Origin of the sequence: Ilumatobacter sp., assembly GCF_046290335.1 — a bacterium.
In the GTDB taxonomy this organism is placed as follows: Bacteria; Actinomycetota; Acidimicrobiia; order Acidimicrobiales; family Ilumatobacteraceae; genus Ilumatobacter_A.
The window spans coordinates 114,995-230,337 of record NZ_JBKAGH010000006.1 but is presented as its reverse complement, the minus strand read 5'-3'; the positions used below and the strand labels follow the sequence as shown (position 1 = coordinate 230,337).

At 66.4% G+C, this 115,343-nt stretch carries 100 protein-coding genes, 2 tRNA genes, 2 pseudogenes and 1 riboswitch (1 of these 105 cut by a window edge); of the genes and pseudogenes, 62 read left to right on the top strand and 42 right to left on the bottom strand.

Annotated features, from left to right (window positions below; translation table 11 throughout):
• Positions 1-69 precede the first annotated feature (69 nt).
• A riboswitch (FMN riboswitch) is annotated at positions 70-215 on the bottom strand.
• A gap of 58 nt (positions 216-273) precedes the next feature.
• Together ACE37B_RS20420 and ACE37B_RS20415 are read right to left on the bottom strand one after the other, a co-directional pair.
• Positions 274-975: a phosphotransferase gene (locus tag ACE37B_RS20420; RefSeq protein ID WP_409925178.1), complete on the bottom strand. Its 702-nt coding sequence runs from the start codon at positions 973-975 to the stop codon at positions 274-276.
• A 34-nt stretch (positions 976-1,009) separates the two neighbouring features.
• A complete protein-coding gene (locus ACE37B_RS20415) occupies positions 1,010-3,439 on the bottom strand; it encodes an MMPL family transporter (protein WP_409925177.1) in 2,430 nt (809 codons plus the stop codon).
• Between the two features lie 113 nt (positions 3,440-3,552).
• On the opposite strand from ACE37B_RS20415, the gene ACE37B_RS20410 reads away from it, so the two are divergent.
• Entirely contained in the window at positions 3,553-4,167 is a 615-nt protein-coding gene (locus tag ACE37B_RS20410) for a TetR/AcrR family transcriptional regulator (protein WP_409925176.1), read from the top strand.
• A 22-nt stretch (positions 4,168-4,189) separates the two neighbouring features.
• Here the strand turns inward: ACE37B_RS20410 and ACE37B_RS20405 are convergent.
• From ACE37B_RS20405 to ACE37B_RS20395, 3 genes and pseudogenes are all read right to left on the bottom strand, one after another.
• A pseudogene (locus tag ACE37B_RS20405) lies at positions 4,190-4,471 on the bottom strand (AMP-binding protein); the annotation flags it as partial.
• Between the two features lie 85 nt (positions 4,472-4,556).
• Positions 4,557-5,234, bottom strand: a complete 678-nt coding sequence (locus ACE37B_RS20400; RefSeq protein WP_409925175.1) for a DM13 domain-containing protein — start codon at positions 5,232-5,234, stop codon at positions 4,557-4,559.
• A 112-nt stretch (positions 5,235-5,346) separates the two neighbouring features.
• The gene (locus ACE37B_RS20395; protein ID WP_409925174.1) at positions 5,347-6,087 is read right to left on the bottom strand and encodes an MOSC domain-containing protein; all 741 of its coding nucleotides are present in this window, start codon (positions 6,085-6,087) and stop codon (positions 5,347-5,349) included.
• Positions 6,088-6,184: 97 nt separating this feature from the next.
• Here ACE37B_RS20395 and ACE37B_RS20390 point away from each other — a divergent pair, with 97 nt between their 5' ends.
• Complete coding sequence (locus ACE37B_RS20390; RefSeq protein WP_409925173.1) at positions 6,185-7,132, top strand: 2-hydroxyacid dehydrogenase; 948 nt, start codon at positions 6,185-6,187, stop codon at positions 7,130-7,132.
• Positions 7,133-7,142: 10 nt separating this feature from the next.
• On the opposite strand, the gene ACE37B_RS20385 is transcribed toward ACE37B_RS20390, so the two are convergent.
• The 3 genes from ACE37B_RS20385 to ACE37B_RS20375 form a co-directional block, all read right to left on the bottom strand.
• On the bottom strand, positions 7,143-8,660 hold the full coding sequence (locus ACE37B_RS20385; protein ID WP_409925172.1) for a flavin-containing monooxygenase: 1,518 nt from the start codon (positions 8,658-8,660) through the stop codon (positions 7,143-7,145).
• A 68-nt stretch (positions 8,661-8,728) separates the two neighbouring features.
• Entirely contained in the window at positions 8,729-9,319 is a 591-nt protein-coding gene (locus ACE37B_RS20380; RefSeq protein ID WP_409925171.1) for a DNA-3-methyladenine glycosylase I, read from the bottom strand.
• A 16-nt stretch (positions 9,320-9,335) separates the two neighbouring features.
• Positions 9,336-10,178, bottom strand: coding sequence for an acyl-CoA thioesterase (locus tag ACE37B_RS20375; protein ID WP_409925170.1), 843 nt, complete (start codon positions 10,176-10,178; stop codon positions 9,336-9,338).
• A gap of 85 nt (positions 10,179-10,263) precedes the next feature.
• Here ACE37B_RS20375 and ACE37B_RS20370 point away from each other — a divergent pair, with 85 nt between their 5' ends.
• On the top strand, positions 10,264-11,532 hold the full coding sequence (locus tag ACE37B_RS20370; protein ID WP_409925169.1) for an alkyl sulfatase dimerization domain-containing protein: 1,269 nt from the start codon (positions 10,264-10,266) through the stop codon (positions 11,530-11,532).
• Between the two features lie 102 nt (positions 11,533-11,634).
• On the opposite strand, the gene ACE37B_RS20365 is transcribed toward ACE37B_RS20370, so the two are convergent.
• The gene (locus ACE37B_RS20365) at positions 11,635-12,597 is read right to left on the bottom strand and encodes a fatty acid desaturase (protein WP_409925168.1); all 963 of its coding nucleotides are present in this window, start codon (positions 12,595-12,597) and stop codon (positions 11,635-11,637) included.
• 143 nt (positions 12,598-12,740) lie between these two features.
• Here ACE37B_RS20365 and ACE37B_RS20360 point away from each other — a divergent pair, with 143 nt between their 5' ends.
• A complete protein-coding gene (locus ACE37B_RS20360; RefSeq protein WP_409925167.1) occupies positions 12,741-15,248 on the top strand; it encodes a right-handed parallel beta-helix repeat-containing protein in 2,508 nt (835 codons plus the stop codon).
• Positions 15,249-15,277: 29 nt separating this feature from the next.
• Here the strand turns inward: ACE37B_RS20360 and ACE37B_RS20355 are convergent, their stop codons facing one another.
• Positions 15,278-16,090 (bottom strand): arginase family protein, encoded by an 813-nt coding sequence (locus tag ACE37B_RS20355; protein ID WP_409925166.1) that lies wholly within the window; start codon positions 16,088-16,090, stop codon positions 15,278-15,280.
• A gap of 65 nt (positions 16,091-16,155) precedes the next feature.
• On the opposite strand from ACE37B_RS20355, the gene ACE37B_RS20350 reads away from it, so the two are divergent.
• Both ACE37B_RS20350 and ACE37B_RS20345 read left to right on the top strand, forming a co-directional pair.
• Entirely contained in the window at positions 16,156-16,620 is a 465-nt protein-coding gene (locus ACE37B_RS20350) for a hypothetical protein (protein ID WP_409925165.1), read from the top strand.
• A gap of 39 nt (positions 16,621-16,659) precedes the next feature.
• The gene (locus tag ACE37B_RS20345; RefSeq protein WP_409925164.1) at positions 16,660-17,475 is read left to right on the top strand and encodes an alpha/beta fold hydrolase; all 816 of its coding nucleotides are present in this window, start codon (positions 16,660-16,662) and stop codon (positions 17,473-17,475) included.
• Between the two features lie 39 nt (positions 17,476-17,514).
• Here ACE37B_RS20345 and dnaB read toward each other — a convergent pair whose 3' ends face one another.
• The 5 genes and pseudogenes from dnaB to rpsF form a co-directional block, all read right to left on the bottom strand.
• Positions 17,515-18,930 carry a replicative DNA helicase gene (gene dnaB / locus ACE37B_RS20340; RefSeq protein ID WP_409925163.1) on the bottom strand — a complete coding sequence of 472 codons (1,416 nt, stop codon included), beginning with the start codon at positions 18,928-18,930 and terminating at the stop codon, positions 17,515-17,517.
• A gap of 344 nt (positions 18,931-19,274) precedes the next feature.
• Positions 19,275-19,721 (bottom strand): 50S ribosomal protein L9, encoded by a 447-nt coding sequence (gene rplI, locus ACE37B_RS20335; protein ID WP_409925162.1) that lies wholly within the window; start codon positions 19,719-19,721, stop codon positions 19,275-19,277.
• A 194-nt stretch (positions 19,722-19,915) separates the two neighbouring features.
• Positions 19,916-20,164, bottom strand: a pseudogene (gene rpsR / locus ACE37B_RS20330) (30S ribosomal protein S18); the annotation flags it as partial.
• An 88-nt stretch (positions 20,165-20,252) separates the two neighbouring features.
• The gene (locus ACE37B_RS20325) at positions 20,253-20,693 is read right to left on the bottom strand and encodes a single-stranded DNA-binding protein (RefSeq protein ID WP_409925161.1); all 441 of its coding nucleotides are present in this window, start codon (positions 20,691-20,693) and stop codon (positions 20,253-20,255) included.
• A 60-nt stretch (positions 20,694-20,753) separates the two neighbouring features.
• Entirely contained in the window at positions 20,754-21,086 is a 333-nt protein-coding gene (rpsF, locus tag ACE37B_RS20320) for a 30S ribosomal protein S6 (RefSeq protein WP_409925160.1), read from the bottom strand.
• A gap of 221 nt (positions 21,087-21,307) precedes the next feature.
• Between rpsF and ACE37B_RS20315 the strand changes: the two genes are divergently transcribed.
• A complete protein-coding gene (locus tag ACE37B_RS20315) occupies positions 21,308-21,793 on the top strand; it encodes an RNA polymerase sigma factor (RefSeq protein ID WP_409925159.1) in 486 nt (161 codons plus the stop codon).
• A complete protein-coding gene (locus tag ACE37B_RS20310; protein WP_409925158.1) occupies positions 21,790-23,013 on the top strand; it encodes a hypothetical protein in 1,224 nt (407 codons plus the stop codon). The genes ACE37B_RS20315 and ACE37B_RS20310 overlap by 4 nt, the downstream gene beginning before the upstream one ends.
• A 60-nt stretch (positions 23,014-23,073) precedes the next feature.
• Here the strand turns inward: ACE37B_RS20310 and ACE37B_RS20305 are convergent, their stop codons facing one another.
• A complete protein-coding gene (locus ACE37B_RS20305) occupies positions 23,074-23,652 on the bottom strand; it encodes a DUF192 domain-containing protein (protein WP_409925157.1) in 579 nt (192 codons plus the stop codon).
• A 152-nt stretch (positions 23,653-23,804) separates the two neighbouring features.
• Positions 23,805-24,203 carry a DUF5318 family protein gene (locus ACE37B_RS20300; protein ID WP_409925156.1) on the bottom strand — a complete coding sequence of 133 codons (399 nt, stop codon included), beginning with the start codon at positions 24,201-24,203 and terminating at the stop codon, positions 23,805-23,807.
• A 416-nt stretch (positions 24,204-24,619) separates the two neighbouring features.
• Between ACE37B_RS20300 and ACE37B_RS20295 the strand changes: the two genes are divergently transcribed.
• The 3 genes from ACE37B_RS20295 (at position 24,620) to ACE37B_RS20285 (ending at position 28,339) form a co-directional block, all read left to right on the top strand.
• Entirely contained in the window at positions 24,620-25,849 is a 1,230-nt protein-coding gene (locus ACE37B_RS20295; protein WP_409925155.1) for an MFS transporter, read from the top strand.
• 103 nt (positions 25,850-25,952) lie between these two features.
• Positions 25,953-27,617 carry a hypothetical protein gene (locus ACE37B_RS20290; RefSeq protein WP_409925154.1) on the top strand — a complete coding sequence of 555 codons (1,665 nt, stop codon included), beginning with the start codon at positions 25,953-25,955 and terminating at the stop codon, positions 27,615-27,617.
• Positions 27,618-27,769: 152 nt separating this feature from the next.
• Entirely contained in the window at positions 27,770-28,339 is a 570-nt protein-coding gene (locus ACE37B_RS20285; RefSeq protein ID WP_409925153.1) for a class I SAM-dependent methyltransferase, read from the top strand.
• Between the two features lie 27 nt (positions 28,340-28,366).
• Here the strand turns inward: ACE37B_RS20285 and ACE37B_RS20280 are convergent, their stop codons facing one another.
• Both ACE37B_RS20280 and ACE37B_RS20275 read right to left on the bottom strand, forming a co-directional pair.
• Positions 28,367-30,610, bottom strand: a complete 2,244-nt coding sequence (locus ACE37B_RS20280) for a putative bifunctional diguanylate cyclase/phosphodiesterase (RefSeq protein WP_409925152.1) — start codon at positions 30,608-30,610, stop codon at positions 28,367-28,369.
• A gap of 58 nt (positions 30,611-30,668) precedes the next feature.
• Positions 30,669-32,117, bottom strand: a complete 1,449-nt coding sequence (locus ACE37B_RS20275) for a CCA tRNA nucleotidyltransferase (RefSeq protein ID WP_409925255.1) — start codon at positions 32,115-32,117, stop codon at positions 30,669-30,671.
• Positions 32,118-32,210: 93 nt separating this feature from the next.
• Here ACE37B_RS20275 and ACE37B_RS20270 point away from each other — a divergent pair, with 93 nt between their 5' ends.
• The 10 genes from ACE37B_RS20270 to ACE37B_RS20225 all read left to right on the top strand — a co-directional run bounded on the left by ACE37B_RS20270 (position 32,211) and on the right by ACE37B_RS20225 (position 43,241).
• A complete protein-coding gene (locus ACE37B_RS20270; RefSeq protein WP_409925151.1) occupies positions 32,211-32,990 on the top strand; it encodes a GNAT family N-acetyltransferase in 780 nt (259 codons plus the stop codon).
• Positions 32,987-35,329 carry a hypothetical protein gene (locus tag ACE37B_RS20265; RefSeq protein WP_409925150.1) on the top strand — a complete coding sequence of 781 codons (2,343 nt, stop codon included), beginning with the start codon at positions 32,987-32,989 and terminating at the stop codon, positions 35,327-35,329. The genes ACE37B_RS20270 and ACE37B_RS20265 overlap by 4 nt, the downstream gene beginning before the upstream one ends.
• Positions 35,330-35,438: 109 nt before the next feature.
• Positions 35,439-36,293, top strand: coding sequence for a DegV family protein (locus tag ACE37B_RS20260; RefSeq protein WP_409925149.1), 855 nt, complete (start codon positions 35,439-35,441; stop codon positions 36,291-36,293).
• 91 nt (positions 36,294-36,384) lie between these two features.
• On the top strand, positions 36,385-38,523 hold the full coding sequence (locus ACE37B_RS20255; RefSeq protein ID WP_409925148.1) for a protein kinase domain-containing protein: 2,139 nt from the start codon (positions 36,385-36,387) through the stop codon (positions 38,521-38,523).
• Positions 38,524-38,654: 131 nt separating this feature from the next.
• Positions 38,655-39,308, top strand: coding sequence for an RNA polymerase sigma factor (locus ACE37B_RS20250; protein ID WP_409925147.1), 654 nt, complete (start codon positions 38,655-38,657; stop codon positions 39,306-39,308).
• Positions 39,305-40,393, top strand: coding sequence for an anti-sigma factor family protein (locus ACE37B_RS20245; protein WP_409925146.1), 1,089 nt, complete (start codon positions 39,305-39,307; stop codon positions 40,391-40,393). Before ACE37B_RS20250 ends, ACE37B_RS20245 begins: the two co-directional genes overlap by 4 nt.
• 62 nt (positions 40,394-40,455) lie before the next feature.
• Positions 40,456-40,782, top strand: coding sequence for a hypothetical protein (locus ACE37B_RS20240; RefSeq protein WP_409925145.1), 327 nt, complete (start codon positions 40,456-40,458; stop codon positions 40,780-40,782).
• A gap of 70 nt (positions 40,783-40,852) precedes the next feature.
• On the top strand, positions 40,853-41,821 hold the full coding sequence (gene trxB / locus ACE37B_RS20235; protein WP_409925144.1) for a thioredoxin-disulfide reductase: 969 nt from the start codon (positions 40,853-40,855) through the stop codon (positions 41,819-41,821).
• 110 nt (positions 41,822-41,931) lie between these two features.
• Positions 41,932-42,264 (top strand): thioredoxin, encoded by a 333-nt coding sequence (gene trxA, locus ACE37B_RS20230; protein WP_409925143.1) that lies wholly within the window; start codon positions 41,932-41,934, stop codon positions 42,262-42,264.
• Positions 42,246-43,241: a peptidoglycan-binding protein gene (locus ACE37B_RS20225; RefSeq protein ID WP_409925254.1), complete on the top strand. Its 996-nt coding sequence runs from the start codon at positions 42,246-42,248 to the stop codon at positions 43,239-43,241. The genes trxA and ACE37B_RS20225 overlap by 19 nt, the downstream gene beginning before the upstream one ends.
• A 310-nt stretch (positions 43,242-43,551) precedes the next feature.
• Here the strand turns inward: ACE37B_RS20225 and ACE37B_RS20220 are convergent, their stop codons facing one another.
• The 8 genes from ACE37B_RS20220 to rpmH form a co-directional block, all read right to left on the bottom strand.
• Complete coding sequence (locus ACE37B_RS20220) at positions 43,552-44,487, bottom strand: ParB/RepB/Spo0J family partition protein (RefSeq protein WP_409925142.1); 936 nt, start codon at positions 44,485-44,487, stop codon at positions 43,552-43,554.
• A complete protein-coding gene (locus ACE37B_RS20215) occupies positions 44,471-45,316 on the bottom strand; it encodes a ParA family protein (RefSeq protein WP_409925141.1) in 846 nt (281 codons plus the stop codon). Before ACE37B_RS20215 ends, ACE37B_RS20220 begins: the two co-directional genes overlap by 17 nt.
• A 337-nt stretch (positions 45,317-45,653) precedes the next feature.
• On the bottom strand, positions 45,654-46,205 hold the full coding sequence (locus tag ACE37B_RS20210; protein WP_409925140.1) for an RsmG family class I SAM-dependent methyltransferase: 552 nt from the start codon (positions 46,203-46,205) through the stop codon (positions 45,654-45,656).
• Positions 46,206-46,391: 186 nt separating this feature from the next.
• Positions 46,392-47,336 (bottom strand): RNA-binding cell elongation regulator Jag/EloR, encoded by a 945-nt coding sequence (gene jag / locus ACE37B_RS20205; protein WP_409925139.1) that lies wholly within the window; start codon positions 47,334-47,336, stop codon positions 46,392-46,394.
• Between the two features lie 38 nt (positions 47,337-47,374).
• Positions 47,375-48,571, bottom strand: coding sequence for a YidC/Oxa1 family membrane protein insertase (locus ACE37B_RS20200; RefSeq protein ID WP_409925138.1), 1,197 nt, complete (start codon positions 48,569-48,571; stop codon positions 47,375-47,377).
• A gap of 3 nt (positions 48,572-48,574) precedes the next feature.
• Positions 48,575-48,901 (bottom strand): membrane protein insertion efficiency factor YidD, encoded by a 327-nt coding sequence (gene yidD / locus ACE37B_RS20195; protein WP_409925137.1) that lies wholly within the window; start codon positions 48,899-48,901, stop codon positions 48,575-48,577.
• Complete coding sequence (rnpA, locus tag ACE37B_RS20190) at positions 48,901-49,218, bottom strand: ribonuclease P protein component (RefSeq protein ID WP_409925136.1); 318 nt, start codon at positions 49,216-49,218, stop codon at positions 48,901-48,903. Before rnpA ends, yidD begins: the two co-directional genes overlap by 1 nt.
• Entirely contained in the window at positions 49,215-49,355 is a 141-nt protein-coding gene (gene rpmH / locus ACE37B_RS20185; RefSeq protein WP_409925253.1) for a 50S ribosomal protein L34, read from the bottom strand. Before rpmH ends, rnpA begins: the two co-directional genes overlap by 4 nt.
• Before the next feature lie 443 nt (positions 49,356-49,798).
• On the opposite strand from rpmH, the gene dnaA reads away from it, so the two are divergent.
• The 8 genes from dnaA to ACE37B_RS20145 all read left to right on the top strand — a co-directional run bounded on the left by dnaA (position 49,799) and on the right by ACE37B_RS20145 (position 63,871).
• Positions 49,799-51,253, top strand: coding sequence for a chromosomal replication initiator protein DnaA (gene dnaA, locus ACE37B_RS20180; protein ID WP_409925135.1), 1,455 nt, complete (start codon positions 49,799-49,801; stop codon positions 51,251-51,253).
• A gap of 293 nt (positions 51,254-51,546) precedes the next feature.
• The gene (dnaN, locus tag ACE37B_RS20175) at positions 51,547-52,659 is read left to right on the top strand and encodes a DNA polymerase III subunit beta (RefSeq protein ID WP_409925134.1); all 1,113 of its coding nucleotides are present in this window, start codon (positions 51,547-51,549) and stop codon (positions 52,657-52,659) included.
• A gap of 33 nt (positions 52,660-52,692) precedes the next feature.
• Positions 52,693-53,826 (top strand): DNA replication/repair protein RecF, encoded by a 1,134-nt coding sequence (recF, locus tag ACE37B_RS20170; RefSeq protein WP_409925133.1) that lies wholly within the window; start codon positions 52,693-52,695, stop codon positions 53,824-53,826.
• Between the two features lie 50 nt (positions 53,827-53,876).
• Positions 53,877-54,179 (top strand): DciA family protein, encoded by a 303-nt coding sequence (locus ACE37B_RS20165; protein ID WP_409925132.1) that lies wholly within the window; start codon positions 53,877-53,879, stop codon positions 54,177-54,179.
• Between the two features lie 196 nt (positions 54,180-54,375).
• Positions 54,376-58,464, top strand: a complete 4,089-nt coding sequence (locus ACE37B_RS20160; protein WP_409925131.1) for a beta strand repeat-containing protein — start codon at positions 54,376-54,378, stop codon at positions 58,462-58,464.
• A 330-nt stretch (positions 58,465-58,794) separates the two neighbouring features.
• On the top strand, positions 58,795-60,849 hold the full coding sequence (locus tag ACE37B_RS20155; protein ID WP_409925252.1) for a type IIA DNA topoisomerase subunit B: 2,055 nt from the start codon (positions 58,795-58,797) through the stop codon (positions 60,847-60,849).
• Between the two features lie 65 nt (positions 60,850-60,914).
• Positions 60,915-63,413, top strand: coding sequence for a DNA gyrase subunit A (gene gyrA, locus ACE37B_RS20150; RefSeq protein ID WP_409925130.1), 2,499 nt, complete (start codon positions 60,915-60,917; stop codon positions 63,411-63,413).
• 68 nt (positions 63,414-63,481) lie between these two features.
• Positions 63,482-63,871, top strand: coding sequence for a pilus assembly protein TadG-related protein (locus ACE37B_RS20145; protein ID WP_409925129.1), 390 nt, complete (start codon positions 63,482-63,484; stop codon positions 63,869-63,871).
• A 73-nt stretch (positions 63,872-63,944) separates the two neighbouring features.
• Here the strand turns inward: ACE37B_RS20145 and ACE37B_RS20140 are convergent, their stop codons facing one another.
• A complete protein-coding gene (locus tag ACE37B_RS20140; RefSeq protein WP_409925128.1) occupies positions 63,945-64,538 on the bottom strand; it encodes a hypothetical protein in 594 nt (197 codons plus the stop codon).
• Between ACE37B_RS20140 and ACE37B_RS20135 the strand changes: the two genes are divergently transcribed.
• The 4 genes from ACE37B_RS20135 to ACE37B_RS20120 all read left to right on the top strand — a co-directional run bounded on the left by ACE37B_RS20135 (position 64,506) and on the right by ACE37B_RS20120 (position 67,332).
• Positions 64,506-65,273 carry a DUF3566 domain-containing protein gene (locus ACE37B_RS20135; protein ID WP_409925127.1) on the top strand — a complete coding sequence of 256 codons (768 nt, stop codon included), beginning with the start codon at positions 64,506-64,508 and terminating at the stop codon, positions 65,271-65,273. The genes ACE37B_RS20140 and ACE37B_RS20135 overlap by 33 nt on opposite strands.
• Positions 65,274-65,288: 15 nt before the next feature.
• Positions 65,289-65,365: transfer RNA gene (locus ACE37B_RS20130), tRNA-Ile, on the top strand.
• Positions 65,366-65,531: 166 nt separating this feature from the next.
• A complete protein-coding gene (locus ACE37B_RS20125; RefSeq protein WP_409925126.1) occupies positions 65,532-66,482 on the top strand; it encodes a hypothetical protein in 951 nt (316 codons plus the stop codon).
• Complete coding sequence (locus tag ACE37B_RS20120) at positions 66,475-67,332, top strand: alpha/beta fold hydrolase (protein ID WP_409925125.1); 858 nt, start codon at positions 66,475-66,477, stop codon at positions 67,330-67,332. The genes ACE37B_RS20125 and ACE37B_RS20120 overlap by 8 nt, the downstream gene beginning before the upstream one ends.
• Positions 67,333-67,359: 27 nt before the next feature.
• On the opposite strand, the gene ACE37B_RS20115 is transcribed toward ACE37B_RS20120, so the two are convergent.
• Genes ACE37B_RS20115 through ACE37B_RS20105 form a run of 3 tightly spaced genes read right to left on the bottom strand, consistent with a single transcriptional unit; the run spans position 67,360 to position 71,421 of the window.
• The gene (locus ACE37B_RS20115) at positions 67,360-67,917 is read right to left on the bottom strand and encodes a DUF1003 domain-containing protein (RefSeq protein ID WP_409925124.1); all 558 of its coding nucleotides are present in this window, start codon (positions 67,915-67,917) and stop codon (positions 67,360-67,362) included.
• The gene (locus ACE37B_RS20110) at positions 67,914-69,167 is read right to left on the bottom strand and encodes a magnesium transporter MgtE N-terminal domain-containing protein (RefSeq protein ID WP_409925123.1); all 1,254 of its coding nucleotides are present in this window, start codon (positions 69,165-69,167) and stop codon (positions 67,914-67,916) included. Before ACE37B_RS20110 ends, ACE37B_RS20115 begins: the two co-directional genes overlap by 4 nt.
• Positions 69,168-69,183: 16 nt before the next feature.
• On the bottom strand, positions 69,184-71,421 hold the full coding sequence (locus ACE37B_RS20105) for a molybdopterin-dependent oxidoreductase (RefSeq protein WP_409925122.1): 2,238 nt from the start codon (positions 71,419-71,421) through the stop codon (positions 69,184-69,186).
• Positions 71,422-71,516: 95 nt separating this feature from the next.
• Here ACE37B_RS20105 and ACE37B_RS20100 point away from each other — a divergent pair, with 95 nt between their 5' ends.
• On the top strand, positions 71,517-72,224 hold the full coding sequence (locus tag ACE37B_RS20100; protein WP_409925121.1) for a histidine phosphatase family protein: 708 nt from the start codon (positions 71,517-71,519) through the stop codon (positions 72,222-72,224).
• Positions 72,225-72,262: 38 nt separating this feature from the next.
• Here ACE37B_RS20100 and ACE37B_RS20095 read toward each other — a convergent pair whose 3' ends face one another.
• Positions 72,263-72,823 carry an NUDIX domain-containing protein gene (locus ACE37B_RS20095; RefSeq protein ID WP_409925120.1) on the bottom strand — a complete coding sequence of 187 codons (561 nt, stop codon included), beginning with the start codon at positions 72,821-72,823 and terminating at the stop codon, positions 72,263-72,265.
• Between the two features lies 1 nt (position 72,824).
• On the opposite strand from ACE37B_RS20095, the gene ACE37B_RS20090 reads away from it, so the two are divergent.
• Positions 72,825-73,670: an EamA family transporter gene (locus ACE37B_RS20090; protein ID WP_409925119.1), complete on the top strand. Its 846-nt coding sequence runs from the start codon at positions 72,825-72,827 to the stop codon at positions 73,668-73,670.
• Between the two features lie 128 nt (positions 73,671-73,798).
• Complete coding sequence (locus ACE37B_RS20085; RefSeq protein WP_409925118.1) at positions 73,799-75,310, top strand: mycothione reductase; 1,512 nt, start codon at positions 73,799-73,801, stop codon at positions 75,308-75,310.
• 30 nt (positions 75,311-75,340) lie between these two features.
• Here the strand turns inward: ACE37B_RS20085 and ACE37B_RS20080 are convergent, their stop codons facing one another.
• Complete coding sequence (locus ACE37B_RS20080; protein WP_409925117.1) at positions 75,341-76,072, bottom strand: sulfite exporter TauE/SafE family protein; 732 nt, start codon at positions 76,070-76,072, stop codon at positions 75,341-75,343.
• Between the two features lie 145 nt (positions 76,073-76,217).
• Between ACE37B_RS20080 and ACE37B_RS20075 the strand changes: the two genes are divergently transcribed.
• Positions 76,218-77,417, top strand: a complete 1,200-nt coding sequence (locus tag ACE37B_RS20075) for an aminotransferase class V-fold PLP-dependent enzyme (protein ID WP_409925116.1) — start codon at positions 76,218-76,220, stop codon at positions 77,415-77,417.
• A gap of 76 nt (positions 77,418-77,493) precedes the next feature.
• Entirely contained in the window at positions 77,494-78,804 is a 1,311-nt protein-coding gene (locus tag ACE37B_RS20070; RefSeq protein ID WP_409925115.1) for a D-arabinono-1,4-lactone oxidase, read from the top strand.
• 84 nt (positions 78,805-78,888) lie between these two features.
• Here the strand turns inward: ACE37B_RS20070 and ACE37B_RS20065 are convergent, their stop codons facing one another.
• Entirely contained in the window at positions 78,889-79,749 is an 861-nt protein-coding gene (locus ACE37B_RS20065) for a trypsin-like peptidase domain-containing protein (RefSeq protein ID WP_409925114.1), read from the bottom strand.
• Positions 79,750-79,981: 232 nt separating this feature from the next.
• Here ACE37B_RS20065 and ACE37B_RS20060 point away from each other — a divergent pair, with 232 nt between their 5' ends.
• On the top strand, positions 79,982-81,691 hold the full coding sequence (locus ACE37B_RS20060) for an N-acyl-D-amino-acid deacylase family protein (protein ID WP_409925113.1): 1,710 nt from the start codon (positions 79,982-79,984) through the stop codon (positions 81,689-81,691).
• A gap of 42 nt (positions 81,692-81,733) precedes the next feature.
• Here ACE37B_RS20060 and ACE37B_RS20055 read toward each other — a convergent pair whose 3' ends face one another.
• Together ACE37B_RS20055 and ACE37B_RS20050 are read right to left on the bottom strand one after the other, a co-directional pair.
• A complete protein-coding gene (locus tag ACE37B_RS20055) occupies positions 81,734-82,546 on the bottom strand; it encodes a hypothetical protein (protein WP_409925112.1) in 813 nt (270 codons plus the stop codon).
• A 12-nt stretch (positions 82,547-82,558) separates the two neighbouring features.
• A complete protein-coding gene (locus ACE37B_RS20050) occupies positions 82,559-84,064 on the bottom strand; it encodes a hypothetical protein (RefSeq protein WP_409925111.1) in 1,506 nt (501 codons plus the stop codon).
• A 34-nt stretch (positions 84,065-84,098) separates the two neighbouring features.
• Between ACE37B_RS20050 and ACE37B_RS20045 the strand changes: the two genes are divergently transcribed.
• Positions 84,099-84,278 carry a hypothetical protein gene (locus ACE37B_RS20045; protein WP_409925110.1) on the top strand — a complete coding sequence of 60 codons (180 nt, stop codon included), beginning with the start codon at positions 84,099-84,101 and terminating at the stop codon, positions 84,276-84,278.
• A 73-nt stretch (positions 84,279-84,351) separates the two neighbouring features.
• Here ACE37B_RS20045 and ACE37B_RS20040 read toward each other — a convergent pair whose 3' ends face one another.
• Both ACE37B_RS20040 and ACE37B_RS20035 read right to left on the bottom strand, forming a co-directional pair.
• Positions 84,352-85,707, bottom strand: coding sequence for an acyl-CoA dehydrogenase family protein (locus ACE37B_RS20040; protein ID WP_409925109.1), 1,356 nt, complete (start codon positions 85,705-85,707; stop codon positions 84,352-84,354).
• Between the two features lie 147 nt (positions 85,708-85,854).
• Positions 85,855-86,046 (bottom strand): hypothetical protein, encoded by a 192-nt coding sequence (locus ACE37B_RS20035; RefSeq protein WP_409925108.1) that lies wholly within the window; start codon positions 86,044-86,046, stop codon positions 85,855-85,857.
• A 100-nt stretch (positions 86,047-86,146) separates the two neighbouring features.
• Between ACE37B_RS20035 and ACE37B_RS20030 the strand changes: the two genes are divergently transcribed.
• Positions 86,147-87,100 carry a GlxA family transcriptional regulator gene (locus ACE37B_RS20030; RefSeq protein WP_409925107.1) on the top strand — a complete coding sequence of 318 codons (954 nt, stop codon included), beginning with the start codon at positions 86,147-86,149 and terminating at the stop codon, positions 87,098-87,100.
• 104 nt (positions 87,101-87,204) lie between these two features.
• A tRNA-Ala gene (locus tag ACE37B_RS20025) sits at positions 87,205-87,280 on the top strand.
• Positions 87,281-87,754: 474 nt separating this feature from the next.
• On the opposite strand, the gene ACE37B_RS20020 is transcribed toward ACE37B_RS20025, so the two are convergent.
• The gene (locus ACE37B_RS20020; protein WP_409925106.1) at positions 87,755-87,952 is read right to left on the bottom strand and encodes a hypothetical protein; all 198 of its coding nucleotides are present in this window, start codon (positions 87,950-87,952) and stop codon (positions 87,755-87,757) included.
• Between the two features lie 350 nt (positions 87,953-88,302).
• Between ACE37B_RS20020 and ACE37B_RS20015 the strand changes: the two genes are divergently transcribed.
• Complete coding sequence (locus ACE37B_RS20015) at positions 88,303-88,602, top strand: hypothetical protein (RefSeq protein ID WP_409925105.1); 300 nt, start codon at positions 88,303-88,305, stop codon at positions 88,600-88,602.
• A 432-nt stretch (positions 88,603-89,034) separates the two neighbouring features.
• Positions 89,035-90,615: a class I adenylate-forming enzyme family protein gene (locus ACE37B_RS20010; protein WP_409925104.1), complete on the top strand. Its 1,581-nt coding sequence runs from the start codon at positions 89,035-89,037 to the stop codon at positions 90,613-90,615.
• Positions 90,616-90,672: 57 nt separating this feature from the next.
• On the opposite strand, the gene ACE37B_RS20005 is transcribed toward ACE37B_RS20010, so the two are convergent.
• Positions 90,673-91,653, bottom strand: coding sequence for a patatin-like phospholipase family protein (locus ACE37B_RS20005; protein WP_409925103.1), 981 nt, complete (start codon positions 91,651-91,653; stop codon positions 90,673-90,675).
• 91 nt (positions 91,654-91,744) lie between these two features.
• Here ACE37B_RS20005 and ACE37B_RS20000 point away from each other — a divergent pair, with 91 nt between their 5' ends.
• From ACE37B_RS20000 to ACE37B_RS19940, 13 genes are all read left to right on the top strand, one after another.
• Entirely contained in the window at positions 91,745-92,608 is an 864-nt protein-coding gene (locus ACE37B_RS20000; protein ID WP_409925102.1) for an IclR family transcriptional regulator, read from the top strand.
• Between the two features lie 360 nt (positions 92,609-92,968).
• Positions 92,969-94,576, top strand: a complete 1,608-nt coding sequence (locus ACE37B_RS19995; protein ID WP_409925101.1) for a methylmalonyl-CoA mutase — start codon at positions 92,969-92,971, stop codon at positions 94,574-94,576.
• Positions 94,561-96,093, top strand: a complete 1,533-nt coding sequence (locus ACE37B_RS19990; RefSeq protein ID WP_409925100.1) for a class I adenylate-forming enzyme family protein — start codon at positions 94,561-94,563, stop codon at positions 96,091-96,093. Before ACE37B_RS19995 ends, ACE37B_RS19990 begins: the two co-directional genes overlap by 16 nt.
• On the top strand, positions 96,086-97,291 hold the full coding sequence (locus tag ACE37B_RS19985) for a thiolase family protein (RefSeq protein WP_409925099.1): 1,206 nt from the start codon (positions 96,086-96,088) through the stop codon (positions 97,289-97,291). Before ACE37B_RS19990 ends, ACE37B_RS19985 begins: the two co-directional genes overlap by 8 nt.
• Positions 97,288-97,725, top strand: coding sequence for a cobalamin B12-binding domain-containing protein (locus tag ACE37B_RS19980; protein WP_409925098.1), 438 nt, complete (start codon positions 97,288-97,290; stop codon positions 97,723-97,725). Before ACE37B_RS19985 ends, ACE37B_RS19980 begins: the two co-directional genes overlap by 4 nt.
• Positions 97,726-97,905: 180 nt before the next feature.
• Entirely contained in the window at positions 97,906-98,946 is a 1,041-nt protein-coding gene (locus ACE37B_RS19975; protein WP_409925097.1) for an LLM class flavin-dependent oxidoreductase, read from the top strand.
• 25 nt (positions 98,947-98,971) lie between these two features.
• Positions 98,972-99,910, top strand: a complete 939-nt coding sequence (locus tag ACE37B_RS19970) for a succinylglutamate desuccinylase/aspartoacylase family protein (RefSeq protein ID WP_409925096.1) — start codon at positions 98,972-98,974, stop codon at positions 99,908-99,910.
• A 65-nt stretch (positions 99,911-99,975) separates the two neighbouring features.
• Positions 99,976-100,935, top strand: a complete 960-nt coding sequence (locus ACE37B_RS19965) for an ABC transporter ATP-binding protein (protein ID WP_409925095.1) — start codon at positions 99,976-99,978, stop codon at positions 100,933-100,935.
• Positions 100,932-101,921: an oligopeptide/dipeptide ABC transporter ATP-binding protein gene (locus ACE37B_RS19960; RefSeq protein ID WP_409925094.1), complete on the top strand. Its 990-nt coding sequence runs from the start codon at positions 100,932-100,934 to the stop codon at positions 101,919-101,921. Before ACE37B_RS19965 ends, ACE37B_RS19960 begins: the two co-directional genes overlap by 4 nt.
• Entirely contained in the window at positions 101,918-102,883 is a 966-nt protein-coding gene (locus tag ACE37B_RS19955; RefSeq protein ID WP_409925093.1) for an ABC transporter permease, read from the top strand. Before ACE37B_RS19960 ends, ACE37B_RS19955 begins: the two co-directional genes overlap by 4 nt.
• Before the next feature lie 5 nt (positions 102,884-102,888).
• Entirely contained in the window at positions 102,889-103,803 is a 915-nt protein-coding gene (locus tag ACE37B_RS19950) for an ABC transporter permease (protein WP_409925092.1), read from the top strand.
• A gap of 176 nt (positions 103,804-103,979) precedes the next feature.
• A complete protein-coding gene (locus ACE37B_RS19945) occupies positions 103,980-105,626 on the top strand; it encodes an ABC transporter substrate-binding protein (RefSeq protein WP_409925091.1) in 1,647 nt (548 codons plus the stop codon).
• Positions 105,627-105,762: 136 nt separating this feature from the next.
• Positions 105,763-107,346 (top strand): AMP-binding protein, encoded by a 1,584-nt coding sequence (locus ACE37B_RS19940; protein WP_409925090.1) that lies wholly within the window; start codon positions 105,763-105,765, stop codon positions 107,344-107,346.
• A gap of 36 nt (positions 107,347-107,382) precedes the next feature.
• Here ACE37B_RS19940 and ACE37B_RS19935 read toward each other — a convergent pair whose 3' ends face one another.
• A complete protein-coding gene (locus tag ACE37B_RS19935; RefSeq protein WP_409925089.1) occupies positions 107,383-109,056 on the bottom strand; it encodes a thiamine pyrophosphate-dependent enzyme in 1,674 nt (557 codons plus the stop codon).
• Positions 109,057-109,078: 22 nt separating this feature from the next.
• Here ACE37B_RS19935 and ACE37B_RS19930 point away from each other — a divergent pair, with 22 nt between their 5' ends.
• Together ACE37B_RS19930 and ACE37B_RS19925 are read left to right on the top strand one after the other, a co-directional pair.
• Positions 109,079-110,146: a TIGR03619 family F420-dependent LLM class oxidoreductase gene (locus ACE37B_RS19930; RefSeq protein WP_409925088.1), complete on the top strand. Its 1,068-nt coding sequence runs from the start codon at positions 109,079-109,081 to the stop codon at positions 110,144-110,146.
• A 9-nt stretch (positions 110,147-110,155) separates the two neighbouring features.
• Positions 110,156-111,097 carry a succinylglutamate desuccinylase/aspartoacylase family protein gene (locus ACE37B_RS19925; protein WP_409925087.1) on the top strand — a complete coding sequence of 314 codons (942 nt, stop codon included), beginning with the start codon at positions 110,156-110,158 and terminating at the stop codon, positions 111,095-111,097.
• 41 nt (positions 111,098-111,138) lie between these two features.
• Here ACE37B_RS19925 and ACE37B_RS19920 read toward each other — a convergent pair whose 3' ends face one another.
• Positions 111,139-112,587, bottom strand: coding sequence for an aldehyde dehydrogenase family protein (locus ACE37B_RS19920; protein ID WP_409925086.1), 1,449 nt, complete (start codon positions 112,585-112,587; stop codon positions 111,139-111,141).
• 102 nt (positions 112,588-112,689) lie between these two features.
• Between ACE37B_RS19920 and ACE37B_RS19915 the strand changes: the two genes are divergently transcribed.
• The 3 genes in view from ACE37B_RS19915 to ACE37B_RS19905 are tightly spaced (at most 10 nt apart) and all read left to right on the top strand, a layout consistent with a single transcriptional unit that may run on beyond the window.
• Positions 112,690-113,811, top strand: a complete 1,122-nt coding sequence (locus ACE37B_RS19915; protein WP_409925085.1) for a Gfo/Idh/MocA family protein — start codon at positions 112,690-112,692, stop codon at positions 113,809-113,811.
• 10 nt (positions 113,812-113,821) lie between these two features.
• Positions 113,822-115,087: an acyl-CoA dehydrogenase family protein gene (locus ACE37B_RS19910; protein ID WP_409925084.1), complete on the top strand. Its 1,266-nt coding sequence runs from the start codon at positions 113,822-113,824 to the stop codon at positions 115,085-115,087.
• Positions 115,068-115,343, top strand: the start of a protein-coding gene (locus tag ACE37B_RS19905; protein WP_409925251.1) for an acyl-CoA dehydrogenase family protein. The gene runs 792 nt beyond the window's last position; the window shows 276 of its 1,068 coding nt (coding positions 1-276); its start codon is at positions 115,068-115,070; the stop codon falls past the right edge of the window. Before ACE37B_RS19910 ends, ACE37B_RS19905 begins: the two co-directional genes overlap by 20 nt.

Sequence of the window (115,343 nt, the reverse complement as noted above, 5' to 3'; positions counted from 1 at the left end):
TGAAGGGGCACGCGACGCGCACCCGTGTCTCTGGGGATCCGGGGGCGGGCGCGCGAGCGACCACACCCGAGTCCCTCGCTACCATCCGGACTCTGACCGTCGGCGCCTGAATTGCACAGGCTCAGTCCCCGATCTCGCCGGCGGGTGCCGGGTCGTTCGAGGAGTCGTGGGCTGTCACCACCGGTTGGGAATTTCACCCGACCCCGCGAGGGTTCGCGGATCTGGCGAAGTTAGCGACATCGCGCGACCGCCGACCCAACTGGGCGACGGATGTCACGCGCGGGGCGTCGACGCCTTCTTCAGACGCTTGCGCATCGCAGCAACGCCAACCCGTTCGTCGACCGTCAGATTCGCGTCGGCCAGACGATGATCGCAGGCCACGATCACGTACGGGTCGAGCAGCTTGGCTCCGCGGATGCGGCGGAACGCCTCGGCGAAGGCTCGCCGACCGATCGTGTCTCGCGCCGAATCGACTGGGAAGGTCGAGATCGTCACGTACGTCAGCGCCGCGTCGAAACCGGCCGGCCCGCCGGCCGCGTTGGCCCAGTCGATCACCATCGGACCGTGACGCTTCGACAGCATCACGTTCATCGGATGGAGGTCGAGATGCAGCACGCTCTCGGCATGATCCGGATCGGCAGTCGGCGCGAGCAGCCACTGCGGAGCTCGGATCTTCGCCAGCCTGCGTTGGAGCGAGGCGAGCGTGCGAGCGTGCAACGCGACCTTCCAGGACGCCTGGCGTACCGACTCGAGCATCGTCACCCCGTCGATGCGATCCATGATCATGTCCGTGCCGCCCACTTGATAGACGGTCGGCACCGGGTAGTCACGCTCGCGCACGTAGTGCATCACGCGTGCTTCGAACTCGGTGTCGTGCTCGTGGTCGCGGTACCTCCGCAGCACCCGGCCGTCGCCGAGGTCGTACACGTCCGCGTCGCGGCCCGATGCCAACAGTGGCCCCGGTGCGTCACTCATGCGACGAACGTACCGCACCCATCGGGTGGAGCGGTCAGGCGTCGACGGGGACGCGGTCGCCGCTCGTCTCGCCGGTTGTCTCGTCGGTTGATGGCACGGTCACGTCAGTGACCGGGGCGTCGTGGTGGCCTCCTTCGACGTTGAGCGTCGGCAACAGGCGATCGAGCCACTTCGGCAGCCACCAGTTGCGTTCGCCGAGCAGTTCCATCGTGGCTGGAACGAGCAGCATCCGCACCAGCGTCGCGTCGAGGAACACCGCCGAAGCCAGCCCGAGGCCGAACATCTTGATGACGCGCTGGTCTTCGAGCACGAAGCTGCCGAACACGACGACCATGATCGCGGCCGCAGCGGTGATCACCCGTGCCGTTGCGGCGAGGCCGTCGGCGACCGAGTTGGCAGCGTCGCCGGTCTTGTCGTATTCCTCCTTGATTCGCGACAGCAGGAAGACCTCGTAATCCATCGAGAGCCCGAACACGATCGCGAACAGCATCATCGGCAGGAACGGTTCGATCGGACCATTGCCCGTGCCGAGCAACTCGACGCCCCAGCCCCATTGGAAGACCGCGACGACGAGGCCGTAGGCGCCACCGATCGACAGCAGGTTCATGATGACCGCCTTGAGGGGCACGAGGATCGAGCGGAAGACCATCATCAACAGCAGGAACGACAGTGCGAGCACCGCAGCGAAGAAGATCGGGATGCGCTGGCTCAGGTACGAGCTGAAGTCGATGCTCGAGGCGGTCGAGCCGGTCACCAGCACCTCGAGATCGGTGTCGGCGGTCGCCGCCGGGAGCACCTCGTCGCGCAGCGTCTTGACCAGGTCCGAGGTCGCCTCGTCTTGCGGACCGGTCGAGGGCACGACCCGGATCAGCAGCGCGTTGCCGCTGTCGGAGGGGATCGGGCCGAGCGCTTGGGCGACGCCTGAGGTCTCGTTCAGGGTCGCGACCAACGACGATGCCGCGGGCAGGTCACCCGCGGAATCGACGTTCGCCACCAGCAGCAGCGGCCCGTTGCTGCCCGGACCGAACCCGTCAGCGAGCAACTCGTAGGCCTGTCGGGTGGTCGTGTCGTCGGCGAACGTGCTCTCGTCGCCGAAGCCGAGCCGAAGGCCCAACACCGGTGTGCTGAGCGCGAGCAACAGCACGGTCACACCGAGCGCCATCGGCCACGGGTGACGCTGCACGAACCGACTCCATCGATATGACCACGTCTCGCGGAGCGGCTTCTCGGTGCGCGGCGGCAAGGCCTCTCGCAGCTTCGGAACGAAGAACGAGGCAACCAGCGTGGAGACGAGCACCACGAGGCCGAGCAGCGCCATCGGCTGCACGCCGATGCCGACGCCGAGCACGCCGAACGACGCGCCGCCGGCCATGATCAGGCCGCGCCACCGGGTCGTCTCGACGCGCGATCCGGCGAAGCCGATCAACGCCGGGAGCAGGGTGACCGAGGCGACCATCGTGATGGCGACGGTGACCGCCGCGCCGGTCGCGAGGCCGTTGATGAACGACAGTCCCATGACGAACATGCCGAGCAGTGAGATCACGACGGTGAAGCCGGCGAACACCACGGCGCGCCCCGCCGTGTCGATGGCGGAGACGACCGCTGTCCGCCGCTCCATGCCGGCTCGCGTCCCCTCTCGGTATCGGGTCACGATGAAGAGGGCGTAGTCGATGCCGACCCCGAGGCCGATCATCGCGCCGAGGCTCGTCGCGAAGTCGGGAATCGACATGACGTTCGAGAGCAGGGAGATCGTGCCGACGCCGATCCCGACGCCGAACAGCGCCACACCGATCGGCAGGCCCATCGCGAGCACCGAACCGAACGCGAGGATCAAGATGACGATCGCGAAGGCGATACCGATCAACTCGCTCTCGGGCGGCTCGAACTCGGACAACGCGGCACCGCCGATCTCGATGTTGAGCCCGTCGACGTCGATCTCGGCGACGAACTCGGTGATCTCGGCGCCGATCTCGCTCGCGCGGATCTCGTTGGTGTCATCGGTGAACGCGAGCGTCGCATAGGCGATGCGCCCGTCGGGGGCGACCAGACCTTGCTGACGCCCGATGTCGGAGTACGGACTCGTGACCGTGACCTCCTCGAACGCCTCGACCTCGTCGAAGAGCTCCCCCATCGACGCGGCGATGGTCGCATCGTCGATGCCCTGTTCCGCCTCGAAGACGATCGAACCGGACAGGAAGCTGCCGGCGCTGCCGAAGTTCTCCTGCAGGATGTCGAAGCCACTCGCGGACTCCGAGTCAGGCGTGTCGAACGACGACTCCGACGACGTGCCGACCAGCGCGAGCGACACGAAGACGCCGACGAGGACGACGATCCAGGCCCCGAGGACACGACCGCGACGGTCGAACGCGAACCCGCCGAGACGTGCCCACACCGAGTGGGGGGCGGATCGGGCGGATCGGTCTTGGGGCGCAGTGACCCGCTCCGAGGTGGACAGTCTGTTCATAAGTGAACATCGTGCTCACTTTCTCGGTAGAATGCAACGATCGAGCACGTGTCGGGTGACACAGCAGCACCGCCACGAACCCAGCATGATCAACCCAGCATGATCAACCCAGCATGAACGACGAGCCCGACACGACGACGAGCGGCTACTGCGGTGCGTCCGACGCGTCGACCGACCCGCGGGTCGAACGGACGCGCCACGCCGTGATCACTGCGGGCATCCCGATCCTGCTGGAGAACGGCCCCGACGGCGTGACCCACGCAGCGATCGCGACGGCCGCGCGCGTCAGTCGCACGACCCTCTACAAGTACTGGCCGACACGTGCCGAGCTGCTCTTCGACATCTTGAACAACGTCAAGCCGCGCACGCGACCGGAGCTGTCCGGCGACATTCGCACCGACCTGTTGCACAAGGCAAACGAGATGGCCGAGGCCTTCGCGGATCCACGCCTCACCAAGGTGTTCAGTGCACTGATCACGCAAGCGCAGTGGGACGACGAGACGAACCACGCGCAAGAGGCACTGATCGAGGCCGGGCTCGCCGACATGCAGACGGTGCTCGAGGCAGCCGTCGAGAACGGTCAGTTGTCGGAGCGCATCGAACCGATCCACGCGGTCAGTCGCCTCGTCGGCCCGATGTTTTTCGCAGCGCTCATCGCCCGCCGGCCGATGGACGCCGACGACGTCGAGCGACTGGTCGACGACTGGCTCGCCTCCATACGCCCCTGACGAATGAGTGCGACAGAGTGGGTCAGAACGGGGTTCGCAGGTCGCGGGCGAGCACGTTGACCGAACCGGTCTTCGGCAGATCGTCCATCCACGTCATCGATCGCGGGATCTCGCGGGCGGCGTTGATCCCTTCGATGACACCGACCGAGTTCTGTCGGCACCAGACGACCTTCGATCCGCGCGCGACCCCGTGATCGGCGAGCACGTGGGTGAGCTGATTCGACCGACGCTCGAGTTCGGTATAGGTACAGATCCGCACGTCGACGCCCACGCGATCGTCGATGACGGCGACCTTGTCGGGTTGGTTCGCAGCGCGCGGTCAGCAGATCGTCATCTCGCTGCCGTACCAAGTGACGCTCAGCCGGCTCCGGTCGAAGCGTCACGCTCGGTCACACGAGATCAGCGGCGGTGAACGGTGTCGAGAAGCGCACACACCAGACGACCACCGTGTCGTAGATCGAAAGGTCGACGCCGACGGGGATCTCGTAGTTCTGATCGCCGATGTTGCCCTTCAGGACGCCGAGGTCGATGAAGTCGTCGTCGAAGGCTCCGCTCGGGCCGTCCGCGTCGGAGACCGAGAGGTAGACCCGCAGGTCGGGGCCGTTGTCGGTCGAGAAGTTCTCGAATCGAACGAAGCGCTGCTCACTCCCGTCGTTCAGCACGACGGCGCGACCTTCGCCGCTGTAGCGACCGAGCGGGATGAACGAACCCTCCGCGAGCGTGACGATCTGGGGCGCTGGCGGGGAGGTGGCCGCGGGCGCCTCGTCGGGCACAGGCTCGTCGGCGGCCACACGCTCTGAATCCGTCGCCGGATCCGTCGCGGACTCGGTCGGCGTCGGCAGCTCGGTGTCACCGATGGTCGTCGTGTCAGCACCGTCGCCGGTCACCTCGGCGTCGACCGCGACCGCAGCCGCACCCGAATCGAAGACGGGGCCAGCTTCGTCGACCTTGTCGTCGATGAACAGCGTGTGCACACCGAACACCGCGAAGGCGAGGTAGGCGATCACGCCGAGTCCGACGACCGTGACCGGAAGCAGGACCTTGAGATGGCGGCGAATCCACTGCATGCATGCACCGTATTCGACGGGCGAACGGTCGGGTTTCGGAACTCGGATCGTTCGCGAGCCGTTTCCGACTCGGAAAGAGGTCGGTGGCGACCGATCTACGGGTCGGCGGGCGTCAGAACGGGCTGACGGTGACGGGTGCTCCCGTCGTGATCGTCCCCGGACGAAGAACCGACGCGTACCAGCGGCTGGTGCCGGGGTGGCGGTCGTGATCCATCACCATGAAGTCGCCGTCCAGGAACCACGGCGCGTTCTTCTTGCACGGTGTCGCCGGTGCGCTGAGCTGGCACCTCACGTCGCCGATGTCGATGATCGTCCCGCCGCGCAGCGTCGACCAGTCGACGCCTGCGATGGTCACGTTCTCCCCGGCGCGTCCCGGCTCGAGCGGATGCCCGGCCGCGGCGAAGTCGTCGATCACCTCGGCGCTCCACAAGCACAGCGCCTGCCACGGCCGGCCGTGGTGCAGTCGAGTCGACTGCACATCGCCGACGATGCCGCGTCGCTCGACGTCGGCGTCGTCGATGCGCGTCTTCGGGACCCCGCCCGACGAGGTGTTGAGCGCTGCGACCGATCCCCGTTGATGCGGCACCGCATCGCCCGCCGCCCGCCGAACGTCGGCGAGCGAGACCAGCCCGTGCATCAGGTGATGCACCTTGTCGAACAGATCCTCGGCGGCGGTGATCGCCTTGAGGTCGTCGATGCGTCGGGCTTCCAGCTTCTCATCGAGTCGTCCGGTCGCGCCGTCGCACCATCCGACGAGCAACTCCTCGGCGTGCGCGAGCGTTCGGTTCGCGTCCTGTTCGTTCCATTCCCCCCGCTCGAACCCGCAGCGGTCACACGACTCGACACCGATCATCCACCGACTCTACGCCCAGCGACAGAGTGGGTCTGACCCACTCTGTCGCTCGCGGTGCTCCTTGTCGCGAGCGGCGTCGTCGTGCGAGGCTCCAGGCGTGCTTCCGCTCGTCGCGTACGTCCGCCGGACCGACTGGCCGCCACACCTCGAATTGATCGAGCGGCTCCGCACCGCGCTCCCGGATGTCGAACTCGCCGTGCTCGCCGACATCGCACCGCAACGACTCGCCGAGGTGCGCGTGGCGATCGTCGACGGGCCCACCGCCGAGCAGCTGGCAACGATGCCCGCCCTGCAACTCGCGCACAGCACGTGGGCTGGCGTCGAGACGGTGCTGCCGATCGTGCCGGCTGGCGTCGCCGTCGCCCGGATGGTCGACCCGCAGTTGGCCGACACGATGGCCGAGGCCGTCCTGGCGTGGACGCTGTACCTCCATCGCGACATGCCGAGGTACGCCAGTCAGCAGCGCGCCGCGACGTGGGTTCCTCGACCGCTGGTTCGGACCAGCGATCGACGAGTCGGCATCGTCGGCCTCGGCATGCTCGGCACCCGCGCCGCCGAGCGGCTCGTCGCGAACGGGTTCACGGTGGCGGGATGGTCGCGTTCACCCAAGGCGGTGTCGGGCGTCGAGTGCTTCCACGGCGACGACGGACTCGTCGCCCTGCTCGAGCGGTCCGACATCATCGTCGACCTGCTTCCGCAGACGAGCGACACGATCGGACTCCTCGACGGCGACGCGTTCACGGCGATGCCCGCCGGTGCGTCGTTGATCAACTTCGGCCGCGGTGCGACCGTCGACGACGATGCGCTCTTGGCCGCGCTCGATCGTCGCCACCTCGACCACGCCGTGCTCGACGTCTTCATCGTCGAACCGCTGCCACCCGAGCATCGCTACTGGGCGCACCCCCACGTCACCGTGCTCCCCCACATCTCGGGGCCGACGAGCCCCGACACCGCGGCGGTCATCGCCGCGGCGAACGTCCGACGCTTCCTCGCCGACGGCACGTTGCCCGCCGACGCCATCGTCGATCCGTCCCGCGGCTATTGATCGAGCGCGATCAGGCCGGCGCGGGTTGGCGCACGGGTGAGCTGAACTCGATCACGCCGTCGTCGACGTCGACGTCAGGTCCGAGCAGCACCTTGCGGTCGTACTTGTAGCTCTGCGCCGCCGTCCAAGGATCGCGGTCGCCTTGCTTGGGATAGGCGTCGATGCTGCGTTGCATGTACCCGGCCGGGAAGTCGTCGACGTAGGGACGGCGCGCCATGTCCGGATCGTCCTGGATCGGCATCGCCCGCGTCGAGCCGTTCTCGGCCATCTTGTTCAGCAGGCGACAGACGTACCGTGCGACGAGATCGGCACGAAGCGTCCACGACGCGTTGATGTATCCGAACGTCGTCGCGAGATTCGGGACTCCCGAATACATGAAGCCCTTGTAGGTGAACGTGTTCGCGAGATCGACCGGCTCACCGTCGACCACCGGCGTGACCCCGCCGAGCGCCAGCATCTCGAGACCGGTGGCCGTGACGATGATGTCGGCATCGAGATGCTCGCCGCTCGCCAGCGCGATGCCCGACTCGGTGAACGTGTCGATGTGATCGGTGACGACCGTGGCCGTGCCAGCCTTGATCGCCTCGAAGATGTCGGCGTCGGGTGACAGACACAGCCGCTGATCCCACGGGTTGTAGTTCGGCGTGAAGTGCGGGTCCATCGGGAAGTCGTCGCCGAGCGCCTTGCGCACCTCTTTGTTGATCAGCGCCTTCACCTTCTCCGGGTTCTTGCGCGACTGCCGGTACACGAGTTCGGATCGCGTCGAGTTGATCTTGCGAATCACGCGGTACGCGACGGTTTCCGGCAACACTTTGCGCAGGCCGACGATGATCGGGTTGCGGTTCGGCGCAGGGAAGATCCACGTCGGCGAGCGCTGCAACATGGTGACGTGCGCACCCTGGTCCGCGAGCGCCGGTACCAGCGTGACCGCCGTCGCGCCGGAGCCGATGAGGACGATCTTCTTGCCGTCGAGGTCGGCCGCGTCGTGGAGGTCGTCGGGCCACATCTGCGGATGGACGATGCGACCGGCGAACGCCTCCTCGCCCGGAAAGTCGGGGCGGTGCGGGTTCGTGTACGAGTAGTAGCCACTGCACATCTGCAGCCAGTTGCAGGTGATCGACGAGGTCTCACCGGTCGGCTCACCGTCGGCGCCGAGGTGCTGGAGCGACACCGTCCAACGCGACGTGTCGGAGTCCCACGACGCGGCGACCACCTTGCGGCCGAACGTGATGTGGCGCATCACGTCGTGCTCCTCCGCGGTCTCCACGACGTACGCCTTGATCGACGGGCCATCCGCGATGCCGATGTCGCTTGCCCACGGCTTGAAGTCGTAGCCGAGGGTGTACATGTCGGAATCGGATCGGATGCCGGGATAGGTGAACAGATCCCACGTCCCGCCGAGGTCATCTCGGGCTTCGACGATCCGATACGACAACGTCGGACACTCCCGGGTGAGATGGCACGCCATCCCGATGCCCGACAGGCCCGCTCCGACGATCAACACGTCCACATGCGACTGGTTCCCCATGACGCGACGGTACCGCCGACGAGTCCCCGACCGAAAACGACAGAGTGGGTCTGACCCACTCTGTCGCATCAGGTCGCCAGCAGGGCGCGGCGTTCCGATTCGCAGGCGTCGCGGACGAAGCACGAATCGTCGTGGTCGTTCGTCAGCCCTTCGGACTGCATGAACGCGTAGGCCGTGGTCGGACCGAAGAACCTCCAACCGCGGCGCTTGAGTTCCTTCGCCAACGCCGCCGAATGCTCCGTCGACGCCGGGATGCCCCCGTCGACGGTTCGCTCCGGATCGACGACCGCCCAGCTCCAGATCCAGTCGACCAGCGACCCCTCTCGCTCGACCAACTCCATCGCGCGTTGCGCGTTGTTGATCGTCGCTTCGATCTTGCCGCGATGTCGGATGATGCCGGCATCGCCCAGCAGGCGCTCGACGTCACGGTCGCCGAACCGAGCCACCCGCTCGATGTCGAAGTCGGCGAACGCAGCGCGGAAGTTCTCGCGCTTGCGCAGGATCGTCAGCCAGCTCAGCCCCGACTGGAACCCCTCGAGGCAGATCTTCTCGAACAGGCGACGCGCGTCGGTGGTCGGACGGCCCCACTCGTGGTCGTGATAGGCGAGGTACTGCTCGTCGGTGGTCGGCCACGAGCAACGGATCCGCTCTTCGGTCACGATTCATGAACCCCGTTCACGACTCGGGCACGCCCGCGGGCTTCTCGCGACGACGTCGCAACAACACCTCCTGGGTGAACGACGCGGCATGCACGCCGGCTTGAGTCATCGCGTCGCCGCTCACCAGACCCCGACCTCCCGACAGTCCGTGCGACGTGAGGTCGAACCAGTGCCACTCGTCGGCCCGACTCTCGCGATGGAACCACAGCGAATGGTCGAGGCTGGCTCCGATGAACTTGAACCGGTCGGAGGCGTCGTTGGTGAAGTCGGGGTGCGGTGACCGGCCGGCGCGTGACGGCGCCGCGTCGGACATGAACGCCAGACCGCACAGGTGCAGGTCGGGATCGTCGCCCAGGTCGGCGTCGAGGCGGATCCAGTAGCCGAGTCGATCAGCCGACGCGTCGGCCGCACGGCGATCGAGCAAGGCGCCCCACGAGAAGTCGGCCAGCGACGGATCGTCGGGAGACTTCACCGAGTCGGGGATCGAGTTCAACTGGACGTCGGCCTCGTCTTCGTCGACCTGGAACGACACCGACAGGTTGAGGATCGCGCCGGCCGACTGGCGCGCGACCACCTGGCGCGTGCAGAACGAACGTCCGTCGCGGAGCCGCTCGACTTCGAAACGGATCGGCTCGTCGGGCGAACCCGGGCGGATGAAGTAGGAGTGCAGCGAGTGCGCCCGCCGCTCGGTGTCGACCGTGTGGATCGCCGCCCGCAACGCCTGCGCGACGACTTGGCCGCCGAACAGGCGATCACCCCACGGGTAGCGGGCGACGATGCCGACGAAGGTGTCGGGTCCGTGCGGCTCCAGGTGCATCAGATCGCGAAAGTCGACGTCTCGGATCTTCGGAGCAGGCATTCGACCAGTCTGCCAGCACGACCGAGCTCCGTCCGAAGAACACATCCGTGCCGTCGAGGAGGTGCCCAGGAAATAGGGTCGCGGCATGGACGACCTCCTCGAACTGTCGGCGGCCATCGTCGAGAGCGGCGACATCGACAAACCCTTCAACCGGATCACCAACGAGTTGAGCGAGGTCGCCGACGGCCTCGCGGTCGTCGAGTCGTTCAGCCACAGCGTCGTCGTCGACTCCGGCGATGGACTCGTCGCGTTCGACGCGTCGCACGCCAACACCGGCGCCGCGGTCGTCGACGCGATCCAAGGGTGGCGCTCCGATCCGGTTCGTCGGCTCATCTACACCCACGGCCACGCCGATCACGTCGGCGGCTCGATCCACTTCGACGCGGCCTACGACGGCATCGACGTGGTCGGCCATGAGAACGTCGCTCGTCGATTCGATCGCTACCGCACCACGAACTCATGGAACGTGCTGATCAACGCTCGCCAGTTCGGCGGTGTCCGCGGTGACTTCCAGATGGGTGACGGCGAAGCACCGAACTTCATCCCGCCCGACACGTTGCACCCCACGCACGTGGTCGGCGACCACGACACGATCGAGATCGGGTCGCGAACGATCGAGTTGCATCACGCTCGAGGAGAAACCGACGATCACCTCTGGGGCTGGATGCCGAATGAGCGGTGGTTGTTCGCCGGCGACTTCGTGATCTGGAACTTCCCCAACGCCGGCAACCCGCAAAAGGTGCAGCGCTTCCCGATCGAGTGGGCGGCCGCCCTGCGCGACATGGCGTCGCGCCGTCCGGAGATCCTGCTGCCAGCGCACGGACTGCCGGTCGGCGGCGCCGATCGCATCGAGGAGATGCTGACCACGATCGCCGGTGCGCTCGAACACCTCGTCGCCAACGTGCTCGAGATGATGAACGCCGGGGAGGTACTCGACACGATCATCCACAGCGTTCGCGTCGACGGCGACCTGCTCGCCAAGCCGTACCTGCGGCCGTTGTACGACGAACCGGAGTTCGTGATCCGAAACGTGTGGCGTCAGTTCGGTGGATGGTGGGACGGCGCGCCGAGCCGGCTGAAGCCGTCACCCGATGCGGTCTTGGCGAGCGAACTCGCCGCGCTCGCTGGCGGTGCCGAGAAGCTGGCGGCGCGTGCCGCCGAACTCGCAGGGGTCGAGGACTTCCGCCTCGCCTCGCACCTCGCCGACCTCGCGGCGTGGGCAGCGCCCGACGACGCTGCGATCCACGGCATCCGCGCCGACGTCTATCGAGCGCGCCGGGCGGCCGAGACGTCGCTCATGGCCAAAGGCATCTTCGCCGGTGCCATGCGCGAATCGCAGGCGATCACCGACTAGCCAGCGCCACAGGTCATCGTGCCTGGCACCATGACCTCGCACCATGACCTCACTCGAAAGGTCATCGTGCCTGGCACCATGACCTCGCCGTCACGTCGTCGTTCAGCGGGTGACGTGGCGCCAGAAGTCGCGGTAGCTCGGGTAGGTGATCTCCGGCGTGATCCAACCGTCGGCGACGAGCGCCTCGTGGAGCCGGGGCAGATTGCGCCACGTGACGCCCATGTCGACGTGGTGCGCCAGGTGCCAGCCGGTGTGGTACGGCACGATCCAGTAGCGAGCGAGCCACGTCTGGCGGACCACGTGGGTGGTCTGACGACGATCGCGTGATCGGATCATGCCGCCGTGCTCAGCGATGGCCCGCAGCCGGTTGGTGAACTGCCAGATCGTCAACCACGACACGATCCACACGACATATGCCAGCGGGCGAGCGAACGCGATCGACAGCGCCAACATGGCGATCTGCACACCGACGACCTGCCACGCCTCGGTGCCACCGTTGCGCAGCGCCCCACCGAGCTGCTTCATCCGCTTGTACCCGGTAACACCGGTGAGGTCGCGGCGCAGCTTGCGATGCCACGAGTCGGCCGGAATCGGATAGCCCGAGTACAGGTTCATGTCGGGCTCGTCCGGGCCCATCTCGTCGCGGTGATGTGCGAAATGCGCGCGCCGGTAGGCGAGCGTCGGCTGCAGCGTCGGGTAGCCGAGCACCCAGCGACCCACATGGTCGTTGGCCCAGCGCTTCGAGAAGAGCAGTCGATGCGCTGCTTCGTGAGCAAGGATGTTGAGACACACATGGCCGCGTGCCATCAACACGAACGCAAGGGCATACGACCACCAGGTGTGGATGACCGCCGCGACGATCACGACGCCGAACGACTGCACCACGCAACCCACCACGGTGACGAGGTTGCGCAGGTCCGCGATGCGACGGAGTTCGTCGCGCCACGGCCGCGTCGGCACGCCTCGGTCGTTGAACCGCTCGGTAGGGAGCACATCGGTGAGCGCGTCGCCCATGGGCACCAGCACGCCGGGAGTCGGCGACGAGATCACGTCGGTCGTGGCCATGGGATCCACGGTATCGGCCGTTGGTCGTCGACTCCGAAGCATCCGATCCGGAGTTCGACGATCCCAGCATCCGCGATGATCGCTCGATCACCGTCTAAGAAATCAAGGCGAAGCGGAATCGCATCGCTCGCCAAGACGTACCCATGACCTCACCACGCTCGTCCACACCGCGGCCGCGTCGACCCGATGTCTCGACGCGCTCGCGGCGACGACGGTTCGCTCCGGCGATCACGGTGGCACTGCTCGCTGCTACTGGCACGACGGCGGCGCTGTCGACCCGAACCGTCGAGGCCGTCGACTTCGTGGTCGACACGTTCAGCGATGATCCGGCCGACGGCGACACACTTCGCGAAGCGGTGACCGTCGCGAACGCACATCCTGGTCCGGACCGTATCGCCTTCGCCGCGAGCCTCGGCCCCGGAACGGTCACCCTGCAGTCACCACTCGTGATCAGCGACGACCTCGAACTCACCGGCGGCGGCGTCGTCGGCATCACCAACCCCACCGGTGACGCGTTCGTGCTCACCGCGAGTGCCGACTTCACGCTCACCGGCGTCACCGTCGACGGCACCGGCGGCGCGGCGATCAGCACGCTGAACCCGGTCGACGTCGGGGGCGACGTCGACCTGGCCGACGTGACGATCACCGGGAGCGGTGGATCTGCCATCGACGTCACGCTCGACGGCGGCCTGCAGATCGATGACGGCACGGTCACCAGCAACGACGGTGGTGTCACGATCCGCGCCACCGGCGCGCCGGTGCAGATCACCTCGACCACGATCACCGGAAACGGGCACGGCCTGCGCATCGACGACGCTGACGACATCATCACGTTCACGAACCTGACGACGGGCGACAACGAGGCCGACAACGTCGTCCTCACTGGCATCGAACGCAGCATCGTCATCACCGACTCGTCGTTTGCTGCCAGCCGCTCGGGGTCGGGGCTCGTGATCGACACCGTCGACGACGACGTCGTGCTCACCGGCGTCGCCGTCAGCGAGAACGCGCTCGACGGGGCGACGATTGCCGACATCTCCGGGTCCGTGACGATCACCGACTCCTGGTTCGACACCTCGGCAGCGGGGAATGGGCTGACGATCCGCCAGGCCGACGACGCGATCCTCACCAACCTGCGCGCCACCGGCAACGCTGAGGCTGGCCTCGAGGTCGGCGCCGTGTTCGGTGCGACCATCATCTCCCGCACGATCGTGACGGCGAACGAGACCGGTGTCGTGCTCGACGACGCCGGCGGGTTCGTGAGCATCACCGATTCCACATCCGCCGACGCGTCCAGCGCGGGCGTCGTGGTGTCCAACAGTTTCGCCACCACCCAGATCGAACGATCGACGATCTCGGGGAATGCGGGCCCGGCGATCTCCTCGTCGGCCATCGGCCCGATCCACGTGGTGACCTCCACCTTGACCGGCAACGCCACAGCCGGTGCCGCCGCCGTCGTCGACCAGACGGAGCCGGGATCGACGTTGTCGGTTCGTCACGCCACCGTCGTCGACAACGGCACACTCGCAAACGCCGCACCCGTGTTCAGTTCGCCGGCGGGTACGGTCGATCACTCGATCGTCACCGGCAACGCCACCGACGGTCTCGGGCCGATGACCTTCGCGCACTCGATCCTTCCCATCGGATCGTCCGCTGGGCCATCCAACATCGAACACGACGACCCCGTGGTCGGGCCACTCGGCGGCCACGGCGGGCCGACGCTCACGATGCTGCCGATCCCGGGCTCCGTCGCCATCGACGGCGGCGACGCCGCAGCCGCGTCACCAGGGCCCACCGATCAACGCGGACAGGCCCGCGTCCAGGCAGCAGCGCTCGACATCGGCGCGGTCGAAGTCGGCCCAGACGACGAAGCGAGCACCACGACGATCAGCACCACGACGATCAGCGCCACGACGATCAGCACCACGACGATCAGCGCCACGACGATCAGCGCAGAGACGACCACGACCGTCAGCGCGGAGAGCACCACGACGATCAGCGCCGAGACGACCACCAGCGCACCCTCCCCCTCCACCACGGCGACACCGACCACCACCGAGCCATCGACGACGCCCACGTCGAGCAGCACGACGTCCCCCACCACGTCCCCCACCACGAGCACCGTTGCAGCCAGCACCGTTCCAGCCAGCACGATTCCGCCGTCCACGGTCGAGGGTCCGTCCGACAATGACGAGAGCAACGACTCGACGGCACCAGTGACGCTCTCCAACACTCCGCCGATCATCCAGCCGATCCTTGCTCGCACCATCAGCGCCGGCATGGAGACCGTGCTGCCGGTCACGCTGCGCGACGCCGATGGCGACCCGGTCTGGATCCGAGCGACCGCCAACGATCGATCAGTGCTCGAGATCATCAGCATCAGTCGGCTCACGCCCAGCGGCGGCAACGCGCTCTTCGATCACCGCTACGAGGTGCTGGTTCGCGGTCGCACGCAGGGCTCAGCCGTCATCACCGTGGTCGCCGACGACGGTCAGGCGACCGCGAGCGGCTCCTCGGTCGTGGTCGTGGTGGAGGCCACGTTGCCGGCTACCGGATCGAATGCGCCGCGCCAGGTCATCATGATTGCCAGCGCGCTCGCTGCCGCCGGAGTGATCGTCCTGCTGACGACTCGCCGCCGCCGTCACGTCTGAGCGGGCACGACCGAGCGGCGTCTCGCACGTCAGCGACGATCGAGCATCGCCCCGGCGATCTCCTTCACGAGCTTCGCACCGACCATCGCCGTCATGTCGACGAGGTCGCGGCTCGGGTTGAGTTCGACGATGTCGGCACCGACGAGCGGGCCGGGCAACGCGTCGATCACGTCGAGCACCTCACGCACGGTCAGGCCGCCGGGTTCGTGATGCGACACCCCCGGCGCCACCGACGGGTCGAACCCGTCCAGGTCGACGGAGAGGTAGATCGGCCCACGCAGCGACGACGGATCGAAATGCTCGAGCTCTCGCGGCGACAGCATCGTCACGCTCCATCTCTCGCCCTGCTCTCGCTGGTGCGGGGTGGCGGTTCGGATCCCGAGTTGAACGAGCGTGGTCATGCAGCCCACTTCGAGAGCCCGAGCGAACGGTGACGCGTGGCTCAGCGGGTTCCCGTCGAGATCGTCGTAGATGTCGGGGTGCGCGTCAATGTGCACGACCGTGAGCTCCGGGTGATGATCGCCGACGGCACGCAGGATCGGGAAGGTGATCGAATGATCACCGCCCAACGTGATCACCTGCCGTCCCACGCTCAGTTGCCGGTCGATCGCCGCCGTGATCGCATCGGCATCAGCAACGCTCCCTCGCTCATTGCTCACCTCGATGTCGCCGAGATCGTCGAGGTGTTCGATGACATCGACCGAACGCTCCGTCGAGTGGTTGCCCGAACCCGAACGCAACGCGGCGCGAATCGCAGCAGGGCCGGCCGCAGCGCCGAACAGATGCGACGAGTTGGCGTCGATCGCGATCCCCACCAGCGAGATCGGCGTCGTCTCGGTCATCGCCATCATCGTGATCCCAGCCGCATCCACACAGTGTGCCTGGTCCGGTCGGTACCGTGCCGGTCATGGCGCGCCTCGACGACATCGGTGAGCAGGACGGATGGCGGTGTTGGCTCTGCGATGAGCCCGTCGACCGCGAGCGATCGGTCAACGACGATCGCGGACCGAGCGTCGACAGTCGCATGACCGAGCGCAAGGCCAAGGCCAAGAGCAAGAAGCGGCGGGGAAGCGGTGAGGTCAGCGAACGGCTGGCCCACCGGTCGTGCAACACCGGCAAGGGCAACACCGAGGCGGTCGTCCCGTGGGCCGACCACCTCTTCGTCGTCGACCCGTCACCGATCATCCCCAGCGTGGAATGCCTCGCCACCAAAGGAGGTCGAGAAGTGATGGCGCGATGTCCGTCGCGCGCCGACGCCGAGGAGACCGCAGCATGGCTGCTCGATCGAATCTCGCGTCTCGAACCCGACCTCACCGTGTCGATCGACATCGACGAAGGTGGCGGACAGTTTCTCGTGGCGCTGCGCGTCTGAGTCCGTTCCGTGCGCGGCGGCAGGTGAGAGACTGGTGCCATGGCAAACATCGAGGCGTCGGACGGGACCATCATCGAGTTCGAAGTCCACGGGTCCGACGCCGTCGCGAGTGGTCCGCCGGTCATCTTGGTGCACGGGATCACCGAGAGCTCGATCACCTGGGCGCCGGTCACCGAACGGTTGGCGACCCACCACCAACTCATCACCATGGACCTGCGCGGACACGGCAGGTCCGCCACGGCCGAGCGCTACGACCTCGAGGCCATGGCGGGCGACGTGATCGCCGTGGCCATGGCGACCGGCGTGCAACACCCGCACCTGGTCGGTCATTCGCTCGGCGGTGCGGTGGTGTCGGCCGTCGGCGCGGCGATGCCGGTGACCTCGATCGTCAACGTCGACCAGTCGCTCCAGCTCGGCGGTTTCAAGGAGCAGTTGATGCCGTTCGCCGACCAATTGCGCGACGCCGACGCCTTCCCCGCGATCATCGAGGCGCTGTTCGGCCTGCTCGCCGGGGACGCGATCGCACCTGCCGAACTCGAGCGTGTCAACGCAGCGCGGCGACCGGACCAGAAGGTCGTCCTCGGAGTGTGGGATCTCATCCTCAACTCGAATCTCGCCGAGATCGCCGACGCCGTCGACGCGGCGCTCGCCGGCTATCGCGGCACCACCACGCCCTACCTGTCGTTGTTCGGTGTCGACCCTGGCGAGGCCTACGGCGACTGGCTGGCAAGTCGAATCAGCGGTGCGATCACCGAAGTCTGGCCCGACCACGGCCACTACCCGCATCTCGTCGACCCGGACCGTTTCGTCACCCGGCTCGACGCGTTCTGGGCCGGGCTCGCGGCCGGACACTGAGCCGGTATGCGACAGAGTGGGTCTGACCCACTCTGTCGTTCACATGTTGCGGGCGGCGTTGTCGAAGCGGGTGAAGTGGCCTTGGAAGACGAGGCGGGCCTTGCCGGTCGGACCGGCGCGGTGCTTGGCGATGATCAACTCGGCCATGCCCTTGTCGGGTGAATCGTCGTTGTACACCTCGTCGCGATAGAGGAACATCACGACGTCGGCGTCCTGTTCGATCGATCCGGACTCGCGCAGGTCGGCGAGCATCGGACGCTTGTCGGCACGAGCTTCGAGGTTTCGGCTCAGTTGGCTCAGCGCCACGACCGGACACTTCAACTCGCGAGCGAGGACCTTCAGGTTTCGGCTGATCTCGCTCACTTCGAGTTGGCGGTTCTCAGGGCGACCGCTACCGCTCATCAACTGCAGGTAGTCGATCAGGATCAGCCCGATGCCGCCGTGCTGGGCGGCGATGCGCCGCGCCTTTGCCCGGATTTCCATGACCGTCACCTGCGGGTTGTCGTCGAGGAACAGCGGCACCTCGAGTCGGCCGATGGCGAGGCCGACCTTCGACCAGTCGGATTCGGTGAGACGCCCGGACTGCAACTTGGACGAGTCGACACGTGCTTCGCTCGCCAGGATGCGCTGCGAGAGTTCGAGGTGGGCCATCTCGAGCGAGAACACGACCACGGGCAGATGCGTGGACTTGGCGACGTGGGTGGCGATGCCGAGCCCGAGCGCCGTCTTGCCCATGGCCGGACGGGCGCCGATGATGTTGAGCGTGTTGGGTTGCAGCCCGTGCAGGATCGCGTCGAGATCGTCGAGGCCGGTCGGCACGCCGGTCAGGTCGTTGCCCCGTTCGTAGGTCGCTTCGAGATGCTCCATGGTCTCGGCGAGCACGTCTTGCACGATGCGGGTGGAGTCGACGTTGCGGTCTTCGGCGACCTCGAACATCTTCGATTCGGCGAGATCGACCGCCTTCGTGGCGTCGTCGGGTTCGCTGAAGGCGATGTCGGTGATCTCGCTCGCCGTGTGGATCAGGCGGCGCAGCAGTGCCGTATCCATGACGATCTTGGCGTAATGCTCGGCGCCCGACACCGACGGTGTTGCGTTCTGCAGTTCACTCAACCGCTCGATGCCACCGATCTCCTCGAGCAGACCGTGCTTGCGCAACTCGTCGGCGACGGTGACGATGTCGACCGGACCCGAGGTCGAATAGATCGAGCGGATGACGTCGAAGATGTGCTGGTTCCCTGGGTTGTAGAAATCGCGTGGGCCGAGGCCGGCCTCCCCGACCACGCCGATCGCGTCGCGCGACAACAGCAGCGCGCCGAGCACCGATTCCTCGGCCTGCAAGTTGTGCGGCGGGACACGGCCAGCGCTGCCACCGGACGCCGAGAAGCGCCGTGACGCGCCGCCGCTCGGGCCGCCGCCGTTGCCGTAGTCGATGGGGAAGTTCTCGTCGCCAGCCATGAGGGGTCTACTCAACCAGGCGCGGCCTGTGGGCAACCAGTGCCGATAGCCAGTGGACCGACACAGGGTTCACCTGTGACGTTCCTGTGGAAAACACCGGGTGGGTGTGGACAAACGACGGGGGCGCGTCGGTGGATAACTCCCAGCGCGGATCACCGCGCTCCATGTGGTCGACCAACGACTCCGCACACCCTGCAGTGTGACGCGGCCCTGTGACAACGTTGTGCGCCAGCACGTGCTCCTCGGGGATGCAGAGCGACGAGATGTCGCCGAAAACGACGACAGGGTGCGCATCCCATGATGCGCACCCTGTCGGGATCAACGGGCCAGGAGCCCACCGCCGATCACTCGGCGGCGACGACCTCGATCGTGATCGGGAACGACACGTCGGCGTGCAGCGATGCGGTGGCCGAGTGCTGGCCCACCGTCTTGACGCCGTCGATCTCGATCTCCTTGCGATCGAGTTCGATCCCGGTCTGCTCCTTGATCGCCTCGGCGACGTCAGCGGCGTGGACCGAACCGAAGAGCTTGCCTTCGGGGCTCGCCTTGGCCGTGATCGTGATCACCTTCGGCACCAGCGTGGTGGCAACCGCCGTAGCGGCCTCACGCGACTGGTGGTCCTTGGCGTCGCGCGACGAACGCATCCGTGCGGCCTGCGCGATCGCCCCAGCCGACGCCTTGATGGCGTGACCCTTGGGGAGCAGGAAGTTCCGGGCGTGGCCATCTGCCACGTCGACGATGTCGCCGCGCAGTCCCAGACCCGGGAGATCGGAACGAAGAATCACCTGCATGATCAGCCCTCCCCACTCTCGTCGTCACCGTCGGCCGACTCGGCGCCCTCGACCTGGTTGTCGAGTTCGAGCACGTCGTCGTCGAGATCCAACGAGTCGTTGCCCTGCTCGTTGTTCGACGTGTCGCGCTCACCGCGGCCTTCGCCACGCTCACCGCGACGCCCGCCGGTGCGGGTCGACGCCACGCGCTTGGCATAGGGAAGCAGCGCCATTTCGCGCGCCACCTTGACGGCGTTGGCGACTTCGCGCTGCTGTTGCAGATCGTTGCCCGCCACTCGGCGGTTCTTGATCTTCGCGCGGTCGCTCATGAAGCGGCTGAGTAGATCGACGTCTTTGTAGTCGATGTACTCCACCTTCTCGATGACGAGCACGCTGGTCTTCTTCTTGAACTTACGTGGATTGGCGTCCCGGGCAGACCGGGCCTTGTTCTTCTTACTTGCCATGTGGCTGGTTCCTTACTGGAAAACTGGTCGTTTCGATGGGGAGGTCGCACCGCTCGCTGCGGCGCTCACCTCGACGTCGGACAATCGATCAGAACGGCTCTTCGTCGCCGTAGATCGGATCGGGTGCAGCGGCAGCTCCGCCGCCACCCCCGCCACCTTGCGGTGCGGCATCACGACTGATTCGCTCGACTTGTGCCTGAGCCCAGCGCAAGCTGGGACCGAGGTCGTCGGCGATCACTTCGGTGATGTTGACCTTCTGACCTTCTTTGTTGTCGTAGGAGCGCTGCTCGAGGCGACCGGTGACCATGCACCGGGTGCCTTTCGTCATGCTCGCCGCGGCGTTCTCGCCGAGGTCGCCCCACGCGACGATGTTGAAGAAGGAAACCGCTTCTTGCCATTCACCGTTCTGTTGCCAGCGACGGTTGACAGCGAGTCCGAAACTCGCGACCCCACGACCCCCCGTGGTGTAGCGGAGTTCGGGATCGCGAGTGAGGTTTCCGATCAGTGTGACGGTGTTGTCCATTGCCATGGTGTTCCCCTGGTACGTAGTGGCTGGTACGTGGTGGCTCGATGCCGGTCATCACTGCGCTCAGGCAGTGGCGACCGCCATACCGCGGCGCTCGGCCTCGGCGTCCGGAAGTCGGATGAGCTTGTGACGGACGACATCGTCCGCGAGGCGGAGCGTGCGCTCGAGTTCGTCGAGTGCGCCCGGTTCGGCCACGATCTCCGCGACCAGGTAGTAGCCAGCCGGCTTCTTGTTGATGGGGTAGGCGAACTGGCGCTTGCCCCACCAATCGATCTTGCCGTGAACGCTGCCACCGGCGGCTTCGACGCCGTCGGTCACGTTCTTCTGCCAGGCTTGGGCTTTGGGGTCATCGACATCTCCGTCGATGATGACCATCAATTCATAGGCACGTGTCATACGTGTTTTTCCTCCCTTCGGATACCGGATGCTTGTGATGGCAGGCATCGCGGCAGCCCCGTGAGGGGCAGGGCCAATATGGACTGCGCCACGCTATCGCCATCGCGTCGATCGCGTGACAGGCCTGCCCGGACCGCCTCCTCCCTCCACACCGTTCCCGCCTCGTCGAATCCCCTGCAACACTTCGCGGCCGTCGTGCGCCGTTGATGATGATGGGGAACGTGAGCCACACGACCGACGCCGAAGGGAACACGGTCGCCGAACAGCGCGATGCACTCGAACGGCTCTTCGCCGACGAGTACACCGGCATGGTTCGACTCGCCTACACACTCGTGGGATGCAACACCGAGGCCGAAGATCTCGTCCAAGACAGTTTCGTCGAGGTCTCTCGACGACTCGGCGAGATCCGCCAGCCCGGTGCCTACCTGCGCACTGCGGTGGTGAGTCGATGCCGATCGGCACTTCGGCGACGTCGTGTGATGGCGCTGCATCCACCAGAGCCGCCGGCGGGCTTGGCCACCACCGCCGACGAACTCTGGGATGTGCTGGGCCGTCTGACAGAAGATCAACGAATCGTCGTCGTACTCCGGTACTACAGCGGATACACCGCATCGGAGATCGCCAAGATCGTCGACACACCCGCGTCGACCGTCCGGTCGCATCTTCGCCGAGGTCTCACTGCACTGAGAAAGGAACTGGACGCATGACCCGCTTCACCGACCGTGTCGCACGCGACCTGAGCCAGATCGCGGATCAGGCATCTCCATCGTCACCCACCGCTTGGGAGTCGATCCGACAACGGGTCGCCGACCAGGCCGACGCATCGACCATGGAGGTCATCATGCTCACCCCGAACGACAACGACCCGACGAATCGGTCACGCATCGTGTGGCTCGTCGCCGCCTCGGTCGTCGTGATCGCGCTGGTCGGCGGACTCGTCGCCGTCGCCAACCGCGACACCGCCGAGAACCTGCCAGCCGATCAGCCGGTGTCCAGCACACCGAGCGACGACCCCACGCCGATCGACGGCGAACGAGACGGCGAACCGGACAGCGAGTCGACGACTCAGAGCGGCGACGTCCTGCCTGATGTCGAACCGATCGCATCGGGCCAGTACACGATGACGTGCGACGTCACCGAGACGATGGTGTTCGCCGCCGACGACGTCGGTACGGCTCCGCAGCGCTGCGCGCTCACCGGAGACCCGCTCCCGATCGACCCGGTCCAGGAGCTGTCACTCGAGCTCTACCGGACCGATGCACCGACGGTCGCCTTCACCGTGCGCAACGACGACGGCTACCTCAGCGCCGGCTACACCTACACGCCTGGCGCCGCAGCGCCGGGCGACGAGGATTCGGTCGACGTCGCACGCGCCGGCGTCCCGGTGACCCGAGCGGTGGGACTGTTCTCGGGCACCGACCGGTACGCCGGCGAGACGATCACCGCGTTCATCCGCTCGCAGAACGACATCGACCTGCTCGTCGACTGGACCGTCGAACCCGACCTCGAACCGCGTGGCGGCTCGGAGCCGGGCGCGGTGAGCGCCGAACTGACGATGGAGTGTGAAGCCACGTTCGTCGGCCAGGACGTCGCCGAACAACGAATCGAACAGGCATGCACGTTCACCGGTGACGACGAGCGCTTCGTGCCTGCGCCGCAGACCTTCGACACGCGGCTCTTCAGCACCGACGGCGAACCGATCGGCAGCCGATCGGACATGACGTCGTTCGTCGTCGCGACGAACGACAACGGCTTCCTGTTCTCCGGAATCGCGAGCGATGCCAGCACGTTTCGGGCGGTCGGCGTACGACCCGGAACCGGCGAGTTCGCAGGGCTGCTGATCCACGACGTCTACGACATCGAGGTCGACGACTCGGCGAATGCCACCGCCACGGTGCACAGCAGCGTCTCCCCGGACGAGAGCTGACGTCGCTCACGACGCCGACTCGGGCCCGGCGATGGCGTTCAGGGATGTCGCCGGGCCGTGTCAGTCGAGCAGCGGGCAGATCGCCTCGGCACCCGGTTCGACGAGCCGCAGGATCTCGGCGCGTGATCCGGGGCCGATGCCGACCTTGGCGAGTTCACCCTGGAACATCTCGATCGCCAACGTGTAGCTGCCGTCGGGCCGATAGCGCTCACACGCGGCGGTGTCGTCGATCAGGCACGGTTCCATGTCGGTCTCGGCGACGTGGGAACCATCGGCCGCGAACCAGGCGATCGACAACGGCGTCGGCGTGCCGATCATGACGAAGGCGCCTTCGAGCGGGTCGTCCCACGTGAACGCCATGCCCACCGGTTCACCGAGATCGGTCACCCCCATCAGCCCGCGACCGCGCTGAGCCGAGTCGCGCGCATGCCACAGACACACGTCGCACACGGTGCCGTCGGCCGCGGTGATCCGCACCAACGTGGTGCCGAACCCTTCGGGCCGCACGCCCTCGCCGACGGCGTCTGGCGAACGGGTCACGACCTCGGGCTTCGCTGTGGGCATCGACGTCGTGGTCGACTCCGGATCGGGCTGCGCAGCGGAGTCCGAACCGACCGTGTCAGCCATCGTGTCAGTCATCGTGTCAGTCATCGTGTCAGCCATCGTGTCAGTCGCGGTCTCCGCGACGCTCGCAGCGGTCGTGTCGTCGACGGTGTCGCTGCTGCAGGCCGCTGTAGCGAGCGACACCGCGAACAGCGCGACGAGCGCGCGACCGGCCGCGCGGGCGCGGGTCACCTGGAGCGGCCGCCGACGGGCAACACCCGCAGGAGGTGATGCCAGCGGCATTCGGTGCAGGCCTCGACGACGTACGCGTTGAGGTCCTCCGGGCGAGCGTTGAGGCTGCGCATCTCCTTGGCCGTCGACACGCAGCGTCCCTGCGGTCCGATGCCGTGCCCGAAGACGTAGGTGACCAGACGCAGGTTGACCTCTTCACAGATCGGGCAGATGGTCGAGGTCTCGGTGCCGACGTTGCGGGCCGCACGGATCAACTCGGGGTGGGCGTCGCACACGGTGTCCATCGGCACGCGTCCACGACGAACCTCGGCGATCAACATCCGGCGCGCGAGCCGATGATCGACGATGCCGCGAGCGCCATCGACCCCTCGAATCGCTCCGGCGGTGAAAGCCATGGCGAGTGAGCGTAGCCCGGCGGCCGCCAGTGCTCGCTCCGACCGGCCGGTCAACGAGCGGCTCGCGTCATCTCCTTCCACCACGGTGCGTCGCCGCGTCGCGTCTTGTGGCGGTTGAACTGACGGCATTCGCGAGAAAATCTCTGGACCTTCACCACGCTTCGTGGTAATTTGAGGGGGTCCTGACATATTCAAGAGGAAGGGTGAACAACATGCAGACACGTCGTGGAGTTTCCTGGTGGTGAACCACCGCTGACCTTCGAGGTCACGCACACAACGCCAGTGCCGTCGAGCGAACACGTTCACTCCGGCACTGGCGTTTTGCTGTCTGGACACAGACGAACGACTCGGACTCGCTGATCGACCCGGTCGGCTGGCCTCACCCACAGCACCGCCACCCGCCGACCGGACGAATCGTGGACCACACTTCGATCGACGATCTGACCGCTGAGCCAGACATGCGCCTGCCGTCGAGTTTCTGGCGGCTCTGGGCGGCATCCGGTGTCTCGAACGTCGGTGACGGCATGCGCGCCGCCGCGCTGCCCCTGCTCGCGACCGAGCTCAGCACCGATCCGCGGGTGATCGCTGGGGTCGCCGTCTGCCAGCAACTGCCGTTCCTGCTGTTCGCGCTCGTCGGCGGCGTCGCCAGCGACCGCCTCGACCGTCGCTGGCTTCGAGTGCGACTCGACGCGCTGCGCTTCATCGCCGTCGCACTCTTCACACTGCTGATCGTTCTCGACCAGGCGTCGATCGTGATCCTGTTCGCGGTGACGCTGGTGATCTCGGCCGCCGAGGTCGTGGTCGACAACGCGACCCGGGCACTCGTGCCGTCGCTGGTGGAGGACCATCAGCTCGAACGCGCCGGTGGGATCATGGCCTCCACGTTCCTCATCGGTGGCTCGCTGATCGGTCCGCCCCTCGGCGGTGTGTTGTTCGCGACGGCGATCGCGGTGCCGTTCGGCGCCGATGCCGGCACCTTCCTGATCGCGGCGATCCTGGCTGCGTCCATTCCCGGCAAATTCCGTCCCGAAAAGCAAGCATCCGACGTCGGCCGAAGCTTCGCCGGCCAGATCAAGGACGGCATGGCGTGGCTCTGGCAACACCGCCTGCTTCGCAATCTGGCGTTGCTGTCGACGGTGCTCGGCTTCGTCAACATGATGTTCAACTCCGTACTCGTCCTGCTCGCTCGCGACACGCTCGGGCTCGGCGCACTGGGGTTCGGCCTGCTGCTGGTCCCGTCGGCGATCGGCGGCGTGATCGGGTCCGTACTGGCGCAACGCTTCCGCACGACCCCGTTGCCCCTCGTCCTCACCGCCGTGGTCGTGATCAGCGCGGTCGCCATCGCGGCGACGGGCACGACGCAGGTCGTCGTCCTCGTCGGGCTGCTCACCGCCATCGATTCGGGCGCCGTCGTCGTCTGGAACGTCCTCACGCTGGCGCTGCGCCAGCGGATGATCCCCGATCACCTGCTCGGACGCGTCACTGCGAGCTATTCGTTCTTCGTCTTCCTCGCGATGCCACTCGGCGCGCTCGCTGGCGGCTTCCTCGCTGCCGCCACGTCGGTCCCGACCGTCTTCGTCGTCGCCGGGTCGGTCCAGCTCGCGATCGCCTGCATCGTCCCGTTCGCGACGCGAACACGTCCCTGAACACCGGTCGACGCTTCCGGCCTCGCGGGCTCGGCCAGACCCACACATCTCGGGACGAGCCCCGCCGAACTGCCGCCTCGACGGGGTGTGATTACATCGGGAGATGAACCGCCGACTCGTCACCATCGCCACCGCCACGGCACTCACCATCACCGGTGCCGTCATCGGCACCCAGATCGCCAACGGACAATCCGCCGCACAAGAAACCGTGTTCGTGCCGATCACACCATGTCGCCTCATCGACACCCGCCCCGGCGAACTCAACGTCGGCCCACGCGACACCCCGATCGGTGACGATCAAACCGCCACCTTCAACGCCCACGAAACCAGCGACGCCGACTCACCCTGCACCATCCCGACCACCGCAACAGCGATCGCCACCAACGCCGTCGCGATCGCACCGACCGCACGCGGATTCCTCACCTTCTACCCCGGCAACGCTGCCAACCCCGGCACCGCCAACCTCAACTTCGTCGCCGGCCAAGCCCCCACCCCCAACGCCGCCAACATCCCCCTCGCCCCCGACGGCACCTTCAACGCGTACAACGCTTCCGGCAACGTCAACCTCGTCATCGACATCAACGGCTACTACCAACCCTCCACCACCATCGGCCAAACCGGACCCACCGGGCCTGCCGGACCCACCGGACCTGCCGGGCCTGCCGGGCCCACCGGACCAGACGGACCAGACGGGCCAACCGGACCAGACGGACCAGACGGACCTACGGGACCCATCGGACCGGCCGGACCTGCGGGACCCACCGGAGCTGACGGGCCTACGGGGCCCGTCGGGCCGACCGGGCCAACCGGGCCTGCGGGACCGGCCGGTGGGACCGACACGGGTCACACCTTCACCAGCATCGACACCACCGGCGACGTCGGCTGGTACACGTCGACCGCGATCGGCACCAACGGCAACCCCATCATCAGCTACTACGACGCCAGCAACGGCGATCTCAGAGTCGCCGCATGTGACAACCCCACCTGCACCACCACCGTCACCACCACACTCGACGCCACCGGCGACGTCGGCGCGTATACGTCGATCGCGATCGGCAGCAACGGCAACCCCGTCATCAGCTACTGGGACTTCACCAACCGCGACCTGAAGGTCGCCGCGTGCGACAACCCCACCTGCACCACCGCCACCACCACCACACTCGACGCCACCGGCGACGTCGGCCGGTTCACGTCGATCACGATCGGCACCAACGACAACCCCATCATCAGCTACTGGGACGCCACCCCCGGAGACCTGAAAGTCGCCGCGTGCGACAACCCCACCTGCACCACCGCCACCACCACGACACTCGACAGCGGCGGCTTCGTCGGCCTGTACACGTCGATCACCATCGGAAGCAACGGCAACCCCGTCATCAGCTACTACGACAACGTCAACCGCGACCTGAAGGTCGCCGCGTGCGACAACCCCACCTGCACCACCACCGCCACCATCACCAGCATCGACACCACCGGCGACGTCGGCCAGTACACGTCGATCACCATCGGCACCAACGGCAACCCCATCATCAGCTCCTACGACAACGTCCTTGGCGACTTGAAGGTCGCCGCGTGCGACGACCCCACCTGCACCACCGCCACCATCACACCCCTCGACACCGCCAACAGCGTCGGCTGGTACACGTCGATCGTGATCGGGCTCGACGACCGACCCGTCATCGCCCACCTCGACAACAGCAACGGCGACCTCCGCGTCGCCGTGTGCGGCAACACCACCTGCGCGAACTACACCCCACTCAACCGCTGAGATCACGACCGAGGAGGGTCGCACCGACACCGCCACCGTGGCAACGGTGTCCACGTCGCGGTCACGAACCGAGGGCCCCGCGGCGACACGACCACACCCGTTCGAGCCGACTATCGACCACGGCCGAATGGCGGCACGGCAGACTGTTCACCGTGGCAGCCAACATCAGTTACGGCACCGACGTCCCGGGGGACGACGAACTCAAGCTCTGCGGTGATGTGAGCGGCGCGAAGCGTGCCGTCGAACTCGGCGTGTCGGAGTGGTTCAACTCCCTCGAGTTCGCCGCTGCGGGAGCCAAAGCGATCGCCGTCGACCCCGACCCGGAACGCATCGCGGAGCTACGACGACGTGCCGACGACGCCGGTCTCACCGTGCAGTGCCTCGACGGTGATCTCGCCGACCTCGGGCAGATCACATCAGCGACGGTCGATGTCGTCGTGGCCTCGCACACCATCGACGATGTCGCCGACCTCGGCCGGCTGTTGCGCCAGGTCCATCGGATCCTGAAGCCATCGATGTCGTTCGTGATCGCGCTGCCGCATCCGTTCGCTCAGGTCAACGCCGGCCATCCGTACGGTGCCAACGCGCGCACGATCGGCGATTGGTTCACCGCGCTCGGCCGCTCGAACTTCCGGGTGGACCAGGTGAAGGAACTCGGCGTGTCGCCGACCGAGCCGATCCCCACCACGCTGGTGCTGCGCGCCCGCAAGGAAGGCTCCTGAACCGAGCGAGTCAGCGCTCGACGCGGGTCAACTCTCGACGGAGACGCCGGCGCCGACGCTGAGCAGGCGGGCCGGAGCCGGCCGACCGAACAGGTATCCCTGGCCCTTGTCGGCACCGAGCTCGCGCAACTGTGCGAGCTGCAGTGGGGTCTCGACGCCTTCGGCGATCACCGTGAGGCCGAGCGAGTGACCGAGGCGGATCACGGCGTCGACGATCGACGAGTCGTCGACCTCGATGCCGAGCCCGTCGACGAACGACTTGTCGACCTTGATCGCCTCCACCGGGAAGCGCTTCAGATACGTCAGCGACGAGTAGCCGGTACCGAAGTCGTCGACCGACAGATGCACTCCCAGACCGCGCAGTTCGCGCAGTGCCGCCGACGCCGCGTCGACGTCGGTGAGCAGCGCGGTCTCGGTGATCTCGAACCACAGAGAATCGGCCTCGATGCCACTCGTGCCGAGCGCGTCGCGCACGATCGCGACGAAGTTCGGATCGCCGAGTTGCTGGGCGGCGAGATTCACCGAGACCGCGCGGTCGCCTGCCGGGTCGCCCGTCGCTCGCCAGTGGGCGAGCTGTGCCAGTGCGTCGCGCAGCATCAGCTCGCCGATCTCGGCCATCAGGCTGCTCGCCTCCGCGATCGGCAGGAAATGACCGGGGCCGAGCAGTCCGCGTTCGGGATGCAACCAGCGCACGAGCACCTCGTAGCTGGCGACCTGCCCGGACCGCAGGTCGACGATCGGCTGGAAGTACGGCACGATCTCGTTCGCCGACAACGCCCGACGGAGGTCGTTGGCGTTCTGTAGCGATGACATCGTCGAGCTACGGAGTGCGTCGGTGAACGCCTCGATCCGGTCGCGCCCTCCGGATTTTGCGAGATACATCGCCGCGTCGGCGTTGCGCAACAACTCGTCGGCCGACATGGCCAGCCGCGCATTGGTCGCATAGCCGATCGACGTGGTCACCACCAGTTCGTGACCATCGATGGTGACCGCGTCCTCGACCGAGCGCTGCAGTCGACGCGCCACCTTCGCCGGGTCGAGCGCTGACGGCGCGTCGGGGTCGCCATCGGTGTCACCGCGAGACGTGCCGTCGACGAACACGACGAATTCGTCGCCACCGAACCGAGCGAGCAGATCGCCGTCTCGCATCACCGATCGGAATCGACTCGCCACGTGCCGCAGCAGTTCGTCGCCGACGCTGTGGCCGAGGCTGTCGTTGACGACCTTGAAGTTGTCGAGGTCGAGGAACAACACGGCGACCTCGTCGACCCGGGCGCTCGCGAGCACGGCGTCGAGTCGGGCGACGAGCGCGGAACGGTTGGGCAGCGCGGTCAGTTCGTCGTGCGTCGCCGCGTGCGCGAGGTCGGCAACGGCACGCCGTTGCTCGGTGACGTCTTCGATGTGGGTGATCGCGAACGACACGCCGTCGTCCTCGGTGACCGACACCTGCGTCTTCGCCCAGATGTAGTCACCGTCGCGACGCAGGTAGCGCTGCTCGATCCGGTAGCCGTCGTCGATACCGAGTTCGATCCGAGCGCGCTCGGCGGCGGCCGCGCGCAGGTCGTCGGGATGGGTGATGTCACGGATCGAACGTCCGACGAGGTAGCGGCGCGAGTGGTCGAGCATGTCGGCGAGCGACTGGTTCGCGTCGATGATCCGATTGTCGCTGAGTCGCACGAGCGCCATCCCGGTCGGGGCCGAATGGAACGCGAGCTGGAAGCGTCGGCGCGCCGCCTCGAGTGCTTCGGTGCCCCGCTCGCGATCGGTGACATCGCGCAACAGCACGATCAGGCCCGGCGGCGCCGCCTCGAGGGAATACCTGGCCGGCCGATGCAGGGTCGCCTCGACGAGGTGGGACGCGCCGGCGGCGTCGAGCAGTTCGAACACACCGGTCTCGCTGCTCATGGGTTCGATGCGCGGGTCGCCGCCGTCACGAGGGTTGATGCGCTCCCAACGATCGGAGATGTCGACTTGGTCGTCGGTGCCGACCATCCCGAGGAAGGACCTGCCGACGAGCGCGTCCTCGGCCCGGCCGGTGAGCGCTGCCGCTCGCGCGTTGGCCGACACGACGCGTCCGTCGTGATCGAGGCGAAGCACGGCGTCGGGGAGGTCGTCGAGCAGGCGCCGGACGCCGGCATGGGTCGCGTCGGTCTCGGCCATCGCCGCCTGCAGACGCAGCCGGACGCGGCGAGCATCGAGTGTGACGACGACGATCGCGAGCACGGCGACGACGGCGAACGCCACCACCAGGATCACCGCCGTCGATTGCACCCCACGACGTTAGAACGACGCCTCGGTCGGCGGGCGGACCCTCTCTCAGCACGCGCCGTCAGCGCGCCGCGTGCCACTCGTCGAGCCGTTTGCGGATCTCCGCGTCGCCGATGAGGCCCTCTTCGAGCCGGATCTCCATCAGGAACTTCATCGCCTCGCCGACCTCGCGGCCCGGCGCGATCCCGAGGTGCTCGATCACCTGGTTGCCGTCGAGTTCGGGACGCAGCGACGCCAACTCCTCGGCCTCGGCCAACTCGTCGATTCGTGCTTCGAGTTCGTCCATACGACGCGACAGACGAACCGCCTTCTTTTCGTTGCGTGTGGTGCAGTCGCAGCGGGTCAACACGTTGAGTTCGGTCAGCAACGGACCCGCGTCACGTACGTAACGTCGCACCGCCGAGTCCGACCACCCCATCGAATAGGTGTGGAATCGCAGGTGGAGCGCCACGAGTTCGGTCACCGCGTCGATGTCGGCGTTGGAGTACTTCAGTGCCGTCATGCGCTTCTTCGTCATCCGCGCACCGACAGCGTCGTGATGGTGGAACGTGGTGCCCTTACCCGGCAGGTAGCCGCGGGTCTTGGGCTTGCCGATGTCGTGGAACAGCGCCGCGAGGCGCGTGATCCGGAAGTCGAACGAGTCCCGCTCGCCGCTCACGATCGCCGGATGCGCCGACGGAGGCCGCACGTTCTCCACGACCGCGATCGAGTGGGTCAAGACGTCTTTGTGGCGGTGGATCGGATCGTGCTCCAAGCGCATGTTCGGCAGCTCCGGCAGGAACTGGTCGGCGAGCCCCGTGTCGACGAGGAACCACAACCCTGCAGCCGGATGATCGACCACGATCAGCTTGTCGAGTTCGTCACGGATCCGCTCGGCCGACACGATCTCGAGACGCGGCGCCATCGCCGTCACCGCAGCGACCAACTCCGCGGTCGGCTCGAACTGGTAGCGGGCGATGAATCGGGCGGCGCGCAGCATGCGCAGCGGGTCGTCGCTGAAGCTCACTTCGGGGCCGAGCGGAGTGCGCAACACGCGCTGCACGAGGTCGATGGCACCGTCGAAGGGGTCGACGAGCGTCGGCATCTCGGTGTCGCCGGTCAGCGACAGCGCCATCGCGTTCACGGTGAAGTCGCGGCGGGAGAGATCGGCCTCGATCTCGTCCGCGAACACGACGTGGGGCTTGCGCGAGTCATCGGTGTACGCCTCGGCGCGAAACGTCGTGATCTCGTAGGGCCGCGTCTCGCCGGTCGCCTCGTTGTGCTTGTTCGCCCCGATCGTGCCGAACTTCTCGCCTTGGGTCCAGATCGCGTCGGCCCAGCCTTCCAGGCACGCCTTGATCTCGGGGGGTCGCGCGTCGGTCGTCAGGTCGAGGTCGAAATCCGCTTTGCCGTCGGCGAGGAGCAGATCCCGGACGGTTCCGCCCACGAGATACAAACGGTGACCGGCGGCGCGGAATCGGTCGGCCAGCGGTTGAAGTTCGCGCAAGACCGGTTCGAAACGCTCGGGGATCACACCGTCCAGCGTATTGCCGGGCCGACGCGTGCGGCGACCCCTTTCCGTCGCGCCTGCGGTCGACAGGGCAGGTCACGTACATTCGTGCGAGTGGAAGAGGCAGTGCACACGACCAGTCGGGTCGACATCCGACCATGGCCGCACGATCCCACCGTTGCGCACCTCGTTCTGCTCGACGTCGGCATGGTCCCGACGGTGTCGGACGTCGACACCTGGATCGACCGAGCGGTCGAGGCGGCACCGAACGACCACTCGATCCGTACCATCCGCACCGGCGCCCTGTTTCCCGCAGCAGCCGAAGCGTTCGTACAGCGCGACTTCGTGCCGATCGATCGTCTGATCCTGCTCGAGCGTCGACTCGACCCGACCGAATCGATGCCGCAGGTGCCGAGACTCGCTTCGTCGCCGTGGCAGCGAGGGTCCGGCAGCACCGGTACGGCGCCGTCGCAGCGAGCGTTCCGCCTGCGACGGATGCGTGCCCGCGACCTCGACACCGCCGCCGACATCGACATCGATGCCTTCGAGACAGGCTGGCAGAACGACGCCGCGTCACTCGACGAGATCCGCCGCGCGACGCCGACCGCACACGCTCGGGTGCTCCTGAACGGCCGGGAACCGATCGGGTTCGCACTCACCGGTAAGGCTGGCTCGACCGGGTACCTCCAACGCTTCGCGGTTCGCTCGGCGTGGCAGGGTCGCGGCGCCGGTCGTGTGCTCGTCGGCGACGCCCTGCGATGGTTGAGCCGTCGGGGCGCCACGAACGCGCTGGTCAACACCGGCATCGACAACGACCGAGCGCTCCGGCTGTACGAGTCGCTCGGCTTCACCCGTCGCCACGAACACCTCGTCGTGCTGGAACGACGACGATGATGGACCCTGGCCAACTCACGCGACCGACACCACGATCGTTGCAACGCTTCGGCGCAGTCTCGACGCTTGCGCTCGTGCTCGCCGTCGCCGTGACGGTGCTCGCCGTTCCGGTCGGCCACCGAGCGAGCGCCCAGTCCGACGATGCCACCGATGACTCCACCGGCGAGCCGACCGTGCTGGCGGATGGCGAGATCGAGATGACGCTGATCGATCAACGCTTCGATCTCGCGCCCGGCGGCGAGATCGAACTCACGTATCGGCTCACCGGAGATCTCGAAGCGGTTGCCGAACTCGTCCCGCCGACGACGACCACCACCACCACGACCACCACCACGACCACGTCGACCACCACCACGACCACGTCGACCACCCCGGCGCCCGAGTCGGGCGACTCGCCCGCCGCACCGCCACCCGCCGCAACGCCACCCGCCGCACCGCCGACCAGCGCGCCGCCACCTGAGACGACCCTGATGCCGCCGGAACCATTGGCGCTCAGCATCGCCGTCGCGAACTATGCCCCGGTCGACGACCTCACCACCCTGCTTCGCATCGTCGGGCCCGACGCGCCACCGCGTCGACTCCTTCCGCCCAACATCGACGGTGTGCTGATCGCCGACGTGCGACCCGACATCACCATCACCTCGAACGACGGCACCTCGAACGACGGCACCTCGAACGACGGCACCGAATCCGCCGTGTTGCGACTGTCGATTCCCACCGACCAGGCTCCTTCCGAAGCCGATCTCCTCGAGTTCAACGACGACGGGCTCCACCCGCTCATCGTCGAACTCAAGGTGGCCGACCAGGTCGTCGCCAGTCACGCCACCGTCGTCGACCGACGCGACCCTCGCGATGACCGCGTCCCACCGATCGATCTCGCTCCCCTCGCGGCGATCACCGACCCGGGCCCCAACGGCACCCTCGCCGAGATCGAGGCCGGCATCGAACGGCTCGACGCACTCGCCAGTGTCGCACTCGAACTCGACACGAGCCTGACGCTCGACGTTCCCCCGAACATCGCTCGACTCGCGACCGAAGCGAGCACGGCGAACAACCTGCCCGACGCGCTCGACGATGACGAACTCATCGCAGCGCCAGCGACGCCGTTCGACATCTCCTCGGCCGCAGCGGTCAACCGCGTCGACGCGTTCGTTCGCCAGCTCGCCAGCGGCCAGGACCTGCTCGAAGCAGCGCTTCCCAGCACCGACGTCCGCCGCAACGTCTGGCTCGTGACCTCACCGATCAGTACCGACGCGGCGACCGTGCTGCGTGATCTCGGAGTGCGCTACCTCGTGATGACGCCCGACCTCTTCGCCCAGTCGATCTCCGACGTGGCACCGTCGACCGACCGGTTCGTCGAGATCGATCTCCGCGATGGGGCGACGATGCCGATCCTGCTCATCGACGACCTCGGCGCGGCATTCACCAGGGAGGCGAGCGATGCCATCCTCGCCGAGCGCAGCGCGACGGAATGGGCGATCGAGACGCTGGCGACGATTCGCCTTCAGCAATACACCGCGCCGTTCTCCGAGCGCGACGACGAACGCAGCCGCATCATCGCAACGCCCGACTTCGGGCCCTTCGACATGCGCTTGCTCTCCGAACTCGAACGACTGTCGTCGACCACCGACGCCATTCGATTCACGCCCGCCACCGAACTCGTCGGCGTCACCGAACGCCAAGGCGTCGACGCCGACCTGCAATTCCCCGAAGCTGCGGGTCCATCGTTGGCCGAGCGGCTCGAACGCATCGCGCTGACCCAACTCGGGCTCGAGAGCGTCGCGTCCATGCTGCCCGACGACGAACGGCCGAGCCGATGGAACCGCGAACTCGACTCGTTCGTCTCGACGGCCTACGAAGACCAACAGGTCGACGCAGCGATCGACGGCATCGTCGCCGAAGCCGACGCGATCCGGTCCGGCATCGTGCCCCCCGAGCCGATCTCGTTCACACTCACCGGCAACGACGGCGAGATCGACCTCCGGATCGGCAACACTCGCGACGAGCCGCTGCAGGTGCTGCTTCGTCTCGACTCGCCTCGACTCACGTTCCCGGCAGGTGATCAGATCGTCACGCTCGCCGCCGACGACGTCACCACCGTGAAGGTGCCGGTGGTGGCCCGCACCAACGGCACCTCGGCCGTGCTCGTCGATCTGTTCACGCCCGACGGTCAGTTGCGTCTCACCGACACCGTCACGCTGACCGCCCGGGTGAACGCACTCACCGGACTCGGGCAGGTGCTCACCGCCGGTCTCGCCCTGGTGCTGTTGACGTGGTGGTTCAGCAATTGGCGCAGTCGCCGTGCCGCTCGGCTCGAGGGCACCGACACCACCAGTTGAGCCGGCGACTCGCCGGGCTACTTGCCGGGCTACTTGCCGGGCTACTCACCGGCGACCGTGAGCGCTCGGCGGCGACCGTGAGCGCTCGGCGGCAGTAACCTGGCATCTCGTGACTTCCGTACGCATCGTGACCGACAGCGCCTGCGATCTGCCCGCCGAGGTGGCCGACGAACTCGGCATCGAGATCGTGCCGCTCAGCATCCGATTCGGGTCGGAAGAGTTCATCGATCGAGAACAGCTCACCGTCGCCGAGTTCTGGAGTCGGTGCGCGAACGCGTCGGAACTGCCGGAGACCGCCGCACCCGCTCCCGGACAGTTCGAAACCGTGTACCGCCGGCTCGCCGCGGAGGGCACCACGGGCATCGTCGTCGTCTCGCTGTCAGGTGCGCTGTCCGCGACCATCCAGAGCGCCGAGCTCGCCGCCCGCACGATCGCCGCCGACGACAGCGTCGACGTCGACATCCGCGTGGTCGACAGCCGCACCGTCACGCTGGGGATCGGAACGATCGCGCTCGCGAGCGCCCGAGCCGCCCGTGACGGCGCGACGGTCGACGAGGTCGAGGCGCTCGCGACCGATCTCGCCCAACGCACACGGGTGATCGGGGCCCTCGACACACTCGAGAACCTGAAGAAGGGCGGCCGGATCGGCAACGCAAAGGCGCTGCTGGCGACCGCACTGTCGATCAAGCCGATCATCGAGGTCGTCGACGGCATCGTCGAACAGGGCGGCAAGCAGCGCACCCGCTCCAAGGCGCTCAAGCACCTCGTCGACAAGGTCAGCAGCTACCAGGGGCGCATCGACGACCTCGCCGTCCTCCACGCCGACTGCTCCGACGTCGACGAGTTCGTCGAGATGTTGCAGCCGTTCTACGACGGCGAGATCGTGGTCGGCGAGATCGGCCCGGTCATCGGCAGCCACGGCGGACCGGGCACGATCGGCGTCGCGTTCCACGAACGCACCTGATCGCACCGCGCCGAACACCGGTCCCGCACGGCGTGTCTCGCCAAGATGCACTCGGATCGCCGCGAGGTCCAACTAGCTTTGTCGACGCCGTATGTCTGCGCCTTCTTCGACGATCATTGCCGGGCGCTATGAACTTCAGCGACGGCTCGCGCAAGGTGGAATGGCCGAAGTCTGGCTGGCGACCGACCTCACACTCGATCGTCGCGTCGCCGTCAAATGGCTGAAGCCGAGCCTCGCGACCGACGAGATCGTCGCCGAACGGTTCCGCCGAGAAGCCAAGGCAGCGGCCAGCCTCGACCACTCCAACATCGTCGCCGTGTACGACGTATTCGAACAGGACGGTCGCCAGGCGGTCGTGATGCAACTCGTCGACGGCAAGAGCTTGCGACAACTGCTCGACACCCAGAAGCGGCTCAGCCCCGAGCTCACCTGCCACATCGGGTCGGCCGTCGCCGCCGCGCTCGATCACGCGCATCAGGCCGGCTTCGTCCATCGTGACGTCAAGCCCGGCAACATCATGATCACGCCCGACGGGCGCGTGCTCCTCACCGACTTCGGTATCGCCAAGGGCCTCCACGGCGACTCCGGCGACGACCTGACGAGCGACAACATCATGATGGGCACGGCGAAGTACCTGTCGCCCGAACAGGTCCGCGGCAAGAAACTCGACGGACGCGCCGACCTGTACTCGCTCGGACTCGTCCTGTACGAGTGTCTCGCCGGGCGCGTGCCGTTTCTCGGCGAGTCCGATGCCGATACCGCCCTCGCCCGCCTCCAGCGCGATCCGACCGATCTCGCTCGACTACGGGCCACACTGCCGACCCGCCTCGTCAACGTCATCCACGATCTGCTGGCCCGCAACCCTGACCATCGCCCGTCGACGGGCGCCGAACTCATCGCTGAGCTCAAGGCCGCAGCCGCCGAAGGGCCACCCGAGATCGACGCCACGAACGACGAGCGGTCACCGGTCGCGCCATTCTCTGCCGGACGCCTCATGCGTGCGCCGTCCGATCTGCGCGGCCGTTCCAACGATCGTGGACGAGGCGCTCGCACACCGACGCCACCGCGCGGCAAGACGAAACGAAGTGAAGCGCCGAGTCGCCCGACGCGCCGACCGAACGATCGACGCGAACCGCCGCATCCGAGCATGCTCGGCTCCGAGCCGGCCAAGCCCGTACAGCCGATCGATCCGATCCTCAATTCCGGACGCGTCGCCATCCCGGGCGAGCCGCCACACATCACCGGGCGCACGCCGACGACGCCAGCCCCCACACCCGGCACCAAACCGACCACCAAACCGACCACACCGGGCACCAGCGCCGCAACCACACCCGCCACCTCGGTCACGTCTGGGCGCCACGACCGTGTCGCAGCCAGCGCCGCAACCGGTGTCGCCGAGGCCCGCCGTGCTGTCGCGGGCAGCGGTCGCGGCGCTGACGACACGCCGCCGAGCGGACACCCGCTGCGAGGCGCTCCAGCCAGAGAATTCGGCCAGCGCCATGCTCCATCGATGTTCGTCGTCGGTGGACTGATCATCGTGGCACTCGCCGTCGCCGCCGTGCTGTGGGCGACGCTGACCTTCGGTGGCGGTGAGTCCTCCGCGCCGACCACGGCCCTGCCGAACCAGGTCGAGCCGACCGCCGACGCAACCGGCACGGGCACGGGCACCGGCACCGGCACCGATACTGGCACTGAAGCCGGCACCGAGGCGTCTGCGCCAGCAGCCGACGCGGACACGGCGGACGTCGACGGGAGCGAGCCGACGATCGATCCGAGCGACGCCAGCATCATCGCAACGGCCACCTTCGACCCCGACGGCGATCTCCAGGAAGAAGACGCCACCCTCGAGTTCGTGACCGACGGTGATCCGTCGACCGATTGGCGCACGTCGTGTTACTCCAACGAGTTCATGGGTGCCAAGAACGGCGTCGGCATCGTCGTCAGCTTCGACACGCCGATTGCCCGTCCGTTGCGTGTCGACGTGGCCAGCAACAACTACATCGTGAACTTCTACGGTGCGGTCGGCAACGACGTCCCTGAGACCTTCGACGGGTGGGGCGACGAGTACGACAGCCAGTTCGGCAGCGAAGCGTCGGTGCTGACCTCGAACCTGCCGAGCCAACCGGTCGACCACGTGCTCGTCCTGCTCCAGCAACTCGGGCCCGACGACGGTTGCAGCGAGACGAACCCGTTCCGGGGCCGCATCTCCGAGATCTCCTTCGCCGACTGAGCCGCAACCAGCCCCAAGCGCTCGGCACTTCGCCACGGACTCGCCGCGCGCTGCCCTGCGCCCGACCCGGCGCAGGATGTCGACAATGCCGGTGCGGCTCGATCTCGGTTCGTTACAGTCGCCACATCGCTGTGCAGACCGACGACAACGAGCTGGTAGCAGCTGCGAGAGGCGGTGACCGCTTCGCGCTCGACCAGCTGTTGCGCCGCCACTACGACCGTGTCCACGCGATCACCACGCGCATCGCCGGCGGCACTCGTGACGCCGACGACGCGTGTCAAGAAGCGTTGATCAAGATTGTCCGGAACCTCGCCAACTTCGACGGTCGATCGTCGTTCGCAACGTGGGCGTACCGCATCGCCACCAACTCCGCGCTCGACGAACTGCGCAAGCGCAAACGTCGCCCCGGCCTCCACCTCGTCGACGACCACGACGACGAGCGTGGCGGTTCCAGCATCGACCCGGTCGACGAACTCGCCTCGATGCGCGTCGACGCCATCGCCGATCGGCTGTCGATCGATGCAGCGCTCGACGATCTCAGCGAAGAGTTCCGCGCCCCGGTGGTCCTGCGCGACGTCGGCGACCTCGACTACGCGGAGATCGCACAAGTGCTCGACCTACCGATCGGCACCGTCAAGTCGCGGATCGCCCGCGGTCGACGACAGCTGGCCGATCGGCTGCGCCTGGACGAGCTTCCCGACCTCGTTGCCGATGTGACATCCGAAACTCTGCGAGACACCGGGAACCGCGCAGCCGACTTCGAACGTCCAACCGATCTGACATGAGCGACACGACCGACGACCTCACGCCCGACGCCGACGCGTTGGTGAGCGCGTACCTCGATGGTGAGGTGACGCCCGAAGAACGCGCACTCGTGGAAGGCAACCCGGTGCTGCTGAGCGAGGTCGATCGGCTCCGCCAAGTGCGAGCCGTGATGGGAGCGGTCACCGAACCGCCGCCGATCTCCGTTCGTGAAGCCCACCTCGCTGCCGCGCTCGACGTGTGGGATCGCATGTCCGGCCCCGAGCGCCGCGGAGACGTCACACCCGGTTCGGGCGTCGACGCCGCCGCCGGAGCAGCCATTCACACGCCTGCACCCACCTCGCTGAACGCCCGACGCCGAAGCGGCGCGGGCTCGAGCAAGTGGCTGCTCGGAGCAGCCGCCGGACTCGTCGTCGTGGTCGGTGCCGGCGTGGTGCTCTCGAACCTCGAACTCGGCTCCTCCGACGACGACACCGCATCCGAGAGCCTCTCCGACGACCAGGCCGAACCGGCCAGCGAAGCCGACGCGGTGGCGAGCGACGCCGCCAACGAGATGGCCGGCGCGCCGAATGCCGAGGTCGCCCCGTTGGAGGTGGCGTCCGACGATGTCGAGTCCGAAGACGCCCGCACGACCGCCGACGACGCTGCGCTCGCAGACGAGCCAGCAGCTGCGACGGAGGCCGCCGAAGCGCCAGCCGAAGAACCAGCCGAAGAACCAGCTGACGAGGACGCGGCACCGTCCGGCGACGATCCTGCCGATGGTGGCATCGCACAGCCGCCGGGCAGCGAGCTCGAACTCACGCTGCTGCAGACCGACGATGAGCTCGCCGATTTCGGCGCGCTCGCCGCATATGCGCCGAGTGATCCAGCCGGCTCGGATCTCGACATCGAGCTCCCCTTCGCCACCTGTGACGACGAGTTCGCCGGGATCTTCGACTTCGACCCCTTCGCCGGCCCCGCCAGCTACGTCGGCAACGACGTGATCGTCGGCGTGGACCAGACCTCGTTGCCGGGACTCGTCGTCGCGTACACCTCCGACTGCGAAGTCGTCGCGGAGGTACCGCTCCCGACACGCGATGCCTTCGATTCACGCCGCTCCGGCGGCTGACCCGCTGGCTCCGATCGGGCACCTTGGCGTCACATCGGCGCGACGCGGCTAGCCTCGGCCACATGCCGGGCAATCCGCTGACCGATCCCAATTGGGCCGCCGACACGACCGACACCGTCGTGCGATTCGTCGACGGGGTGAAGTCGAAGACGACCAAGCCAGCGGTGCTCGCGGCGCGAGGCCTGGTCTTCGGCTTGCTCGCGGCGTTTCTCGGGCTGTTCGCCGTCGTGCTCCTGCTGATCGGACTCACCCGCGGTCTGCAAGCGGCCATCGAGCCGCTGACCAACCACGGTCGCTCGGTCTACATCAGCTATTTCATCGTCGGGGGATTACTCAGCATCGTCGGGTTGTTCCTCTTCAAGAAGCGCAACGCCGGAACGTCCAGCTGAATCGTCGTCCCCGGATGACCCTCGTCCGAGGGCACCGGACGCGCGTTGCTCGAACCAGGAAGCGAACCCCATGTCCGAGAACACCTTGTCTGCTGACGTCCGCGAAGTCGTCATCATCGGATCCGGCCCAGCCGGATTGACCGCCGCGATCTACACGGCTCGTGCGAGCCTCGCGCCGCTGCTGATCGAGGGCGAGCCGTCGTCCACGTCCGATCAGCCCGGTGGCCAACTCATGTTGACCACCGAAGTCGAGAACTTCCCCGGTTTCCCCGAGGGCGTCATGGGTCCCGACCTGATGGCTGACATGCGCGCGCAAGCAGCCCGTTTCGGCGCCGACATCGTCACCGACAAGGTCACGTCGGTCGATTTCTCGCAGCGACCGTTCACGATCACGACCCGCGAGTCGCAGTACCTCGCCAACGCCGTCATCGTCTCGACCGGCGCACAGTCGCTGATGCTCGGACTCGAGGCCGAGACGCGTCTCATCGGCTACGGGTTGTCGACGTGCGCGACCTGCGACGGCTTCTTCTTCCGCGGACAGAACATCGGCGTCGTCGGTGGCGGCGACTCGGCGGTCGAAGAGGCGACGTTCCTCACCAAGTTCGCCGACAAGGTCACCTTGATCGTGCGTCGTGACGAACTGCGTGCCTCGAAGATCATGCAGGACCGAGCGTTCAACAATCCCAAGATCGAGATCCTCTGGAACACGAGCGTCACCGACATTCTCGGCGACGACAAGGTCGCCGGAGTCACCACGATCGACAACGTCACCGGCGACACCGCAACGCTCGACATCACCGGCCTCTTCATCGCCATCGGCCACAAGCCCAACACCGACCTGTTCAGGGGTGTGCTCGACATGGACGAGGCGACCGGGTACCTGATCACGCGCCCTGACTCGACCTACACCAACGTGGCGGGGGTCTTCGCCTGCGGTGATGTCAAGGACTCGGTGTATCGCCAGGCGATCACCGCGGCTGGTAGCGGCTGTATGGCGGCCATCGACGCGGAGCGCTGGCTCGAAGATCAGCACGACTGATCCGCGCCGCGTGCCCGAACGGACCAGGCGGGCGCCGCTAGCCTGACGGGAGGGAATGCGTGCTCGATCCGCACGGTTGCACGAGACCGAACTTCCCGAAAGGAACCACCATGGCAAACGGCATCATCGATCTCTCCACGGCGACCTTCGACGAGGCGGTCAGCGGCTCATCGAAGCCGGTCATCGTCGACTTCTGGGCCGAATGGTGTGGTCCGTGCAAGAAGATCGCGCCGATCCTCGAAGAGATCGCCGGCGAACGCGACGACGTGTCCGTCGCCAAGCTCAATGTCGATGATCATCCCGACATCGCCATGAAGTTCAACGTCATGTCGATTCCGACGATGATCGTCTTCCAGGAAGGCGAAGTCGCCGGACGAGTCACTGGCGCACTCAGCAAGGGTGCCCTTCTCCAGGAGATCGACGGATTTCTCACTTCCCCCTGACCCGCGGCCAACGCGGCGAAGCGATCAGAGATCTACAGCGCCGCCTCGGTGCCGCCGGATTCGCTCCGGTCGGCGCCGAGGCGGGCTCGTTTTGCGTGTCGACCGCGGAGTCGCTCACGGCGTTCCAGCGCGCTCGTGGCCTCCATACGAGCGGCGATTGCGACGAGCACACGTGGCTGGCCCTGATCGAGGCCGGCTGGAGCCTCGGTGATCGCCTCCTCAAGCTCACCGCCCCCATGCTGCGCGGCGACGATGTCGCACAACTCCAGAATGCGCTGAACCGCATCGGCTTCGACTGTGGCCGACCCGACGGGATCTTCGGACCCGCGACCGGTCGCGCGCTCCACGACTTCCAACAGAACTCCGGGCTCGCCGTCGACGGGGTCTGCGGGACCCAGACCGTTCGGACGATCGAACTCGTCGGTCGACAGAGCGGTTCCGGACCCGGCGTCGCGTCGATTCGTGAGTCGGAGTCGTTCCGCGAGCTCAGCTCGATGTCGTCGCAGCGCATCGTGGTCGGCCAGTTCGGAGGTCTGTCGTCGATCGCGCGTTCGCTCGCTCGTGGGCTGCGTGAGACCGGCGCCACCGTCATGTCGACCGACGAGTACGAGGCGACCGCACAAGCTGCTGCAGCGAACCGTTTCGGTGCCACGGTCTACCTGGGATTCGAACCACGGGCCGACGCATGCACGGCCGTGTCGTACTTCGCGGTCCCGACCTTCGAGTCGATCGGTGGTCGCTCGCTCGCCACACACATCGTCGCCTCCCTCAGCGGTGTGCTCGCCTGCCCGCCGACCCTGACCGGCATGCGTCTGCCCGTGCTGCGTGAAACTCGTATGCCAGCGGTGCTCTGCGCACTCGGACCCATTCGCGAGGTCATCACGGCCTCGCAGGCGATCACCGACGCACTCGTCGCGGCGGTCAGTGCGTGGAGCCACGCTCCGATGCTCGGCGCCGACAGCGTCGACACGCCGTGATGCCCCTGTGACACCGCGCTCGATCGGTCAGACACGGTCTGACATCGCCTCCGACCCGGCGAAACATCGACGCTGACCTGGGACGTTACAGTTATCCACAACCTCATCCCCAGGTTGTGTGTTTCCTTCAACGTCATCTTCACGTCACCTCGCCGTAAGGCGTCGCTCGGTGTCGCGGTGGACGCACCACGCGCGAATCACCGACATCTTCTCGAATGAACAGCTGTCAACTCTCACCCTCACGCGCGAGGTTGGGTCATGGTCTCACGCGCGAGTCGAGGGACGCGACAACGGCACCCGTGTACAGGCGCTATGACGTCATCAGGCGGTAGATGCGCTCGAGATCCTCGAGGTCGGCGAAATCGACCACGACGCGGCCGCGCTGTGCGCCCAGCGTGACCGACACCCTCGTGGCCAAGTGTTCGGCGAGCAGATTCTCGAGCTCGAGCAGCCCCGGGGGACGCAACTTCGTCGCCGGCGTGAGGCCGGCGCCGTCAATGGTGCTCCCCGGCGACGAACCCCCGGTGTCCGGTGTCACGGCGCCGTCCGTCGATCCATCCGGTGCTGCGTCATCTCCACCGCGGACCGCCTGCTCGACAGCGCGTACCGACCAGCCTTCCGCGACCGCCTGGCGAGCCAACACCTCTTGCTGACTGCGATCAGGCGTACCAAGCAGCGCCCGAGCGTGGCCGGCTGACAACTGTCCGTCACTGAGTAGCGCTTGTACCGCTGGCGGTAGACCCAACAGGCGAATCGTGTTGGTGATCGCTGAGCGGCTCTTGCCGACACGCGTCGACAACTGATCGTGCGTCAGACCGAAGTCGTCCAGTAGTTGCTGATACGCAGCCGCTTCTTCCAGCGGGTTGAGGTCTTGACGATGCAAGTTCTCGACCAGCGCCTGCTCGACCGAGCTGAGATCACTGGTGACCCGGACGATGGCAGGAATGGTCGCCAGTCCAGCTCGTTGCGCCGCACGCCACCGTCGCTCGCCGGCGATCAACTCGTACCGACCCTCGCTGTCGAGCGGACGGACGAGAATTGGCTGCAACACGCCCATCTCGGCGATCGACGCCGCCAACTCGACCAGCGACGCCTCGTCGAAGTGCTCACGCGGCTGATTCGGGTTGGGTACGACCGCGGCGGTCGTGATGTCGACCAGCATGGCGTCGCTGCTCGCTCCCGCAACCGCTTCCTGCGGGATGAGCGAACTCAATCCCTTCCCGAGACCACTACGACGCGTCATCATGCACCTCCTTGGCGGCGTCGCGATAGGCAATGGCGCCTCGCGACCGTGGATCGAACGTCGTGATCGGTTGGCCGAATGACGGCGCTTCGGACAAGCGAACCGTCCGAGGGATCACCGAACGCAACACCTTGTCGCCAAAATGCTCACGCACCTCGGTGACCACCTGTTCGGCCAACTTCGTGCGAGCGTCGTACATCACACACAGAATCGTGCTCACGTCGAGTGACGGATTCAGGTTCCGCTTCACCAGGTCGACGTTGCGCAGCAACTGGCCGAGCCCTTCGAGCGCATAGTACTCGCACTGGATCGGTACCAAGACTTCTCGTGCGGCCGCAAGCCCGTTGACCGTCAGCAATCCCAGTGATGGGGGACAGTCGATGAGCACGTAGTCGTAGTCGTCGATGACTGCGTCGATCGCTCGCTTCAGACGCTGCTCTCGACTGAACGCCGGAACCAACTCGATCTCCGCACCAGCGAGGTCGAGTGACGCGGGTGCAACGAAGAGGTTGCGCACATCGGTGGGCTCGATCACGTTCTCCAACGGCTCGTCGTGCATCAGGACGTGATACATCGAATGCTCGAGCCCGCGATTCTCGATGCCGAGTCCCGTGGAAGCGTTGCCTTGCGGATCGAGATCGATGAGCAGCGTACGCAGGCCCATCTCTGCGAGTGCCGCCCCCAGATTCACCGTGGTCGTCGTCTTTCCGACGCCTCCCTTCTGGTTGGCGACCGCCATGATGCGCGGCAGTGCATGACCGGGCGCTGATGAACCTGATGATTCATCGGCAAGATGGGCTGGAGTGGATGATGTCGTGTCGTGATCGGACACCGAGACTCCCGTCGAACGTTGCCCGTGACGTCGGGCAGGAATGCGTCGCCCGTACTCTGCCTGATCGAGAACTCTGAGACAAGCATTTGCGCTCGGTTTCACGTGAAACACGCGGATATCCGTCACGCTCAGGTCGAGGCGCGGCGACACACGAGCCGATCGGTGAAGCTGGCGACGGGCCAGCGACGACCCCGCCGTAGCGAGCTGTTGGATCCTCGGCCAGGACCGAGCGCTACGGGCGTGACGGGTGCCGAATTCCGTCCGCTTCCCCGCAGCTCACCGGCGGGTGTGTTCCACGTGAAACATTGCGGCGACCCTCTGACCAGGGACGATGGGATCAACGGCGTCGAAAGACGGCAACGCCGGCCGGACCATCGACACGTTCGACACCAACCGAGCGGATGTCGTCTTCATTCCACCGATCACCTTGCGGTGGCTCGCTGATCACGATGCGACCATCCGGAACCACCAACCTCGCAGCAAGCGTCAGTGTCATCATCGGGGGCCCGAAGCCTCGGGCAATCACCGCGTCGAACGACGATGGGGAGTTCGAGATCACGGCCTGGACGTCGTAGGGGAGCACCGAGACGCGGTCGTCCAGTCGATAGCGCACCACCACCCGCTGCAAGACATCCGTGCGCTTCGTCCGACGATCGATCATCGAGATACGGAGATCGGGTCTGGCCGCGATGACGACAAAGCCTGGAACGCCACCCCCCGCACCGATGTCGGCAACGTGGCCCACCACACCGACCAGTGCGTCGACGAACGCCTGACTGTGCTCGATCACCTCTGGGATCGGACGGGGCCCGAGGAATCCCAATCGCTGACTCTCGGTGAGTACGGACTCGAGGTCACGCCCCGCAAACGTCGGTGTCGGGTCGTTCATGATCGCAGATCTTCGCAGGTTCCGCAGCCGGCTACCATGCTGGCGCATCGGAAGTCGGTGCGCCTGAAAACGACGAGAACCCGACCGTCGAACGGTCGGGCTCTCGCTTGCGGTGAGGTGAGGGGCTCCACCATCCTCACCGCACGGGCTACTACGTGACCATCACCGCAGGGGTGACTGGGTGACTCAATCGGGAACGACGACCACCCGGCGATTCGGATCATCGCCTTCCGAGCGGCTCCCCACTCCGTCTTCGTCGTTGAGCGCATCATGGATCACTTTGCGATCCGCCGACGACATGGGCTCGAGGGAACGTGCCACGCCCGATTCCCGAACCTGCGCCGCGACCTCGCCGGCGAAGCGAGTCAACGCCTCCGCCCGCCGCACGCGGTAGCCCGCGACATCGACACGCAGGCGCGTCTCGTGGTCGCCGAGACGCCGCTGCGCCGACACTCGCGCCAGATCCTGGATGGCGTTGAGCGTCCGACCGCCGGGGCCGACCAGCAGCCCGAGCCCGTCACCGGAGACCCGAACGTCGAGTTCGGTCTCGTCGATCTCGAGTTCCGTGGTGCCCTGCGCACCAAATGCTGCGACCAGGCCGTCCATGAACACCACCGCGGCGTCCCCGACCTCTTGCGGAGACACGTCCGACTGCTCTTCTTCACCCATTTTCGGCTCCTGCCTGTTGTTTCGTGATCGGTTGGCCCCGCCGCCTCGCTGGCGCTCCGCGGTGGAGCCGGAGTTCTTGGCAGACCCTCGGCCCCGCGCCGACGAGCGACTGGTCGACGCATCGTCGTTCGACACCGTTGTCTCGTCGGCTGTCGATCCAGTGACGGCCTCCTCACCACCGACCTCGGCGGGCGTGCTCGACGCCGCCTCGTTCGACGATCCCTTCGTTGCACCCGACGTGCGGTCCTTGCTGGACTTACGCCGACGCTCGGCCTTCGGTCGCACCTGGGCGGGCTTGATTCGGGCACGAACCCTCGCTTCGCCTCGCGTCCGACCGAACAAGCCCTGCTTGGGCTCCTCCACGATCTCGAATTCCGCTTCGTCAGCGGCAACACCCAGTTGGTCCAGTGCCGCGGACTTCGCATCGTCGACGCTCTTCGCGGTCGTTTCGACCCACTCCATACTTGCCTACTCTCTTCTCGATCTGAACGCTGCTGCGTTCAGCGCTTGTTCTTGCCCGAAGGTGGGCGTGTTGATTTCGTCGGCTTCGATGCCTTCGATTTGGACGGCTTGGCGCGACTCGCCTGCGCCTGCTGGCGGGTTGGCGTCGGACGACCCTTGCCACCACCCGATCCAGCGCCGTCACCTCCAGTCGAGGAACCCGTTGATTTCGTCGGCTTCGTCGGCTTCGTCGGCTTGGTGGACGTCGGTCGGTTCTTCGGCGGGGTCACCCGCTTGCTCTGCGCGCCCGGACGAGCCTTGGGCGGTGCACTCTTGTCATCGCTGGCGTTGTCACGGCCGCCGGCCAGATCGCGCTTGATCTGGCCGAACATGCCGCCCGACTCGCCGTTCTTCTTGGCTTCGTCGCGGGCCGCTTCGCTCGCCCGCTGCGCCTGCCGCCCCAGCGACTCGTCGCCTCCGTAGAACTTTCGGGTGACGTAGTACTGCTGCAAGATCCGAAGGAGTGTCTGGAAGATGTAGTAGATGACCAGCGCCGTGAGAAAGAAGATCTGGAACACGGCGAACACGACCGGCAGGTACTGCATCACCTTCTGCTGGGTCGGCGACATCGTCGGCGACATCGTCGCTCGTGCTGCCACCATCCGCTGTTGGGCGAAGTACAACGCGCCGAGCAGCACCACCAGGCCGGCGTACACCAGGCCGGTCAGCGGGTTGTTCGTGATCGCGTCGAATGGGGTGAGGGAGAAGTCGAGCCCCAGCTCAGGGATGTCGAACTTGTCGTAGAGGTCGTCGAAGATCGCCGAGTCGATTGACTGATAACGCGGCACGAACCCCGGGTCGGGTTCGGTTTGACCCAACGCCCGCAGCGTGGCATCGGCAATGGGATTGGCGTCACCACGCGGCGTGTACGTGAGGCCACGCAGCACGCGGAACATGACGATGAACACGGGCATCTGCGCAAAGATCGGCAGACACGACGACATGGGGTTGACCTTGTGCTCTTGGTAGAGCTTCATCATCTCTTCGTTGAGCTTTTGGCGATCGTTGCGGTGCTCGTTCTGCAACCGGCGCATCTCGGGCGCGATCTTCTGCATCTCGAGCATGCCTTTGGTGCTCTTCAGCGTCAGCGGGGTCGTGATCGCCATGACGATCACGGCCATCAACGCGATCGCGATCGTGTAGCTCCCGGTCAAGCCGAAGAACCACGACAACAACGCGGCGGGTAACTCGAACATGATTCAGCAGTCCTTACAGTCAGGGTGATCGGCGTGATGTTCGCGAGCATCGACACCATCGAATGGCGTGCCGTGAACAGCAGCCGGGGGTTCGGGCACCGGATCGAATCCCGAGGGACCGAACGGTCGACAACGCAACAGCCGACGAAGCGTCAGCCAACTCGCACGGCGAGTGCCGTGGATCTCGAACGCTTCGTACGCATACGCCGAACACGAGGGAGTAAAGCGGCACGGCGACGGCCGTCCCTCTCGCACGACCTGGTACCAACGGATCGCAGCAAGCGCACGGCGACGGGCCCATGTCTCGTCCGGCGTCACCGTGTCCGGCATCACCGGTTCGCCCGACTGAGCAGTAGGTCCAGCAGGGAGCGAAGATCGGCGAACGAGAGTTCGACGACGGGCTGGCGGACGCCGAACAACCAGAGTCCCGGTGCCAGTTCGGACTCGGCGAGCAATGCTCGAAGTCGACGACGAATCAGATTGCGGGTCACGGCATTGCCGATGGCGCGCGAAATGGCGAACGCCACACAGGGCGTCGTCATCGATGGATCGTGAACGTACGTACACCAGAGAGGATCGACTCGCGTCCGGCGTCCCTCGCGGCGAAGCCGCTCGAACTCGTGCCGAGAGCGAATCCGACCGATCAAGCGGACAGACGAGCGCGACCCTTGTCGCGGCGCGACTTGAGCACGGCACGGCCGGCGCGTGTGCTCATCCGTGCGCGAAAGCCGTGCTTCTTCGAGCGGCGGCGGTTGTTGGGCTGAAAGGTGCGCTTCACGTGAATCTCCGAGACTTGTTCATCATGGACGAACGACGACCCCGGGTCGGGGCGACCATCATTCGCATCATCAGGCGCTGCTCGAGTTCGTAGGCGCAGCCGACACTGACGCATCCGCGTCGCAGATGCGCGCGCCAGGCTACGCCATCGCGGGAGTCGGGCCAACACGCGTCGCCACGCGCGCGCGAACGCGCCGAACCATCGGTCCTCGTCACGTCGAGCGACACGTGACGATGATCCCGATACGGGCCGAGCGTCATCGTCAAACGACAGGGATGTAAGTTACCCACAGGCTGAGTCGGTGCACATCACCCCAGCGTACGGGCAACATTTTCGCGAGTTTTCATGCTCTCCGTGCCGTGGTATGTTCTCATGCTCGTGTCGGACCGGATGATGTCCACACGCTGTGGACAAAGCTGTGGAGTGACCGAGGGATTTGATGTGAGCGCATGCCGGTGACCGAAGCTGACGACGTCTGGACGCAGGTTTCCCTCGCGTTGCGTCTGCAACTCGCCGAGAGCGTGTGGTTCTCCACGTTCCAGGACGTGAAGCCACTCAGTGTCGATCCCGTCACCCTGCGCCTGCTCGCACCGAGTGCGTACGTCCGCGATCGGATCATGAAGCGGTACCTACCGCTGATCACCGACGCGCTCGAAGACGTCGGTCAACCTCCCCGCACGATCGAGATCGACGTCCACGCCGAGCAGGCATCCAACGACGACGACGTACACCACTCGACCCTCGCCGACCGAAGCGACCGTCATGACCGTCACGACCGTCACGACCGTCACGACCTCACCGACACCACGTGGAACGGCGAGGCAGCATCCGGTGCCGCGGCGATGTCCGGTCCTGATGACGAGCGCGACCTCGCCCTCGGCGACGCCGGGCTCAGCTCCGACTACTCCTTCGAGACCTTCGTCAAGGGCGCCTCCAATCAGTTCGCGCTCGCCGCGGCACTGCGCGTCGCGGAAACCCCGGCACGCAGCTACAACCCGCTGTTCATCTACGGATCCGCTGGGCTCGGCAAGACCCATCTGCTCTACGCGATCGGTCACTACGTCCATTCGAACTATCGCCATCACCGGATTCGCTACGTCTCGACCGAGACGTTCATGAACGAGTACGTCGAGTCGATCCGCCAGAACACGACCAATCTGCTGCGCCAGCGCTACCGCGACATCGATGTCTTGCTGATGGACGACATCCAGTTCATCGCCAACAAAGAAGGGCTTCAAGAGGAGTTCTTCCACACGTTCAACGCCTTACATGGTGCGAACAAGCAGATCGTCATCAGCTCCGACCGCATGCCCGACGCGATCCCCACGCTGGAAGAACGTCTGCGGAGCCGGTTCAAGTGGGGCCTCATCACCGACATCCAGCCACCCGATGTCGAGACGCGTCTGGCGATCTTGCGGAACAAGGCCGAGCGTGAAGCCGTCGACGTGCCCGCCGAGGCGCTCGAGTTCATCGCACAGAACATCTCGACCAACATCCGCGAGCTCGAAGGCGCGCTGGTGCGAGTCATGGCCTTCGCCAGTCTGAGCCGCCAACCCATCACGAGCGAGTTGGTCCAGAACCAACTCGCCGACCTGCTCACCTTGAGCCAGCCCAAGCACCGCACCGACGAAGAGTTGCTTCAGAAGATCGCCGACATCCTGCGCTTCGACGTCGAGGCACTCAAGGGCAAGAGCCGCCAACGGCCCCTCGTAACCGCCCGTCAGATCGCGATGTACGTGTTCCGCGATCTGACCGACCTCAGCTATCCGGCGATCGCTCGGCTGTTCGGCGGACGCGATCACACCACCGTGATCCACGCCAACGACAAGATTCAGCGCCTGATGAAGGAGCGCAAGGAGATCTACGACCAGGTCACCGCGCTCATCAAGCAACTCAAGGCCTGACATGACCGCCGAACACCTGTTGAGCCGTCACCTGTTGAACGAGACACTGCCCGAACACACGCGCGGTGGACACGTCGGGGGACGCGAGGCGGACATCGCCCGTCGCATCGGGGGACAACTCGCGGTCGTCCACCGAATCACATCGCTGTCAGATGGAACCTGGGGATGACCCGCCATCCCATGTGGACGGACGCGAGCGCCGTACGCTGCACCAACGCGGGTTGTCCCCAATCCACAGCCCCTACTACTTCTATTGTCTTTGAAACATCCATGCATGAGGAGAAGTGCCCACTGTGAAGTTTCGTTGCGAACGTGACGTTCTGGCCGACGCCGTCGGTTCAGCTGGCCGTGCGGCCACCAACCGCTCGGGCACCCTCCCTGTGCTCTCGGGCGTTCGAATGGAGGTCGTCGGTGATGTGCTCACCGTGACCGGCACCGACCTCGAGCTCACGATCAAACTCAGCGTCGACGTCGGTGGGGAGCAAGACGGTGCGGCGGTCGTCCCGGGTCGTCTCGTCGGCGACATCGTGAAAGCACTGCCCGCAGGAGCTGTCGAAGTATCCCTTGACGCGTCCGACGTCACGGGGAGCTCGGAGATGTCGATCAGCGCCGGCCGCTCGCAGTTCTCCGTGCGGCCACTGTCGCTCGAGGACTACCCCGCGCAGGCCGAGCCGGCCGGTGACGCGGTGACCCTCGCGGCAGCGACGGTCAGCGACGCGCTGCGTCAGGTCGTGCGGGCCGCGTCGACCGACGATGCGCGAGCGGTGCTCACCGGTGTGTTGCTCGCGTCCGAAGACGAAGGTGTCCGCCTCGTCGCGACCGACTCGTACCGCCTGGCCGTGCGCGATCTGCCCGACTCGGCGGTGCTCGCCTCGGGCCAGAAGGTGCTGATCCCCGGTCGAGCGCTCAATGAGTTGCAACGACTGATGGGCGACACCGAGGAACTGACCGTTCGCTTCGGCGAGCGCGAAGCCACCTTCGAGATCGGCTCGACCCGATTGACGACTCGTTTGATCGAAGGTGAATTCCCGAACTATCGGAATCTGTTGCCGTCGAGCTATCCGAATCTGCTCACCGTGAGCAAGGCGTCGATGCTCGAAGCGATTCGTCGCGTGAAGATCCTCGCTCAGGACTCCACGCCGGTGCGATTGACCCTCGGTGGCGAAACCGTGCAGTTGACCGCGATCACCCAAGACGTCGGCAACGCAGCCGAGGAGATCGACGCCAGCTACGACGGTGCCGAGATGACGGTGGCGTTCAACCCCGACTACCTCGCTGCTGGCATCGACGCGATCGATGCCGACGACGTGACGCTCGCGACGATGGACCCGATGAAGCCCGCCGTGCTTCGCGGCGCCGGACAGGACGACTACCTGTACCTGCTGATGCCGGTCCGTGTTCCCTGAGCGACAGACTGGGTCTGACCCACTCTGTCGCGCATGATCGTCTCTCGGCTGGAACTCCTCGACTACCGGAACTACCGGTCGGGGACGTTCGAGTTGACCGCCGGCACCACGGCGATCATCGGCGACAACGGGCACGGCAAGACCAACCTGGCAGAGGCGCTGGCGTACCTCGCGACACTGTCGAGTTTCCGTGGAGCACCGACTGACGCGCTGATCCGAGTCGGTGCCGACCAGGCGGTCATCCGTGCCACGGTGCGCCACGACGATGGCCGTGAGTCTCTCGTCGAAGCCGAGCTCTCCTCGGTGGGCCGCCATCGTGTGCAGGTCAACAAGCAACGTCTCAAGCGGGGGCGTGATCTTCTCGGCACGATTCGAGTCACGGTGTTCTCACCTGACGATCTGATCATCGTCAAAGGTGGCCCGGGTGAACGCCGACGATTTCTCGACGACACCCTGGTTGCGCTGGCGACGAAGTACGACGCGATCCGCCTCGAGATCGACCGCATCGTCAAACAGCGCAACACGTTGTTGAAGCAAGCGCAAAAGGCCGGACACCGAGCTGATCACCTTCCTGACGACATCTCGATCACTCTCGACGTGTGGGACGCGAAGTTCGTCGAGATCGCTGATCAGTTCGGTTACGCCCGCGCGACGTTGGTCGCTCGCCTGGCTCCGATGGTCCAGGAGGCGTACGAGCAGTTGGCGAGCGAAACGTCGCCGATCGAGTTGCGGTATGAGCCGCAGTGGCGTCAGCGCGGGCTCGGCGTCGCGCTGCGCGAGGCGCGCGAGATCGACCTCCGGCGTGGTGTGTCGACCGTGGGTCCCCATCGCGACGAACTCGCGCTGTCGATCAACGGCTTGCCGTCGCGGACTCATGCGTCGCAGGGCGAACAGCGAACGCTGACGCTCGCCTTGCGCCTCGCTGCACATCGCCTCGTGACGGAGCGCACGTCGAGCGCGCCGGTCCTCGTCCTCGACGACGTGCTGTCCGAACTCGACGACGGTCGAGCCACCGCGCTCCTCGATCACCTTCCCGACGGCCAGATCGTGATCACCACCGCCAGCGAACTCCCACCGGCCGCACGCGCCGACCGCATCGTCCGCGTCAAGGCTGGCGAGGTGGTCGACGACCAGCCACCGAACGACTCGCTACGTGGCGAGGCGTAGCGGTTGGTGTCTGTGACACGAACCGTGACGCCTCCGATTACGGTGGCGGGGTGGTCGAACCCGTTCCGATCTCGAGTTCGCTCGACAACATCGTGCGATCGTTGCGTGGCACCGATCGGGTGCAATTGGGCGGATTGTTCAGCCGCTGGGAGGACGCGGTGGGGGAGCAGATCGCTGCTCACGTCAAGCCGATCAAGCTCGACAACTCGACGTTGCTCGTCGAAGCCGACGAAGCCGCCTGGGCGACCCAGGTCAAGTTCTTGAGCGAGACGATCATCAGCCGTCTCCATGAGGTGGCCGGCGTCGAGGTCGAACGCATCGACGTGCGCGTCAAGTCCGCCCGCCGTCGCTGACAGCGCCCGAAGTGTGAGCCCTCCGCGCCGACATCGACGCAGAGCCTTCACGGTTCGACGGCGATCCGGTAGCGGTCGGCCGCTCGACGTGGAATCATGGTCCCGAGTCTCGGGAGGGCGCATGAGCACAGGTTCAGCAAACACTGTGGGCCGTCGCGCGACGGCTGTCGCAGCGTGCATCGCATTGGCCGCGACGATGACGGTAGCGGGATCGACGGCAGCGACCAGCGAACAGTCGGCAGACTTCGACGACGTCGCCACGGAGGCGGACGACCTGCTCACGTTGTCACTCGTCACCGCAGGCATCGCGCGACTCTCCGGCAGCGGAGGTCTGAGTGCCACGGTCGACGTTGCCGATGCAGCGTCACCGCCGGGGTTCACACCCCAGCCGCTCGTGATCGAGAGTCTCGGTGGCAACGACACGCTCGTCATCGACTTCAGCAACGGCAATCCGGTGCCTCCCGATGGCCTGGTGTTTCTCGGCGGCGACCAGCGCCCCGACGGTCGAGGCGATGTGCTCGAACTCGTCGGTGGCTCCAGTGACACCGTGACTCACAGCTTCATCAACGATCACGACGGCGACATCGAACTCGACATCGACGGTCGTCCGACCCGGATCGACTATCGCGGACTCGAGCCGGTGGTCGACAACATCTCGGCGAGCAATCGGGTGTTCACGTTCACCGGTGGCGACGAGACGATCCAACTCACGAACGCGTTGCCCAGCGGCTCCTCGTTCATCGATTCGTCACTCGGTGAGAGTGTGACGTTCGTGAACCCGACCAGTTCTCTCACGGTGACCACCCAGAACGGATCGGACACGGTCAACGTCCAGGGAATCGACCCCGCCTTCGTGGCGGACGTGACCATCGACGGCAACCCCGACACACTGATCAGCTTTGCGTCGAACCCGCTCGACATCTCGTTCGGAAAGCTGACCGCATCGGGCGGTCGAGTCGACTTCCTGACGAACATCCGCGCCGGAGGCGGTATCGAGATCGCCACCGCCGGCAGCATTGCGTTGACCGCCAACGTCGACCTCGACGCGAACGGGCCGATCAGCATGACGGCCGACACCGCCGCGAACGGACTCGGCGAGTTCACGATGAGCCCGACGTCGTCGATGAATGGCTTCGCCGCAGCGATCGACATCTCCGCCGGTGGCGCCGTGACGATCGCCGAGATCGCCACCACACCGGCAAATCTGACTCCCCTCACCGCCGTGAGCACGACGAGCGACGTCGTACTGGCCGGCGCGATCGGCGTGGCGAGTGTCGATGTCGAGGCAGAGGGTGACGTCGTGCTGTCCGGCGAACTGTCGACCGGCGGTGCAGTGTCGTTCGACGCAGGCGACGACATCGACATCGCCCCGAGCGTGCGCCCGATCATCACCGGTGTGGGGCCGGTGTCGTTCGTTGCGGGCGGTGATGTCGACGTCCGTGTCCAGGGGTTCACGTCCATCCCTCCGCTCAACGTGGACGCAGCGTCGTTCCTTGCCGGCGACGGCGGTCTGATCGTCGCCGGCCGCGCCAGCGTGACCACGACCGGCGCGGTGACGACCGGAGGCAACGGGTTCGACGCAGGTGAGCTGTCGATCGACGCCGGCTCGTTGTTGGTCTCGGGGGGTGGACTCGAGACGTCCGGAGCCGCCGACATCGAGGTCGACACGACAGCGGTCATCGAGCAGTCCGGTGCTCGGTTCACCGCTGGAGTGAACTTGCAGGCGGGCTCACTCACCATCAGCGACGGGGGTCTGCAAGCGTCGGGTCCCGAGCTCGCCTCGATCACGACGCAGGGCGATGCGTTGGTTCGCGGCACCGGCATCGCAGGAGCCGGATCGATCGAGTTGGATGTCGGTGGTTCGCTCGACAGTGACGACGGCGGAATCACCAACAGTCTGGGCTCTGGCGACATCGACATCGATGTCTCGGGTGATGCGAGCGTCGGCGGCGCCGGCGTGGCGAGCGCCGGTTCGGTGGATTTCGACGTCGATGGTGATCTCGATGCGAGAGATGGTGGCTTCATCGCCACCGCTGGTTCCGGCGACATCACGGTGACGGCAGGCGGTGCTGCGACGATCGTCCAAGGCGGCGCCGATGGCACCGGCAGCATCGACGTCACGGCAACGAGTGACCTCGTCGTCGAAGGCATCTCCTCCACCTCGTCGTCGGTGGACGCCGTCCGCCTGGTCAGCCTGAACGGAGCGATTCTGAATGGTGACGACGTGGTGTTTCCGTCGGGCAGCACGACCGTCGAAGTGCTGACAGGCGGTGTCGTGTTCGATGCTCCGGTGGGCATCGGAGTGCCGGGCGGATCGGGCAGGGCGGCGATCCGGACGAACGTGGCCGACGTTGCCGCCACATCAGCTGGTGACATCAGGCTCATCGAGTTCGACGGCCTGTCGAGCCTCGACGTCGATGCAGGTGCCGCGACGGTCGGTCTCACGGCCGACGGTCCGATCACTGACACCGACGCTGCTGTCGATCTCTCCGGATTCATGGCCGAGATCGACACCACCGGCAGCCTGGGGGCGTCCGGTGCCCCGATCCAGACCGACCTCGGATCGCTCGTGGCGACGTCGGTCGGCGCCTCGTTCCTCGACGAAGCCGACATCGTGTCGGTGCCGTCGTTCGACAATGGCGGCAGTGCGGTGTCACTCGTCGGTGGCTCGTTCGCCGTCAACGGGACCATTGTCAGCCCGACACGGCTCGCCGGTGGCACACTCGCCGGATCGGGAACGATCGACGGGGATGTCACGTCGTGGGCGTCTGGTGGCGGCATCGCTCCGGGTACTTCTCCCGGCATCGTGACGGTCGACGGAGACATCACACTCGACACCATGACCAGCTTCGACGTCGAGATCGACGGAACCACCGTCGGGACGGGCTACGACCGACTGTCGGTGACGGGTGATGGCCGGACGGTGACCCTCGGGGCGGCGGCCCTGGTCGTCGCCGTCGGCGCAGCCCTCGCCGTCGGTGACACGTTCACGATCATCGAGTTGGCGGCGTCGTCGTCGGTGCTGTCGGGCACGTTTGCCGGCCTCGACGAGGGATCGGCGTTCACGTCCGATGGTCAACGCTTCGTCATCAGCTACGTCGGCGGAGACGGCAATGACGTCGTGCTGACAGCGGTCGATCCGGTGCCGGCGATCGTGCCGCTCGACCCGGCCAGATTCGTCGACACTCGTTCGGCGGGCGAGACGATCGACGACGCTTTCGCAGCGGAGGGCAAGCGGCTGGCCGGTACGCAGTACCGCGTGCAGATCGCGGGCCGAGGTGACGTTCCGGCCGATGCGATCGGGGTCGTGGTCAACGTCACGGCGATCCAGGCCGACGGGGTCGGATTCGTGACGGCCCATCCGTGTGCCGAGCCGCACCCTCTCACCTCATCGCTCAACTTCGCAGCGGGCGTCAACCTCGGCAACGAGGTCATCGTCGGACTCGACGACGAGGGATTCGTGTGTCTCTTCACCTCGGCGACCACGCATCTGGCCGGCGACGTGGTCGGCTTCGTTCCGGCGGAGTCACCGACGACCACGACGGTTCCGGCCCGCGTGCTCGACACGCGTGATTCGGCCACCATCGACGGTCTCTTCCAAGGTGCCGGGCGCACCGAGGCGGGCGCGACGACCAGGGTTCGCCTCGCCGGTCGCCACACCGTGCCCGGCGACGCCCGAACGGTCATCGTCAACGTGACAGCCGTGCGTCCCGCACAACGCGGGTTCGTGACCGCCAGCGCATGCCTGGACCCGATTCCGACCGCATCGTCGCTGAACTACGAGGCCGGCGTGACGCGCGGTAACGAACTGGTGGTGACGCTCGACGGGTCGGGAGATCTGTGTCTGTTCACGAGCAGCTCGATCGACCTCACCATCGACGTGATGGGATACATCGACGACACGCCGACGCTGACGGCCTCGACACCCGCTCGTCTGCTCGACACGAGAGCCGGCGAAGGGACGATCGATGACGTCGGCGACCTGGACGAACGGCGTGCGGCCGGATCGACGCTCACCTTGCCGGTCGCCGGCCGAGGCGACGTGCCGGCGGATGCGCTCGGCGTGGTGGTGAACGTCACCTCGATCCAGGCCGACGGCGTCGGATTCGTCACGGTCGCTCCGTGTGGCGACACGGTGCCGGTGGCCTCGAGTCTGAACTACGTGGCGGGCGCGAATGGCGGCAACGAGGTCGTCGCCCGACTGTCGGCGCGCGGCGAGTTGTGTCTGTTCACGTCGAACTCGACGCACCTGGTAGCCGACGTCGTGGCGTACCTGCCTGCGTAGCACTCCGTCGGTCGGTCTGCATCGCTGCAGCAGACGATTTCCGGCGGGCTCGCGAGCATGCGTTCCCGCATCACGGATCTGGGGTCCGGATCAGAATCACCGTCGTGTGATTTCTCGACGCGAGGAGGCCGATTGAACCGTGTGTGTCACACCCCGCTGGTAGGCTAGAACCCATTGCAACTGGGGGTTCCGGCGCCGGTCTGACCGCATCTGGCACGCCTGTCGTCCAGTGTCGATCGTGCCCGCACGGGCAACACGAATCTGTATCCGCACGTCCCGCGAGGGCGTTGACGCAAGAAGGTACGAGTGTCCACTGACACCGCAGCAAGCATGCTTCCGACTCCTGACGGTGACGACGACGCCACCGCACCCATCGAGCGCCCGGCGGCTACCGACACCCCACCTGCCGAGAAGCGGCTTCGCAAGAAGAACTCGACCGAGGGCGCCAAGACCACCGCTGCCTACGACGCGGCGGCGATCACGGTGCTCGAAGGCCTGGATCCGGTGCGCAAGCGCCCGGGCATGTACATCGGCTCGACCGGCCTCGCTGGTTTGCACCACCTCATCTGGGAAGTCGTCGACAACTCCGTCGACGAGGCGATGGCGGGTCACTGTGACCGCATCAGCATCACGCTGACCGCCGATGGTGGCTGCAGCGTCGCCGACAACGGGCGCGGCATTCCGATCGATCCGTTCACGAGCGGCGAGCACAAAGGCAAGTCGGCGGCCGAGGTCGTGCTGACCGTATTGCACGCCGGCGGCAAGTTCGGCGGCGACGGCTACAAGGTCTCCGGTGGTCTGCACGGCGTCGGTGTGTCGGTGGTCAACGCACTGTCGACCAAGCTGTTGATCCAGGTCGATCGTGGCGGCAAGCGCTACGAGCAGACCTACGCCGACGGTGGTGTACCGCAGAACAAGATGACCGTGGTCGGCGACACTCCGAGTCGTGGTCGCACCACGGGTACGACCATCACGTTCTGGCCCGACCCCACGATCTTCCAGGCCGAAGGTGTCGAGTTCGTTGCTCGCACCGTTCTCGAACGGCTGCAGACGATGGCGTTCCTCAACAAGGGCCTCATCATCGAGTTCACCGATCAGCGACCAGAGCGTGAACAAGAGATCACGTACCAGTACAAGGGTGGTCTGGTCGACTTCGTCAAGCATCTCAACGCCACCAAAGACCCGCTGTTCAGCAAGGTCTGTCAGTTCGAAGACGAAGACGACGAGGGCCAGATGCTCGACGTCGCGATGCAGTGGAACACCGGCTACCACGAAGGTATCCACGGCTACGCCAACGGCATCTCGACCATCGAGGGCGGGATGCACATCGAAGGTTTCCGCACCGCGCTCACCACCACGATCAACAAGTACGCGCGCGAGAAGAACCTGCTCAAGGAAAAAGACCCGAACCTGAGCGGAGACGACGTGCGAGAAGGCCTCACGGCGATCGTTTCGGTGAAGCTGCGTGAACCGCAGTTCGAAGGCCAGACCAAAGCCAAGCTCGGCAACGTGCCCATGCGCTCGTTCGTCCAGAAGGCGACCAACGAGATGCTCGCCGAGTGGTTGCAGGAGAATCCGACCGAAGCGAACAAGCTCGTCAAGAAGGGCATGGCCGCAGCTCAGGCGCGCGCTGCGGCGAAGAACGCGCGCAACGCGATCCGTCGCAAGACAGCGCTGTCGGGCGCCGGTATGCCCGACAAGCTGAAGGATTGCCAGTCGAAGAACGCGGACGAGTCCGAGTTGTTCATCGTCGAGGGCGACTCGGCGGGCGGCACCGCGGTCGATGCCCGCCATCCCTACAGTCAGGCGATCCTGCCCATTCGCGGCAAGATCCTCAACGTCGAGCGCGCACGCATCGACAAGATGCTCAAGAACAACGAGATCCAAGCGTTGATCACCGCGATCGGCGCGGGTGTCGGTGACGAGTTCGAGGTCGAGAAGGCCCGCTATCACAAGGTGATCTGCCTCGCTGACGCCGACGTCGACGGCAGCCACATCCGCACCCTGTTGCTCACGTTCTTCTTCCGCCAGATGCGCGAGATGGTCGAGGCCGGCTACTGCTACATCGCGCAGCCGCCGCTGTACTCGACCGAGATCGGCAAGGAGAAGGTCTATCTCAAAGACGACATCGCGAAAGCGAAGTTCCTCGAGGAGCGACCGAACCACAAGAAGCAGTTCGCTCGCCTGAAGGGTCTCGGCGAAATGGACTGGGAAGAGCTCCGATCCACGACGATGGACCCGGCGACGCGCACGCTGCTGCAGGTCAACGTCGACGAAGCCGCACGCGCCGACGAGATCATGTCGACGCTGATGGGCGACGACGTGGCGACGCGCCGCGAGTTCATCACCACCAACGCCCGCGACGTTCAGCACCTCGATTTCTAGCGTGGCCCACTTCGGCGTTTCGCTCGCCTGCTCGCTTCTGCTGACTCCACCACAGGACACATCTCATGACTGATACGACCGATACGAATCCGCCTGAGCCCCCAGAGCCGCCTGTCGGTGGTGGTGGCGACGACGGTGGCGACGACGCGATCCAGCCGATCCCGCTCTCCGACGAGATGGAGAACTCGTTCCTGGAGTACGCGATGTCGGTCATCATGTCGCGCGCCCTGCCCGACGTGCGCGACGGGCTCAAGCCGGTGCACCGGCGGATCATCTGGGACATGGAAGAGCAGGGGTTTCGCCCCGATCGGGCCCACGTGAAGTGTGCTCGCGTCGCCGGTGACACCATGGCGCGTTTCCACCCTCACGGCGACTCCGCGATCTACGCGGCACTGGTCCGCATGGCGCAGCCCTTCTCACTACGCCACCCGCTGATCGACTTCCACGGCAACTACGGCAGCCCAGACTTCGGCCCCGCGGCATCGCGATACACCGAGTGTCGTCTCCACCCGTTGGCGATGCAGCTGTTGGCCGACATCGACGAAGACACCGTCGACATGATCCCGAACTACGACGGCACCACCGAGGAGCCGCTCGTTCTTCCGTCACGTTTTCCGAACCTGTTGGTCAACGGCAGCCAGGGCATCGCGGTCGGGATGGCGACCAACATTCCGCCGCACAACCTCGGTGAAGTCATCGATGCTGTAGTCCATCTGATCGACCATCCCGACGCCACGGTCGACGACATGATGACCCACGTCAAGGGGCCGGACTTTCCGACCGGTGCCTACATTCTCGGGCGCGCCGGGATCATCGATGCCTACCGAACCGGGCGCGGCAGCGTCAAGATGCGCGCGAAGGCCAGCATCGAAGAAGGCAAGAACGGTCGCTACGAGATCATCGTCACCGAACTGCCCTACCAGACGAGTTGCTCGTCGATCGCGGCGCGCATCCAAGAGCTCGTCGACGCCGGTGACCTCGAGGGCATCTCCGATGTCAACGACGACTCGTCAGGCGGCAAGACCAGCCTCATCATCTCACTGAAGCGAGACGGCAACGCCAACGTCATCCTCAACAAGCTCTACAAGTTGACGCAGCTGCAGTCGACGTTCTCGATCAACATGGTCGCCCTCGTCGACGGGGTACCGCGTCAACTGACGCTGCTCGATGCGCTGCAGGCCTACGTCCGGCACCAGGTCGACGTCATCACCCGTCGTACCGAGTTCCGTCTGGCGAAAGCCGAGCGGCGTGAGCACATCCTCGAAGGGCGGATCAAGGCCCTCAACGTCATCGACGAGATCATCGCCCTGATCCGGGCCAGTGACGATGTCGCCACGGCTCGCGAGGGCCTGATGGCCGAGCCGTTCGAGTTCTCCGAGGTCCAGGCCAACGACATTCTCGACATGCAGTTGCGTCAACTGACCCGACTGTCACGCATCGACCTCGAGACCGAACTCGACGACATCCGGGCGAGCATTCAAGACCTGCAAGACATCCTCGCCCGGCCCGAGCGGCTCAACGGTGTCATCAAAGACGAGATCACCGCGATCAAGGAAGAGTTTGCGACGCCCCGCGTGTGCGAGATCACCTACGACGACGGGGAAATGTCGATCGAAGACCTGGTGGACGACAAAGAACTCGTCATCGTCATGACGCAGGCGCAGTACATCAAGGCCGTGTCGGCCGGGTCGTTCAAGACCCAGGGTCGTGGTGGCCGAGGGGTGTCGGGCGGCAAGCTCAAGGTCGACGACATCGTGCGTCACGTCATCTTCACCACGGCGCACGCGCACCTGCTGTTCTTCTCGAACCGAGGCAAGGTCTACCGATTGCGAGCGCTCGACATTCCCGAGCGTGAACGCACCGCCAAGGGCATGCCGATGGTGAACTTGTTGCCGTTGCAGCCCGACGAGACGATCCAGGCGATCATCGACACGCGCGAGTTCGCCGGCGATCGCTACCTGTTCTTCGCCACCGAGAAAGGCACGGTCAAGAAGACCACGTTCGACGCGTACGACTCGTCTCGTCGTGACGGGCTCATCGCGATCAACCTTCGAGACGACGATCGCTTGATGAAGGTCATCGAAACCAGCGGCGACGACGACATCTTCATGGTCAGCAAGCGCGGCATGACGATTCGCTTCAACGAGAATGACGTGCGCCCGATGGGACGCAGCGCGGCTGGCGTACGCGGCATGAAGCTCAAGAACGGCGACGACGGTGTCGTGTCGATCGACGTGGCCCGTGACGACACTGCGATCTTGATGATGACCGAGGCCGGCTACGGCAAGCGCACGCAGCTCGACAAGTTCAACGTGCAAGGTCGCGGTGGGCAAGGCGTCATGGGCATCAAGTTGACCGGCAAGAAGGGCGAGGTCGTCGATGCCTTCATGGTCGGCCTCGACGACGAGATCGTCGCGGTGTCTCGAAACGGCATCACGATTCGAATGGGCGTGCGTGACATCTCATCGCAAGGTCGTACCGCGACCGGTGTGAGGGTGATGAACATGGATGCCGGCGACGTCGTGGGCTCGGTCGCACCGATCCTCGCCACCGACGACACCTGATCTCGCGGTTTCGACCGCCTCTCGCAGCTCGCCGTTGCCTCACCTGGACGAACCCTGGGAGGTCGCGCATGCGTGACGAGACGACCGCGACGAATCACATCCACTCACCTCACATCGCCGCGACTCACACTGGTTCGGCCAGACCGACCTGGTGCCGCGGCGACATCGGCCAGGCTGCGATCGTGGTGGTCGCAGTCGCGGCTGCGTTGCTGGTGGCCATCTTGCTGGCGCTGGTCGATGTGGGTCGCGGAGTGACCGATCGCGCTCGAGCGCAGACGGCCGCCGATGCAGCGGCACTCGCGTCGCTCGACGGAGGTGAGGTCGAGGCGGCTCGCTTCGCCGCACATCACGGTGCGACGCTGGTCAGCTGGCGCGCGGGCCCGGGCGCTGACGAGGTCACCGTCGTCGTGCGATTCGGCGAGGCCACCGCCACCGCCCGGGCCACCGACGCACCCTGATCTCGATCGTGATCGGGGCCGTGACCGCGACGGTCACGATGAGCCGGTTCAGCGGCCGACCGTCAGGGGTCGGTCAAGTGACGGCAACGCGAGGCGGTGAGTGCGTACACTCGGTCGGGTGAGCAAGACCGAGCACGACCTGACGTCGTCGGAGTCTGCCGACGCGCTCGATGATCTGTTCGACGGCTCCGAGTTCGACGAAGCCATGAACGGTGCGCTCGAAGAAGCCGACGTCGAATTCGACTTGGGCACTGCCACTGACGACGACGGAGCCGACGACGATCTCGACGATCCGACCGACGCTCGAGACCGCCTCGATGTCGATGATGTCGATGATGTTGTGACGCTCGATGAGTCCGCCGCTGCTCACGACGACACCGATGACGATCTCGATGAGGTAGCTGATCTCGATGAGGTAGCTGATGACGATGAGGTAGCTGATCTCGATGAGGTAGCTGATCTCGATGAGGTAGCTGATCTCGACGATGACGATGTCGATGAGGTAGCTGATCTCGACGATGACGATGTCGACGATGACGATTTCGAGTTGCCCGAGATCGTGCCGGCGACGCCGGACGATGTCGATGCTGAGGTCGAGCGCTACGACGGTGACCGCCCCGGTGATGCTCGCGTGGTGACGCCGGTCATCGATGCCCCCGAGGCGCACACCGACGTCGATGCTCGCGACCGTGACGATGCCGACTCGCTGGTCGAGCTCGATGACGACGTCGTGACGGACGACATCCTCGAGGAACTTCGTCGTGCCGACATCGATGGGCCCATCGTCGACTTCGCACCACAAGACGACACCGGTGCCGCCAAGCGCCGCCCGCGCCGTCGAGCCGACTACGCGCCGGCGCCGCTGCCGATCCCGGCTCAGATTCCTCGGGTGCTGGGTCGCAAGCCTCGGGTCCGCAAAGTCACCCGCGTCGTTCGCCACGTCGATCCCTGGAGCGTGTTCAAGATCGCGTTGCTGGCGCACAGCGTGCTGTACGTGATCGTGCTCACCGCTGGTGTCCTGCTCTGGAACGTCGCCCACGCCACGGGCACGGTCGACAACGTCGAGCGTTTCTTCGAGTCGTTCGGCTGGAGCGAATTCACCTTCAACGGCGGCGAGATCTACAACGCCGCGTGGATCGCTGGCCTGTTCGTCGTCATCGGCCTGACCGGTCTCGCGGTGCTCGCTGCCACGCTGTTCAACCTCATCACCGATCTCGTCGGCGGCATGCGATTCACCGTGCTCGAAGAAGAAGTCGTCGAGACCCGGGTCTCACCGATGCGCCGCTTCGTCGTGCGGCGCTCGGAGCCCGACGTGCCGGCGGTCATCCGCGATGAATCCGGGTCGATGATCCGCGAAGCCGTGGTCGATGACACGGGTGCGAACGAACGACCCTCCCGATAGTCTCACCTCCTTGTCGGGGCTATAGCTCAGTCGGTTAGAGCGCATCGCTGATAACGATGAGGTCACAAGTTCGATTCTTGTTAGCCCCACCACCCGATGAGATGGATCCGAGGTTCATCCGATGAAGTTCCTCCGCCGAGTCGTATCCGCCGTGGTGCTGGGTTCGATCTTCGCGGCCGGTATCCGGCTGCGGGGGTCAGGTGGAACACCACCGCAGCACGGCGGGTGGCGACCTCTCGATCTGCCCGAGTCGAGCCGATGACCGAGCCGGTCGTCGGCATCATCGGTGCTGGCGTCGTCGGCCGCAGAATCCTGCGACGATTCACCACACTCGTCCCCGACGCGACGCTGATCGAGATCGACACGCGGCGTCAAGACATCGGTGCCATCGCCCAGCGAATCGACCTCGTGATCCTCGCCCAACCTGGTCCGCATCATCCGTCGGCACGTCGTCTGCTCGAGCGTGGGATCGACGTGGTGTCGATCGGCGACGGCGTCGATGATGTGCGCGCGTTGTTCGATCTCGAAGCTGTTGCGCGCCGGGGCGACGCGACGCTGGTGGTCGGCGCGGGGATGTCGTCGGGTTTGGTGGCCCTGCTTGCTCGGCAGTTGGCGGGCAGTTGCAGCTCGATCGACGAAGTGCACGTCCACGTCCATGGCACGGCGGGTCCGTCGTGCGCTCGACAGCATCATCACGCGCTGGCTGGCACGTCGACGAACATGCTCGACGGCCGCGAGATCTCGACACGAGCGGGCACGGGCCGTCAACTCGCCTTCTTCCCGGAGCCGGTTGGCGCGTACGACTGCTATCACGCCGAGATGGCTGCGCCACTCGTGATTCGCCGGGCTTTTCCCGAGGTCGAACGCATCCAGGCGCGGATGTCGGCCAACCGGCGCGACCGGTTGACGTCGCGGCTGCCGATGCTGACACGACCGCATTCCGAGGGTGGCGTCGGTGCGTTGCGCGTCGAGGTTCGGGGCACCGATGATCGCGGCGGTCGGGTGACGCATGTCGCGGGGATCGCCGAACTCGTCGGCACGGCGGCGGCGGCGACCGCTGCTGCATTCGCCGGGCTGCTCCTCGCTGATGAGCGAGCCCCTGGTCTCGTCGTGCCGGGTGGTGAGGATGTGCCCACGACTGATCTGCTTCGGTCCATCGAGCGTCTCGGCGTGCGGCTCCAACTCTTCACCGGGGTGCCGAGTGCGTGACGACACGCCACCGCCGTGGCTCCCCGACGGATCGATCGTCTCGGTCGCCGGACGCGGCGAGTTCTTCGTGCGCCGCCACGTGCACCCGGATCCGTCGGCACCGACCGTGTTGTTGTTGCACGGGTGGACGGCGTCGTCAGACCTGCAGTTCCTGGGGGCGTATCGCCAGTTGGCCGAGGTCTGTTCGTTCGCCGGGCTCGACCATCGTGGGCATGGCCGTGGTGTGCGTTCGCTGACTCCCTTCACCCTCGAAGACGTGGCCGACGATGCGGCAGCGGTCGTTCGTGAACTCGGCCTCGGGCCGGTCATCGTGATCGGGTATTCGATGGGCGGACCGATCGCGATGCACGTGGCGCGACGTCACGGAGATCTCGTCTCGGGCTTGATCGTGCAGGCGACCGCCCTCGAGTGGTCGGCGACGCGGCGTGAGCGGTTGACGTGGTGGTTGCTGCCGATCATGGGCGCGTTCATCCGCTCGCGGACGCAGCCGCGTCTGTTGCGAGCGGCGTCGGCTCGGATGCTCGCTGACGACGCAGAACTCGCCCCGCACCGCGACTGGTTGGTCGCCGAGACGATGCGCAGTGACCCTCGGGTGATTCTCGAAGCGGGCAAGGCACTGCGTCATCACGATGCGCGCGATTGGGCGGCAGACCTCCGGGTACCGGCCGGCTCGTTGATCTCGACGCGTGACCGGCTCGTCAAGCCACGCAAACAACGGGCGCTGGCGGCAGCACTCGGCGCTGACGTCGTGGAGGTGGCGATGGACCACCTCGGCGCGTTGGAGCAGCCCGACGAGTTCGCTGCGGCGACGGTCGAGTTGATCAGCCGAGTGGCTGCGACGCCGCGCTGATTTGCCCCAGCGACGGTCGGCGCTTGGTCAGACGTCGGCGTCGGCGATCTGGGTGCGGTCGGCCGGGTCCGGCTCATCGTCGCCGAGCTTGCGGCTGAGTCCGTCGACTTGGCGTCCGAGGTGCTCGACGGCATCGGTGAGACGAGCGAGCCGGTCGTCGAAGCTCTCGCCGGTCACCATGTCGGAGAGCGACAGACGGACGCTGGCCAGTTCACGAGCCAGGAACTCGGTGTCGGTCTGGGTCCGCTCGGCGACCTCCCTGTCGTTTTCGGCCATGATCCGGTCGCGTCGCTCCTGGCGTGACTGAGCGAGCAGGATCAGCGGTGCGGCGTAGGCGGCCTGGATCGACAGCACGAGGGTCAGCAACGTGAAGCCGCGCGACCACGGGTCGAAGATCAGTCGATCGGGCGCGAACAGGTTGTGGATGATCCAGAGGGTGATGAACACCGTCTGGTAGACGAGGAAGCGGGCCGTGCCGATGAAGCTGGCGATCGACTCGGCGAAGGCACCGAAGGCATCGGTGTCGACCTGGATGCCGAGCCATCGCCGCGAGCGGGGCGCGTTGAGGTCTTCTCGCCGCTTCACGGGGTACTCGTTCGGTTCGCCGGGCGGTGCCGCTTGCGCCACTCCGTTCCCAACATGCGGTCGATCACGTCGTCGACGGTGACCGCTCCGAGGAATCGCCCGGCCGAGTCGCACACGGCGACGGCGAGCAGGTCGTAGCTGGCGAGCTCTTCGGCGACGTGTCGGTCGCTGGTGTCGGGAGCGACCGTCGGGCAGACTTCGACCAGGTGGCGCAGCTCCATCGACGGTGGCTCTCGCAGCAGCCGCTGCATGTGGACCACGCCGAGGAATCGGCCGGTGGGCGACTTGTACGGCGCCTGGCAGACGAACACCTGCGTCGCGATGCTCACGACCCAGTCGGGCTTGCGGATCTCGGCGAGCGCTTCGGCGACGGTCGCGGTCGGACCGAGGATCACCACCTCGGGTGTCATCAGACCGCCGGCGGTGCCTTCCTCGAACGACAGCAAGAGGCGCAGGACGGCCTGGTCGTCGTCGTCCATCACGTCGAGCATGCGCTCCTGTTGAGCTTTGCTCATCTGGCCGAGGAGGTCGGCGAGGTCGTCGAACTCCATCTCGTCGAAGACGCCGACGAGGCGCTCGCGGTCGAGACCTTCGACGATGCGGACCTGTTCTTCCTCGGGGAGTTCCTCGAGGACGTCGGCGAGGCGTTCGTCGTCCATCGCGTGCGCGAGCTGACGTCGCTGCGCATCGGGGAGCGCGCGCACGACGGCGGCGACTTCGGCCGGGTGGATGTCGCGCAGTCGAGCTGCTTCGGCTTCCATCGCTGTCGGATTGTCGAACAGGCCGGGAACCTCGCTGGTGTCGGCGAGTCGGTAGGTGGGTCGTCGCCCGATGCCGCCACGACGAGCGAGGCGGACCTTGTCGATCTCCCAGCGAGTGGACGTGCCGTCGGTTGCTTCGACGAGCGCGATGTCGCTGACCATCTCGTCGCCGATGCGGCGGTCGATGAGTTCCGCCTTGATCAACACCTCGCCGGGACGTGGCTTGAACGGGTTGAGGTCGACGTCCCAGCTCTTGAGGCGGACACCGTCACTGTTGAGCTCGCCGATCCGGTTGGCGTTGACGAAGATGCGCCGACGCTGGCTGTTCGCGACGAAGCCGACGATGCGCGGGGCTTCGGCGGGGCGACCGCGCTGCGCCGGACGGCCAGGGATCGCGACGAGATCTTCGATCTGGCCGATCGGGGATCCACCGGCGTCGAGGAGCGGCAGGCGAGTCACGCGGAACGCGTAGATCTGATCTGCAGCCATGTGGTGCAGGGTACTGTCAGCGTTGGGCGTGCACCTGGACCAACGTGTCGCTGAAGGCCACGCCGCCGCCCCAGTCGGTGAGGGTGTCGTTCGTCAGGCTGTTGGCGACCTTTCCATCGCCGTGGTGATCGCGCCACCACCCGAATGGCACGGCGACGACGCCGGGTCGCAGGCGCTCGCTGATCCGCACCCGCACCACCATTTCGGCGCGGTCGTTGACGACGACGGCCAGGTCGCCGTCGGCGAGGTCACGTGCCGCAGCGTCGAGCGGATCGATCTCGACGAACGGCCCACCTTCGGCCGGGCCATGCTTGGGCAGGTCGGCATAGCCGGAGTTGAGGAAGCGGCGGTGATGCTTCGGCGTGAGGAGCTGGAGCGGGTAGCGGGCGAGCAGCTCCGGATCACCACCTGGACCTTCGGTCGGAGGAACGAAGGTGGGGACGCGCGGCTGGCCGAGTCGTGCGAGCTGATCGGACGCGAACTCCACTTTGCCCGACGGTGTCGCGAAGGGGGTCACGCCGCCAGGGTCACCATAGGGTCGTCCGTCTTCGGGGTACGGGGCCCGGAGCCAGCGCTCGCGGCGGAGTTCGTCGAGATCGATCGTCGGCAGAGCGTCGGCCAACAGCTCGGTATCGGACGCGTGCAGCGCCGGTTCGTCGAGTCCCATCGCAGTCGCCAGTCGGCGGAAGAGCTCGGTGTTGCTGCACGACTCGCCGACGGGGTCGATCGCAGCGTGGTTGTATGCAACCCACAGGTGTCCCCAGGGGAACACGACGTCGTCGCTTTCGATCTGGGTGGTCGCCGGCAGCACGATGTCGGCGAACTTGGCGGTGTCGGTGAGGAACTGCTCGTGCACCACGAGGAACAGGTCGTCACGGGCGAGTCCCTGTTGGACGAGGTCGGCGTTGGGAACGACGACGGACGGGTTGCAGTTCCAGACGATCATCGCGTGGATCGGCGGACCGTCGCCGAGATCGGGGTCGCTTCCGGTGAGCACGGCGCCGAGGCGGCTCATGTTGACCTGGCGCGGGAATCGCCGGGCGTCACCGTTGGCGTCACCGTTGGCATCACGGGTGGTGTCACGGGTGGTGTCACGGGTGGCGTCACGGTTGGCGTCACGGGTCGGGATCAGGTCGGGACGGTGCAGGCTCGTCATGTCGATCTGGCTCTCGGTCCAGAAGCCGACGCTGCGAGAGAAGCCACCACCTCGATCGCGCCAGGCGCCGGTGAGTGCCGGGAGACAGCTGAGCGTGCGGAAGAACATGGCGCCGTTCTCGTGGTGTTCGGCCCCGACGAGCGTGCGAATCGCGGTCGGTCGCGTGGTCGCGACGTCGACGGCGAGCTGTTCGATCACGTCGGCGTCGACGCCGGTCACCGTCGACGCTCGTGCCGGGCTCCAGTCGGCGACTGCGGCGCGCAGTTCGTCGAAGCCGAGGGTGTGTGCGTTCACCCAGTCGCTGTCGTGCAGGTCGCGTTCGATGATGACGTGCATCATCGCCAGCATCATCGCGATGTCGGTTCCGGGACGCGGCTGGATGAACCGGTCACCTCGTTCGGGCAGGACGGCGTCGGCGGTGAGGGTTCGGATCGGGTCGATCACGACGATGCGCGCGCCGTTCGTGCGAGCCTGCTCGATCGTCGGCCAGAGATGTCGATTGGTGAGTCGCGTGTTGGTGGCCCAGAGCACGATCAGCTTGGAGTGCACGAGTTCGGTCGCCTCGAGGCTGGCGCCCGAGCCGTTGGTCATCGACGTGCCGGCGCCGACGGTGACGCCGCAGATCGCCCGCAGCAGCCTCGTGGCGCCGAGGTGATTGAACAAGCGCGCGCCGGCGCCGAACATCGCGAGCAGGCTCTGGTTGCCGGCGTCGGAGTACGGCAGGACCGCCTCGGGTCCGTGTGTGTCGATCACATCGTGCAGCCGTTCGGCGATCTCGGCGAGCGCGTCGTCCCAGCTGATCCGCTCGAACTCGCCCGAACCTTTCGGGCCGACGCGGCGCATCGGATGCAGGATCCGTTCGGGGCTGTACACGCGATCGAGGAAGTGGTTGACCTTCGGACACAGCTCACCCTGCGAGAACGGGTGGTCGGGGTGGCCGCGCAGCTTCACGGCCACGGGCGATGGACCGCTGTCGTCGACGGTCACCGTCCAGCCACACGAGTCGGGGCAGTCGTGATGGCAGGCGCCGACGGCGGTCCGCGAGGCGTCCGTGGTCGAGAGGGCGCCCGTCGTCTCGGGTTGGTCGATCGTCGTCACCGGGCCAGGCTACGACGGCAGCGTGCGGTCGGTCCGGCGTGTTTTCGCCATCGTCCTACAGGAAACCGACCGGGGGCCTCTGGCATGCTGGCCCGATGACCGCCACCGCCGCCGAGATCATCCAGCCCGAGTTCACGCGCATCGTCCTGATCCGGCACGGGGAGTCCGCATCGAACGCTGGCCGCTGGATCTCGGGACAGGACAGCTGCGGAGGGCTCACTGCACTCGGCGTCGCCCAGGCGGAGGCGCTTCGTGATCGTCTGGCTGCCGACCCGTCGCTGCGCCCTGACGCCGTGTTGGTGAGCACGATGCCGAGGGCCGTGCACACCGCGGAGATCGTGGCCGAATCTTCGGGGCTCGCTGTCGTCCAGCGGGGGGATCTGATCGAGCGGACGTCGGGCGAGGCGGAGGGCTTGACCATCGACGAGTACGTGGAGCGCTACGGCATGGCGCCATGGAGCGACTGGGATCGTCCCTTGTCGCCCGGCGGGGAGTCAGGTGAGGAGTTCGCCGCACGAGTGCTGTCGGCAACCGACGACATCGTGGCGCAGCATCGCGGGTCGACGGTGTGGGTCGTGTGCCACGGCGGGGTGATCATGGTGTCGGCGGCGCGTCGGTGGACGCCCGATGGGGCATCGACAGCGACGTCGCTCGCCTCGTTGCCGATCGTGAGCCCGGTCAACACGTCGGTGTCGGAGTGGCTCGTCGATGACGACGACGTGTGGCGGATGAACCGCTACAACGATCACACGCACCTCGTCGGCGTCAGCGACCCCGATGCATCCGCGCCCGCCGCGCTCTGACCCGCAAGCGACAGAGTGGGTCAGACCCACTCTGTCGCTCAGCGACCGTCGACGATGACGCGCAGGTGCGGCCACGCCGCGGCGAAGCCAGCGTGGAGCGGCAGGCGTTCGACGTCGTCGGGCGAGAACCAGCCCACGGCATCGGTTTCGAAGTTCATCGACTCCCCGAAGCGCTCGGCGACTCGAACGACGACGGTGACGTAGGACCAGTCGGTCGCCGGGACGAACGCGTACTCGCCGAGCAGTTCGGCCTCCCCCGGAAACGCGCCGACTTCCTCGGTCGCTTCGCGTAGCGCTCCCTCGTAGGAGGTTTCACCTTCGTCGAGCGCGCCGCCGGCGCATGACCAGGTGCCGCCCTCGTGGGCCATGGCGGATCGTTTCTGCAGCATCACGACCGGACCGTCGGCCTCGTCGACGACGAACACGACGCCTGCCGCGCCGAACACGCCCCAGCGGACGTGGCCGTCGCTGCATCGCATGAAACCGTCGCCGGTGCGTCGCTTCGTCACGTCGCCACTGTTGCCGATCGTCGAGCCGGGTGCCAATCGCACCACTCCCTCGCCCCCGAAAGCGTGATCGGCATCGTGCGGAAAGGTCATCGTGCCTGGCACCATGACCTGTGTGGGCATCGTCTACGGGCTGTTGACGTCGCTGTCGATCGGGGCGGCCGACTTCTTCGGACGCCGGGTTGCCAACGCTCGCGGTCCGGTCGTGACGGGTGTGTCGATGCAGTTCGTCGCGATCTTCGCGTCGATCGTGTCCCTCGCGATCGTTCCGAGTTCGTTCTCCGTCGGGGCGCTCGCCATCGGTGCGGTGTCGGGGTTCGGGCTCGGGGTCGGGCTCTGGGGGTACTTCGGTGGCCTGCAGCGCTCGTCGTCGGCGGTCGTCGCGCCGCTCGTCGCGACCGTGTCGGCGGTCGTGCCGTACCTGTATGCCATCGTCCGCGGATCGACTCCGGCGCCACTCGCCGTGGGCGGCGCCGCGGTGGCGATCGTTGGTCTGGTCCTCATCACGCTGGGCGGTGGACGGGTCGCGCATCTGCGATCTGGGCTGCTGTGGGGACTGGTGTCGGGGCTCGGCTACGGGATCGGGCTGAGCGTCGTGATCGAGGCTTCCGATGCCAGCGGATCGTGGCCAGCGGTGGGGCAGCGGTTGGCCGCCTGTTCGTTGATGCTCGCAGCGGCGGCTCGTCTGCGTGTCGATCCGAGACCGCCGGCCGGACTGCGTCTCGTCGCGCTGGCGGCCGGATCCGTCGCAGGATTGTCGACGATCTTCTACCTGCTCGGTGTGGAGGTGGACGCGACGTCGACCGTGGTGACGGCCTCGCTGTTTCCGGCCGTCAGCGTGATCGTGGGCCGTGTCGTGTACGCGGACGACGTGGGTCGGCGTCAAGTCGTCGGGTTGATCGTCGTGTTGGCCGGGGTGATCCTGCTGGCGGTGTCGTAGGTCGGCAGCGCCGGATAGGTCATCGTGCCTGGCACCATGACCTGCCATGACCAGCGCCGGATAGGTCATCGTGCCTGGCACCATGACCTTTGGGAATGAACGACGCCGTGCCTGGTTGGACACCAGTCGTGAGCTCACCTGCAACGAATTCTGCCGCCGGACACGATCAGCACGCGGCCACGGCCGAGCCGTTCGACCTGATCATCATCGGGTCAGGGTCAGGCAACTCGATCCCGGAGTACCTGGCTGATTGGAAGATCGCGATCGTCGAACGAGGCATTTTCGGCGGCACGTGCCTCAACGTCGGCTGTATCCCGTCGAAGATGTTCGTGCTGCCCGCCGACAAAGCGGTCGACGCGCAACACAGCGCAAAGCTCGGCATCGACACCCAGTTCAACGGAGCGGACTTCGCGGCGATTCGCGATCGCGTGTTCGGGCGCATCGATGCGATCTCCGAGGGCGGACGCGAGTATCGAGCATCGGGCACGCCGAACGTGACACTGATCCAGGGGACCGCACGGTTCATCGGCGACAAGGTGTTCCACGTCGACGAAGGTCCGCACGGTCGCGACATCACGGCACCGAACGTGTTGCTCGCTGCTGGCGCGCGTCCCGTCGTTCCGCCGATTCCCGGCCTCGTCGAGACCGGGTTTCACACGTCGGATTCGATCATGCGACTCGACACGCTGCCGGATCGGCTCGGCATCATCGGTGGCGGGTTCATCGCAGCGGAGATGGGGCACGTGTTCTCTGGGCTGGGTTCGCACGTGACGTTGATCAATCGGTCGGAAGGGCTGCTGCGGGGCTTCGACGGCGAAGTCGCCGCTCGGTTCACCGAGGTGTTCGGTGCACGCGTCGACCTGCTGCTCGGTCACCTGCCGACCAAGGTCGATCGCCTCGCCGACGGCACCATCGGCATCACGGTCGGCGGTGAGCAGATCGTTGTCGACGAACTGCTCGTGGCGACAGGTCGCGAGCCGAACAGTGACCTGCTCGACGTCGACGCTGGCGGGCTCGAGTGTCATCATCACGGCACCGTGTTGGTCGACGACACGATGGCGACCAACGTGCCCGGGGTGTGGGCGGTCGGCGACATCGCCAACAACTATCAACTGAAGCATCTCGCCAACGCAGAGGCGAAGGTTGCGTTCTGGAACCTCGCGCATCCCGATGACGCACCGCGCCGGCAGAGCTACAAGGCCGTGCCGAGTGCCGTGTTCTCGAACCCGCAGGTGGCGACCGTCGGGCTGACCGAGGAGGCCGCTCGGGCGCAGGGACGCAACTTCTCCGTCGGCAAGCGTGACTACGCAGGCACCGCGTACGGCTGGGCGCTCGTCGACGAGACGTCGTTCGCCAAGGTGCTCGTCGATGACGACACCGGGCTGATCATCGGCGCGCACATCATCGGGCCGCAGGCGGCGACGTTGATCCAGCCGTTGATCCAGGCCATGGAGCTCGACACGCCAGCCGCCACGATCGCGCACGACGTGTTCTACATTCATCCGGCGTTGAGCGAGGTCGTCGAGAATGCGGTGCTCGAGGCGCTGTCGAACGAGGAATCCGACGTCGAGCCGGCCTCGGCCGACGACGTCGACCCGGCCCCGCCGCAGACGGATCAGGCGCCCGGTACCGCCAGCTGATCGCACACAGGAACGAAGCGGCCTCGACGTTCAGTCGGGGAGGAGTCCGTCGACGATCAGGCGGATCGCCAAGGCGCTGAGCACGAGCTTGAAGACGGCGTCGAGGCGATCGTCGGTGATCCGCCCGAGGAGTCGCGTGCCGACCCAGGTGCCGACGACGACGCCGACGGCACCGATGGTGATCACCGCGACGTGATCTCGCAGCGAGAAGTCGTCCAGCGAGAACGCGACGATCTTCGACGTGTGCGCGACGACCTGAGAGATGGCCGCCGTGGCGACGAACGCGACGTGTGTCGCCGTGACCGCCTTGAAGAACGGTGAGGTGACCGGCCCGCTCGCGCCGACCGTCGAGTTGAGGAAGCCGGACACCGCGCCCACACCGATCAGCGCTGGATCGGGAAGCCGTTGCCCACTGCGCCAGGTGAGCAGTCCGGGTCGCCAGCCGATGATCAACACGAACATTCCGAGCGCGACTCGGGTGGCGTCGTCGGGGATCGACGTGGCCGCGTAGACGCCGAGAATGCTCGCCGGCAGCACGAGGATCGACGACCACAGGACCGCACGCCATGCGACGTCGCGCCAGAGCATTGCGCCGCGTGACCCGTTCGAGACGAACTGGATGGCTCCGTGGATCGGGATGGCGACGGTCGGGACGAAGAACTGGGCGATCACGACGAGCAGGACGATCCCACCGCCCAGTCCGGCGATCGCGCTGAGGACCGACGTGGCCAGTGCGGCGACTCCGATGACGACGAGTTCCATACGCCAGACCATACAGGTGAGAGACAAGTAGATACAAGTTAAATACAAGTATGATCCGAGTGACGATGCGCCGGGTCGAGCGGCGAGCGCACGAGCGCTCCTCGGTTCGCTACTCGGTGGGGTGGGCGCTGACTAGGTTCGAGGCGTGGCCGAACCGTTCGACGACGCAGAGATCGACGCGATCCGTTCGGTCACACCGGGGTGCCGAGACGAGTTGATCCATCTCAATCACGCCGGGTCGTCGCTGCCCCCGCAGGCCGTGCTCGACGCCCAGATCGCTCATCTGCATCGCGAGGCGACGATTGGCGGCTACGAAGCGGCGATGGAAGCGGCCGACCGCGACGAGGCCGTCTACGACTCGATCGCCACCATGCTCGGTGCGGGGCGCCGTGACATCGCCCGCTTCGAGCACGCGACGGCGGCGTGGAACGCGGCGTTCTGGTCGTTGCCGTTCCGGCGCGGGCAGCGCATCATCACCCACGACCACGACTACGGCGCCAACGCCGTCGCCTACCTGCATGCCGCGGCGCTCCACGATCTGACGATCGAGCGACTGCCCAACGACCCGTCGGGAGCCGTCGACGTCGAAGCGTTGGCCGAGCGGCTCGGCGAGCCCGACGAGGTGGCGGTGGTGTCGCTCGCGTGGATCCCGACCAACGGCGGACTGATCAACCCCGCCGCTGCCGTCGGCGCGGTCACCCGTGCAGCCGGCGTGCCGTTCCTGCTCGACGGCTGTCAGGCGGTCGGCCAGCTCGCGATCGACGTCGACGAGATCGCGTGCGATTTCTTGTCGGGAACGGGTCGCAAGTATCTGCGCGGGCCGCGGGGGACCGGGCTGCTCTACGTTCGTCCGTCGATCCTCGATCGCATCGTGCCGGCGCAGCCCGATCATCACGGTGCGGACTGGACGACGCTCGACACCTACGAGTTCGCTCCCGGCGCGACTCGCTTCGAGCACTGGGAGTACTCGCACGCGAACTGGCTCGGTCTCGGCGCCGCGGTGGACGAAGCGCTGCGGCTCGGACTCGACCGCATCCAGGCGACCGTGACCCGACGTGGCGACGACCTGCGGGCGCGTCTGGTCGATCTCGGCATGACCGTCCACGACGAGGGCCGTGCGACATGCGGGATCGTGACCGCATCGCACCCCTTCGTCGACGCGACCTCGCTGAGCGAGCAGCTCCGAGCGCGCGGCATCAACACCTCGGTGACCCACATCGGCTCGTCGCGCTTCGACGTCGAACGCCGAGGCCTTCCCCCGATGCTGCGCCTGTCGGTCCACTGCACCACCACCACCGACGAACTCGACCGCACCGTGGCGACCCTGGCCGACCTGACGCATTGATCTGCCACCTCCCGGCCGGGAGGCGGGCGCCGAGCTGCACATCAGGCTTCGAGGGGGTGTCGGGTACCGTGGGGAGATGTCGGTACCCACGAGGAACTGGGCTCGAAATCAACGCTGCATCCCCACGGCCGTGCATCAGCCGTCGTCGACCGATGAGGTCGTCCAGATCGTCAAGACGGCCGCCGCAGCGGGCGAACGGGTCAAGGTGATCGCGTCGGGTCATTCCTTCACCGACACCGCGATGACCGACGGGCATCTGCTGTCACTCGACCGCATGGATCGCGTGGTCGGCGTGGGCGGGCCCGACGGCTTCGACGTCCGAGTCCAGGCCGGCATCCGGCTGCACGTGCTCAACGAGCAGCTCGCGCAACGGGGCCTGGCGCTGCCGAATCTGGGTGACATCGACCGTCAGTCGATCGCCGGGGCGACGTCGACGGCCACCCACGGCACGGGAGCGGCGCTCGGCAACATCGCCACGCGCATCGTCGGGCTGCAACTGGTCGCGGCCGACGGAACGGTCCATGTCGCCGACGAAGAGCACGATCCCGAACTGCTTCGCGTCGCACGCGTGAGCCTCGGTGCACTTGGGGTGATCACCGAGCTCACGTTGCGCTGCGTGCCAGCGTTCAACCTTCGTGCGGTCGAGACGATCGAACCGCTCGTCGACGTCATCGGCGATTTCCGCAACCTCATGCACGAGACCGATCACGTCGAGTTCTACTGGATGCCCGGCGCGCGGCGATGCCAGGTCAAGCGCAACACGCGAACCGATCTGCCGGCCGAGCCGCAATCCCGCGCGGCGTACATCAAGGACAAATGGATCGGCGAGAACCTGGCGTTCGGCGCGGTGTGCCGCGTCGGCCGACGCTTCCCGTCGCTTGCGCCGAAGGTCGCCAAACTCGTGATGTCCGCGGCGTCGGAACGAGACCTGATCGACCGGAGCGACAAGGTGTTCTGCAGCCCGCGCAAGGTCCGGTTCCTGGAGATGGAGTACGGCGTGCCGCTCGATGCGGTGCCCGATGCGATCGGTCGGATCCAGTCGCTCGTGTCGACGCTGCCTGTCAAGCCGATGTTTCCGATCGAGGTGCGCGCGTCGGCGCCCGACGACATCCCCCTCTCCACCGGGTTCGGCCGCGCCTCGGGGTGGATCGCCGTGCATCAGTACGTCGGCGTGCCGTACGAGTCGTACTTCCAGGGCGTCGAGTCGATCATGAACGATTACGGCGGGCGTCCGCACTGGGGCAAGCTGCACTTCCAGACGGCGGCGACGCTCGCGCATCGCTATCCGGAGTGGGACACGTTCCAGACGTGGCGTGCCAAGCTCGATCCGAGCGGCACCTTCGCGAACGCGTATCTCGACCGCGTCCTCGGCCCCGTCCGCTCCTGACAGGCGCGCGCCGGGCTCGACGGTCGCGTTGCTGCACCGATCTTGCGGTGGGTGGGGAGTGGGGTGCTGCGATCGTGCCGGCCGTCACGACGGTAGGCATGGCCCTGGGTGGACCGGATCGGTGAGGGTCGCTCGGTGCGCTGGGTCGAGCACCTCCGACGGGAGGTCGATCGCCCAGGCGCTTGCGTCGTTGCGGTTGCTGCGTGCCCAGACGATGCCGACGCCGAATGGACCGGCGGCTGCCGCGGGGTCGCCGGTGTCGGGCGATGTGCCGGTGTCGGACGATGCGGGGACGACGACCAGTGAACCCGAGTTGCCGGGCTCGATCGACGCGTCGATCTCGAAGCCCGCCCGGTCGACATCGCCCTCGCGGTAGATGTCGGTGGTGGAGATGTTGACCGTGCGCACCACGGTGACCACCTCGACCTCGAGCTGGAGTTCGCCACCGATCCACCGCGGGAGCGCGACGACGCCTCGCTCGCCGGCCATCGCAGCCTCGGCGCGTAAGCGGATCGGGGTGCCGATCGGATCGGCCACGCGGAGTAGCGCGAGATCGAGATCGGGATCGAAGAGCACGGGCGTCGCGGTGGTGCGGTTGCCGTCGATGTCGGTGACCTCGATCTCCGTGGCGCCGGCGATGACGTGCGCGGCGGTGATCGCGAGGTCGGCATCGATCATCGACGCCGTTCCGAACCCGACGCGCGGGCCACATCGCTCGGCCCGCAGGTCGAGAGCTGCCGCAGCTGCGGCGCTGTGGGTGGTGTCGTCGACGGCGAGCGCGAGGTCGCTCGCGACCTCCCCGGCGACGTCCCCGGCGACGTCCCCGGCGACCTCCGGGCTGCGCGGTGTCGTGGTGGCGACGGCGCGGGCATCGGGTCCGTCGGGGGAGCATCCCGCTATTGCGATCGCGGCGAGCAACGCAACGACCAGGGTCCGACACGACATCGGGCGAAGCGTAGGTGCCGACGCGAGCCCTCCGTCGAGCTCCCGGACGGGGCCGCGCCCGGGCTGGACGCACTCGGGCCAGCAGTATCGCGGGATCGACGCTGCGCGCGTGCCCCACACACCCCGTCGGATCGACACGGAACTGCAACCGGACTGACACTGGAACCGCTCCGGGTTTTCCTTCAGTCTTGCTAGACCAGTGTCGTCCCACCTCGGCCGCGTTGGGAGGCACGTGAGTTACGACATCATCATCAAGAACGGCACAGTGGTCGACGGGACCGGTGCGGCGTCACGTCGCGCCGATGTCGCGATCGTCGACGACCGGGTCGCGGAGGTCGTCGACCACGCAGACGGCGGCATCGACGGCTCCGCACGGCGAGAGATCGACGCCGAGGGCAAGCTCGTCACCCCTGGCTTCGTCGACATCCACAGTCACCTCGACGCGCAGATCGCGTGGGATCCGATCGGCACGTCGAGCTGTTGGCACGGCATCACCAGCACCGTGATGGGCAACTGCGGGGTCACGTTCGCTCCGGTGCGGCCCGTCGACCGCGAGACGCTCGCCGAGATGATGGAGAGCGTCGAGGACGTGCCACGCGACGCGATTCTCGGCGCACTGTCGTGGGACTGGGAGACGTACGGCGAGTACTACGCCGCGATCGACCGGCTGCCGAAGGGGATCAATGTCGGCGGGATGGTCGGCCACTGCGCGCTCCGCACCTACGTCATGGGTGAGCGTGGGCTCGACGACGCACCGGCGACCGGCGACGACATCGCCGCGATGGCCGCCCTGGTCGACGAAGCGATCGAAGCTGGCGCACTCGGCGTGTCGACCAGCCGGACCTTCCTCCACACCGTCCCCGACGGCCGACCGGTGCCGGGGACGTTCGCCTCCGCCGATGAGCTCTTGGCGTTCGCCGACGTGTTGGGCCGACGTGGGCGCGGCATCTTCGAAGGAGCGATGCGACTCGGCGAGCGTGACGGCGAGGACTATGCCAACACTCGGGCCGAGGTCGAGTTGATGGGCGAGATCAGTCGTCGCAGCGGTCGTCCCGTCAGTTTTGGCTTGACGCAGAGCAACCGGCGACCTGATCTGTATCGGCGAGTGATCGAGTTCGTCGAACACGAGAACGCGAACGGAGCCAACGTGCGGCCGCAGACCACGGCTCGCGGTATCGGCATCTTGTTCTCGCTCGACAGTCGCACGCCGTTCGATCGTGCGCCGGCCTGGCAGGAACTGCGTGAGCAGACCAATGGCCACAAGTTGCAGATGGTGCGGGATCCGGCGTTCCGGACGCGTCTCATCGAGGAAGCCGACACGCACGGCACTCGCGTCGACCTCGAGAACCTGTTCGTGCTGCCGCTCGTTGGTGAGGCGCGCTACGACTGCGACCCCGAGACGTCGCTGGCCGCGATCGCACGCGATCGGGGTGTGAGCCCGGCGGCGGCATTCATCGAGTTGATCATCGATTCGGCCGGCACGGTGGTGGCGTCGATGCCGTTCCTCAATCAGCGGCTCGACGCGGTGGAGGCGATGCTCGACCAGCCGGTCGTGTCACTCGGTCTGGCTGACGCTGGTGCGCACGTCGGGCAGATCATGGATTCGAGCCAGCCGACGTTCTACCTCTCGTACTGGATTCGCGAGCGAGGGCGCTGGGGAATCGAGGAGGCGGTGCGGCGGTTGACGTCCGACACGGCCGATCTGTTCGGTATCCACGAGCGTGGGCGGCTCACGCCAGGTTCGTTCGCCGACGTCAACGTGATCGATCTGGACGAGTTGTTCCTCGAAAAGCCGCAGTGGGCGAACGATCTGCCCGACGGCGCCGGTCGCTGGGTGCAAAAGGCGCGTGGCTACGAGCACACGCTGGTGAATGGTGTGGCGTTCATGGAACACGGGGAGCACACTGGCGCCTTCGCAGGTCGGACCCTTCGCTCTACCTGACCCAACATCCAGGGTCAGACCCCAGGTGTTGAACCGCTGGGGTCAGACCCCAGGTGTTGAACCGCTGGGGTCAGACCCCAGGTGTTGGAGGCGGTCTCGCAGCTCGACGTAAACCTCGTCGTCGGCGAGTGTGATCAGCTCGTCCGCGAGAGAGTCGATCACCAACGCGTCGCCGCGGTACGCCTCGCCTCCCTCGGACCGCTCCGTGCAGCACCACGCCATCGTGTCGGCGTGCTCCCCCCAGTCGCTGCGTCGCCAGCGCCGAACCGTGGCCACTTCCGGTCCCTCGGGGTCGAACTCGTCGGCGAGATGCCAATCGACGCGCAGCGGCAGCTGCCAGCACACCGACGGCTTCCATTCGGTCGGGGACTCACCAGCATCGAGCGCGCCGATGTGGAGCGCGCAGCCTTCGCCGCCGACGAACCCTGGACGATTCAGGAACACGCACGCGCCGTCGACGACTCGGGTGTGGGTCCGTTGCGCGTCGCCGTAGAAGCCGGCCACGGGTTGGTCCGCGCCGTCGGGAAGGTGATCGGGTGCGGTTCCGACGTCGTGGTACTGCCACTGCTCGGGGGTCAGCAGCGCAGCGAACGCCGAGATCTGCATCGACTCCGCCTGGCCCGCTGGCCCGTCGCCGAAGTGGGCGCCCAGAGAACAGCACCCCTGATTGAGCGCCTCGGCCGGCTCGTCGAGGATCCCCTGACAGCCATGCCCGAAGATGCACGTCCAGTTCGACGTCAGAAACTCGCGCTCGAATCGCCAGCGGACGTCACCTCGGTCGATCTCGACGTACACAGCCGTATCGGCAGCCGGGTCGACGGATGCGTTCGTCGAGGGATCTACAGGTTGGGTCACCGGATCACTCGATCATCCGATGTCGGCGAAGTGGATGACCGCGGCGTCGTCGGTGAGCTCGATCGTGCTGTCTCCTGCGACGAGTTCGAGGTCGCGACCGTCGAGCACCACGTAGGAGGATCCGTCGGGAGCGACACTGACGATCGAAGCGCCGCTGCCGTCGACGATCTCGCCGTCGATCACCAGTTGCTGTGGCGACGCGCCGATCAGCGCGACCGCGCATCCGTCGACCGAGGCCGTTGACACGGTGCCGGTGAACTCGGTGACGACGGAACCGTCGTCGAGGTCGATCAGTGTCTTCGGCGAGGCCGTGCTCGTGGTGCCGACCGCAAGACACCGGGTGGCCGACGTGAGCAGGCCCTGGATCGAACCGGCGAGGAACGCCACCTGCGAACCCGACTCGTCGAGCACGACGACGTGGCGGTTGGTCGTCAGCACGAGGCGCTCGCCGCCGAGCGTGGGGCTACCGGACTCGACCTCGATGGTTGCCGTCGGGTTGGTGGGATCGGCGATGACGCCGACCTCGTCGATTCCCCCATCGGCGTCGACGACCCGGATCATGCCGTCGGCGCCGACGAGCAGCATGCGACCCTCGCTCGTCAGCAGCGCGGCTGCGGGCGTGGGAACATCGACCGAGCCGAGTCGATCGCCGATGAGGTCGTAGAACTCGAGTTCGGTGCGGTCACCGGCGCGCTGCGCGGTGACGACACGATCGTCACCGATGTCGACGACCTGTCCGGCGAGCGGGATCGACGCTTCGGTCGTGATGTCGACGACGAACGACTGGAAGCTGCGAGCATCGGCGACCGCAGCGTGTGAGCCGCTCGGGTTGACCCGGACGTCGTTCGCGAACATCAACGGATCGTCGAGGTTGGCGACGTCGCCGATGCTGATCGTGCGGCGCGTCGCGGTGTCGATGACCGTGACATCCCCGCCGACGTCGGGCCCAGCGACCGCGATGGTGGGGTTGTCGCGCGTCGTCCGGAGCGACTGGTCGAGCCCAGCACGACCGCGGGTGGTCGAGCCATCGGTGAGGTCGGTCTGTACGATTCGGCCCGCGTCGTTCATGGTGACGAGGACCTTGCCGACGACCAGGGATTGCGCGTCGAGGAGATCGTCCGAAGCTGGGAAGGTGTCGATGATCTCACCCGAGCCCGGATCGACCGTGCGGATCTCGTCGGCCGTCAGCACGACCGCAGTGTTCCAGTCGGCGCTGGAGAGTTCGCTCGTCGACGATCCGTCATCGCCGCCGAGCAACCCGACGACGACCCAGGCGAGCACCGCCACGACGACGATGCCGACGCCGATCACGATCGCTCGACGGACGAGGTAGTTGGGCTCGTCCCATTCGCCTTCCCACTCGCCTTCCCAGTCGTCGTCCCGGTCAGGTCGGGCCGAGTGACCGGGACGCGGCTCGCCGTCGGGGCTGGTGAGATCTTCGAGGCCAGGCGTGCGCGCACCCACGGGCGGCAGCATCCCGTCGCCGGTGACGGGGCGCTCGGGGCGGCGATCGGACATCGACAGCGATCGTAGGCGCTGTAAGGTCCGGTCGGTGGAGTTCGTGTGCCCCCGATGCCAATCCTCGACGGCCGACGAGTTCTATGGGCCCTGTGCCGCGTGCCGGTCTGCTCTCGTCGCCAAGTTCGCCACCGAAGGCCGCGTGGTCGAACTCGCCGAGTACGAGCCCAAGATGAACGTCACTCCCAACGCCGTCGCCCTCAAAGACGACTGACACCCAACACCTGGGGTCAGACCCCAGCCGTTCAACACCTGGGGTCTGACCCCAGGTGTTGAACGGGTGCGGGTCAGGCGTTCTTGGGCAGCTCGGCGAAGGGTGTGACTCGGTCGTTGTTGGGTTCTTTCGGGAGGCCGAGGACGCGTTCGCCGATGATGTTGCGTTGGACCTGATCGGTGCCGCCGTAGATCGGTGGTGCCTGGGCGAACAGCGCGAGCTCGGTGATCATGCCGAGGAACGGGTTGCCGGTCGCCTCGGTGATCGCGGCGCGCTGGCCGGGTTCGTAGGCGTGGAGCATGCCGTTCGCGCCGACGATGCGAAGGCTGAGGTCGCGTTGGAGGCGCACCAGGGTGCTCATCGACAGCTTCGAGATGTTGGGCATCCCTGGGATGTCGCGGCCCATCGCCCGAGCCCCCTTCACCCGGAGGTTGTTGATCCGGCCGATCTCGGTCATCGAGTGAAGTCGCATCAGATCGTCGCGGATCGTGGCGTCGTCGATCGTGCCGTTCGCCGCCGCGAGTTGGCGCAGCCGACCTGCGAGTCCCGACAGCGCTGCGCTGCCCGCAGCCGGCTTTTTCTCGGCCGGCTTGGTGGTGGTCTTGGTGGTGGTCTTGGTCGCGGTCTTGGTGGCGGTCTGCGTCTTCGCGGGGGCCGTGACGAAGTCACCGGCGCGCTTGTCGAGGTCGCCGGCGACCGTGCCCGGGGTGGCGACGCTCGTCGACTGACTCCCACCACCGGCTCCGAGCCCGGCGCGTTCGAACATGAGCGTCGTGTTGGCGACCGCCCAGCCGTTGTTCTTGCCGCCGATCATCGCATCGTCGTTGACGACGGCATCGGTGAGGAAGACCTCGTTGAACAGCGCTCGACCGGTCATCTCTCGAAGTGGGCGGATGTCGATGCCCGGCTGGTGCATGTCGATGCCGAAGTAGGTGATGCCCTGGTGTTTGGGGAGATCGGAGTCGGTGCGGGCGATGAGCATGCCGAAGTCGGCGACGTGACCACCGGAGGTCCACACCTTCTGACCGTTGACGATCCACTCCTCGCCGTCGCGCTCGGCTTTCGCTTGGAGCCCGGCGAGGTCGGAGCCGGCACCCGGTTCGGAGAAGAGTTGGCACCAGGCACGCTGGCCCGTCACGATGTCACGGACGTAGCGCTCGATCTGTTCGGCCGTCCCGTGGGTGGCGATCGTCGGACCCGCGAGGAGCAGGCCGAGGCCGCCCGGCGCGCTGAGCGCCCCGTGCTGGGCGATCGCGTTCCCGACGAGGACGGCGTCGCCCCGTGACAGCCCTTTGCCGTAGGCCTCGACGGGATACGTGGGCGCGGCCCATCCTGCGAGTCCGAGTCGTTCCCACCATTCGGCGACGCTGAGATCGGGATCCCAGTTGTCGGTCAGCCAGTCACCGATTTCTTCGACGACGTCGCTCATCGACGCAGTCTCACGCGACGAAGCCCGCTGGGACGAACCCATGCGACAGAGTGGGTCAGACCCACTCTGTCGCACCGCGACCCGGCCGCCGAACTCTGAGCGACGACAGAGTGGGTCTGACCCACTCTGTCTGTCGCTGTTCGGGAGTCAGGTGACGGGGGCGGTCGCCGGTGTGGCTTCGTCGGCATGGGAGCCTCGGTGGTCGAGGAAGCCCTCGTGGCCGCAGTTGCAGCGCCAGCGGATCACGGCGCCGTCGGGTCCGTTCCAGAAGCTGATCGCGTTGCGGCGGGTCATCAGTACCCGTGAGTCGTGGGTCGGGCAGAACACGGAAAACATCATGTGGCAAGAATGCGCTGGTCGTTGTCATTCCGCCAATGGCAGAATCGACTCGATGAGTAGAAAAAGCGACATTCCGTGGAGGCAGGAACGCGAGCACCGCGTGGCAGTTCTCCTTCTCGACCGGCCGGCCATGTTCGAGTTGTCGGTCGCCATCGAAGTCTGGGGCAACGACCGCACGGCACTCGGCGTCCCGTACTCGGAGGTCCGTCTCTGCAGCAACGTCGGCCCGGTACTGCAGGTGGCGGTCGGCTGCGAGATCACCGTCCGCCACGGGCTCGAAGCGCTGGACTGGGCCGACACGATCGTCATCCCCAACGGTGACCTGACGACGCCCGCCGTCGACTACGACCCCGAGATGGTCGACGCGCTTCGTTGCGCACACCAGCGCGGCGCTCGGATCGTGTCGTTCTGTTCCGGTGCCTTCGTCCTCGCCGCGACCGGCTTGCTCGATGGTTGCACCGCCACCACGCACTGGGCGTATGCCAAGCAGTTCCGGGCGCGGTACCCAGGGATCGACCTCCGCGAGGGAGTTCTCTACACCTGTGGTGACGGGATGTACACGTCGGCGGGGACGGCAGCCGCGATCGACCTCTGCTTGCATCTCGTGCGAGAGGACTGGGGTGCGGAGGTGGCGAACACGATCGCTCGTCGGATGGTCGTACCGCCCCACCGTGACGGTGGCCAGGCGCAGTTCGTGGAACAACCGGTGGCGGCGTCGGCCGATGTCGAAGGGGACCTTCGTGCGGTGCTGCAGTGGGTGGAGGGGCACCTCGATCGGCAGTTGACGGTGGACGAACTCGCCCGCCGTGCGGCGATGACCCCGCGAACCTTCGCTCGTCGATTCAAGGCCGCAACGGGCACCACGCCGCTGCAGTGGATCCTCAACCAGCGGGTGGCTGCTGCGCAGCGGATGCTCGAGACGTCGACGGCCTCGGTCGACGCGATCGCCGCTCAGATCGGATTCGGCTCCGCCGCAGCACTGCGCCAGCACTTCACGAGAGTCGTCGGCTCGACACCGAGCGCCTATCGCGCGGCTTTCCGCCACGCTGCCTGATCGGCGTAACGGTTTGTGTCTGACACAAACCGTTACGGGGGTGATCGTCGGGGAGCGGCGCCGATAACGTGTCAGCGTTCCGTAGCCGGGACGCCGTGTTTCACGGGGACGTAGCTCAATTGGTAGAGCATCTGCTTTGCAAGCAGAAGGTCGTGGGTTCGATTCCCATCGTCTCCACCATCGCCGGACGTGTTGCAGCCCCTGGTAGCGACGCTGCTGGGGGCTTTCTCGTCGACGGGTTCGGCCCGGCGTGCCAGTAGCAGTGGGCGAGAGAGGCATCCCAGATGGCACAGCGGAGACGATTCGGCTCGGGCCGCAAGCTCCCGTCGGGCCGATACCAGGCCCGTTACACGCACCCCGAGGCGGGGGTCCTGGTCAGCGCCCCGACCACCTTGTCGACGCGAAGGCGGTCGCCACTCGGTTGCTCGCTGAGGCAGAAGCCGATCTCGCCCAGGGTGAACTGCTCGACGTGACGAGCAGCAAGCCTCGATCCACCGACTCGGCTTTGGTGAGCGGTCGTCTGCAGGTGGTGGCGTCGCGGTTGCTGCGTGAAGTCGATCCTTTCGTGGACGGCGCATGGTGAAGCTGGTCTGGACAGGGTCGGGTTAGTGGCGCTTCGTCGGTTCTGCCGTGCGCCTGACCGCAAGGCCCGGGTCAGGTCGGGACGGGTTCGAGCGCGCGGATCGCGTCGAGGATCTTGGTGAACGTGTCGACCCAGGGCCAGCGCGATGGCAGCCGCAGGTTTGGTTGGCCAGCGCGGTTGACGAGGCGGCCGGGCACGGCGAGGAGTCGGGTGCGGATGGTGCGAACCACGATGAGGCAGTCGGTGTCGCGACCGCCGAGACGCCCCAAGTCTGCTTTGGGTCGCCGTTCCAGAAGCCCGAGTCGAACGGGACTGTCAGTTCACGTGTCGGGTCGTCGCGCCGTGCTCGGGTGGCAAGTTCGTTGACGAAGCGCTTCGTCACGCGCTGAGTGTTCGCCGAGCCCTTCCGCGAACGACTGTGCAGGATCTCGCCGGTCCCGGCGAGCAACGGGCGATAGCCGAGCACGTGGGTGTTGCCGAACCCGCCGGCGCCCTGTTTTGCTATGCCGACCACCTCGCAGATCGTGGAGTCGACATCGATCACGGGAGCGCCCGGCGCAGTTTCGTCCGACAATGCCCGCTGGCGCACGATGTCGTTGACGGCTTCGACTTGGCGGACATGATCGAACGTGAAGGACCACAAGAGCATGCCGAGCGTCGAGGGGCCATCACCCGATGCGACACCACCATTTCCGACGCAAGAGCGCGCAACATGGCGGGGCGATCGATGTGGGAACCGCTGGCGAGCACCGGGTTCAACAACGTCAACACCTTGCGACCCGATGCTGCTCTACCGACGCCACCATCGAGACGCACCGTCGAGTTGCTCACCGCTTCGACACCGAGGCGTTCGATCAATGTGGCGGGCAACCACACCCCGGCATTCGCGACGAGATTGTCGTCGTCGAAGGTCGCGTGAATCCGATCCAGGGTCTGCGAGACTCGGTTCACTGAAGGTGTCTCCGGGGTTGTGGACCTGGGCGAGGCAAGAGACGTTCATCGTCCCAGCTCAGGAGACCTCTCACGTGGGTAAGCGAACCGCTACCTCCTGAACCGATCGGTGGATCGAGGTTGAGAGCGGCGCAGTTTGGCGCAGTTTGGCGCAGGCCTCACTACTCTTCCATATAGTACAAAGATTGTCGGATATCTGGAATGTGATAACCTGCGGTTTCCGCAGAGGAGTCGCAGCTGCAAGGCGACGGACGTGGAGGTGTTCAGTGATCGCAGCAGGCCAGGCGGTGCGGCGTTCTGGAGCTGGGATCTCCTTCGTCCACTCATCAGTCATCGCCCGCATGAGTCGCCGCTCGTCTCGCCGTCGACTGGTCGAATCGGCCGACGGAGCGCAGCTGAGATGATCCCGCGACGAGTCGAACCGTTCTCGCCGACGCTGACCGATTCGCGACTGAGGCGATCGGTCATCCACGACATGTTGCGTCGTCAGTCGGCCCGGCACCCGAGGCGCGCCCTGGTCGTGGAGCGATCGTCGGACGGTCGCCGAACGGAGGTGTCCTACTCGGAGTTCGACCAGATGGTCAACCTGGTCGCCACCCGTTGGATCGGGCGCGGCGTCGGCACCGGGTCGGTGGTTGCGGCGGTCAGCGCCCGTGGTGTCGAATACCTGGTCGCCTACTTTGCCGCGCTCCGGTGTGGGGCGACGTTCACGGGTTTCGATCCGGCAGCGACAACGTCGGAGTTGGCGTACTTCGTCGGCCACGCACGACCCACACTGATCGTGTTGGGTGAGCCGGTGCCTTCGTCCGTCCACGCTGCCGTGAGCGACGCAGGATACGACCTGCTCGTCGAACTGATGTCTGAGATGGCCTCGCCTGCGGCTTGGCATACGCCCGAGCCGCTCGTCGACGTGGGCGAGGACGACATCGCAATGCTGGTCTACACGAGCGGGACCGAGAGTCAGCCAAAGGGAGTGATGGTGACGCACCGGGCGTTCACCGTCGCAACGACCTTCTCGTGGGTTCTTGAGGGGTACCTGCGCCCGTGGGATCGCTTCCTGGTGCTCGCACCGCTGCACACCATGGCTGGTCTCGGGACGGTGACCAACATCGTCACCACGGGTGCGACGATCGTCTTTTCCGGTTCCACCGCCGTCGACGACGTGCTGACGACGATTCGTGAGGAGGCAGTCACCAACATGTCCCAGACACCGACCTTCTACCGCCGGCTCGCGGAAGCGCCTGAGTTCGATCCTGCCCGACTCTCGTCGCTCCAGCAGTGCCACACATACGGCGGTCTAGCCCAGGCGTCTGTCTTCGAACACTTCAGCGACGCTTTGCCCGACATGTCGTGGGCGACGTACTGGGGGCAGACCGAACTCAGCCAGCTTGGATCGATCGGGTTCTTCCGCACCCTCGCCGACGTGCCCAACCGTGATGCCCGGTGGATCGGGCGAGCGGTGCCCCACCTCGAGATACGCGTCGTCGATGCGGACGATCGTGACGCAGCAGTCGGCGAGCTACTCGTGCGGTCGCCCGCGGTGATGGCCGGCTATCTCGACGACCCCGCCGGCACCGACGCCGTGACCAGCGGTGGCTGGCTGCGGACTGCCGATATCGTCGAGATCGACGAACACAGCAACCTGTTTTTCCATGATCGTCGGAAGGACATGGTCAAGACCGGCGGCATGAACGTCTCAACGCTCGAGGTCGAACAGGCTCTGATGCGTCACCCCGAGGTCGCCGAAGTCGCCGTGGTAGGCCTACCCGACGCCGAGTGGTCGGAGGCGGTCACAGCGTTCGTCGTGCTCGCCGCCGCCGGGAGGTCGGGCGCAGAGGAGCTGCGTGAGCACTGTCGCCACCTGCTGTCGTCGTACAAGGTCCCGAAGACGATTCGACTGGTTGCTGAGCTGCCCCGCGACAGCCAGGGCAAGGTTCGCAAGCGAGACCTACGAACCGTGCCGGCGTCCGACCGACGGTGATATCCGCAGGCCGGAACCCGTCCCTCTGTCGAGCCGACGGAAACGACGCTCGGCCGGTCAGGCCGCATGCACGGTCTCCAGCGCGGCGCGTGCGGCGTTGCCCTGTAGGCGGCCGGCCGCTGGTGATCTCATCTTCGGATCGAAGGGGTTGAGCCCGATGGCCGCGATCGCCGCGTCGTCGACGGCGATCGTCACCAACGGGAGGTCGGGGTTCTCCCGTTCGAGTCTCCGTTGTGCCCGCTCATCCAGCCGGGACGAGACGATCACGAGCAGCGGTCCGGACGCTGGGCCGCCGGCCGCTTTGCAGGCCGAGCGCTCACCGCCGTCCATCAGGCGGCGGCCCGCGATCGTCACCACCGGCCAAATGCCTGGCACGGCGTAACTCGCCGCTATGGCGTCGACCAGGTCGCAGCCCCATCCACGGTTGAGCACGACCAGTTCGCCGGCGTCGGCGCGCACGGCGGGGATCAGGAGCTGACCACCCACCGGCCAATCCGTGCCGGCGCGCCTCGCTGCGACGGCAGCAGGTCGGGCAGCGTCCGACACCGTTGCGCTCTCGATGGCGTACCGCCCGATTTGACCTCCGTGCCTGCGTGCCTCGGTGCCGCTGGTGCTGCCGGCCACCAGCGAATCGAGGTGCGCCAGGTAGCTGCCGAAGTCGATGTCGGCGCTGAGCTCACTCGTCGTTCGAAACTGGTCGTCGAACGCCCGCTGCAGTCGACCAGTGGTCAGCTGGACACCCACGGTTGCACTCGCGGAGGTGCCGACGACTCGGGCCGATCGTTGCGGGCTCGGTGAGGCGTCACCGAGCCCGATCAGGACGCCCAGTGCCCAGGTGATCCCACGGACGCCGCCTCCGCCGATCACGAGCACCGGGTCGTCGATCTGTGTCGATGGCGTCGACGACCGATCGGGTCGATAGGCGTTGCCGGGCCTGGCGAGTTCGTCATCGCGAGCTTCATTGGGTGCACCTTTCCCGCTCTGTGGCGGCGGTGCACCGAGTCGCCGACGCAGCCGACCGTCGATCAGCGACTGCACGATCCCGATGGTGCCAGACGTCGGGCATTGCGTGTTGTCAGCGTCGGTGGTGAAGATAAGGTTGCCGGACTGCGGCGGGAAGAATTGACATGTGGGACGTGCACTGATCGTGAAGGAGTATCTGGTGGGATCTGGGCCGACCGCGAGCCGATCGCGGGACGACGCGTCGATGCCGGCCAGGAGCGGATCCCAGACCGTCGATCGGGCGCTGTCGATCCTCGAGCTCTTCACCCTTGAGCGACCGCAGTGGACGCTGACCGAGGTGTCGTCCGAAATGCAACTGACCGCGTCGACGGTTCATCGACTGCTGCGATCGCTGTTGGCGCACGAGATGGTGATCATGGAGCCCGTGAGCAAGCGGTACAGCCTCGGTCCCGGCGTCATGCGCATGGCCAAGATGCTGCTCGAACGCGACGACATCCAGCGGGTGTACGACGCGGCCGACCGCTACATGAATCAGCTCCGGGCCTCGACCGGGGAGACCGTCGGTCTTCATCGGATCCTCGGCCAGTATCGGGCGTGCGTTGCCGAGGCGGTGTCGTTTCAGACGGTGCGCACGCAGACCTCGGTCGGTGGTGTGCAGCCGTTGCATGTCGGCGCAGCGAGCAAGGCGCTGATCGCCTGGCTCGCTTCCGAGGAGCGTGACCGGCTGTTGCCCGACGACAGCTTCGAACACCGCACAGCTGCATCGCCGTCGTCCCGCGCCGAACTGGAGTCGCAACTGGAGCTGGTTCGGAAGCAGGGATACGCGACCAGCGGTGGCGAGACGGTTGTCGGAGCGGCCGCGGTCGCCGCTCCGATCTTCGACAGTCGTGGCCGCGTCGTCGCGGCGATCAACATCACCGGCCCGATCGAACGCTGGAATGTTGAGACGATGGCCGAGCACCTCGACGAGCTGCGTGACAGCGTTCGAACAGTCTCCGGTCTGCTCGGATACGTCGGCTCGCTTCCGTAGCCCGCTGTCTGCGAGCGGCATCACACCGAGCTGCCGGGTCGCGTCGGACGACGCGCCCCTCGTGAACGCGTCGGCGGTCCGAGGCTCCTGTCGGTGCCCAGGCGACATGACGGCATGGGGCGAGCAGTGCGGCGGATTGCCGCGCTGTCGCAGATGTCGTTCAGGTCGGCCGCTTGCTGTCGACCATCGCGGCGCGCATGCACGCCGGCCATCCCTGCGCGCACGCACGCCGACCACCGCTTGCTTTATGTGGACGTACTTGGCTCTATTTGGCAAAGTGCTCTACGATGTCTGCCATCAGTCGACCGAAAGGGAGGGCCATGGGGATCAAAGTCGGCGTGCCGGTGTGGGGTGGTGGCGATGGCGGGCGCTAGGCGTGACGACCGCGACGTCAGTTCGGCCGAGACCGTGTCGGGCATCGAGGTTCCCGACTTCGCTGCTCCGGACGATCGCTCGCCTCGGTCCGATCCCGGGACGTATCCCTTCGTGCGCGGCATCGAGCTGGCGCTCTACCGCGACAAGACCTGGGTCATGGGCATGTACTCGGGCTTCTCGTCCGCGAAGGAGACCAACCGACGTATCCGCCGCCTGATCGAGAAAGGTCAGCGTGGATTCTCGGTGGCGCTCGACCTACCGACACAGAACGGCGTCGACTCCGATCACGCGCTCGCACGGGGCGAGGTTGGCCGGGTCGGTGTGCCCATCGACACACTGGCCGATGTGGAGGACCTGCTCGATGGGATCCCCTTCGAACAGGTCGATCAGATACGCACGACGGCGAACGCGATCGGCCCGCTGGCAGTTGCGTTCTTCGCAGTTGCTGCCGAGAAGGCTCGGATCGACCCCACATCATTCCGGCTGCTGTTGCAGAACGACGTGCTCAAGGAGTACGTGGCCCGCGGGACGTACATCTTCCCGCCCGAACCCGGCTTGAAATTCTCGGTCGACGTCATCGAGTACTGCGCCAACGAGTTGCCCAACTGGGAACCGATCGAGTTCTGCGGCTACCACATCCGGGACTCGGGCTCGACGGCGGTCCAGGAACTCGGCGTTGCGATCGCGAACGCCATTGCGTACCTGGACGAGGCGGAATCGCGTGGCGTGTCGATCGACGCGATCGCCCCGCACGTGTTCATGTTCCTGTCGTCCGGGCTCGACCTGTTCGAGGAGGTCGCCAAGTTCCGCGCCGCCCGGTTGCTCTGGTCCAAGCTGCTGACAGAACGGTACGGCGTCAGCGAGGAGCGCTGTGGACTGCGCATCTTTTGTTACACCCTGGGCAGCTTGCTCACGGCCGCAGAGCCGCTGAACAACAGCGTCCGGGTCGCCTACGAGGCGCTCGCCGCAGCGCTCGGCGGCGTCCAGACACTCGCAACGTCCTCATACGACGAGGCACTTGGGCTCCCGTCGGACGAGGCCGTGCACCTCTCCTTGCGAACCCAGCAGATCCTCGCCCACGAGACGGGGGTCCGTCGGGCCACCGATCCGCTGGGTGGTTCCTACTACGTCGAACAACTGACGGATGAGCTCGCCCGCCGGACCGACGAGTACGTCGAGCGCATCCGCTCCGAGGGCGGCGCTCTCGCCGTGCTCGAATCAGGCTGGCTGTCGGCCGACATCGGGAAGTCGGCCTACGAGATCGCTCGGGCGGTCGACTCCGGGGCCCGTCCGGTGGTCGGGGTCAACCTGCACGCGGAGGACGTCGACGCCGACGTGACGATCCGGCCGGCGCAGATACGCGCCGAAGCAGAGGCCGAACAGATCGCGCGACTCCATCGGGTCCGCGCCGAGCGGGATCAAGCGGCGGTCGACGAGGCGTGCAAGCGTCTTCGTGAGGCCGCAGTCGAAGGCCGGAACACCGTGCCTTTCGTGATCGATGCCGTCCGGGTGTACGCGTCGGTCGGTGACATCTGTTCGTCGCTCCAGTCGGTCTGGGGCAAGCCGAGGAGCGCTGCATGGAAGATCTCGTAAGCCTGATCGAGGCGGCCGAGGTCGTCTACGCGCGCCGACCTGCTGCGGCGGATTCGCGCCGTCGCCTCGACGTCGCCGACGTCGCCGACCGCTCGAATCGCTTCGCGCACGCCATGCGGGCGCTTGTCGGAACGGGTCCCGCGAACGTTGCGCTCCTGATCGGGAATCGGACCGAGGCGGTCGAGACGGATGTCGGGCTGGTCAAAGGAGGGCTCGGACGGGTCAGCATCAATCCGAGGTTGGCGGCCGACGAGGTCGAGTACGTGATCGCCGACTCCGGGGCTCGAGTGCTGGTGGTCGATCCCGCGTATCGCGAGGCGATCGACGGTCGGCTCGATCCCAGCGTCACGGTCTTGGCGCTCGACGATTCGTCGCCCGGCGGCTACGAGTCGGTCATGGCGTCAGCGTCACCCACTGCGGCGCGGTACGCCCGCGGAGCCGACGATGCCAGCCTGGTGATGTACACGTCTGGCACCACGGGGCGTCCGAAAGGCGCTGTCTGGACCTTCTCGAGCCGCGCCGCTGCCGTGCGCAACATGCTCCTCAACGAGCTCGACGCCAACGCTGCCCGCACGATGGCCCATGTTGGATCTGTGTCCCACGGGAGCGGCTCGAAGATCCTTCCCGTCTATCTGCGAGGTGGCTGCAGCCTGCTGCTCGAGCGGTTCGAACCCCAGGAATTCATCGAATTCGTGCGGGAGAACCGGGTCACGGCGACATTCGTCGTTCCGACGATGATCCAGATGTTGCTCGATGCCGCGGGACCAGGCGACCGGGAGGCGCTCTCAACCCTGATCCATACTGCATACGGCGGCGCAAAGATGCCGGTCGCGCTGATCCAGCGGGCGATCGACGAGTTCGGCGATCGTTTCGTGCAGGTTTACGGCTCATGTGAGGCCCCGCATCCGGTGCTGTATCTCGATCGCAACGACCACGCGACGGGTAATCCGACCGTGCTGAACTCGTCGGGTCGGCCCGTGATCGGCGTCGCAGTACGATTCGGTGAGGAGCTGGCACTGCCGGTCGAAGGTGCCGAGGGCGAGTTGATGGTTGCCGGTCCGCACCTCTTCGCCGGGTATCTGGGAGCCCCTACCGAGACCGAGGCGTCGTTTCACCACGGATACTTCCGGACCGGAGACATCGGCCGGGTGGTCGCCGACGGGGTCGTCGAGATCGTCGGCCGCGCCAAGGAGGTCATCATCTCGGGTGGCTACAACGTCTACCCGGCAGAAGTCGAGCGGGTCCTCACCGAGCATCCTGACGTGGCGCAGTCGTGCGTCTATGGAGTAGCGGACGACCATTGGGGAGAGATGGTGTGTGCCGCCCTGGTGCCGGTCGCCGGTCGTCAGCTCGTCAACGAAGAAGTGCTCTCGTACTGTCGTGAACGACTTGCCGGCTACAAGCGCCCGCAGGAGGTCCGCGTGTTCGACTCGCTTCCACTTGGGTCGACCAACAAGGTCCAACGCGACGAGGTTCGGCGCCTCCACGATCGGAATGGCAGGTCGGGGGATGTCTGAGCGGGCAGATGCTCCGCCGCTGGTCGCCGGGTTTGCACGGACGCCGTTCGGGCGGTTCGGTGGGGCGCTTCGCGACGTCGATCAACGAGACCTCGGCGCCTTCGCGGTGCGAGCTGCGCTCGATCGGGTCGGTGCGCCGGTACCAGATCAGGTGGTTATCGGTGTCAACTTCCCGGGCTCGAACCGCTCGATTGCGCGACAGGTTGCGCTCAGGGCCGGTCTCCCACCGACGATGGATGCCGTGACCGTCGACCGGGCGTGCTGCTCCTCGCTGACCGCAGCGCGCCTGGCCCTTGCTCAGCTCCGAAACGGTGACCTCGGGCTGGCGGTCGTAGGGGGGACCGAGAACCTGAGCCGCGTGCCGTTCTTTCTCGAGGATCTGAGGTGGGGCCACCGGCTCGGACCCGTCGAACTGCAGGATCAACTTGTGGTCACCTGCCCGCATTCGGGAGTAGCGCGTGCGGTCCAGGCCTCCGACGAGGCGGCCTCGTTCGGCATCGATCGCCGGGAGCAGGACGAGTGGGCTGCTCGCAGTCATGAGCTGTACTGGGAAGCGTTCGATCGGGGCTTCTTCGACGAGGTCGTTCCCGTGGACGACACCGTCCCTGGTGCGCAGCCACTCGGCGCTGACGAGTCGCCGCGCCGCGGTGTCATGCCCGACCGGCTCGCCGAGCTGCCGACGGTCAACGGTAGCTCGACGGTCACTGCAGGCAATGCGCCAGGGCTGAGCACCGGTGCATCGGCGGTGGTGCTGGCCGCCCAGAGGTCGGTGACCGAACTCGCGCTACCCGTACAGGCCGAGATCCTCGGAACCGGCTGGGCGGCGGGTGAACCCGAGGCGATCGGCGCGACTCCGGCGGTGGCGGCGGCCCGGGCCCTTCGCGCGGCCGGTATCGACCTCGGTGAGATCGACAGGATCGAGATCAACGAGGCGTTCGCCGCGGTGCCCCTCGTCGCCACCGACCAGTTGGCCTCCGGCGACCGCACCGATGCTGAGCGCTTGCGTTCCAAGACCAACGTGAACGGAGGCGCAGTGGCGATCGGTCACCCGACCGGAGCGTCAGGGGCGCGGCTTCTGATGACGCTCGTGTCCGGGTTGCGCGAGCGGGGTGGCGGCATCGGGCTGGCGGCCATCTGCGGCGGCGTGGCCGAAGCCGAGGCCATCGTTGTTCGCGTGGATGAAGGAGCGTGCTCATGAACGACCACTGGTCCGCAACATCGGCGATCGGTGCCGGCCATCGCGTCCTGGTCTCCAAATTGGGGCTCGACGGGCACGATCGGGGGGCCCGGATCGTCGCCATGATGCTGCGTGACGCCGGTTTCGAAGTCATCTTGCTCGGGCGACACCAGGTGATCGAGGACGTCGTCGCAGTGGCGGTCGACGAGGACGTCGAGCTGGTGGGTATCTCGCTGTTGTCGGGGGCCCACTCCACGCTCATCCCGGACTTCGTCGAAGCGCTTCGGGCAGCGGGCTCCGATGCGGTGGTCGTGGTCGGCGGGGTTATTCCCGACGAGGATCGTGACCGGTTGCATCAGTGCGGCGTGGCGGCGGTCTTCGGCCCGGAGACGTCATCCGCCGTGATCATCGAACGGGTGGCCGAGTTGGTCGGCGGTGCGGGGTCGAAGCGATGAACCGGACTCGGACGCGTCCCGAGACGCACAGTCGCGCCCGTTTCGAAGGTGTGAATCACCGGCGTGCCGCTTGCACACCTCGCCCTCCATGATCCATAATGTGAGAGGGTATTTCGAATATAGGAATCCTTTGCGACGTCGCTGACAACCCGGAGACGTCAAAATCGGGGGAGACAAGGTATGAAGATCAGTTTCGCAACGACCCTCGTCGGTCTCGACGCTCGTGGTGAGCGCCGGTGGAACGTCGACGACTTCGTCGCCGAGATCCAGGCTGGCGACCGCCTTGGGTTCTACGGCGCGTACACAGGCGAGCGCCGTGGTCGCGGGCCCGCCTCGGGAAAGACCGGCGTCGCCTACAGCCCCGACCTGCTGTGCTCGCTCGGGCTGGCGCGCACCGAATCTCTGGTCTTCAACTCCCACGTGACGCTGCTACCCATCCATCATCCGGTCCGAGTCGTCCAGGATGCATGCGTGGTCAACAGCTTGTTCCCCGGCCGCTTTCGCCTCGGCGTGGGGGCGGGCTACACCGAGGACGACTTTCGGGCCTTCGGTGTCTCCCGCAAGGAACGTGGGAAGCGAATGGAGCAGGGCCTGCAAGCGATCCGTGCATTCCTCGACGGTAGGACGATGACGATGGACGGTCCGTTCTATGGGGAAGTCCCCGAACTCGACCCGGCGATGGGCGGCCACATTCCCGACGTCCTGGCCGGAGCGTGGAGCGAGCCCGGCGTATTGCGGGCAGCCCGCTACACCGACGGATGGTTCACCGGCCCGATCCGCACGGTGGAGGCGGAAGCCGAACTCGCCAGGCTCTACCGCGCCGAGTGTGAGCGACTGGGTAAACCATCGCGGATCGTGTTGATGCGCGAAGCGGCCATCGCTCCCACCGACGAGCAAGCCCGGCAGGTCTGGGGCCAGCATCTGCTCGATTACGCGCGGATCTACTACGAACGTGGCGGCACCTACGAGGAGCGTTGGGACCCATGGGTCGCCGACGTCGAGTCGGCCGACGACATCACGCTCGACATGGTCCTCCCGGACCGGTTCCTGTGCGGTTCACCGGACACATGGCTCGAATCCATCAACTCCTGGCGCACGACGATTCAGCCCGACGAGATCCTGCTTCGCCTGCGCTATTACTACGGGCCGTCCCTGCAGGAGGCACTCCACGCCATGGAGCTCGTCGGCCGCGAGATCATCCCGGCGGTCGCGACGTGGTGAAGCACCCTTGGGGAGGTGCTGCGGCGTGAACGAGGTCGTGTGGCGAGATCTCGAGTTCGGCGCCCGTGTCGACGGGACGCCGTTCCGGATCCGGCTGGCAAAGGTCACCGGAGGGCGGCCCGGTCCCACTACCGCAGTCGTCGGCGGCATGTGGGGCGACAAGCCGATGGGCTGTCTGTCGGTGCACGAACTCATCGAGATCGTGCGATCGGCCGACGACCTGTCCGGTTCGGTGGTGTTCGCCCCGGCGGTGAATCTGCCAGCGTTGAGCGTCGGACGGCGCTACAGCCCCGACGGGATCCAGCTGAATCGCCGGTTCCCGGGTCGAGAGCGCGGCTTCCTGAACGATCAGATCGCCCACCTCCTCATGGAAGAAGTGGTCGGGCCAGCCGACGTCGTGGTCGACCTCCATTCGGGCACCCCGGACATGTCGCTCCACTACACCTACGACTTCGGCTGCCTCGAGTTGTCGGCGGCGTTCGGTCGTCTGCCGATCGTCGTCGGGCACACCTATCCGGGTCAGCTCTGCAGTGCGGCTGCCGCCGCCGACGTCCCGGCTTGCCTGCCCGAGTTCGGCGGTGGCCCGTCGACGTCCCTCACGGACGGTGTCGAGGGCGTCTGCAACGTGCTGCGCTGGACGGGTCAGCTCGGAGGTGAACTCGCCGGACCGCGTTCGCTGCCCGTGATCGACGAGGTGACCCTGGAGCTCGTGTCGACGCACGGGATCCTGGTGTCATCGGTCGATCCGGCGTCGACCGGTGACGACATCGATGCCGGCGTGCTGGGTGAGGTGCGCAGCGCAGTCGACGGCTCTGTGCTTGAGCGCTTCGAGCTCGACCGCGACGGCATCCTGCTGATGAGCCGTTGTACGCCGATCATGGTGACGCCGGGCGACTACGCGTTCATGGTCGGTCACCCGTCCGACCGAATCGAGCTGCCGGCACGCGGGAGCTTCCGGTCGTGAGCAATATTGCGCACTCTGAGTCGGCGCCGGTGAACCGCGGAGCGGCCGATGCGAACCGTCGTCCGATGCTGTCCGTCGACGATCTGCGCGTCACCATCCCGACCCGACGCGGCGAGGTATACGCGGTCCGTGACGCCTCGTTCACCGTCGCGCAGGGTGAGAAGGTGGCGATCTTGGGAGAGAGCGGGAGCGGCAAGTCGATGACCGTCACCTCGCTGATCGGTCTGCAGCCTCCGAACGCCGTCGTCTCTGGTCGCGTGAACCTGGACGGTGTCGAGGTCGACATCTCCAATCGAACTGCGGTGCGTCGGCACCTGCTGAGTGACATGAGCATCGTGTTCCAGGACTCGCAATCGAGCCTGAACCCGACGCAACGGATCGGTGAACAGCTCGAAGAGGTGCTCGAAGTGCGAGGGGTGAGCGGCAGGCGGGCGTGGGAGCGGTGCCTCGAGATGCTCAAGTTCGTCGGTGTGTCCGAGCAGGAACGCCGGATGCGGAACTACCCGCACGAGTTGTCCGGCGGGATGCGCCAGCGCGTGATGATCGCGATCGCACTGCTGGCCGAGCCGAAGGTGCTGATCGCCGACGAGCCGACGACAGCGCTCGACACGACCATCCAGGCGCAGGTGATCGACCTGATCCAGCGCATCCAGGCCGAGACCGAGATGTCGCTGATCATGATCACCCACGACGTCGCGCTGGCCGCCGAGGTGTGCGACCGAGCGGTCGTTATGTATGGCGGCTACGTCGTCGAGGACGTTCCGATGTCGATGCTGACCGGCGGCGATCGCCACCCTTATACCAAGGCGCTGTTGTCGGCGATGCCGACGCTCGACGCCGAGCGCGCCGTTGCGCTGACCTCAATCAAAGGCGAGCCACCATCGGCAACCACTCGATTCGCCGGGTGTCCGTTCGCGGAGCGTTGCTACGAGGTGATCAACGATTGTCGAGAGGGCTTGCCGGCGATCCGGGAAATCAGACCGCGCGTCCACGCCCGCTGCATACGACGAGGAGAGGAGCCGTGAGCACTGCGGCAGAGTTCCGGAACGTCAGCAAGCGGTTCGGCAAGAAAAAGAACGCCCTGTGGGCGCTCCGCGATGTCTCGTTCTCGATCGCTCCAGGCACCACGCTCGGCGTCGTCGGTGAGTCCGGCAGCGGCAAGTCGACCCTCGCTCGGATCGCCGTCGGGCTCGAACACCCGACGAGTGGTGAGGTCTCGGTCAACGGGATGTCGCTCAACGAGTCGCGGCGGGAGCGCGCGAGCCAGATGGTCTTCCAGGACCCGGCAAGCTCGCTCAATCCGCACATGACCCTGCTCGACAGCGTCCGTGAACCACTCGATGCCCACCACGAGCGCACGGCGACGTCGGAGCGCAACGAGACCGCCCGCGGCTACCTCCGTGAGGTCGGCATGTCGCAGGATTTCGATCGGCGGTACCCCATCGCGTTGTCGGGTGGGCAGAAGCAGCGCTCCTCGATCGGACGGGCGCTCACGACTCTGCCACCGCTCGTGGTCTGCGACGAACCGGTGACGGCGCTCGACGTCTCGATCCGTGCCCAGTTGCTCAACCTTCTCCGGAGGCTCCAGGCGGCGCACGGGTTGTCGTTCATGTACATCTCGCACGACCTCACGACCGTGACCTACATGAGCGATCAGGTCCTCGTGCTCTATCTCGGCGCCGTGATGGAGATCGCCGATGTCGCGGCGCTCGTCGCAGCGCCGGCCCACCCGTACACGCACGCGCTGATGGGTGCCGTGCCTCGCATGCAGCAGGGCGTCCAGCAGCGACCGTCGATTCGGCTGCTCGGTGATCCGCCGAGCCCGATGAATCCTCCGTCCGGGTGCAGCTTCAGTACGCGGTGTCCGGTCGCCGAACCGCGCTGCTTCGAGGAGACGCCACCGCTCCGTGAACTCGACGACGGCCACCAGGTGGCCTGTCACCTTGCTCCGGTGAGCGTCGAGTTGATGAGGGCGTCACAGCAGCGGATCTACGACGAGGCCGACGCATGACCCGATACATCCTCGGCCGGCTGGCGATGCTTCCACTCACCTTGCTCGTGGTGTCGTTCGCGACGTTCTCGTTCATCCACCTGGCCCCCGGCGACGCCGTCGACGTCATGTTGGCGCTCAGCCCCGACTCGACCGAAGAGCAGCGGGACATGCTGCGAGCAGAAGCCGGTCTCGACGACCCGTTCTTCGCCCAGTACTTCCGGTGGCTGGGCGATGCGGTCACCGGCGACCTGGGCGAATCGGTCAACACCGGACAGCCCGTCAGCGAGATGCTCGCCGAGCGGATGCCGGTGTCGTTCCAACTCGCCGTGTATGCGATCACGATGGCGATCGCGATCGGGCTCCTCATGGGGGCGATCGCTGTGCGCTGGCGTGAGTCGTGGGTCGATCGGGGAATCATGTTCCTGTCGACCGGCGGGATGTCCGTGCCCAGCTTCTTCTTCGGCACGGTCGCCATCTACATGATCTCCGTCTACTTCCCGAGCTACGGCGTGCTGACGTACACGCCCTTCACCGAGAGCCCGCTGAAGAACCTGCAGGGTCTGTTCTTTCCGGCGCTGTCGATCGCACTCGTCACCGGGTCGGTCTTCATCCGGTACTTCCGCGGCGCGGCCGAAGACATCCTCAGAAGCACCGACTATGTGCGGACGGCCCGATCGAAGGGCGCCTCCGAGCGGCGCGTCGTCCGCAAGCACGTCCTCCCGAACGCGCTGATCCCGTTGGTCACCGTGGCTGGGCTGCAGTTCGGCTTCCTGATCGGCGGAACCGTCGTGATCGAGACCGTCTTCGCCCTGCCCGGTCTCGGGCGCATGATCATGACCGGCGTCGAGACCCGCAACTACCCGGTCGTGCAGGGTGGCGTCGTCTTACTGGCCATCGGCTTCGTGCTGATCAACCTGATCATCGACCTCCTGTACCCGATTCTCGATCCTCGGGTTCGCCTGTCGGACCGAACGGAGTGATGTCGATGAGTCTCCAAGATCACGTCGATTCCGAACGAGCGGCGACGGATGACGCGGCAGCTGTGGCCGATCAGTCGTCAGCCACGCCCGGCCGGCTCCGCCGGATGGCGCGAGCGTGGTCGCAGAGTCCGTGGGAGCTCAAGGGTGGGGTGTGCCTGCTGCTCTTCCTCGTCCTGCTGTCGACCGTCGGAGCGATGCTCTACGGCGTCAACCCACAGGCGATCTCGCGCGACACACTCGTGTCGCCGTCGTGGGACTATCCGCTCGGAACCGACACACTCGGCCGCGACGTGCTCGCGCGGGTGATGTTTGGAATGCGCTACTCGCTCGCGGTGGCGTTCTTCGCCACGATCGCGACCACGGTGATCGGGGTCGCGATCGGGACCCTGATCGGCTACGTCGGCGGTTCCGTCGACTGGATCGGCATGCGGCTGGTCGACGTGCTCCTCGCAATCCCGGCACTCCTGATCGCCGTGGCGCTGGTGGCGGCGCTCGGGCCGGGCCTGCTCCCACTGACCATCATCCTCGTCGGCGCCTACCTCCCCCAGACGATCCGCGTCGTCCGGGCGAGCACGCTCCAGGTGAGGTCGCGAGACTTCGTCAACTCGGCGCGACTGTCGGGACTGGGGCTGTGGAAGATCCTGGTGCGCCACATGGTGCCCAACATCCGAGCGACCGTGATCGTCCAGGCATCGGTGACCGCTGCCTACGTCTTGCTCATCGAGGCCGCCTTGTCGTTCCTCGGGCTCGGTCTGCAGCCGCCGACGCCCTCATTGGGCTTCATGGTGACCGAGGGCCGGGCACGCATGGAGATGGCTCCGATGCCGGTGTTCGCTCCGGGCACGGTCATCTTGCTCGCCGTGTCGTCTTTCATGCTGCTCGGTCAAGGTCTCGACAAGTGGTTGCTGCAAGACCGATGAACGCACGTATCCGCTGATGGCAGAGCGAAGGGGGGGCCGCCTTGACCCTAGATGAGCCGTGAACAGCATCCGATCCATCCGACCATCGAACTACACAACACCAAAGAACTCGACGTCGTCCGGCGACGTCACGACGAAAGGAAAATCTCGTGTCAGTATCCAATGTCTCGGGGCCGTTGCGACGTCCCCGCTTCCGGAGAGTCTTCGCTCTCCTTGCCGCTACCAGCCTCATCGTCGCCGCGTGCGGCGGTGACGACGACGAATCCGGCGCCGAACCGGTTGCGTCCGACGACGCCTCGTCCGACGACGGCGCCGGCGGCTCGTCCGACGCCGCCAGTGGCAATGGTTCGTCCGATGACGGCTCGTCCGAGGACGACCGCTACGGCGGAACGCTCACGATCGGGCATCCGTACCTGACCGACACCCTCGACTTCGCCAGTGCAACGGCACTCCAGCACGAGATCGTGCTCGACGGCATCTACGAATCGTTGCTTGAGGTCACACCGGAGATCGAGTTCGTGCCGCATCTCGCCGAGAGCTTCGAGCAGGTCAGCGAGACCGAGTACCTGTTCACCATCAGGGAGGGTGTCGTCTTCCACGACGGCACGCCGATGACGGTCGACGACGTGGTGTATACCTTCGAGTCGATCACGGCGGAGGATTTCGCCGGTCCGGCCAAGCAGCGGCTGGCACCGCTCGTGTCGGTCGAGGCGGTCGACGACCAGACGGTGCGTTTCGAGCTGTCCGAGCCGTACGCCCCGTTCCTCTATCACATGGCGTCACCCGAAACGACTGGGATCCGTAACCAGGCGTTCCAGGAGGCCAACGCCGACAACTTGGCGTTGGTGGCCAATGGCACCGGGGCGTTCAAGCTCCGCACCTTCGTGCCCAACGAGTTGATCGAGCTGGAACGCCACGATGAGTACTGGATTGAGGGGCTCCCGTACCTCGATGAGGTGCTCATCCCGACCATCACCGACAACGCGACGCGTCTCGCCGGGCTGCGGACCGGCGAGCTCGACCTCACCGAGATCGACCCGCCGACGCTTCCCGACCTGCAGGCCCTCGATGATGTCGTGGTGAGCAGCATCGCGCCGGCCCAGACGCAGGTCATCTTCATGAACTGCACCCGGCCCCCGCTCGATGACGTCAGGGTCCGCCAGGCGCTGTTCCTGTCGATCGACGAGCAGCTGATCATGGACGTTCTGTTCGAGCCCGGGATCGCGACGCCGACTCGCTTCGCTCCGCCGATCGCTGGCGAGTACGGCTACCAGGGCGATGGCTCCGATCTGCCGTTCTTCGGTGTCGACATCGCGCGTGCGCAGGCCTTGTTGGAAGAGGCCGGCTATCCCGACGGCATCGAGATCGAGATGGGCTTCCTCAACACGGGAGCCTTCGAGCTCAACCGGCAGATGATCGAGCTGATCCGCGAAACGGCGGCACCGGCGGGTATCACGGTGAACGTGTTCGCAATGGAGCGCGGCCAGATGATCGAAGGCGAGTGGGACGCATGGAACACCCCGCTGCCGGGCAAGCCCGACCCAGCTGCCCAGGATCGCTGGTTGCGTGAGGAGAACGCCCTCATCCGCTGCCCGGCTCCCCAGCTGGAGGAGTTGCTCGACGTCCAGAACGGCATGACCGATCCCGCCGACCGACTGGGGGCCTGGGAGGAAGTCGAGAGCTACGTCGAGGACAACGCCATCCTTCACAACACCCTCGCGATGCCCAACCGGATCCGTGCCTGGCAGGACAACGTGGAGAACTACGTCGACCCGCCGCACGGCCGTCGCATGTTCCTGCGGCAGACCTGGTTGGACGAGTGATCGACAACTGATCACTGACTGACCATCCGACCCCCATCCACTGCGGCCCGGGTTCGGGACCGAGCGACGACGCTCACTCCCGGACCCGGGTTGCGACCCTGGCGGCGATCTCGGCCGCCGATCGTCGACTGGACAGATGAACCATCACCACGACCACACACCGAGCTTCTGGGAACGGGCTCGGTCCGATCCGCACCGCACGGCGTTAATCGTTCCCGACGGGACGGCCTGGACGGCCGGCGAGCTTCTCGATCGATGCGATTCGATCTCGCAGCGACTCGTCGATCTGGGCGTACAGCCGGGCGACGCGGTCGCTGTCGCCGCGGCCAGTCACCCGGACACCTTCGGCGTGATCTTGGCCGTGACGCAGCTCGGCGCCTACTACGTGCCGGTCAGCAACCGGTCGACGTTCGACGAACTCGACTATGTTCTAGGCAACTGTGCAGCCAGGTTCCTGTTCGCGGAACCGGCCGTTGTCGAGCGGGCCCCACGTCTTACTGAGATCCCCGGTCTCCTCACCGTCGTCTTGGGGGCATCGGGCCGTACAGCGGGCGTGTCGTCCAGCGGTGCCGTCGCGACCATCGACGAGTTCGTCGGGTCCACTGATCTCCCGGTGTCGTTCGACCGGCGGTGCGGCCAGATCATGCCCTATACCTCCGGCACCACCGGGTACCCGAAGGGCGTTCGTCGGCCGCTCCCGGCCGTCGGCCCCGACGAGTACTGGGGCGTCTCGAGCACGGCGAGCTTGGCCACCCTGCGGATGCAGCACGACGACGGTGTGCACCTCGTGGTGTCGCCCCTGTATCACACAGCGATCGTCAATCTCGCCACTTCCGCGCTCCACGACGGTCAGCGGATCGTGATCCGTGACCGGTTCGAGCCCTCGGACGTCCTCCGGACGATCGAGGAGTATCGGGTCACCTCAGCGCACATGGTCCCGACGATGTTCCACCGGCTGCTCGCGGTTGACGACCCCGAGCGCCGGGTCCGCGATCTGACGTCGGTGCGGACACTCCTGCACGGGGCGGCACCGTGTCCGCCGGTCGTGAAGCAGCGGATGATCGAATGGTTGGGACCCGTCGTTTGCGAGTACTACGGCGCCAGCGAAGGCGGTGGAACCTTCGTCACCGCCGAGGAGTGGCTCGAGCGGCCCGGAACGGTTGGTCGACCGTATCCGGGTGCCGAGGTGCACATCCTCGACGACGACGGATCGTCCGTGCCGAGCGGTGAGGTGGGACGGGTGTTCCTGAAGCCGGTCGGGCAGCTGTTCGAGTACCACGGCGACCCGGAAAAGACCTCCCGGTCGCGCATCGGTGGCCTGATCACCGCTGGCGATCTCGGCTACGTCGACGACGACGGCTACCTGTTTCTGAGCGGTCGGGCGAGCGATCTGGTCATTACGGGAGGCGTCAACGTCTATCCCGCCGAGGTCGAAGATGCACTGTTCTCCTACCCGGGGTTAGCCGACGCCACCGTCGTCGGGTTGCCCGACGACGAGTGGGGCGAGGTGGTGGTGGCGATCGTCGAACTACGTCCCGGATGGACGGCCAGCGTCGACACGGCCGCCGAACTCCGAGCCCACTGCGGTGGTCGGCTGGCTCGGCACAAGCTGCCGAAGCGGATCGAGTTCGTCGACCGGCTTCCACGAGAACCGAACGGCAAGATCCGCAAGGCTCAGCTGGTCGAACGGTATCGCGTTCCGCCGACCGACGGTGGGTGACGTCACAGGCCCCACTGCCGGACGGCGCTCGGTCCCTCACGGCTTTTCGGCGAAGAGATGCCAGGGGGATGGCACCTCACCGATGGCCACCTCGATCAGGGCTGGCGCTCCGTGTTCGAGAGCGAGACGGAGCTCCAACTCGAGTCCGGCAGCCGACGCGGCCCGCCTCGCCCGCAGGCCGTGGGCCGAGGCGACGGCGACGAAGTCGGGGTTCTTGAGATCGGTGCCGAGATAGCGTTCGTCGAACACCTCGCGCTGGGTGCGACGGACGTTGCCGAACGCATCATCTCGGAAGCACACCGCGATGGTCGCGATGCCGTGCCGCGCAGCGGTCGCCATCTCGCTCATGGTGAATCCCATGCCGCCGTCGCCGATGATGGCGACGACGGCCCGATCGGGATGGGCGACCTTGGCGCCGAGCGCCGTCGGGTACGAGAAGCCGAGGGTGCCTTGCCACCCTGAGGTCAGGTAGCTCCGCGGGGTGGCAACGGGCATGATCGCGTTGGCGAGGTAGCCGACCTGGGTAAGGTCCGCCACGACGATGCCGTCGCTGGGCATCGCCGATCCGATCGCGTCGACGAACTCGGCGAGCGGTCGGATCGAGTCGATCTGGCGTTCGTAGATCGTGCGGGCCTCGGTGATCGCAGAGACCGAATCACGGCGGCCCGTGCCTGTGACCGTGCCGTCAGTGACCGCGTCGACGATTGCCGAGAGGGCCAGCCCGGCGTCGGCATGCAGTGCGACGGTCGGTCGGCGCCAGCCGCCGAGATCGACCTCGTCGGCGTTGACCAGCACCAGGTCGGCTTCTGGTGCGACCACGACCGGGCGGCCGACCGCGTTCGCGAGGCGGGTCCCGACGGCGAGGACGACGTCCGCCTGCGGTAGGAGGTCGCGCCCGACGGGCTGCGGCACGACGAGGGGATGGTCGTGGGCGGTCGCCGCCTTGCCGTTGGTCGTGAGGATGACGGGTGCATCGATGCGTTCGGCGAGCCGGATCAGCGCTTCACCGGCGTCCGCAGCCGTGACACCGCTGCCGGCGACGATCACCGGGAACGTGGCTCGGTTGAGAAGGGCCGCTGTTGCGGCGACGTCGTTGGGCGAAGGCGCAGGGTGGTGGGTCGGAAGCGGCGCGACGGTTGCCGCCGAGGTTGGGTGGGCGAGCACGTCGGCAGGGATCTCGACCGCGGCGGGACGTGGGCGACCTGAACGGGCCGCCGCGAACGCGTCGGCGATCGCGGCGGGGATCGAATCGGCCGTGTCGACCATACGGTGCCAGCCGGCCAGTTCTCGAACGATGGCGCTCTGGTCGCCGAGTTCGTGGAGCACGCCGGCGTGACGGTCGCGTGCCCACGTCGGGATCGCCCCGACGAGCGCCACGACGGGTGACGAGCACGCCCAGGCCGTAGCGAGCGCAGCGGAAGCGTTGAGCAGGCCCGGACCGGGGACGACCATCATCACACCGGGTCGGCCGGTCGTCCTGGCGTAACCATCGGCCATATAGCCGGCACCTTGTTCGTGGCGTGTGTGGACGAACCTGATCGTGTCGCCGAGACGGGCGAGACCGTCGACGGCGTGGTCGAGTTGGGCCCCGGGCACACCGAACACGACCTCCGTGCCCTCGGACACGAGCTGTTCGGCGAGCACGGTCCCCCCGGTCCGTGGCGTCCCCTTCGACGGATCGATTGCCCGCGTTTCCCGACCGGGCCTCATCGACCTTTTCTAACATGTGGTGTTGCTTGCCGCAATCCGGAATCTGAACTACGCTCGCCCCGAGAAGGAGGTCATCGAGATGTCCGAAGGTCACCTGCCCTGGATGGACGACGTCGAGCCCGAGGGCCGTTGGCGCTCCTCGTCGCGCCCGATCGACATGCGCATCGGATACAGCGAGGTCTACTCCGGTGAAGTCGGCCGTCGATCCGACTTCGTACGCGAGACCACGCGGTTCCTCGACGCCAACGGCTTCGACTCGGTCTGGCTCCCCGAGCACGTGGTGCTCTTCGACGAGTACACCTCGGAGTACCCTTACGGGACACCGGGCAGACAGGCGGTGACGCGAACTCGTCCCGAAGCGGGCAACGAAGGCGTCCGCGGTTTCATGGACGGTGTGGTACTGGCCGCGATGATCGCACAACACAGCGAGAGGATGCGGGTCGGGACCTACATCGTCATCCTCGGCCAGCGCAACCCGGTCGTGTTCGCGCGCCAGGTGGCGACCCTCGATCAGGTCACCGACGGCCGCGTCAATCTCGGTGTTGGTGTCGGATGGTCACAGCAGGAGTACGAGAGCCTCGGCGTGCCCTTCGAACGCAGAGGTGCACGCGTCGACGAGTACATCGACGCGATGCGAGCGCTCTGGGTCGACGATCCGTCGGAGTTCCACGGCGAGTTCGCCGACTTCGGACCGCTGCGCGCCCACCCCAAACCCCTTCAGCAGCCGCATCCCCCGATCCTGGTGGGTGGACAGTCGCGCCGCGGTATCCGACGGGCGGCGGAGAAGGGGGACGGGCTCATCCTCTACAACCTCGAGATCCGCGACATCGAGATCTGCCTCGACGAACTCGATCGATGTCTCGACGGCACCGAACGGTCGCTCGCCGACATGAACGTCGTCGTGGGCCGACGCAACGAGGGGCGGGACGAGGAGTCGTGGGACGCCGATCGACAGTTCATCGAGGAGTGCCGGTCGATGGGCGTGATCTCCGAGGTCGTGTGTTCGCCCCGCTTCCCTGCAGGCGACGCGTGGTTCGCCTACATGGAACAGTACGTCGACGCGTTGGGTCTCGCTGGCGCGGACCGATAGGCCGGTGTGATGGCGGCGGGGCGGACCGAGCACTGGATCCATGTCGGACGACGGGTCGACGGCACCGCCTGGAGGATCCGCGTCGTCGAGCATCGCGGTGACCGCCCGGGTGACCGGACGGTGGTGTTCGGTGGATCACTCGGCGACAAGCCGCTCGGCAGCCTTGCGGTCCAGGAACTCGACCGCCGGATCGGCGCGCACGACGGGCTCGTCGGTGAGGTCGTCCTGGTTCCCGCAGCGAACCCACTCGCACTCGAGCATGCGACGCGAGAGAACCCCGACGGCAAGGTGCTGACCCGCCAGTTCCCGGGCGATCGGAAAGGCTTCGCGACCGACCAGCTCGCGGCGACACTGCTCGACGAGGTCGTCGACGGTGCCCGTTGCGTCGTCGACCTTCACTCGGGATCGCCGACGATGTCACTGGCCTACACCTACGACTACGGTGACCGTGCGCTCGCAGCATCGTTCGGCTACCTGCCGGTCGTGTCGGGCCACACCGCTCCTGGCCAGCTCGGGTTGCTCGCCGACGAATTGGGCTTCGGGTTCCTGTTGCCCGAGTTCGGCGGAGGACCCTTGGGGTCGACATCGATCGGGGTGGAGGGTGTCCTTAACGTGTTGCGGTACCGCGGTCAGCTACCGGGTGGCCCGACCGGCCCCTCCACCGTACCGCTGATCGAACAGAAGCAGCTGTTCCGTGCCTCCACACACGGGGTACTGGTCGATCGCAATACCGCCGTCGACGCCGTCGGCCAATCGGTCGCACCCGGCGAGCTGTGTGCGATCCTCGATGTCGCAACCGGTGAGCCACTCGAGTCGTTCCACAGCGGCGGCGAGAGCGACGACCAGGACGTGGTGTTGCTGATGGCTCGGACGACGCCGATCATGGTGCGCCCAGGCGACTTCGTCGCCATGGTCGGTCCGGTCGTGGGGCGCCTCCCGGTCGGACGCTGATCGACGTCCTGCAGCGACGACGCCCGTCGAGTCGAGACTCGTCAGCTCGGGTTGAGGACGCGCGTGGTGAGGAACTCCTCGATCCCGAATCGGCCGAGCTCGTATCCGATGCCGGACCGCTTCAGCCCGCCGTATGGTGCCTCTGGGTTGAACGTCCCCCCGTTAATCGAGACCGAACCGGTGTCGAGGCGGCGGGCGATCTCCATCGCCCGGTCGGCGTCGGATCCCCACACGGCACCGGCGAGCCCGTAGTCGACTGCATTGGCAACCCGGACGGCCTCGTCGTCGTCGTCGACCACGATGATGCTCAGGACCGGACCGAAGATCTCTTCCTGTGCGATCGGGCTCGCCGGATCGACGTCGCCGAAGACCGTCGGCTTCACGAAGTAGCCGTGGTCGGGACCGGGAGGTGCGTCGGCGCCGCCCGTGACCAGCGTCGCGCCCGACCGAACCCCGGCCCAGATGTAGCCGCGCACACGGTCGAGTTGGTTAGCGCTGATGATCGGCCCGAGCGTCGTGGCTGGGTCGAGTGGATCACCGAGCACGTAGGCGTCCGCTAGTTCGGCGGCGAGCGATGTCGCTTCGCCCGCGAACGACCGCTTGACGATAAGCCGGGTCAGGGACGTGCACGTCTGGCCGCTGTTGCGCATGCAGCTCGCAACCGTCGACTCAACGGCGGCCTCGAGCACCCCATCGTCGAGAACGAGGCTCGCTGACTTGCCGCCGAGCTCGAGACAAACACGGGTGATGTTGGTCGCTGCTGCCGCCATCACGTGTGCACCTGTCGCCGTCGACCCGGTGAACGAGACGGCCCCGATGCGACGGTCGGCCGCAAGTGGGGAGCCGGCTTGGAGGCCGTCACCGCTGACGAGGTTGAACACCCCTGGTGGCAAGCCGGCTTCGACGGTGAGGTCGGCGAATCCGAACGCGCACAGCGGGGCGACCTCGCTCGGCTTCGCTATCACGGTGCAGCCGGCGGCGAGTGCCGCAGTTGACTTGATGACGATCTGCGACAGCGGATAGTTCCACGGTGTGATGACTCCGACCACACCGACCGGCCGTCGAACGAGCGTGCTGTGCGCCAACTGCTCGTCCCATGGCATGGTCCGCGCCAGCGCCGCGGCACTCTCGAGTACGGCGACCGGCAACCCGCTCGTCGCCGCACGCGCGACGGTGAGCGGGATGCCAACCTCGCGGGCCCAGCAGGTCGCGAAGTCTTCGACGCGCGCGCTCAGTGCGCCGCGGACCGCATCGAGATGATCGGCGCGCTCTGGACCGGACATGGCAGACCACGACGGCATCGCAGCGGTCGCAGCGGCGAGTGCGTCGTCGACGTCGTCGGCCGTACTTGCGGGCACGAGGCCGATCGGCCGCTCGTGATACGGGTCTTCGACGTCGATGTATCTCCGGTTGGCGGGGGGCTGCCACTGACCACCTATCAGATTCTGCCGCCGGTCTGTCTCGATTTTGATCGTCGAGGTCGACGTCACCAGGCCCCCTTCTCGGCCCGCGGGCCTTCTTGCAAAATATGAGATCGACTGCCACTATATGACTGTCAAATCATTCGCAGCAAGACACCCCGGGGGTTCCTCATGTCACAACCCAAGCTCGCAGTCGTCGGAGGTCGCACATGGGGTCACATGCATCTCCGAGCCCTGTCCCAGTTCGCCCGGGACGGGCACGGTGAACTGGCGGCTCTGGTCGATCTCGACACCGACATTCTCGAACAGCGTGCGGTCGAGTTCGGGATGGCCACCTATTCCGACCTGGAGGCGATGCTCGACGAGGTCCAACCCGACGGCGTCACGATCGCGACCCCGGACCACCTCCACCGCGACATCGCAGTGACGTGCTTGGAGCGCGGGATCCACGTACTGGTGGAAAAGCCGATGGATGTCACCGTCGACGGATGTCGGCAGATGATCCGCTCCGCCGACGACAACGGGTGTCTCCTCCAGGTCGACTTCATGAAGCGCAAGGACCCGTACCACGTCGATCTCGAGCAGCGGATCCGCAACGGTCAGCTCGGCGATGTGCAGTACGGGTATTCGTGGATGGAGGACCGGATCGAGGTACCGCGCGATTGGTTGCCGGCGTGGGTCTCCTCGAGCGATCCGGCCTGGTTCCTGGGTGTCCACGTGTTCGACCTCATCCGCTGGTTGGTCCGCAGTGACGTGACGGCCGTCTCGGCGTCGGCGAGTACGGGCAAACTGGTGTCGATTGGCATCGACACCTACGACGCCGTTCAAGTGAAGCTGGTCTTTGACTCCGGCGCGTCGTTCGCCGTCGACGTCGCCTGGCACCTTCCCGACGCCAACGAGGCCGTGGTCAACCAAGGCGTCAAGGTCGTCGGGAAAGAAGGCTGGATGATCGTCGACTCCCAGGACCGTGGAGCACGCGGTTGCCTCTCGGGGCCGGTGGGGGCCGCGGTCGGTACCGAGTCACGCAGCGATGGGGCATCGATGTTCACGCCCAACCTCGGCTTGTTCCTCCAGCGCACCGACCTGTGGAACAATCCGGTCTACGCCGGGTACGGCATCGAGTCGATCCAGGACTTCGCGTTCAACGTCTCGTTCCTCACCAACGGCGGCGCGATCGATGAACTCGGCTCATACCCGTCGGGCCGGGACGGGTTGGAGGCGACCAAGATTACAACGGCGGTGCACGACAGCATCGAGCAGGGTGGCGCCCTCGTGCACCTCGAGCGGGACTGAAGGTCGCGTCATGGTTGCGAGGCCGGACACCGTCACGACATCCGTCGGGATGACGTTGCGGGAGGACGACGCCCATCAGCGGTTTCGATCGAAGGCGAGGGCGTGGTTGGCGTCCAACCTCCCGAGCGGCGAACTCCCGCCGGCGCACACTCGAGAGGGGTTTGAGCTGCGGCGCGACTGGGAGCGACGCTTGTTCGAGGCTGGGTGGGCCGCCGTGCATTGGCCCTCGGAGTATGGCGGTCGTGACGCAACCGTGCGCGAGTCGGCGATCTTCACCGAGGAATACCTCCGCGCTGGCGCCCCCGAGCGGATCAACGGGCTGGGGCTGAATCTGCTCGGCCCTGCCTTGCTCGAGTTCGGGACGTTGGCACAGTGTCGCCGCTGGCTCCCGTCGATCCTGCGTTGCGACGACATCTGGTGTCAAGGATTCAGCGAACCCGACGCTGGCAGCGACCTGGCCGGTCTCCGTTCGGTCGCCCGCCGGGACGGCGATGAGTTCGTGGTCGACGGCCAGAAGATCTGGACCTCGCTGGCGGGCTTTGGTGACTGGATCTTCGCCCTCGTGCGTACCGACCCGTTAGCACCCAAGCACCGCGGTATCACGATGCTGGCGATCGATCTGCGGAGCGAGGGGGTCGACATCCGTCCACTGCGGCAGCTCGATGGTGACCCGTCGTTCGCCGAGGTCTTCTTCAGCGGCGTTCGGGTGCCGACCGACCAGGTGATCGGCGACGTCGCCGACGGCTGGCGGGTCGCAATGCACGCGCTCGGCTTGGAGCGGGGGTCGTCGTTCGGTGCTCACGTGGGCTGTTCGCGTGATGTCGATGCGCTTGTGCGACTCCGCGAGATCGTTGCCGAGCACCTCGCCGACGATCTCGCCGACGGCGATCTCGACGATCGGATCGCGCGAGTCCTCGTGCGGTCCGAGGCGTACCGGGCGATGTCACGACGGATGCTGACGCGTGACGAACTCGGCATCGCCCATCCTGCCGAAGCGAGCGCGGCCAAGCTGTTCCGCACCGAACTGCGACACGAGACTTTCGATCTCGGCATCGAGCTGTTGGGTGAGCTGGGTGAGCTGTCGCCGGGCTCCGATGAGCTGTCGAGCCGATTCGGAGCGGAGTTCGACGCGATCTGGCGACACTGGCACCACGAGTACTGGTACGCGCGCGCCGCCAAGATCTTCGCCGGCACCAGTGAGGTCCAGCGCAACATCATCGCCGAGCGGTGGCTCGGCCTTCCGAAGGAGGGCCGTGATGTGGCTCGAGCCGGGTGATGAGCAGCAGGCGCTCGTCGATGCCGTTCGCTCGGTGCTCGACGATGTCGCAACACCCGCGTCGGTCCGTGCCCGCGCCGACGGCGGTTCGTTCGACCGCGCCGCATGGACGACGTTGGGCGAGCTCGGCGTCTTCGGTATCGGCGTCGCCGAAGCTGACGGCGGGCTCGGGCTGGGTATGGTCGAGCTCGCGCTCGTCCTCGAGTCGGTGGGCCGGAGCGCACTCTCTGCGCCGGTGCTGGAGACCGCCGTCGTC

Coding starts and splice junctions, on each gene's coding strand:
- ACE37B_RS20220 (WP_409925142.1), bottom strand. CDS start 44,487: ATGATGACGCGTCGTAGTGGTCTCGGGAAGGGATTGAGTTCGCTCATC.
- trxA (WP_409925143.1), top strand. CDS start 41,932: ATGGCAAACGGCATCATCGATCTCTCCACGGCGACCTTCGACGAGGCG.
- trxB (WP_409925144.1), top strand. CDS start 40,853: ATGTCCGAGAACACCTTGTCTGCTGACGTCCGCGAAGTCGTCATCATC.
- ACE37B_RS20355 (WP_409925166.1), bottom strand. CDS start 16,090: ATGACCGAGACGACGCCGATCTCGCTGGTGGGGATCGCGATCGACGCC.
- ACE37B_RS19950 (WP_409925092.1), top strand. CDS start 102,889: ATGAGTCTCCAAGATCACGTCGATTCCGAACGAGCGGCGACGGATGAC.
- ACE37B_RS20305 (WP_409925157.1), bottom strand. CDS start 23,652: ATGACTGACACGATGGCTGACACGGTCGGTTCGGACTCCGCTGCGCAG.
- ACE37B_RS19925 (WP_409925087.1), top strand. CDS start 110,156: ATGGCGGCGGGGCGGACCGAGCACTGGATCCATGTCGGACGACGGGTC.
- ACE37B_RS20345 (WP_409925164.1), top strand. CDS start 16,660: ATGGCAAACATCGAGGCGTCGGACGGGACCATCATCGAGTTCGAAGTC.
- ACE37B_RS20210 (WP_409925140.1), bottom strand. CDS start 46,205: ATGAACGACCCGACACCGACGTTTGCGGGGCGTGACCTCGAGTCCGTA.
- ACE37B_RS20410 (WP_409925176.1), top strand. CDS start 3,553: ATGAACGACGAGCCCGACACGACGACGAGCGGCTACTGCGGTGCGTCC.
- ACE37B_RS20370 (WP_409925169.1), top strand. CDS start 10,264: ATGGACGACCTCCTCGAACTGTCGGCGGCCATCGTCGAGAGCGGCGAC.
- rpsF (WP_409925160.1), bottom strand. CDS start 21,086: ATGACACGTGCCTATGAATTGATGGTCATCATCGACGGAGATGTCGAT.
- ACE37B_RS20125 (WP_409925126.1), top strand. CDS start 65,532: ATGACCGAGCCGGTCGTCGGCATCATCGGTGCTGGCGTCGTCGGCCGC.
- ACE37B_RS19995 (WP_409925101.1), top strand. CDS start 92,969: ATGGCGGGCGCTAGGCGTGACGACCGCGACGTCAGTTCGGCCGAGACC.
- ACE37B_RS20100 (WP_409925121.1), top strand. CDS start 71,517: ATGACCGCCACCGCCGCCGAGATCATCCAGCCCGAGTTCACGCGCATC.
- ACE37B_RS20245 (WP_409925146.1), top strand. CDS start 39,305: ATGAGCGACACGACCGACGACCTCACGCCCGACGCCGACGCGTTGGTG.
- ACE37B_RS20200 (WP_409925138.1), bottom strand. CDS start 48,571: ATGTTCGAGTTACCCGCCGCGTTGTTGTCGTGGTTCTTCGGCTTGACC.
- ACE37B_RS20385 (WP_409925172.1), bottom strand. CDS start 8,660: ATGGGGAACCAGTCGCATGTGGACGTGTTGATCGTCGGAGCGGGCCTG.
- yidD (WP_409925137.1), bottom strand. CDS start 48,901: ATGCCGGACACGGTGACGCCGGACGAGACATGGGCCCGTCGCCGTGCG.
- ACE37B_RS20265 (WP_409925150.1), top strand. CDS start 32,987: ATGATGGACCCTGGCCAACTCACGCGACCGACACCACGATCGTTGCAA.
- rplI (WP_409925162.1), bottom strand. CDS start 19,721: ATGCAGGTGATTCTTCGTTCCGATCTCCCGGGTCTGGGACTGCGCGGC.
- ACE37B_RS19940 (WP_409925090.1), top strand. CDS start 105,763: ATGAACCATCACCACGACCACACACCGAGCTTCTGGGAACGGGCTCGG.
- ACE37B_RS20155 (WP_409925252.1), top strand. CDS start 58,795: ATGCTTCCGACTCCTGACGGTGACGACGACGCCACCGCACCCATCGAG.
- ACE37B_RS20420 (WP_409925178.1), bottom strand. CDS start 975: ATGAGTGACGCACCGGGGCCACTGTTGGCATCGGGCCGCGACGCGGAC.
- dnaB (WP_409925163.1), bottom strand. CDS start 18,930: ATGGCTGGCGACGAGAACTTCCCCATCGACTACGGCAACGGCGGCGGC.
- ACE37B_RS20415 (WP_409925177.1), bottom strand. CDS start 3,439: ATGAACAGACTGTCCACCTCGGAGCGGGTCACTGCGCCCCAAGACCGA.
- ACE37B_RS20110 (WP_409925123.1), bottom strand. CDS start 69,167: ATGGCTGCAGATCAGATCTACGCGTTCCGCGTGACTCGCCTGCCGCTC.
- ACE37B_RS20290 (WP_409925154.1), top strand. CDS start 25,953: ATGAACCGCCGACTCGTCACCATCGCCACCGCCACGGCACTCACCATC.
- ACE37B_RS20240 (WP_409925145.1), top strand. CDS start 40,456: ATGCCGGGCAATCCGCTGACCGATCCCAATTGGGCCGCCGACACGACC.
- ACE37B_RS20035 (WP_409925108.1), bottom strand. CDS start 86,046: ATGATGTTTTCCGTGTTCTGCCCGACCCACGACTCACGGGTACTGATG.
- ACE37B_RS20365 (WP_409925168.1), bottom strand. CDS start 12,597: ATGGCCACGACCGACGTGATCTCGTCGCCGACTCCCGGCGTGCTGGTG.
- ACE37B_RS19980 (WP_409925098.1), top strand. CDS start 97,288: ATGAACGACCACTGGTCCGCAACATCGGCGATCGGTGCCGGCCATCGC.
- ACE37B_RS19915 (WP_409925085.1), top strand. CDS start 112,690: ATGTCACAACCCAAGCTCGCAGTCGTCGGAGGTCGCACATGGGGTCAC.
- ACE37B_RS20010 (WP_409925104.1), top strand. CDS start 89,035: ATGATCCCGCGACGAGTCGAACCGTTCTCGCCGACGCTGACCGATTCG.
- ACE37B_RS20375 (WP_409925170.1), bottom strand. CDS start 10,178: ATGCCTGCTCCGAAGATCCGAGACGTCGACTTTCGCGATCTGATGCAC.
- ACE37B_RS19935 (WP_409925089.1), bottom strand. CDS start 109,056: ATGAGGCCCGGTCGGGAAACGCGGGCAATCGATCCGTCGAAGGGGACG.
- ACE37B_RS20160 (WP_409925131.1), top strand. CDS start 54,376: ATGACGGTAGCGGGATCGACGGCAGCGACCAGCGAACAGTCGGCAGAC.
- ACE37B_RS20080 (WP_409925117.1), bottom strand. CDS start 76,072: ATGGAACTCGTCGTCATCGGAGTCGCCGCACTGGCCACGTCGGTCCTC.
- ACE37B_RS20325 (WP_409925161.1), bottom strand. CDS start 20,693: ATGGCAATGGACAACACCGTCACACTGATCGGAAACCTCACTCGCGAT.
- gyrA (WP_409925130.1), top strand. CDS start 60,915: ATGACTGATACGACCGATACGAATCCGCCTGAGCCCCCAGAGCCGCCT.
- ACE37B_RS20065 (WP_409925114.1), bottom strand. CDS start 79,749: ATGTCGTGTCGGACCCTGGTCGTTGCGTTGCTCGCCGCGATCGCAATA.
- ACE37B_RS20350 (WP_409925165.1), top strand. CDS start 16,156: ATGGCGCGCCTCGACGACATCGGTGAGCAGGACGGATGGCGGTGTTGG.
- ACE37B_RS20095 (WP_409925120.1), bottom strand. CDS start 72,823: ATGACCTTTCCGCACGATGCCGATCACGCTTTCGGGGGCGAGGGAGTG.
- ACE37B_RS20360 (WP_409925167.1), top strand. CDS start 12,741: ATGACCTCACCACGCTCGTCCACACCGCGGCCGCGTCGACCCGATGTC.
- jag (WP_409925139.1), bottom strand. CDS start 47,336: ATGGAGTGGGTCGAAACGACCGCGAAGAGCGTCGACGATGCGAAGTCC.
- ACE37B_RS20300 (WP_409925156.1), bottom strand. CDS start 24,203: ATGGCTTTCACCGCCGGAGCGATTCGAGGGGTCGATGGCGCTCGCGGC.
- ACE37B_RS20400 (WP_409925175.1), bottom strand. CDS start 5,234: ATGCAGTGGATTCGCCGCCATCTCAAGGTCCTGCTTCCGGTCACGGTC.
- ACE37B_RS20255 (WP_409925148.1), top strand. CDS start 36,385: ATGTCTGCGCCTTCTTCGACGATCATTGCCGGGCGCTATGAACTTCAG.
- ACE37B_RS19910 (WP_409925084.1), top strand. CDS start 113,822: ATGGTTGCGAGGCCGGACACCGTCACGACATCCGTCGGGATGACGTTG.
- ACE37B_RS19985 (WP_409925099.1), top strand. CDS start 96,086: ATGTCTGAGCGGGCAGATGCTCCGCCGCTGGTCGCCGGGTTTGCACGG.
- ACE37B_RS19990 (WP_409925100.1), top strand. CDS start 94,561: ATGGAAGATCTCGTAAGCCTGATCGAGGCGGCCGAGGTCGTCTACGCG.
- recF (WP_409925133.1), top strand. CDS start 52,693: ATGATCGTCTCTCGGCTGGAACTCCTCGACTACCGGAACTACCGGTCG.
- ACE37B_RS20015 (WP_409925105.1), top strand. CDS start 88,303: ATGATCGAACGTGAAGGACCACAAGAGCATGCCGAGCGTCGAGGGGCC.
- ACE37B_RS20310 (WP_409925158.1), top strand. CDS start 21,790: ATGACCCGCTTCACCGACCGTGTCGCACGCGACCTGAGCCAGATCGCG.
- ACE37B_RS19965 (WP_409925095.1), top strand. CDS start 99,976: ATGCTGTCCGTCGACGATCTGCGCGTCACCATCCCGACCCGACGCGGC.
- ACE37B_RS19975 (WP_409925097.1), top strand. CDS start 97,906: ATGAAGATCAGTTTCGCAACGACCCTCGTCGGTCTCGACGCTCGTGGT.
- ACE37B_RS20040 (WP_409925109.1), bottom strand. CDS start 85,707: ATGAGCGACGTCGTCGAAGAAATCGGTGACTGGCTGACCGACAACTGG.
- ACE37B_RS20070 (WP_409925115.1), top strand. CDS start 77,494: ATGTCGGTACCCACGAGGAACTGGGCTCGAAATCAACGCTGCATCCCC.
- ACE37B_RS20050 (WP_409925111.1), bottom strand. CDS start 84,064: ATGTCCGATCGCCGCCCCGAGCGCCCCGTCACCGGCGACGGGATGCTG.
- ACE37B_RS20145 (WP_409925129.1), top strand. CDS start 63,482: ATGCGTGACGAGACGACCGCGACGAATCACATCCACTCACCTCACATC.
- ACE37B_RS20395 (WP_409925174.1), bottom strand. CDS start 6,087: ATGATCGGTGTCGAGTCGTGTGACCGCTGCGGGTTCGAGCGGGGGGAA.
- ACE37B_RS19955 (WP_409925093.1), top strand. CDS start 101,918: ATGACCCGATACATCCTCGGCCGGCTGGCGATGCTTCCACTCACCTTG.
- dnaA (WP_409925135.1), top strand. CDS start 49,799: ATGCCGGTGACCGAAGCTGACGACGTCTGGACGCAGGTTTCCCTCGCG.